A 111,519-nucleotide genomic window follows, 5' to 3' on the forward strand; every position below is an offset into this window, starting at 1 on the left:
AGTTTTGGCGGGAGTGCCAAGGGACTTGGGCGGAGGGGCCTGTAGGCGGAAGCTGGAAGGCCGGTAAGCCATGAGCTTGAGGCTGCCCTCACCCTAACCCTCTCCCGGGGGGAGAGGGGACCAGGAGCGGTGCGGCTGGGCGCTTGAGGGCTACCTGACAGCCAAGGTGCTGCTTGGGGCCTGCAAGAGCACAGACAGCCCGGCTACGCCGGGCTGTCGGGTTTGAAGCGCGCAGGACTGGCGTAGGTTGGCGCTAAGCGCAGCGAAGCCCAACAGGCGAACGCTGGCGCACTGAGCTTTGGAAGGCAAGCCTAGGCAGAGTGGCGAGGTGAGACCTCGATGTTGGGCTTCGCTAGGCTCAGCCCAACCTACGACAGCGTTACGAGAGCAAGAAAAAGCCCGGCAGACGCCGGGCTTTTTGCGTTCTGGAAGGGCTCAAGCGGGGTCGGGCAGGGCCAGGTCGCGTTTGGCGATGTACTTCCAGTCGGCTTCATCGATGTAGATGCCGCCGGGGCCGCTGCCGCCTTCGAGGTCGATGGCTACTTGGGCGCTGACCTGGGGTTTGACGCTGGCCAGGATGGGCACGAAGCCCAACTGTTGGCTGGTCTCGATCAGGGCCTGCTGGTTGCGTTCGTCGATGTCGGCGGCTTCGTCCAGGTAGTAGGGCAAGCGGATCTTGGCGGCCTGCTCCCGGTCCATCAGGTGCAGCAGCAGATACATGTTGGTCAGCGCCTTGATGGTCATGGTGGTGCCATTGGACGCGGCGCCGTCGATGTCGGTATGCAGGACCGGCTGACCACCCTGCTTGGTGATCTCGAAGGCCAGTTCGAAGAGGTCCTTGAGGCCGAGCTGGTTGCCGTTGGCGGCTACCAGGCGGGCCAGGTATTCCTTGGCGTCCTCGTTCTTCTGGTCCTGGCTGCTGTCCTGGGTGAGATCGAACACCGAGAGGGTTTCGCCCTCCTCGTACTGACCGGCGCTGTGGATGATCTGGTCGATGTGCTTGAGCGCCTCTTTGTTGGGCGCCAGGACGATGCGGAAGCTCTCCAGGTTGGAGACCTGCTTGCGGTTGATCTCGCGATTGAACAGCTGCAGCTGGTGTTCCAGGTTGTCGTAGTCGCTGCGGATGTTTCTCAGCGTCCGGGCGATGTCGGTGACGGCGGCGCGACGGGCCTTGGCCAGGGTCAGGGCTTCGTCCTGGCGATGGGCATAGGCATTGACCAGCAGCTGCAGGCGACGCTCGGGGTCTTCCTCGTTGTCGAACTTGGCTACGCCCTTGAGCCGCACCTGGGCATAGAGCGCCTCGATCTGGGTATCGGCGCGCTGCAGGGCCTGCCAGGTGTCCTGATAGTCGTTGAGCAACGGCAACAGGTTCTCCAGGGAATCGTCCACCGCTTCCATGAAGGGCGTGCCCTGGGGCAGGTCGGTGGGCAGCAGCTGCCGGCGGCGCAGGGCGTCGGCGAGGGTGCGGTCCTTGGCTTCCAGATCGGCCAGTTGCCGGCCGATCAGCTGCAGCTTGGCAGAGAGTTGCTGGACGCGTTCGGTGAAGGCGTCACCAGCGCGTCTCAGTTCGTCCTGGGCGGCTTCCAGCTGAGCCAGCTGTTCGAGCTTTTCATTTTCCTCGGCACTGAGGGTCTGGCAGCGGCGAAAGTCTTCGAGGGCCTTCTGGGCATCCAGGACCTGCTGGTAGAGGGCTTCGGCCTGGGCCTTGCTGGCCTGGCGATCGACGCTGACGCCCTGCTGGGCCTTGAGTTGCTTGAGTTCGCGCTCCAGGCGATCCTTCTGGTCGCGCAGAGCGGCACGATCGGCCAGGGCCTGCAGGGTGGGCGGCTCTATCCCCGAAAGGTCGAGGGACAGGCCCGGCAGTTCGAGGCGATCGCCCTGGAAACGCGCCAGGATGCCTTCGAAGGTCTTTACCCAGCTGCCGTCTTCGGCCAATTCGACGCCCTTGGCCCCCAGCGGCAGACTGAACAGCTGGCCATTGAACAGCCGCATCAGGCGATCGACGTCGGCCTGGCTGAATTCCTCGCGCAGGCGGGCGTAGCTGTTGTTGTCGGCGTGGTCGAGTTGCTGGCGTATGCCCTTGAGGCGCTGTTCCAGTTCGCGGACGCGCTGGTCGAGGTCTTCGCTACTGAACTGACGCGCCTGGGAGAGGGCACCGGCCAGCTCATCATGGGCGTCCTTGGCCGCCAGCAGCTGAGCCTCCAGAGGCGCGGTGGAGTCCACCAGGGCGAAGCGGTGCTTGAGCTGGGCCAGGTCGGCGAGCCAGCGTTGCAGGCTGCTGATCTCGCGCTCGCGGCGCATCAGCTCACTGGTGCCGTCGCGCTGGCTCTGCTGCAGGCCGTCCTGTTCCTGGCGGTAGTGCTCGGTCTGGGCCAGCAGCTCGTCGCGACGGTCGATCGCGTAGTGCTGCCAGGTGCCGAGCAGGCTGTCGAGCAGCGGCGAGAGACGGTGCAGCTTGCCCCTCAGGCGATCACGCTGTTCGACGCCATTGGCCAGGGCTTCCACCAGCGGGCCGGCGGCCACCAGGGACTGGTAATCCTGCTCCATGCGGCGCACGTCGCGGAAGGCTTCCTCGCAGGCGGCGATGTAGTCGACGCTGCCGGATCTCAGGCTGTGCTCGAAGGCGTCGAGAAACAGCTGCTTGAGCTTGGCCGCGGTGATCTCGCGCATGTGCAGCAGGTTGATGAACAGGGCGCGGAAGGTCTTGAGACTCTGTTCGCTGGTGGAGCGCAACGGGATCAGGGTCAGGTCCAGCGGAATGCTGGTGTGGCCGCCTACCAGCAGGCGGCGCAACTCCTCGGGTTTGACCTCGTAGGCCTTGAGGCCGGCACGCTCCAGGCTGGCGAAGAGCTCGCGCTGGCGCAGGCAGGCACCGTCACGTTGATAGTGGGCCAGGTCAAGCTCGCCGGCATAGGCGAAGAACTGGTGGCCGAAGCCTCCGCCCGGACCGCGACCGGCCACGCCGATGACGTGGGGACCATGGGCCAGGCGCAATTCGATGAGGATGTAGCTGGTGTCGGTGGCGAAGTAGAACTTGCGCGACTGCTCGTTGCTGTACTTGCCGAAGCTCATGTCGGAGAGCCGCGCCAGGATGGGGAATTGCAGGGCGTTGATCGAGGCGCTCTTGCCCAGGTTGTTGGCGCCATAGACCGACAGCGGCTGTTCCAGCGGGAAGAGGCCGAGGCTGTAGCCGGCGGTGTTGAGCAGGGCGAAGCGGCTGATGCCGTAGCGGATCATAGGTCGAACTCCCGTTCTGCGACGATGGCGCGGGCCAGGGCGGCCTCTTCGTCATCCTCGTCGGCGCTCTCCTCGGTGCTGTCCTCGTCGCCCGCAAGGGTCGGAGCCGGCAGCGGCAGATCGCTGGCATGCAGGCCGGCGGCCAGGTCGCGGTCCTGCTGCACGGTCAGGCAGACATCCAGGAAACGGTGCATGGGCGGCAGGAAGCGATAGGTCCCGTTGCTGTCCAGGGCGAAGCCCAGCTGGGTCAGGCGGCGCAGAATCTTTTCTTCCAGCTCTTCCTGGGTGGTGACCTCGGCCTGCAGGAAGAGGTCGCGGTACTTGTCCAGCAGGGCCGGCAGTTCGTGCCGACCCAGGGTGCCGCCGTCGAGCACGGCCAAGGGGTCGCGACCCTGGTCGGCCAGGTGCTCGACCAGGATGAAGGTGAACAGTGCCAGGCGCTGGGCGGTCTTGTTGACCTGGGCGCCCATTTGCTCGGGGACGAAATAGTAGAAGCCGCGTGGATCGCAGACCAGTTCGAAGCCGAGTGCGCGGAACAGGGCGCGGTACTGGTCCTGCAGCTGGCTGAGCTGGGCGTAGCTCTCGGGCTCGCTGCGGGACAGGTGATAGCCCTTGAACAGCTCGCGGAAGATGGGCGCGAGCTGGGTCATTTCGTTGAGATCAAGTTGCATGGGCATCGCTCGCGAGAGATCGGGCGGTCAGGGCGTAGGAGCACAGGCTGACGCGGTGTTCGAGGGTGTCGTAGTGGCGCCGATCCAGCCGCTGGCGCTGGAAGCGCGTATCCCGAGACAGGCGCGAGAACCAGTAGAGCAGCTCGTCGGTGTCGCCGGCCGGCTCCTGTTCCAGCAGCCAGGCCATGAGGTCGGGCAGCGGCAGGGCGTCCTGGCAGAGATCGAGCATCTCGCGGGCGGTACGGGGCGCGGCCGGGCGTTCGCTGTCACGCGGGCGACTGGTCTGGCTGGGGAAGCGCGCCGGCTTGGGCTCGAAGCGGGCCAGGGCGTAGACATAGCTTTCCACCTGGGCGGTGGTGCCGAGGAAGACGCTCTGTGGCCGGCTGAACAGCGGCAAGGAGGCCTGGGGCACGGCGTCGAGACCCTTGCGGCGAATGGTGGCCAGGGCCAGGGCGGCGCCGCGGGTCACGGCGTTGTGCCGGCGTGCCTCTTCGCGCAGCGGTAAGAGCAGTTCGCGCGCGCGTCTCAGGGCCAGCTGGGCGGCATTGTGCATCTCCAGGATGCGCGCCTGGGTGCGCAGTAGCAGGTCGTCGTCGATCAGGTGGCCAAGGCGCTGCTGTTCACCCAGTAGGTGCAGGAGGACCTGCTCGACGCGATGCACGCCGCGTTCGAAGGCGCCATCGGCGGCCACCAGCTGGATCATCGGCTCGACGTATTCATCCCAGGTGGCCAGCACCTCGGCATAGCGCTGGCGCAGGGGGATCTGGCGATCGCTGGTCTTGGCGCGCTCGGCGACACCTTCCAGGGCATGACCATCGTTGGCCAGCTTCTTGAGGACATCGCGCACGCGCATGTCGAGCAGACGCAGCTGGCGGACGAGGTCGGGGCCGTCGCGATTGTCGAAGGCTTCGCGGATGTGGCCGGCGAGGCGTTCCAGGTGGCGCAGGTAGGCTTCGATCTCCAGGCACAGGCCCAGCCGGTGTTCGCGCCTGAGATAGCCGAGGAAGTCGTGGATCTGGCCATTGAGCTCGAAGCGATTGGGACTCTTGGCCACCGGCACCAGGATGTCCAGGCGGATCCAGGTGTCGAGCAGGGCGGTGAGGTCGGCCGGCGTGCGTTCGGGCAGCTGTTCGGCCAGCCGGGCACGCAACTCGGCGAGGCCCAGGGTGCCGCTGTCGAAGTGGGCGCACAGCGGGTCGATGAGGTGCCAGTGTTCGGCGAGGGTACGCAGGACGCGTTTGGGGTCGATCATGGCGGGGACCGCACCAGACAAAAGCGCCATTGTACTCCAGACGCCAGAGCCTTCGGTGTGACCGCGGTGGGACCGATGGGCAGGGTGGCCTTTCGATCCAGGGCGATCCGGGCGACAATGCCGCCCCGCATAATTCCCACGCGTGTCCGAAGGATCCGCCCATGTCCGACCCCACCACTTCCGCCAGCCCCTCGCTTGCCGCCGAGGTGCGTCGTCGCGCCTATCTGCAGGCGTTGCAGCTGGATGTCTGGGTGCCGCGTACGGTGTTGCCCTTCGCGGCGCCTTCGCGGCCGGAAGCCCTGTGGGTCGAGGAACCGGAGGAGGCGCCCGTCGCCGCCCGGGTGGTACGCCCGGAGCCGGTGGCCAAGGCTGCGCCAGCCGCTGCAGTAGCCGAGGCACCGGCGGCGAATCGTCCGCGCATCGAGATCCCGCGACCCAGCGCAGTAAAGCCGGCTGCGGCCACGGTGGTCGAGGCGGAGCCGGAGCGCGCGCCTCCACCACCGCGCGAGCCGGCGCCTCGCTTCGCCCTGCAGCTGTTGCAGGCGGGGCGCTGCCTGTTGCTGCTCGAATTGCCGACTGGCGATACCCTGGGTTCACGCGATCCCGCCGCGCTGCTGCTCAAGGATCTGCTGCGCGCTGCCGGTCTGCCGGACACACCGCGGATCGTCAGCGAGGAGCCCATTCGCTGGCCGCTGCTCAACAGCGGTCAACTCGACCAGGGGCCGGCGGCGGCCTGCGAATTCGTGCAGAGCTTCGTCTCGGGGCATCAGGAGCGGCTGGGTGAAGGCCTGGGTCTCTGGCTGATCGGCGGCGCGGCGCGGCGCTGTAGCGGTGTCGAGGATATGCAGCTGACCGGCGTGGAGCAGGACACGGCCCTGGGACCGGCCTGGCTGGTACCGGGGCTGGACATTTTGATGGAGGAGCCGGCCGCCAAGGCCGCGCTCTGGCAAGCCATGCGCCCACTGCGGCGTCGCTGGATGGGACAGTAATGAACGATGCGGTGAGCTTTCGGCGGATGACCGAAGCCGATCTGAACACGGTCTTGAAGATCGAATATCAGGCCTTCAGCCATCCCTGGACCCGTGGCATCTTCCTGGATGCGCTCAAGTCCTACGACTGCTGGGTGATGCTGACGGGCGACCAGCAGGTCGGGCACGGGGTGATCAACGTCATCCTCGACGAAGCCCATCTGCTCAACATCACCATCAAGCCGGAAAGCCAGGGGCGCGGCCTAGGCCTGCGTCTGCTGGAGCATCTGCTGCAGGAAGCGCGCAAGGCCAAGGCCAACGAGTGCTTTCTAGAGGTACGCGCCAGCAATCAGTCGGCCTACCGGCTTTATGAGCGCTATGGTTTCAACGAGATCGGCCGCCGGCGGGACTATTATCCCGCGGTCGGCGGCCGGGAAGATGCGCTGGTAATGGCCTGTACGCTGCTCGACTAGGCCGTCAGCGGTTTCAGTGATCGGCGCGTTTTTCGTCCAGATCCAGGCTAGTGTCACCCGCGAGGTCTTCGTCGTTGGCGTCCAGATCAGCGTAGCGGGCGTCTCTCTGGGTTTCGGCTTCGTTGGGCTCGTCGGCTTCGCCGTCCCAGGCCTCGCCGTCCAGGGGATGGCTGCGACCGAGTTCGGCTTCGTCCTGGCCTGAGCCACCGCCGATGTCGCTGTCCTCGACCACGCTCAGCTCCTTGTCATTGGGCCAGGCATCGCCATAGTCGCTTGGCGAGCGGGCGCCGGTTTCGTCCAGCAGGGTTTCCGGGCTGGCGTCATCCATGGTGGGCTGGTGATCCAGGGTCTCACCACCCGTCATCCCGGCCTGGCGCACGCGTTCCTCGGGGAATTGCCCTGCGTAATCGCGTTCATCCATTTCGTCGCCGATGCGACCACCGCGCTCGTCCTTGCGATCGCTGAAGTCGAGTTCGCGCATGTCGCCCATGCGGTCCTGGATGTCGTCGATCTCTTCGGGGGTCTTGGTGATGTCGGGCTTGTTCATGGTGGTCTCCAAAGGCTGGGCTGCTAGAGCATCTCCCTGAATCGGACTACGCTCCGGCAAGGGGAATTCCTCGGTGCCGCCAGAAGGTGTGAACGAACCATACGGTGACCCGGCAGTCGTACCTTCCATGATTGACCTCGACAGCCTTACCTCATCGGGCCAGCCGCTGGCCTTCTTCTTCGATCTGGATGGCACCCTGGCAGAATTGCAGCCACGTCCGGAACAGGTTTTCATTCCCGCCGAAACCCTCGCCGCGCTCGAACAGCTGGCGCGCCACCATGGCGTCGCCGTGGTTTCCGGGCGCCCGCTGTCCGAGATCGACGGCTTCACGGCGCCGCTGCGGCTGGCCGCGGCGGGGGTGCATGGCGCCGAGTGGCGCGATCCCCAGGGCGAGACCCATCGGGTGACCCTGGACGCTGAGGTGCTGGCGCAGGTCGGTGCCCGTCTGGAAGCGGCCCTGGCCGAACATCCGGACCTGCTGCTCGAACGCAAGAGCGTGGCCTTTGCCCTGCATTATCGTCAGGCGCCGGAAAAGGAAGCGCTGGTGCGCGAGCTCGCCGAAGGCATCGCGGCCGATCATCCCGAATTCAAGTTGCAACCCGGCAAATGCGTCTTCGAACTCAAGCCCGCCGCGGCGAGCAAGGGCGAGGCCATTGCCCGTTTTCTCGAACTGGAACCCTTTGCCGGCTGCCTGCCGGTGTTTCTCGGTGACGATCGCACCGATGAAGAGGGGTTCGACGTCGTCAATGCGCGAGGCGGTCTGACCATCAAGGTGGGGGAAGGGGAGACGGTCGCCAAGACCCGCCTGCCTTCGGTGGAAGCGGTAGCCCTGTGGCTGCAACAGCTGAGCCGCGACCTCGCGCCACATTATAAGCAAGGAGATTAGGATGAGCCGTTTAGTGGTGGTATCGAATCGGGTAGCCCCGATCGAGGAGGGCAAGGCGACCGCGGGTGGTCTGGCGGTGGGCGTACTGGATGCTCTGCGCAAGTCGGGTGGCATCTGGTTCGGCTGGAACGGCGAGACGGTCAAGGAAAACGGGCCGGCCAAGACCCAGACCAAGGACAACATCGACTATGTGACCTTCGGTCTGACCAAGCGCGACTACGACCACTACTACCGCGGCTTTTCCAACGCCACCCTCTGGCCGATCTTCCACTACCGGATCGACCTCGCCCGCTACAACCGCGAAGAGTACGACGGCTATCGGCGGGTGAACATGGCGATGGCCGAGCGCCTGAAACCCTTGCTCAAGCCCGATGACATCATCTGGGTGCACGACTACCACCTGATCCCCTTCGCCGAAGCCTGCCGCATGCTGGGCATTCGCAACCGTATCGGCTTCTTCCTGCACATTCCCTTTCCGGCGCCGGAGATCCTCACCGCCATCCCGCCGCACAACGAATTGCTCAAGACCCTGTGCTTCTATGACCTGATCGGCTTCCAGACCGACACCGATCAGCTGGCCTTCCAGGACTACATCACCCGTGAGGTGCGTGGCGTGCTGGAGAAGGACGGCAGCCTGACCGCCTACGGTCATAACTTCCGCGTCGGCGTCTATCCCATCGGGGTGATGCCGGACGTGATCCAGAAGCAGGCGGAGTCCTATCGCACGCGCCGGCAGTTCATCTCGCGCAGCATCGAAGGCGTGCCCTACAAGACCATCGTTAGCGTCGACCGCCTCGACTATTCCAAGGGCCTGGTGGAGCGCTTTCAGGCCTTCGAAAAACTGCTGGAGCACTTCCCCGAGCACCACAGGGCCGTGCAGTTCGTGCAGATCGCGCCTTCGTCCCGTGCGGACGTGGTGTCCTACCAGAACATTCGCCGTCAGTTGGAGAGCCATGCCGGCCATATCAATGGCCACTTCTCCGAGCTGGACTGGACGCCGATCCGCTACCTGAACAAGAGCTATGACCGGCGCACGGTGATGGGGCTGTTCCGCTCGTCCGACGTGGGTCTGGTGACCCCGTTGCGCGACGGCATGAACTTGGTCGCCAAGGAGTACGTAGCCGCCCAGGATCCGGAGAATCCCGGTGTGCTGGTGCTGTCGCGCTTTGCCGGTGCGGCGCGGGAGCTCAATTCGGCGCTGATCGTGAACCCCTATGATCACGTCGGCATGGCCGAGGCGTTGGACCGGGCGCTGCGCATGTCGCTGGAAGAGCGCAAGTCGCGCTACGAGGACATGATGCGGGTGATCCGCAAGGCGGACCTGGCCTCCTGGCGCGACAACTTCCTGCGCGACCTGCGAGCCTTCAGCTCCAAGGCGCTGGTGCAGTCCATCGATACCCAGGATGTCGCCGACGAAGAGGCGGAGAGCAAGCAGAAGGTCGCTCTGTAAGCTTTTTGCGGTTTGATTGAGCCCGGCTTAGGTCGGGCTTTTTCATGGGGGCGAAAAAGCCGTCTTGAGCTGAGTCTTGGAATGGAGGGCGGGAAGTGGTGATGCCCTCACCCTAGCCCTCTCCCAGAGGGAGAGGGGATGAAGGGGCGGCATCAGCCCTGTAACCGCGTGCCTTGATCTGCTCGCGGTCAGGCTTTTTCAGGGCAGCGGAAAAATCCGGGCAATAAAAAAGGGCCAGCTTACGCTGACCCTTGGAAATAGGTGGTGGCTACGCAGGGACTTGAACCCCGGACCCCAGCATTATGAATGCTATGCTCTAACCAGCTGAGCTACGTAGCCATCCGAGGCGCGCATTATTGGCAAGCCGCCGGTGACTGTCAAGCTTTCAGGGAGAGAATTTTTTGGTTGTCGATCAATTGCTTGGCACCGCTATGACTTCCACGACGCAATATGCGTTGGAGAGATTCTGACTCTCTTGATGGCTGACGCCGCTTACCCTGTCGGCTTATTGCACTTCACCAGGTACACAAGAACCAACGGCGCTGTCGTAGCGCTATGCTGGCAAGGAAAGGAATGCCAGGGGAGGCTCCTTGGATGCTTCATGGCCTGGTGGTGTGGTGAGCCTCAGAACAAAGTCTGATGCGCACAAGGTGAGGCCGTAGGTGTACGGGGGCGGATCCCAATGGCGCAAGTCAGGTCAGCGGATCGGCGCAGGAGGAGCGCTGGGTCAGGCGCTAGTCTGGGGTAGGATGCAAGGACCTTTCTTCGCGAGGATATCCCTGCCTCCATGACCAAACTCTCCGGCGACGGCCTCACCCCGGTCCGGCGCATGAAGCTCATCGCGCTGCTACTGCTGTTCCTGGCGGCAGCGCTCTATTGCCTGGCCACTGCCCTCGAGGCCAGTCATCCGGCCTGGGGCTACGCCGCCGCCTTCGCCGAGGCGGCCATGGTCGGGGCCATCGCCGACTGGTTCGCGGTGACCGCGCTGTTCCGCCATCCGCTGGGCCTGCCGATTCCCCATACCGCCATCATTCCGCGTAACAAAGCCGGGGTCGGGCGCAAGCTGTCGGATTTCATCTGCCTGCATTTCCTCGCCACGCCCCAGGTGCTGGCCAAGCTGGAAGAGCTGGACGCCGCCACGCGCCTGGCGGGTTGGTTGCGCCAGCCGGATAACGCTGCTGCCGTGGCCAGTCAGGCCACCGGTGTCGCCCGCTATTCTCTGGAAGCCCTGCGCGAAGTACGGGTGCAGGCCTTCATCCGGCGGATGGCGGTGGAGCGGCTGCAGCGCCTGGATGTGGCGGCGCTGTCCGGCGAGCTGCTCGATATGCTGACCGCCGACAACCGTCACCAGGCGGTGCTCGACGAGGTGCTGCAGGAAATCGACCGGCTCTTGCAGGACGAGGAGACCCAGGCGCTGATCGCCCGCACCATCGGCGGCGAGCTGCGCACCCTCAAGTACCTGGGGCTGGACGAGCGGGTCGGGCGCTGGTCGGCGATCAAGGTGGTGCAGGCGGTATCGCGCCTGATCGGCGAGATCAGCCATGACCGCGAACACGAGTTGCGCCGGCATTTCGATGGCTATCTGGTCGGCTTCATCGAACGTCTCAAGCAGGACCCGGCCTTCCGCTTGCGCGGCGAGCAGCTGCGCGATCGGTTGCTTGCGCATCCGGCGCTGGCTGGCTATCTGCAAGAACTGTGGGATGAACTGGTGAACTGGCTGCAGGCGGATCTTGCCGCCCCGGATTCGCGCATCCGCCGCCGCCTGGGCCGACTGCTGGCCGAGCTGGGTGAAACCCTGAGTCGCGACGAGGCCATGCGCCGCTGGATCAACGAGCAGCTGATGGCGGTGGCGCCGCCCTTCATCGACCGCAATCGGCGCCGCATCGGCGATTACATCGCCGACCGGGTAGCGGCCTGGGACACCGGCGAGCTGGTCCAGCAGTTGGAGCAGAGTGTGGGCAAGGACCTGCAGTTCATCCGCATCAATGGCACCCTGGTGGGCGGCCTGGTGGGCTTGGTGCTGCATGCCCTGACGGTTTGGCTGGGGCCGGGGTAGGGTTTTCCAGCCTGATCGCGGCCATGGGCCGCTCCTACAGAAAATCACGCTTGGTAGGAGTGGCCCATGGCCGCGATGCTTCGAGTGCCAATAGCTCAATTCCGTTGCCGTACCCGTCCTCTCCTCTTGGATGTGAGCCGGGGAAAGGGTGTGCCCAAACCCCGCCTTTCAACGTGGAAAAGGCTGCGCCGTTTTCCACGCTACGGTTATCTGATGAGGTCATCCCCGCCACCCATCACCCCACCCGCACCCAGACAGCGGCACGCGGACTAATCCTGATAGTCACTGTCCCGAGCGCCCCATGTATCGAATCGGCTTCGCCTGCATGTACCGTCATCCCGAGCGCAGTCTGTCGCTCAAGGAACTGGAGCAGATCGAGCGGACCTTCAACACCCGCACCACCACCCTGCGCTGGCTGGGTAGCGTCGAGCGTGCCGTGGCCGAGGCCAAGTTGCTGGACGTGGTCACCCACAACCTGGATGCCCAGCTGAGATTCGTCGAGCATGTCGCCGACCGGCCGGAAAACCTGCGCATGCTGCGCCTGAGCAGCGATCTGCTGCCCTTCTACAGCCACCCTGAGTTCGCCTACTTCTACCGCTCCCAAGAGCTGCAGGGCTTGCTGGCCGACCGCTTTGGCCGCCTGGGCGAGCTGGCGCGTCGTCGTGATGTGCGACTGTCGCTGCACCCGGGGCAATTCTGCGTGCTCGGCTCGGACCGCCCCGAGGTCGTGGAAAACAGCCTGAAGGAGTTCGAATACCACGCCGACATGATCCGCCTGATGGGCTACGGCCAGAAATTCCAGGACTTCAAGTGCAACGTGCACATCGCCGGCCGCCTGGGCGTGCCTGGCATCCGCGCGATCTGGCCGCGTCTCTCCACCGAGGCACGCAACTGCATCACCTTCGAGAACGATGAAAAGACCTACGGTGTCGACGACTGCCTGCAGCTGGCCGATCTCGCCCCGGTAGTGCTGGACATCCACCACTGCTGGATCCACGAGGAAGCCTACATCGACCCCTGGGAGCCGCGCGTGGAGCGTATCCTCGACAGCTGGCGCGGGGTGCGTCCGGCCATGCACTACTCCCAGCCGCCGGAGGCCCTGATGGAAATGGGCGTCTCGCCCACCGAGCGGATCGACATCAAGTTCCTGCTGCAGCAGATCAGCAAGCGGGTGCTCTATGCCCATAGCGACATGATGTGGAACGACTGGTGCAACCGCTATGCCTGCCAGTTCCTCGACCGCTTCGACATCATGTTCGAGGCCAAGCACAAGAACGTCACGGTGCGGGATTTCTACGATCGCTACCTGGGCGGCAACGGCAGCCTACCGCCAGCGGATCATGGAATTCTTGCGGGCCAGGATGCCGCCAACCCGTAGCGTGGAAAACCGAGCAGCGTTTTCCACGGGTAGGCACTGACGCCACCAATGGACAAGGCTGCGCCGTTGTCCACGCTACGGGAGCTAGTACGTAGGTTGGCGCTGAGACGGCTCCATCGTCGAAGCCCAACGCAGAGGTTTAACCTTGGGCGCTGTTGGGCTTCGCTGCACTCAGCGCCAACCTACGGGCAGGGCTTCATTCGCAACATGCCGCAATGAGCCCATCAGGCGATAGGCCGGAAGACCCGCTTAACTCAAGGGTCATCCTTCTGAACCGACCGTCGCGAGGCCCGCCATGCCGACCCGTCGCCATTTCCTGCAGACCACCACCGCCCTGGTTGCCGCCGTGACCGCTGCGCCCTGGCTGTGGCATAGCGCCCAGGCCGCCGAGCCGTTGCTGACCCGCAAGATCCCTCGCACCGGCGAGGCCCTGCCGGTGGTGGGCCTGGGTACCTCGGGCAATCTCGATGTCGATCTGAGCGACGCCGCCCTGGCGCCCTTGCAAGAGGTGCTCAAGGCGTTGCTCGACGGTGGTGGCAGCCTGATCGACACTGCGCCCAGCTATGGCAATTCCGAGCGGGTGGCCGGCGAGCTGGTGAAGCGCGCCCAGGCCAGGGAGCAGGTCTTTCTCGCCACCAAGGTGTCGGCCACCGGTCGCCAACGCGGTGCTGCCCAGTTGGCTGCCAGCTTCAAGGCACTGCAGACCGATCGCCTGGATCTGGTCCAGGTGCACAACCTGCAGGACACCGCCACCCAGTTGGCGCTGCTGCGCGAACAGCAGCAGGCCGGCAAGGTGCGTTATGTCGGCGTCACCCACTATCGCGAAGCGGCGCTGGACGATCTGTTGGCCACGCTAAAAAAGGAGAAGGTCGACTTCGTACAGTTCAACTATTCGGTGGGGGAGCGTGAAGCGGAAAAGCACCTGCTGCCCTATTGCCGGGACCAGGGTATCGCCGTGCTGATCAATCGACCCTTCCAGCGCGGCAATCTGCTCTCCGGCACCCGAGGCAAGCCGCTGCCGCCGCTGGCCACTGAGCTGGGTGCCAGCAGCTGGGCGCAGCTGCTGCTCAAGTTCATCCTCGCCGACCCCGCCGTGACGGCCGTGATCCCGGCCACCAGCAATCCGCGCTACATGATCGACAACCTGCAGGCCGGCCGTGGTCGCCTGCCGGATGCGCGCCAGCGTGAGGCCATCGCCGGGCTGTTCGCCTAGATGAAGGACTGGCTCGGTCGCGTCCTCGACGCCCGCGCCGGCGAGTCGTCCGCTGCCCTGGCGGGCTTCGCATTGTTCCTCTGCCTGTTCGCCGGCTACTTCATGCTGCGGCCGATCCGCGAGGCCATGGGCATCGCCGGTGGGGTGGAGAATCTGCAGTGGCTGTTCACCGCCACCTTCCTGGTGATGCTGCTCGCCGTGCCGCTGTTCGCCTGGCTGAACTCGCGGGTGGCGCGGATCCGCTTCGTCGACTGGGTCTACGGCTTCTTCGCCCTCAACCTGCTGGGCTTCGCCGCCTGCTTCGCCAGCCTGGGCGACAACCTCTGGCTGGCGCGCACCTTCTATGTCTGGATCTCGGTCTACAACCTCTTCGTGGTCTCGGTGGCCTGGAGTCTGATGGCTGATGTCTTCGACGGCGCCCAGGCACGACGACTGTTCGCGTTCATTGCCGCCGGGGCCAGCGTCGGCGGGCTGCTTGGACCCGTGCTGGCCGCGGCCCTGGTGCCCTGGGTCGGTCAGGCGGGGCTGGCACTGCTGGCCGCCGCGCTGCTGCTCCTGGCCCTGACGCTCAAGGCCTATCTGATGGGCTGGCGCGAGACCCGTGGCGCCGGACGGCCGGGTGCGTTGCCGACCGAGAGTCCGCGGCGACCGGTGGCCGGCAATCCCTTCAGTGGCCTGACCCGGGTCCTGGCATCGCCCTATCTGCTGGCGGTGAGCGCCTTCGTCATCCTGCTGGCCACGGTCAGCACCTTTCTCTACTTTGAGCAGGCACGGCTGGTGGCCGAGCTGTTTCCCGACCGCGCTCGACAGGTGCAGGTGTTCGGCCTGCTGGATTTCGTGGTCCAGGTTGGTGCCCTGGCCAGCCAGGTGCTGATCACCGGCCGCCTGGCCCAGCGCCTCGGGGTGCGGGTGCTACTGGCCGGGGTGCCGCTGCTGATGTGTATCGGATTCCTGGGGCTGGCGCTGCTACCTACCTTTGCCATGCTGGCAGGGCTGATGATCGTCAGGCGCATCGGCGAATACGCCTTCATCCGCCCGGGCCGCGAGATGCTCTTCGCGCCGCTGGACGCCGAGACCCAGTACAAGGCCAAGAACTTCATCGATACCGTGGTCTATCGCGCCGGTGATGCCGCCAGTGGCTGGGCCAAGAGTCTGCTGGATCTGCTCGGCCACGGTGCCTGGCTGCCGGCTCTGGTGGGTGCTGGCTGCGCGGCGCTCTGGGCCGGGCTCGGCTTCTACCTCGGCCACCGCGCAGATCAGGCGGCCCAGGCGAGTGAAGCGGAGCGGCGCTGAATGCTGGCTGAATCGTTGTGGCCGGATACAAACCGGAATTCCAGGGCGTGGTCGATGGGGTGCTAAGGTGAGACCTTCTCTTCGCTGCTGAGCCTTCCATGTTCCGCTCCCGCGCCATGATGTACCTGGTCCTTTTCGTCCTGCACCTGTTCATCGGCATCAGCCTGATCGGCGATCTCGGCCTCGGCCTTGCCGGTCAGCTGCCGTTGTGGGCCTTGCTGATCCTGTCCTTCGTCCTGGTGCCCCTGGGGTTTCGCTCGCGGGACATGAATTCGCGCCTGCTGGCCTGGGCGGCGCTGATCGCCATGGGCGTGTTCTCCAGCCTGGCGGTGTTCAGCCTGCTGCGCGGTGTGATGGTGGCTTTTGCCAGCCTGATCGGCCAGCCGCTGGATGCCGCCTGGCGCGCCGGCAGCGCCTGGGTGGTGCTGGGCCTCGTGCTGCTGGTGGCGTTGCGTAGCGTCTACAACGCCCGGCGCACCGCCAAGGTCAAGGAAGTGGAGCTGGCCCTGCCGACGCTCCCCGCTGGCCTGGAAGGACTGCGCATCGTCCAGCTCAGCGACCTGCACATCGGCCCGACCATCAAGGCCGGCTACCTGCAGCGCATCGTCGAGCGGGTCAACGGCCTGGACGCCGACCTGGTGGCCATCACCGGCGATCTGGTGGACGGCAGCGTGGCCGAGTTGCGGCAGGAATTCCTGCCGCTGCAGCAGCTCAAGGCACGCCTGGGCACCTACGCCATCACCGGCAACCACGAGTACTACTCCGGTGCCGAGGCCTGGGTTCGGGCCTGGCGCGAGCAGGGGCTGACCCTGCTGATCGACGAGCACCGCGTGCTGCAGCACCAAGGCACGCCCTTCGTGTTGGCCGGCATCACCGACTATTCGGCACCGCTTTATGTGCCTAGCCACCGCAGCGACGCAGCGACCGCCTTCGCCGGTGCCCCGGAAAGGCTGTTCCGTCTGCTGCTGGCCCACCAGCCGCGCTCGGCGCCCAAGGCCGAGGCGGCCGGCGCCGACCTGCAGCTCTCCGGCCACACCCACGGTGGCCAGTTCTGGCCCTGGATGCACTTCGTGCGTCTGCAGCAACCCTGGGTAGCCGGCATCCATCGCCTGGGTCGGCTGACCGTCTACATCAGCCGCGGCACCGGCTACTGGGGCCCGCCACTGAGATTCGGCGCGCCGAGCGAGATCACCCTGATCAGGTTGCGGCGGGGGTAGCGGTAGACCAGGCCGCAATCAGCGCCCGCCTTGGCAAGAACCTCCGGTTAGACGCCTTACTGCCGCCCGAGGTGCCTGGCGGTTCTCCGAAGGGCGAGGGATGGCTGTTTGCCACTGCTTGCCCCTTGGAGTCGAATCCTTATCCTGACTCCATATTCACCCGGACGCCCCAGCGTCCAAGGACAATCTGCAACACGGATAAGGATGTATCGCCATGACGAGGACAGTGGCTTTCTTGCTGGTCCCCGAGGTGCTCATGCTGGATTTCTCCGGGCCGGTGGAGGTGTTTTCCATCGCCAATCGCTATCTGCCAGCGGCTGACCACTATCGCATTGTGACCATCGCTGCCGGGCGCCGGCGGACCCTGCGCTGTTCCAATGGCATGACGATACGCACGGATCTCACTACCCAGCAGCCGCCCGCCGCCTATGACCTGCTGCTGGTGCCCGGTGGCCCGGGAGCCTACCTGGAACCACACCCGGACATCGCCACCTGGTTGCGCCAGGTGCCCGAGCGCTGCAGGCGCTACGGGGCTGTCTGCACCGGCACCTTTCTGCTCGGCAGCGCCGGCCTGCTCGATGGCCGGCGGGTGACCACGCACTGGAATTATCGTGAGCGCCTGGCGCGGCGCTTTCCTCGGGCCCAGGTGACCGCCGACGACATCTACCTGAGCGATGGTCCGCTGCTGAGCTCGGCTGGGGTCACCGCTGGCATCGACCTGGCGCTGGCGTTGGTGGCCGAGGATCACGGCAAGGCAATCGCCCGGGAGGTGGCCAAGGTGCTGGTGGTGGTGACCCAGCGGCAGGGCAAGCAGGCCCAGTTCAGTCCGCTGTTCGACGAGCCCGAGGCGGCCACCGCCATCACCCGGGTGCAGCACCACATCGTGGCGAACATCGACCAGGCCTATTCGATCAGCCGGCTCGCCGAGCTGGCGACCATGGGCACCCGCAACTTCGCCCGGGTGTTCAAGCGCGACACCGGCATGACGCCGCTGGAGTTCGTCCTGCGGGCGCGCATCGATCACGCCCGTGGATTGCTGGAGACCAGTGACCTGCCTTTGAAAACGGTGGCCTTTCGCAGTGGCTTCGCCAGCGACAGGTGCATGCGCGCCGCTTTCCAGGGCCATCTGGGGCTGACGCCGGCTCAGTACCGCTACCAGTTCAGCTGAAATCGGCCACCGATGGCGGTATCACGCCCATCGATGGCAGCTTATGGCCGTAGATCGTCATACAACTGGCCTGGGCAGCGGCCAGAATGGTCGTACCTATCGGCAAGGAGAGGCGCATACCGTCGAGGGGCTGCGGAGCCTGGTGCCCCGCAGTCCCCGAGGCAAGGTGGCGCGACACGGTCATGCAAGAGCTCAAGTCCCTGGAAGACGCCAGTGCCTTCCGCTTCTGCGGCCTGGTCCTGGATACACGACGGCGCCTGCTGCTGGATGGCGAGCGTGTGCTGCCCCTCGGCGGACGGGCCCTGGATATCCTGCGGGTGCTGCTGCAACAACCTGGCGAGCTGGTCGGCAAGCAGACCCTGATGGCCCGGGTCTGGCCTGGCGCGGTCGTCGAGGACATCAATCTGCGGGTGCACATCTCGACCCTGCGCCGGGTGCTGCGCCCCTATAGCACCCAGGATCCCATCCTCAGCGCCCGGCATCGTGGCTACGGTTTCGCCCTGGCGGTAGAGCGCCTGAGCGAAGAAGACCTCACGCCGCTGGCCGAGACGCCGCTGCCCCTGACGCCCCTGGAGGGGCGCGAGACCAGCCTGGTCGAACTACGCCGCTTGCTCGCTCAACGCCGCCTGGTGTCGGTGGTGGGCACCGGCGGTGTCGGCAAGTCGCTGCTGGTCCAGCATCTGCTGCCTACATTGGCGGAGGGCTTCCCCGATGGGGTACAGAGTCTCGATCTCGCGGCCCTGGGCCACATGATGGCGCTGGTTGAGCGGCTCGCCAGTGACCTGGGACTCGCCAGTGGCAGTGGTCTGCCGGCGCTGCAGGAAGCCCTGGCCACGCGGCGCCTGCTGCTGGTGCTGGACAACGCCGAGCGGCTGGTCGAACCCGCGGCCTGGCTGGTGGAGAACCTGCTGCAAGGCTGTCCACAGCTCAGGGTGCTGGTCACCAGTCGCGAGGCCTTGCGCGTGGAGGGGGAGGCCGTGTTGCGTCTGGCACCGTTGCCGGTCGCGAATTCACCTTCGCGGCATCTGCGCGACGCCATGCGCGAGCCGGCTTTTCGGTTGTTCGTCCGGCGCGCCCGGGCGCGGCTGCCAGGGTTGCAACTGCGACCGACCGACGTGCAACTGGTGGGCGAGATCTGTCGTCGCAGCGAAGGTGTGCCCCTGGCGTTGGAGATCCTGGCCGAGCAGGTGGCGGCCCTGGGCCTGCACGGAGTACTGGCACAACTCGACGGCGGCTATTACCTGAGCGTAGCGGGGCGGCGTACTGCGGCGCAGCGCCAGCGCAGCCTCGGCGCCATGCTCGACTGGAGTCTGCACAGCCTGAGCGAATCCGAGTTCGGCGTGCTGGCGACCCTGGCCGAGGCCGGGGAGCATTTCAGTCGTCAAGAGGCCCTGCGGCTGGCGGCGCAGCGCGGGCTGGAGGAGGCCTTGTTCATCCCTCTCCTGGGGCAACTGGTGGACAAGTCGCTGATCCTGGTAGCAGGCAGTGGGGCGACCCTAGGCTACCGCCTGCTGGCCATGCTGCGCCTGCACCTGCGCCAGTTCCGCCAGCAACCGCCGCTCCAGGGCCTGCTGCTGCCAGGCCAGCGGCGGGATCCCGACGGCACGGGTGAATACCCGGCTCAGATGCGCCTGGTCGAAGAAGCCGCATTCCAAGGCGATCGCCGCCAGGGGTAATTCGCGCTTGGCGAGCAATTGCTGGGCGCGGTGGAGGCGCTGCTGGCGCAACCACTCCAGCGGAGCGAGCCCGGCGCTGAGCTTGAACTGGCGGGTGAAGTGACTGCGCGACAGACCGCAGACAGACGCGACCTGGCTGACGCTGATGCCGCGCTCCAGATGCTGCAGCAAGACTTCCTTGGCCAGCCGTTCCTGCCAGGCGGCCAAACCGACCAGTCGGGTACTGGATAGAGCCAGGGTGCTATCGACGGTCATGGACATGGCGCTCTCCCTATCAAACCAGCCGCGTGGCGCGCTGGCCTGGATGAGAATGATTCCCTGCAGTTGTCTGACGTGCGAGTTGGCTATCGTTAATTAGCGTTAAAACGGCAACGGTCTAGGCGCAATACTGTCGCGACGGGCCTGGTCGACTGTGCCGGCGAGCCAGCAGGTGCCAGCCCAGCAGGGCGAGGCCGAGCAGTCCGGCGAGCAGCAGGGGCGCCGGGCCATAGGCCTTGAGTGCGGCGAGCAAGGCCAGGATGTGTTGTTCGAACAGTCGCCCCAGGGCCAGGCCGGAGCCGATCCACAGGGTGGCGCCGCCCAGGTCATAGGCCAGGAAACGCCGCAAGGGCATGGCACTGGCGCCCGCGCTCAGGGTGGCGAGGGCCGCGGCGCCGGGGACGAACTTGGCGACCAGCAGCAGGCCGGGCAGGCGGGTGGCGGCAGGGACATGGTGGCCAGGCAGGTGGCGCAGCAGCCAGGCGCCATGGTGCCGACCGGCCCAGTACCAGAGCAGATCGGCCACGCCGGTGACCGCCACGCTGGCCAGCAGCGCCAGGAGCAACTCGGCTTCATCGGCCGCGGCGCCCATCACCAGTAAAGACGGATAGGCCGGTACCGGCAGGCCCAGCTGTTCGCCAAAGACGTTCAGCGTCAGCCAGAGGGTGGCGTTACCGGCCACCAGGGAAGTCAGGGCTTGGGTGCTCATGGCGCGTTCTCGACAAGGGGAGGCCGTGGGAGCGGCCTCCGGGCTTGGCGCCTGCTACGCGGGCGCAGGCAGGCTCAGGGCATTTGCGGCAGTTCGTTGGGCCGCAGATCGAACACCAGCACCTCGGCATCGGTCCCGTGGGCCAGCTGCAGCTCGCGCTCGCCGCGCAGCCTTGCGCCGTCACCGGCCTGCAGCAGGACGCCATTCAGCTCCAGGCTGCCGCGGGCGACGTGCACATAGGCATGGCGCTCGGGGGCCAGTTGCAGCGTGGCGCTTTCGCTGCCGTCGAACAGGCCGGCGTAGACCCGGGCGTCCTGACGCACTTCCAGCGAGCCCTCGGCGCCGTCCGGCGAGATGATCAGGGCCAGACGACCACGCTTGGCCTCGGCGCTGAAGTGCTGCTGCTGGTAGCGCGGTTCGGCGCGGCGCACGTTGGGCACGATCCAGATCTGCAGGAAATGCACACTCTCGCGCTCGGAGTGGTTGAACTCGCTGTGGCTGACGCCACTGCCGGCGCTCATCAGCTGGACGTCGCCCGGGCGGATCACCGAACCAGTTCCCAGGCTGTCCTGATGCTCCAGGGCGCCTTCGAGCACATAGGAGAAGATCTCCATGTCACGGTGCGGGTGCTCGCCGAAGCCCTGGCCCGCGGCCACGGTGTCGTCGTTGATCACCAGCAGGTCGGAAAAGCCCTGCTCCGCCGGATTGCGGTAGCTGGCGAAGGAGAAGGTGTGGAAGGACTTGAGCCAGCCGTGGTTGGCGGCGCCGCGATCGGAAGCTTTACGAATGGCCAGCATGATGAGGCTCCTTGTCTGAGTGGGGCGCGGTCTGTTCCGACGCCATGGAAGTCATCCTACTGTGGCGCCCCGGTTTGATTAACGAGCTGGGAGGAGAATGGTCGTCCTGTTCTGGTTGACGATACCTTCAGCCAAAGGGCGCCGTGCTGTTTACCGTGATCGTTACTCAAGGCGCGGACGGGCAGGCCAGAGCCGTACCGCCAGGGCCAGCAGGGCAGTCGCCAGCGCCAGGCCGGCGACGCCATTCCAGCCCATGCGGGCCAGCAGCAGACTGCCCAGCGCCGCGCCGCTGGCCATGCCAATGAACATGCCGGTAAAGAGCACCGCGTTGAGGCGACTGCGCGCCTCGGGTTCCAGGCCGTAGACCTGCGCCTGGTGGGCGATCAGGGTGGCCTGGACGCCGAGGTCGAAGACCACCGTCGCCAGCGCCAGGAGCACCAGACCGGCCACGCCCGGCAGCCAGGGCAGCAGGAGCAGGCTGGCAAAGGCCGTGGCCGCCAGGCCGATGCCCAGGCGCGTCACCCATTCCGAGCCATGGCGATCCGCCAGGCGGCCGGCCCAGGGGGCGGCCAGGGCACCGGCGGCACCGGCCAGGCCGAAGGCGCCGGCGGCGGCGCTGCCCAGCTGGAAGGGCCCGGCGTGCAGATAGAGGGCGAGGGTCGACCAGAAGGCGCTGAAGCCCACGGACAGCAGCCCTTGGGCCAGGGTCGCCCGGCGCAGGGCGGCATGCCGGCGCCAGAGGGCGCCCAGGGAGCCGAGCAGGGCCGGATAGCTGAGTCGGGTGGTGGCGGCGAAGGCGGGCAGGCCGCGCCAGACCGCCACGGCGATGGCGGCGATGCTCAGGGCGGCGAGCAGATAGACCGCGCGCCAGCCTAGCCACTCGCCCACCAGGCCGCTCACCACCCGCGACAGCAGGATGCCCAGCAGCAGGCCGGTCATCACCGTGCCGACGATACGGCCTCGCTCGGCCGGCGGCGCCAGGGTCGCGGCGGCGGGCACTAGGTCCTGGGCCACGGTGGCGGCCAGGCCGGTGACCAGGCTGGCCAGCAGCAGCCCATGCAGCCCGGGCGCCAGGCTGGCACCGAGCAGCGCCAGCAACAGCACGGCCAGCTTGGCTAGGATGATGCGGCGGCGGTCGAAGCGATCACCCAAGGGCGCGAGTAGCAGCAGCCCCAGGGCATAGCCGAGCTGGGTGAGGGTGGGGATCAGCCCCACGTCGGCAGCGGGCGCGGGCAGGGCACTGGCCAGGGTGCCCAGCAGGGGCTGGCTGTAATAGAGGTTGGCCACGCTGAGGCCGGCGCCGGTGGCCAGCAGGCCGAGCAGGGCCGGGGACAGACTGCCGCGGTGAGGCGAGGTCTGGCTATGCGAGAGTGGAATGTCGGTCATGGCGATTCTCTGGGTGGGAAGACGATGAGCCCATTCTTCGCCAGAGTGGTCGCTGCTTGTAGCCGAACGCGGGGTACAGGGGGTATACGTAGGCCGTATGAACACCACCTTTACCCATGATCGGCTCGACTTGCTGGAAACCTTCGTGCGCATCGTCGAGGCCGGCAGCCTGTCGGCGGCTGCACGCCAGCTCGGCACCACCCAGCCCACCGTCAGCCGGCGCCTGCAGGCGCTGGAGTCCGCACTGCAGGTGCGCCTGGTGCAGCGCTCGACTCACGCCCTGCGCCTGACCGAGGATGGTCAGCGCTGCTACCGCCAGGCCCAGCAACTGCTCGGTGACTGGCAGGCCTTCGCCGCCGCCTTGCACGGTGCCCATGCCGAGCCCGAGGGGCGGCTGCGGGTGGTGATGCCCCATGCCTTCGGCCAGGAGCAGTTGCTCGATCCGCTGGAGACCTATCTACGGCGCTATCCGGGCATGCAAGTGGACTGGGTACTCAGCGACCGGGCGCCGAATTTCGTCGCGGATGGCGTCGACTGCGCCATCCGGGTGGGCGTGGTGGAGGACCCGGACACGGTGGCGGTGCGCCTGGGTGACGTCCAGCGCATCCTGGTGGCAGCGCCGGAACTGGCAGGAGCTCTTGCGGCACCCGAAGCGCTGACGGCGCTGCCCTGGATCGCCATGACGCAGTTCTACCAGACCGAACTGCGCCTGCAGCTTCGCGCCTCCGGCGAAAGCCGGCTCATCCCCTTGCGCCCGCGGCTGGCCACCGAGAGTCTCTTCGTCGCCCGTCATGCCGCGGTGCGTGGTCTGGGCTGCGCGGCGCTGTCGCACTGGATGGTGCGCGAGGACGTCGCCGCGGGACGCCTGGTGCACCTGCTGCCGGAATGGCAGGCCGCGCCCCTGCCAATCTATCTCATCTATCCCTACGCCCGGGTCTATCCAACGCGGCTGCGGCTGTTCCTCGACTTGGTGCGCGAAGCCTGTGCGCAGATGCTGGACGTGACAGCGCCCGCCTGACCGCAACGATCAGGCGGGCGCTTCGCAGCCAGCGGCGATCAGGCCAGATGGGCCAGACGTTTTGGTCGCCGGCCATCCAGGCTCAGAGCCCCGGCACCAAAGGCCGCTACCTGCAGCAGACCACCGGCGATGGCGATGTTCTTGAGGAAGTGGATCAGTTGGTTCTGATCGGCGAACTGGCTGTGGAACACCAGGGCGGTCACCAGGGTGAAGGCGGCCATGGCCAGGGCGACCGGGCGGGTGCGGTAGCCGATCAGCAGGAGGCTGGCGAGTCCCAGCTCCACCACCAGGGCGCCGAGGTAGGCGAGGTCCGGGAAGGGCAGGCCCATGGCGGCGATGTAGCCCTTGGTGGCTGCTGGGGCGAGCAGTTTGCCCACGCCGCTGAACAGGAAGAGGCTGGCGAGCAGCAGGCGGCCGGTGGTGGCGGTGAGGGCTTGGGTATTCATCGTTGACTGTCCTTTTCCAGGTCTGGCATCCGGCTTGGATGCGATGGGGCAAGCTTACTGTCCACTCGATTTCCGAATAAGTAGTAGTGGGGTGTTAAACAGTCACCCTCAGGTTGACTATCTTCCCGTTGCTGCAACCTGAATCCTTTCAGCTACACGCCACAGCACAGGCGTACAAAAACCAGCACAGACGTCCAAGGCCGTCCGCCGTCGTTCGGGCGAAAGTTCGCTCCATCGACGGCGCGAGGTCTCTCTCGCAGCCGACTCTTTCATCAGGGGGATGGGTCATGGGAAGCGTGAGGCTGGATCTGGGACTCCTGTTCCTGCGCCTGGGCGGCGCCGGGCTGCTCCTGGCGGTACACGGCCTGCCCAAGGCGCTGCACTTTCGCCAGCAGCTTGGCCTGATCGAAGACCCGCTGCACCTGGGCGCCTGGCCGACGCTGGGCTTCGCCGTCTTCGCCGAGGTGCTCTGTCCGTTGCTGATCGCCCTGGGTTGGGCGACGCGCCTGGCCTGCTTGCCGATCCTCGGGTTGCTGCTGATCGCCCTGCTGGTGGTGCACCCCGAGTGGTCTCTGGAGCAGGGGCAGTTCGGCTGGCTGCTGCTGGTGCTGTTCGGCACCCTGGCGCTCACCGGGCCCGGTCGCTATTCACTGGAAGCCCGGCTGGTCAGGCGTCACGCCGCTCAGGGTGGTTTCGCGAGGGCCCTGTCATGAGCGCCACACGCGGGCAGGACCTGCACCAGGCGCACAGTCGCATCGTCACCCTGGTGATCCGCCACCAGCCTCTGACCGACCAGCAGGACGCCTACCAGCGCTGGCTGCAGCGCGCGGTCACCGCTGCCCGTGAAGCCTGTGGCCATCTCGGTGTGGATGTCATCCCGCCGGCCGAGGAGGGCGCTGCCTTCACTACCCTGGTGCGCTTCGCCGACGTCGAGCGGCTGCAGGCCTGGCTGGCCTCACCAGAGCGCCAGGCCTTGATCGCCGAGGTGGCGCCGCTGTTGCACGGAGCCGATGCGCCCGAAGTGCATGCCGACGCCGAGTTCTGGTTCAACCCGCCGCGCCCCGGGGTGCGCCAGCCGCCGGCCTGGAAGCAGGCGGTGCTGACCTACCTGGTCATCGCCCCTCTGACCATGCTGATCCCGCCGCTGTGGCAGCCGCTGTTCGCGCGCTATCCCGTGCTGGCCGGCACTGTGCCGAGCAACCTGCTAATCACCCTGTGCATCGTGCCGCTGGTGGTGTTCCTGATCATGCCGAGGGTGAGCCGCCTGTGCGCGCCCTGGCTCAACGCCCGCTCGGGCGCCTTTTTCACTCCTTCCATCCACAGAGGCGAGCAGCCATGAGCACCTTCACCACCCGCGACGGCGTCGAGATCTATTTCAAGGACTGGGGCAGTGGCAAGCCCGTGCTGTTCAGCCACGGCTGGCCGCTGGACGCCGACATGTGGGAATACCAGATGCATCATCTGGCCAGCCACAGCTATCGCGCCATCGCCTTCGACCGGCGCGGTTTCGGGCGCTCCGGCCAGCCGTGGAATGGCTATGACTACGACACCTTCGCCGACGACATCAAGGAGCTGATCGAGCACCTGGATCTGCGCGACGTCACCCTGGTGGGCTTCTCCATGGGCGGTGGCGACGTCACCCGCTACCTGGCGCGCCACGGTTCGGCGCGGGTCGGCAAGCTGGCGCTGCTCGGCGCCGTCACCCCGCTGTTCGGGCAGAAGCCGGACTTCCCCCAGGGCGTCGACCAAGGCGTTTTCGACGGTATCCGTGGGGGTCTGCTGAAGGACCGCGCCCAGTTCCTGGCTGACTTCGCCCCGGTGTTCTATGGCACCAACCAGGGCCAGCAGGTCTCCGAAGGCGTTTTCACCCAGACCCTCAACATCGCCCTGCTGGCTTCGCTCAAGGGCACGGTCGACTGCGTCACCGCCTTCTCGGAAACCGACTTCCGTCCGGACATGGCCAAGATCGACGTACCGACCCTGGTGATCCACGGCGACGCCGACCAGGTGGTGCCCTTCGCGACCACCGGCAAGCTGGCCGCCGAGCTGATCCGCGGCGCCGAGCTCAAGGTGTACGCCGGCGCCCCCCACGGTTTCGCGGTGACTCACGCCGAGCAGCTGAACCGCGACCTGCTGGCCTTCGTCGCCGGCTGAGCCTTTCCGGGCGCCCTGCGCCCGGACTTCTGATCCTGGTCCCGGAGGCCACATGCAACACGCCGATCTGATCCTGCACAACGGCAAGCTCCACACCGTCGATCCCGAGCGCCCCGAGGCGACCGCGGTCGCCATCAAGGACGGCGTCTTTCTTGCCGTGGGTAGCGACAGCGATGTCATGGCGCATCGCGGCCCGGGCACCCAGGTGGTCGACCTGCGCGGTCGCCGCGCCATCCCGGGCCTCAACGACTCCCACCTGCACCTGATCCGCGGTGGCCTCAACTACAACCTGGAGCTGCGCTGGGAAGGCGTGCCCTCGCTGGCCGATGCCCTGCGCATGCTCAAGGACCAGGCCGAGCGTACCCCGGCGCCCCAATGGGTGCGGGTGGTGGGCGGCTGGAACGAATTCCAGTTCGCCGAGCGCCGTCTGCCGACTCTGGAGGAGCTCAACCAGGCTGCGCCGGACACCCCGGTGTTCATCCTGCACCTCTATGACCGGGCCCTGCTCAACCGCGCCGCCCTGCGTGTCGTGGGCTACACCAAGGACACGCCCAATCCGCCAGGCGGCGAGATCCAGCGCGACGCCCGGGGCGAGCCCACCGGCATGCTCATCGCCCGGCCCAACGCCATGATCCTCTACGCCACCCTGGCCAAGGGGCCCAAGCTGCCGTTGGAATACCAGGTCAACTCCACCCGCCAGTTCATGCGTGAGCTCAATCGTCTGGGCCTGACCAGCGCCATCGACGCCGGCGGCGGCTTCCAGAACTACCCGGACGACTACCAGGTCATCCAGGAGCTGGCCGATGCCGACCAGCTCACCGTACGCATCGCCTACAACCTCTTCACCCAGAGGCCCAAGGAAGAGCTGGCCGACTTCAGGAACTGGACCAGCAGCGTTACCCTGCACCAGGGCACCGACTTCCTGAGACACAACGGCGCCGGCGAGATGCTGGCCTTCTCAGCGGCCGATTTCGAGGACTTCCTCGAACCGCGCCCGGACCTGCCGTCCACCATGGAGGCCGATCTGGAGCCCGTGGTGCGCCACCTAGTGGAGCAACGCTGGCCGTTCCGCCTGCACGCCACCTACGACGAATCCATCTCGCGCATGCTCGACGTCTTCGAGCGGGTCAATCGCGACGTGCCCTTCAACGGGCTGCCCTGGTTCTTCGACCACGCCGAGACCATCAGTCCGCGCAACATCGAGCGGGTCAAGGCCCTCGGCGGCGGCATCGCCATCCAGGACCGCATGGCCTTCCAGGGCGAATACTTCGTCGACCGCTATGGTGCCAAGGCCGCCGAGCAGACCCCGCCGATCCAGCGGATGCTCGCCGAAGGCGTGCCGGTAGGGGCGGGGACCGATGCCACCCGCGTCTCCAGCTATAACCCCTGGACCTCACTGTACTGGATGGTCAGCGGCCGTACCGTCGGCGGCCTGGCGCTCTATCAGGAGGGCCTGCCGCGGGCCACCGCCCTGCAGCTGTTCACCCAGGGCAGTGCCTGGTTCTCCTCGGAACAGGGCAAGAAGGGCCAGTTGCGGGTGGGCCAGCTGGCCGACGTGGCAGTGCTCTCGGCGGACTTCTTCACCGTCGAGGAAGAGGCCATCAAGCACCTGGAGTCGGTGCTGACCGTGGTCGGCGGCCGCATCGTCCATGGTGCCGAGGAGTTCGATCGCCTCGGCCCGGCGCCCTTGCCGGTCACGCCGGACTGGTCGCCGGTGGTCAAGGTGCCCGGCCACTGGAAGCCCGGCGCACCCTTGCAGGCCGCCGTGCACCAGTGCGCCGGCGCCTGTTCCGTGCATGGCCACGGCCATGAGCGGGCGCGCCAGAGCCAGGTGCCGGTGAGCGACTTCAGTGGCTTCTGGGGCGCCTTCGGCTGCTCCTGCTTCAGCTTCTGAGGACCGCCACCATGACCGCCGCCGCCTTGAACCCCAACGCCGCCTCGCCCTGGCAGCCCCTGCGCCAGCGCACCTTCCGCTGGCTGTGGCTGGCCAGCATCGCGTCCAACATCGGTACCTGGATGCACGAAGTGGGTGCCGGCTGGCTGATGACCTCGCTGTCGGCCAGTCCCCTGGCGGTGGCCCTGGTCCAGGTGGCGGGAGCGTTGCCGATGTTCCTGCTGGCACTGCCGGCCGGTGCCCTGGCCGACATCGTCGACCGCCGCCGCTACCTGCTCGGCGTGCAGCTGTGGATGGCCACGGTGGCCCTGGCTCTGGCCGGGCTGACCCTGGCCGGCTGGATGACCGTACCGCTGCTCCTGGGGCTGACCCTGGCCATGGGCGTGGGCACGGCGCTGATGCTGCCGGCCTGGTCGGCGCTGACGCCCGAGCTGGTGGACAAGCGCGAGCTGCCGGCGGCCATCGCCCTGTCCAGCCTGGGCATGAACGTGGCCCGCGCCCTCGGCCCGGCCCTGGCGGGGGTGCTGGTCAGCCTGGCCGGTCCCTGGCTGACCTTCGCTCTTAACGCCGTTTCCTTCCTTGCCGTGATCGTCGCGCTCCTGACCTGGCGACGCCAACCTGCAGCCGCCGTGCTGCCCGCGGAGCGCCTCCTGGGCGCTGTCCGGGTCGGCCTCCGCTATGCCCGCAGCTCGCTCCATCTGCAGGTGGTGCTGGCCCGGACCGCCGCGTTTTTCCTCGGTGCCAGCGCCGGCATGGCCCTGCTGCCGCTGCTGGTGCGCCAGGCCTTGCAGGGCACCGCCCTGGATTTCGGCATCCTGCTCGGGTGCGTCGGCCTGGGCGCCATCGGCGGCGCCATGCTCCTGCCGCGGCTGCGCGAACGGCTGTCCAGTGACCTCCTGGTGGCGGGTGCCAGCGCGCTCTATGCCGGGGTGCTGCTGGGCCTGGCCTGGATTCGCGACTTCGCCTGGCTGCTGCCGGTCATGCTGGTCAGCGGCCTGGCCTGGATCGCCGTGCTCTCCAGCCTGCAGGTGGCGGCCCAGACCGCCGTGCCCGGCTGGGTGCGCGCCCGTGCCTTGGCCGTCTACATCCTGGTGTTCTTTGGCACCAGCGCCCTGGGCGGCTTGCTCTGGGGCGCCCTGGCCAGTCACTTCTCCCTGAGTCTGGCGCTGAGCGCGGCGGCCGGGGTGCTGCTGGCCGGGATCGGGCTGACCTGGCGCCTGCGTCTGCCGGTCACCCCGGCGGCCGATATCGCCCCCGCGCTGCACTGGCCGGCGCCGATCCTCGACGACTCCCTGGATCGCGAACGCGGCCCGGTGATGGTCACCCTGGAGTACGACATCGCCCCCGAACACGGCCCGGCCTTTCGCCAGGCGATGCAGGCGGTCGGCGCCATGCGCCGGCGCAACGGTGCCTTCTCCTGGGCCCTGCTGCAGGACAGCGCCGAACCACGCCGCTGGCAGGAATTCTTCTGCGATGAATCCTGGCTGGAGCACCTGCGCCACCACCACCGCGTCACCCAGGGCGAACAGCCCCTGGAAGCGGCGGCGCGGCAGTACCAGACCCCTGACGTACCCATCGCCATCCGTCATCTCCTGGGCGGCGCCTGACGCCGCCCTTCACCCCCAAGCACCACCACTCCCCCGAGGACTCCACCATGAGCAAGCCCTACAACCGTCTCGACAAGAACGATGCCGTCGTCCTGCTGATCGACCACCAGGCCGGTCTGATCTCGCTGGTTCAGGATTTCACCCCCAGCGACTTCAAGAACAACGTCCTGGCCCTGGCCAACAGCGCCAAGTTCTTCGGCCTGCCCACCATCCTCACCACCAGCTTCGAGCAGGGCCCCAACGGCCCGCTGGTGCCCGAGCTGGTCGAGCTGTTTCCCGAGGCCCCGTACATCGCCCGCCCCGGCCAGATCAATGCCTGGGACAACGATGACTTCGTTGCCGCCATCAAGGCCACCGGCCGCAAGCAGCTGATCATCGCCGGCGTGGTGACCGATGTCTGCGTGACCTTCCCGGCACTGGCGGCCATTGCCGAAGGCTTCGACGTCTTCGTGGTGACCGATGCCTCCGGCACCTTTGACAAGACCGTGCAGCAGGCTGCCTGGGCGCGCATGAGCGCCGCCGGCGTGCAACTGATGAACTGGTTCAGCGTGGCCTGCGAGCTGCACCGCGACTGGCGCAACGACATCGAAGGCCTGGGCGCGCTGCTGTCCAACCACATCCCCAACTACCGCAACCTGATGACCAGCTACGCCAAGCTGTCCGCCAAGTAAGGGGAACGATGGTCCGGCGCCTCCCTCGGCGCCGAACCATCCCTGCCAGACCTTCGCGGAGGGACGCCGTGAACCGTAACGACCTGCGCCGCATCGACCTGCACCTCTTGGTGGTGTTCGAAAGCCTGATGCACGAGCGCAATCTCACCCGCACCGCGGAAAAACTCTTTCTCGGCCAGCCGGCCATCAGCGCCGCCCTGGTGCGCCTGCGGCAATTCTTCGACGATCCGCTGCTGGTGCGCAGTGGCCGCGCCATGGAGCCTACGCCGCGCGCCCTGGCCATCCTCGCACGCCTGCAACCGGCCCTCGACGGCCTGTCCAATGCCCTCAGCGAGGTCGACGACTTCGATCCCGGCGCCAGCCGTGCGGTCTTTCGCCTGGGCATGTCCGACGATGTCGAGTGCGGCCTGCTGCCGCCGCTGCTGGCCCACCTGCGCGAGGTGGCGCCACACTGCGTGCTGGTGGTCCGCAACGCCAACTTCCTGCTGCTGCCCGGCCTGCTGGCCAGTGGCGAGGTGTCCCTGGGCATCAGCTACACCACCCAGCTGCCGGCCAACGCCAAGTGCCGCACCCTGAGGCACATCCGCGCCCTGGTGGTTCGCGCCGACGCCGATCCCGCGCCTCTGACCCTGGACGACTACTGCGCCCGGCCCCATGTGCTGGTGTCCATGTCCGGCGATCTTTGCGGCAACATCGACGACGATTTGGCGCGCCTCGGGCGCAGCCGCAAGGTAGCCCTAGGCGTGCCCCATTTCAACGGTCTCGGCGCCTTGCTGGCGGGCAGCGACCTGCTCGCCACAGTGCCCGACTATGCCGCCCAGGCGCTGGCCGCCAGTGGCAGTCTGCGCATCGAGGAACCGCCGTTTCCCATCGTTCCGGCGAAGCTGTCGCTGGTCTGGCGCGCCGCTCAAGACCTGGACCCAGGAGAGCGCTGGCTGCGCGGCGAGATCGTCAGATTCATGGGCGAGACGTCCTAGCGATTCGGGCTATCAGCGGCATCGATAAGCGCTATCCGCCGGTACGATTTATTGGCGAAGGGGTTGGCTTTCTAGGATGGCTGCATGTCTTCCGGAGCCCCTCCCATGAACCTCGTCACCTTCCGCAATGCCCTTCGCCTGCTGGCCTGCGCCGGCTTCCTTGCCCTGCTGGCCGGTTGCGCCAGTTCCCACAACGCCTATCTCAAGGACGGCCACACGGCCTACCTGGTGCAGTGCAACGGGGTGTTCGGCAGCTGGTCCGGCTGCGCCGGTGAAGCGGCCGCGCGCTGTCCCACCGGCAGCTACCAGGTCCTTGCCCGCAACCACCTCGATGGCGCCAGCGAAGCCCAGGCCGAGGCCAGTGTCGCCGGTCAGTCCTATCCAGTGCGCAATCTGCTGGTGCAGTGCCAGGGCGAACAACTGGCCTGGCGGGTGGGTACTTTCGTCCGCCGCATACCGGTGAGCGAAGGCTAGTCCACCAAGGCTTCTTCCAATACCCGCAAGAATTCCCGCGCCGCCGGTGTCGGCAGCGGCGACCAGATCGCATGGACGTTACGCTGCGGGGCATCGCTGATCGGCACCTGGGCCAGGCCCGCGAAGGTGATGGCGATACTGTGAGGCACCAGCCCGATCGCCAGCCCACGACGGACAAAGCGTTCCAGCAGCTGCATATTGCTCGTCTCGAAGCGCACGCGATGAGGCAGGCCCAGGGCGGCGAAGGCCTCATCGGTCTGCCGCCGCGCCCCGCTGCCGGCGGGCAGGTCCACCAACGGCAGATCCATCAGCTCATGCAGGGAGAGTCGCTCGCGTCTGGCCAGGACGTGCCCTGCCGGCAGCACCGCCACCAGCTCCTCGCTGAGCAGCAGACGGCTGGCCACCGCCTCCAGGGTCACCTGGCGGGACAGGCCGATCAGGGCGAAATCCAGTTGTCGCTCGCGCACCGCCGCCAGCAGCGTCTCGCTCTTGTCCTGGCGCAGCCGGATGTCCACCTGAGGATGACGGGCATGGAAGGTGGCCAGCAACTCGACGATATCCAGGCGGGGCACCGAGGAGATAAGGCCGACCGTCAGGGTGCCGCGAATGGTGCCGACCGCGGCGGCCACGTCCTGCTGCGCCCTTTCCACCGCCGCTAGCGCCTGACGGGCATGGACCAGCAGGGCCTCGCCCGCCGGGGTGACGAGTACCTGGCGCGGCAGGCGTTCGAACAGGGTGGCGCCCAACTCGGCCTCCAGCCGGGCGATCTGGTGGCTGAGCGCCGACTGCACCACGTGGCAGCGTTCGGCGGCCCGGGTGAAGTGGCGCTCCTCGGCCAGGGCGACGGCGAACTCCAACTGCTTGAGATTCATGAATTCTATCTTGAAATGAGATCAGGATTATCTTAACGATTCATTTAACCGATAGCTGTTGTTGTCCGATACTGACCGGCCTTTCCCTCCCCGGACCCTGCGGATGTCGACTCCCACGCCACCCCTCAGCCGCTGGCTGACCCTGCTCATGGCGGTCGCCACCGGCATCGCCGTGGCCAGCAACTACTACAACCAGCCGCTGCTGCACACCATCGCCCAGCGCTTCGACCTGAGCTACACCCAGGCCGGCAGCATCGTCACCACCGCCCAGCTCAGCTATGCCGCCGGTCTCCTGCTGCTGGTACCCCTGGGCGATCTGCTGGAGCGCCGCCAGCTGATCGTCACCATGAGCGTGATCGCCGCCGCTGGCCTGGCCCTGAGCGCCACCGCCACCAGCCTGACCTGGCTACTAGTGGGCACCGCCATGACCGGGCTCTTCTCGGTGGTGGCCCAGGTGCTGGTGCCCTTCGCCGCCACCCTGGCCGCGCCGGAGCAGCGGGGCAGGGCAGTGGGCACGGTGATGAGTGGCCTCATCCTCGGCATCCTGCTGGCCCGCACCGTGGCCGGCGCGCTCTCGTCCCTGGGCGACTGGCGTACCGTCTATGCCGTGGCGGCTGGCCTGATGCTGGCCACCGCCCTGGCCCTGCGTCTGGCACTGCCGCGTTATCAACAGTCGGCGGGCCTGAGCTATCCGCGCCTGCTGGGCTCGGTGTTCGTGCTCTTGCGCGACGAACCCCTGCACCGCCTGCGCACCCTGCTGGGCTGCCTGGGTTTCGCCGTCTTCGCGGTGTTCTGGACGCCCCTGGCCTTTCTGCTGGCCGCCGAGCCCTATGGCTTCAGCGATGGCGCCATCGGCCTGTTCGGTCTCGCCGGCGCGGTGGGCGCCCTGGCCGCCAGCCTGGCCGGGCGCATGGCCGACCAGGGCAAGGGTGGTCTCGCCACCAGTATCGGCCTGGCGGCCATGGTATTGGCCTGGCTGCCCCTGGCCCTCGCCCAGACGTCCTTGGCGGCGCTGCTGGTCGGCATCCTGGTGCTGGATCTCGCCGTGCAGCTCAGCCACGTCAGCAACCAGAACGTGGTCTACCGCCTCCGTCCGGAAGCCCGCAGCCGCCTCAACGCCGGCTACATGACCGGCTACTTCCTTGGCGGCTCCCTGGGCTCGCTGCTGTCGGCGCGGCTGTACGAGCACTTCGGCTGGACCGGCGTGAGCCTGGCCGGCTGCCTGCTGGCGGCCACGGCGCTGGCGGTCTGGTGCCTGTTCCTGCTGCGCCAGCGTCAGGCGCGGGCCTGAACGCTATCATCAGCACCGTCGATGATCGCTATCCCGCGGGACGATTTCTAGGCGTGGGGTGGGCTGGGGACAATAGGTCCACACCCACCCGACCCAGGTATTCGCCATGAAAGCCCTCACCGCTCTTTTCGCCGCCACCCTGCTCACCACCGCCGTCGCCCAATCCGCCCAGGCCGAGGAAAGCGCCCTGCGCCCCCTGGGTTCGCTGATCGAAAAGCATCAGCAGCAGGATCGCACCCTGGCTGAAAACGGCGCTGATCGCAGCCTGCAACCCTTGATCCAGCGTCAGCAGCAGCGCCTGGATGACCAACGCCTGGCGGCCGACGGCGCCGAACGGACCCTTCAGCAGTGGCCCCAGCGTCAGCCGATCCGCGGCACCGTGGCGTGAGTCGGCTGGACCGTCAGCCGGTCGCGCAGATAGTCCGAGAACAGCTGGACGATGCGCGCCGACTGGCGGTGCTGGGGATAGACCGCATAGACGGCTGCACTGGGCAGGGCGAAGTCTTCCAGCACCTGCACCAGTGCCCCTGAGGCCAGCGCCGCGCCGATGATGAAGGTCGGCAGCACCGCAATCCCCTGACCGGCGATGGCCGCATCCCTTACCACCTCTCCGTTGTTGGCCCTGAGCTGACCCTGCATGGACAGCGCCAGCGGCTTGCCCCCACGCTGGAAACGCCATTCCACCTGCCGGCCATGACCATAGAGCAGGCAGCTGTGTCCGGCCAGATCCTCCGGCTCCATCAGCGGCGGCGCCTGGCGCAGATAGTCCGGGCTGGCACAGGTCACCAGCTGCATCTCGGTCAGCCGCTTGGCGATCAGGCTGGAATCGGCCAGGGTGCCGATGCGGATCGACATGTCGTAGCCCTCGGCGAGCAGATCCACCGCCCGGTCATTGAGATCCAGTTCGAGGCGGATCTGCGGATAGGCCGAGAGGAAGTCCGGCAGCAGGGGGCTCAGGTGCAGGGTGCCAAAGGTCATGGGCGCGCTGACCCTCAGCACGCCCTGGGGCACGGTCCGCCGGCTGGACAACAGCTCCTCGGTGTCGTTGACGTCCTCGAGGATCTTTACCGCCCGCTCATAGAGCAGCATGCCCAGTTCGGTCGCCTGCAGGCGTCGTGTGGTGCGATTGAGCAGCCGCACCCCCAGACTTTCCTCCAGTGCCATGGTCCGCCGACTGACGAACTGCTTGGACAGCCCCAGCTTGTCGGCGGCGGCGGTGAAGCTGCCCTCGTTCAGGGTAGTGACGAACAGGCGCAGGTCTTCGAAGTTCATGGCGGCATCCAGGCAGCGGGCGGGCTTTCGCGGGCGATCGAGTGGCCGTCATTGTGCCAAATCCGTAAGCCCATGACCGTGGCGTCGCCCCCCTGCCATCAAAGCGATCGCCCAAAAGAAAACCCCCTCGCCACCTTGCGGTGAGGAGGGGGCCTTGGCGGTAGCCGTGACTCAGACGTTGAAGCGGAAGTGCATGACGTCACCGTCCTTGACGATGTACTCCTTGCCTTCCAGGCGCCACTTGCCGGCTTCCTTGGCGCCGTTCTCGCCCTTGAAGGCGATGAAGTCGTCATAGGCCACCACTTCGGCGCGGATGAAGCCCTTCTCGAAGTCGGTGTGAATGGCGGCGGCCGACTGGGGCGCGGTGGCGCCGACGCGGACGGTCCAGGCGCGCACTTCCTTCACCCCGGCGGTAAAGTAGGTCTGCAGGTTGAGCAGCTCGTAGCCGGCGCGGATCACCCGGTTCAGGCCCGGCTCTTCCATGCCCATGGACTCGAGGAACATCTGCTTTTCCTCGTCGTCGTCCAGTTCGGCGATCTCCGCCTCGATCTTGTTGCAGACCGGTACCACCACGGCGCCTTCTTCCTCGGCGATGGCGCGGACCACGTCCAGGTGCGGGTTGTTCTCGAAGCCGTCTTCAGCGACGTTGGCGATGTACATCACCGGCTTGCTGGTCAGCAGGTGGAAGCTGCGCACCAGGCGCTTCTGCTCGTCGTCCAGGCCCTTCAGCAGGCTACGGGCGGGCTTGCCGGCCTCGAAGTGGGGGATCAGCTTTTCCAGCAGGGCCTTTTGCGCCAGGGCTTCCTTGTCGCCGCCCTTGGCGTTGCGGGTGACGCGCTGCAGCTGCTTCTCGCAGCTGTCGAGGTCGGCGAAGATCAATTCCAGGTCGATCACCTCGATGTCCCGCTTGGGGTCGACCGAGTTCGACACGTGGATGACGTTCTCGTCTTCGAAGCAGCGCACCACGTGGGCGATGGCATCGGTCTCGCGGATGTTGGCGAGAAACTTGTTGCCCAGGCCTTCACCCTTGGAGGCGCCCGCCACCAGACCGGCGATGTCGACGAATTCCATGGTGGTGGGGATCACCCGCTCGGGCTTGACGATTTCCGCCAGGGCGTTCAGCCGCGCATCGGGCATGGGCACGATGCCGCTGTTGGGCTCGATGGTGCAGAAAGGGAAGTTTTCCGCCGCGATACCAGATTGGGTCAGGGCATTGAACAGGGTGGACTTGCCGACGTTGGGCAGGCCGACGATGCCGCAATTGAATCCCATGGTGTGTGTCCTCGCGGAAGAAAAGGAAGAGGGTAGGGTAGGTCAGGCCTTGCGGCTGTGCAGGCGTTGCATGGCGCGGGTCAGGTCACCGGCCAGCAGCTCCGGAACGACATCCAGGGCAGCGTCGATGCTGTTGTCGAGCAGCTCCTGCTCGCTGCGCGGCGCGCGGCCCAGCACGAAATTGGAGACCAGGCTGGCGTGGCCCGGATGGCCGATGCCCAGGCGCAGGCGCTGGAAACCGTTCTGATTGCCAAGCTGGGCGATGATGTCGCGCAGCCCGTTGTGGCCGCCATGGCCGCCGCCGGTCTTGAAGCGCGCGGTGCCGGGTGGCAGGTCGAGTTCGTCATGGGCCACCAGGATGGCCGCCAGCGGAATGCGGAAAAAGCCGGCGAGTGCCGCCACGGCCTGGCCGCTGCGGTTCATGTAGGTAGTGGGGATGAGCAGACGAACGTCGTTGCCCGCGTGGTGAAAGCGCCCCACGAGGCCGTGATACTTGCGCTCGACAGCCAGGCTCGCGCCTTGGGCGGCTGCCAGTCGCTCAACGAAAAGGGCCCCTGCATTGTGCCGGGTCTGGTCGTATTCAGGGCCTGGATTACCCAGGCCGACGATCAGTTGGACGGCAGTCATGTCAGGAGCCCTTCTCTTTCAGGCGTGCGAGAACTTACTCGGCAGCGCCTTCTTCGGCACCGTCAGCAGCTTCTTCACGGATGCGCGGCAGGTGGATGCTGGCAACCGGCAGATCGCTGCCGTGGGCCAGGGACACCAGCTCGACGCCAGCCGGGACATTCAGATCGCTCAGGTGAATGATCTGGTCCAGCTCGACCTTGGCCATGTCGACTTCGATGAATTCCGGCAGGTCTTTCGGCAGGCAGGAAACTTCGACTTCGTTGATGGTGTGCAGGATCTCGCCACCCTGTTGCTTCACGCCCACGGAGGATTCCTGGTTCATGAAGTGCAGCGGGACGTGAGCGGTCAGCTTCTGGTCAGCGATGACGCGCAGGAAGTCGGCGTGCATGACGTAGCCCTTGGAGGGGTGACGCTGCAGAGCCTTGACCAGTACGCTTTCGTTGCTGCCACCAACCTTCAGGGTGATGACGCTGGCGAAGGCAGCTTCGCTTTCCAGCATCTTGGCCAGGTCTTTGCCGACCAGGGTGATGGAAGTCGGGGCCTTGTCGCCACCGTAGATCACGGCAGGAACGTTACCGGCGTTACGACGCAGGCGGCGGCTCGCACCTTTCCCCAGGTCGGAACGCACTTCGGCATTCAGAGTGAAATCAACCATTGTGAATCTCCAGGATAAGGAATCGGCAGACCGAGACTTGCGACCAGTTCTACGGTCCTACCGACTAAAAAGCCCCGGTAGGCCATCACGACCTTCCGGGGCGCTTCCAGAGCGGCTGTTCCTTAACGGAACATCGCGCTGATGGATTCTTCGTTACTGATCCGGCGTACCGCCTCGGCCACCACCGGCGCGATGTCCAGCTGGCGGATACGGCTGCAGGCCTGAGCCGCGGCGGACAACGGGATGGTGTTGGTCACCACCAGTTCGTCCAGCACGGAGTTGTCGATGTTCTCGATGGCGCGACCCGACAGCACCGGGTGGGTGCAGTAGGCCAGCACCTTGGCGGCGCCGTGTTCCTTCAGGGCCTTGGCCGCGTGGCACAGGGTACCGGCGGTATCGACCATGTCGTCGACCAGCACGCAGGTGCGGTCCTGGATGTCACCGATGATGTGCATCACTTCCGACTGGTTGGCCTTGGGGCGACGCTTGTCGATGATCGCCAGGTCCACACCCAGGCTCTTGGCCACGGCACGCGCACGCACCACGCCGCCGATGTCCGGGGAGACGATCATCAGGTTTTCGAAACGCTGGTCTTCGATGTCATCCACAAGGGCGGGGGAGCCGTAGATGTTGTCCACGGGAATATCGAAGAAGCCCTGGATCTGGTCGGCGTGCAGGTCGACGGTGAGCACTCGATTGATGCCCACCACGGTCAGCATGTCGGCCACGACCTTGGCGCTGATGGCGACCCGCGCGGAACGCGGACGGCGATCCTGGCGCGCATAGCCGAAATAGGGGATGACTGCGGTGATACGAGTCGCCGAGGAGCGGCGGAAGGCATCGGCCATCACCACCAGTTCCATCAGGTTGTCGTTGGTCGGCTCGCAGGTGGGTTGGATGATGAAGACATCCTTGCCCCGTACGTTCTCGTTGATTTCGACGCTTATCTCGCCATCGGAGAATTTTCCGACGGAGACGTCACCGAGAGGGATGTGCAGCTGGCGCACGATGCGCCGTGCCAGATCGGGGTTGGCGTTCCCCGTGAAGACCATCATCTTGGACACGCTGCAGTTCCTGCGGCTTGAGGTGGGTCTTGGAAGGAAAATGGCAGGGGCGGCTGGATTCGAACCAACGCATGGCAGGATCAAAACCTGCTGCCTTACCGCTTGGCGACGCCCCTGTATCTTGCAGAGTACTAGCTGTACTCATTCTCTGGTCAGGCTTGCCAGCGCCCGGTGCAACATTGATGTGTTGCTGCCTTTGGCTACGAAGCCTGGAAGTGATGCTGGTAGCTGGCTAGCTACTGTATCAGCTTCGGTCTTATTTGGAAAGCTTCCAAATATGCAACCTCCAGTGCCGGTTAATCTAGCTGAAACAAATTTGTTTAGCAAGATCAAAGCGTTACGAATTTCTGGGTAACGCCTTTCGACCGTACTCTGGCAGTCGTTTCGACCTGACCACTTGAGAACGGCGCAAACTTTAATGGCGGGAGTGTCCCGTGTCAACAGCGGATCTGAAAAAATTTCTGCTGTACTTACAGAGACTTGCGGTACCGCCACGAGATACCAGGGTTCCGGCGGCGCGACGGGGGTGAGCTTTTCACCCACGCCCTCGGCGAAGGCGGCCTGGCCACGGACGAATACCGGCACGTCGGCGCCCAGGCGCAGCCCCAGAGCGGCCAGGTCATCGAGACTGGCGTCCAGGCCCCAGAGGTGATTCAGGCCGAGCAGGGTAGTGGCGGCATCCGAGCTGCCGCCACCGATGCCGCCGCCCATGGGCAGGCGCTTGGTCAGCCAGAGGTCGGCGCCCTGGCGGGTACCGCTTTCTTCCTGCAGCAGGCGAGCCGCGCGCAGGATGAGATTCTGTTCCGGGGCGACACCCGGCAGGCCGTCATGCAACTGCAATTCGCCGTCATCGCGTCCGGCAAAGCCCAGGTCGTCGCCCCAGTCGAGAAACTGAAACAGCGTCTGCAGTTCGTGATAACCATCCGGACGGCGGCCGAGGATATGCAGGAACAGATTGAGCTTGGCGGGCGCCGGCAGGGTGAAGGCGGGCGCCACGGTCATTTGCCCAGCTCGCGCGGCTGCCAGTTCTTCACCACCAGGATGACTTCCAGGTCCTTGCCGGTGAGCTTGAGGCGCTCGGGCAGGGTGTAGCCGTTCTGCTCGGTGTAACGGGTGTATTCGACGGTCCAGCCGTCCTGCACCAGGCGCGCCAGGTGGCTGTCGGCGTCCAGGGTCAGCTGGCTGCGGCTGTCCGGGGCCGGCAGGCCACGCACCCACCAGAGCAGGTGCGAGACCGGCAGGCGCCAGCCGAGCTGCTGTTCCAGCAGGGCCTCGGGGGAGTCGGCCTGATAGCTGCCCTGACCCGATACGTCGAGCGTGACGGCGCCCGGACGACCGGTGAGGCGGGTGGCGCCGCGACCCAGGGGGCCGGCCAGGCGAATGTCGTAGTAGTCCTGGCGCTGCAGCCAGAAAAGGGTGCCGCTGCCGGAGTCGCGCGGGGCGCGGATGCCGACCTTGCCGTCGATCTGCCAGCCATCGAGGGCGGAGATACGTTTTTTATGAGCTTGCCATTGGGCGGCGTTGCCCTGGCCTTCCACGGCCTCCTGGTGGGAGGTGCTGGCGCAACCGGCCAGCAGGGCGAGCAGGAGCAGGGTGAAGAGGGTACGCGCGCGGATCATCGGAGGGTTTCGCTTCCAGTCAGGCGTTTGAGGGTGTTGCGCAGGATGGCGTCATCGGCGTCGGCGTCGAGGCCCACGCGCCAGACCTTGCGCGCTTCGCTGTGCTTGCCCTGGGCCCAGAGCACCTCGCCCAGGTGGGCGGCCACTTCCGCGTCGGGAAAGCGTTCGTAGGCCTGGCGCAGATAGCGTTCGGCATCGGCCAGCTGGCCCTGGCGATAGCGGATCCAGCCCATGCTGTCGAGGATGGCCGGGTCGTCCGGGCTCAACTGATGCGCCTTGTCGATCAGCTGGCGCGCTTCGGCCAACCGGGGCGTGCGATCGGCCAGGGTGTAGCCGAGGGCATTGAGGGCCATGGCATTGTCGGGGTCGTGGGCGATGATGTAGCGCAGGTCGCTTTCCAACTGCCCGAGATCACCCCGCTTTTCCGCCAGCATGGAACGGACATAGAGCAGGTTGAGATCGTTGGGATACTGCTGCAGGGCCTGCTGCACGGCCTGGTCGGCGAGGGCTGTCTGGTCGGCACTGGCCAGGCCTTCGACTTCCAGCAGATAGAGCGGCACGGCGTATTCGCTCTGGCGCTTGCGGGCTTCGGCCAGGCGCTGGCGGGCCTCGGCGATGCGGCCGCTACCGAGCAGGATCTCCGTCTGGCGCTGCTGGGCAGCCAGGTAATCGGTACCTGGACCGACCTGGGTGTATTCGGCCAGCGCCTGCTCGGGCTGGTCCAGCTCCTCGTAGCTGCGCCCCAGATTGAGGTGCGCGGCGTCCACATGGCTGCCGCGGTCGATCAGTTCCTTGAGGTAGATCTGGGCTTCGCGCCAGGCCTGGGCTTCCAGGCAGACCAGCGCCAGGGAGAATCTCAGGTCGTCATCGTCCGGAAACTGGGCGACCAGTTCGGCGAATTCGCGCTTGGCCTGGTCCAGGCGATCCAATTCCACCAGCAGCCGGGCATGGGCCAGGCGCAGGCGGCGATCTTCCGGGTGCTGGCGGATGCCGGCTTCGAGCAGCGGCAGGGCCTCGGCGCTGCGGTCCTGGCTTTGCAGCAGGCGCGCGCGCAGGAGCAAAGGGGCCACTTCCCGCTTTGCCGCCGGATTGCGCTCCAGCAATTTCAGCGCGTCGTCAGCGCGGCCGTCCTGCTGCAGCAGCAGGGCCTTGCCGAACAGCAGCTGGCCGTTATGCGGATATTTGGCCAGCAGCCGATCGAAACTCTTAAGCAGGCCGGCGCGGGTGGTCTCGTCGGTTTCCGCCGCGGACAGGGCAAGGAAATCGAAGTGGGTGTCACCCTGGCCCTGGAGCACGCGCTCCATGTAGGCCATGGACTCGTCATAGCGACCGGCGCGGGCCAGCATGATGGCGGCGGCACGCTGGGCGTCCAGGTTGTCCGGGGCATTGCGGGCCCAGATCTGCGCGGTTTCCAGTGCCGGGGTATCGGCACCCAGGTACTCGGCGATGCGGAAGGCACGCTCGGCGACGCCCGGATCCTGGGTCGACTTGGCCTGCTCGACATAGTTGGTCAGGGCGATGTCGAACCGGTTGCGCTGCCCCGCCAGCTCGCCGACCAGCAGGTCATAGAGGGTGTCTTCGCGAAAGGAGCCGGCCGGTTGCGGCGTGCTCGTCTTGGCGGTGGGCGGCGGGATGGCGGCGGCGGGCGTCGGCTGACGGCCGAGGTTCTGGCAGCCGGCGAGCAGCAGGGCGGTCGTCAGCAGCGCAAGGTATCTGGTCATAGGGTCGGGGCGGCCTTTTTACAGTCGGTCCATCATGCCACAAGAGTCGCCGTGGCCGCGTCGCGCATGCGCAGCGGCCGGCCGAGAAGTGCGGTGGTCGAGGCTGTTGACGCCTTTTGTCCGGCAAGATTCATTTGCCCAGGCTATGACACCCATTGTCCGACGTCTCGTCGCTGCTGGTTGTCGCCACCGCGCGCCCATAGGACAATGTCCGGCTTTCCTATCCGTTCGACTGCTTGCGTCCATGGCCTTTCTCGCGCTCGGCATCAATCACAAGACCGCCTCGGTTGAGGTGCGCGAACGTGTGGCTTTCACTCCGGAGCAGACGGTCGAAGCCCTGCGCCAGCTGGAGCAGGCCACCCACAGTCGCGAAGCGGCGATTCTCTCCACCTGCAATCGCAGCGAACTCTATCTGGAGCTGGAGCCCAGTCTGGCGGAGGCCGTGCTGGCCTGGCTCGCCCAGTACCACCGGGTCCCCCTGGAAGATTTGCGCGCCAGCATCTATCTGCACCAGGACGAGGCCGCGGTACGGCACATGATGCGCGTGGCCGCGGGGCTGGACTCCATGGTACTGGGCGAACCGCAGATACTTGGTCAGCTCAAGTCGGCCTATGCCGTGGCGCGCGAGGCCGGTACCGTCGGTCCGCTGCTGGGGCGCCTGTTCCAGGCCACCTTCAACACCGCCAAGGCGGTACGCACCGACACCGCGATCGGTGAGAACCCGGTGTCGGTGGCCTTTGCCGCGGTCAGCCTGGCCAAGCAGATCTTCAGCGACCTCAGCCGCAGCCAGGCCCTGCTGATCGGCGCCGGCGAGACCATCACCCTGGTCGCCCGTCACCTCCATGAACAGGGCGTGCGGCGTATCGTCGTTGCCAACCGAACCCTGGAGCGCGCCAGCCATCTGGCGGAAGAATTCGGCGCCCATACCGTGCTCTTGGCCGACATTCCCGACGAACTGGTCAACAGCGACATCGTCATCAGCTCCACTGCCAGCCAGTTGCCGATCCTCGGCAAGGGCGCGGTGGAGCGGGCGCTCAAGCAGCGTCGCCACAAGCCCATCTTCATGGTCGATATCGCCGTGCCGCGCGACATCGAGCCGGAGGTGAGCGAGCTGGAAGACGTCTACCTCTATACGGTGGACGACCTCCACGAGGTGGTGGCGGAAAATCTCAAGAGTCGCCAGGGCGCCGCCCAGGCGGCCGAGAAGCTGGTGCTGGCCGGGGTCGAGGACTTCATGCAGCGGCTGCGCGAGCGCGCCGCGGTGGACGTGGTCCGCGCCTATCGCCAGCAGGGCGAGCAGATCCGTGATGACGAGCTGGCCCGCGCCCAGCGCCAGCTGGCCAATGGCGCCGATCCCCAGGAAGCCCTGGCGGCCCTGGCCCGCAGTCTCACCAACAAGCTGATGCACGCACCGAGCGTGCAGCTCAAGAAATTATCCGCCGAGGGGCGCGTCGACGCGCTGACCCTGGCTCAGGAACTCTTCGCCCTCGACGAGGGTTTGGACAAGACATGAAGACCTCTCTGTTGCACAAGCTCGACGGTCTGCAGGACCGCTTCGAGGAGCTGACCGCGCTGTTGGGCGACGCCGAAGTCATCAGCGACCAGACCCAGTTCCGTGCCTATTCCAAGGAATACGCCGAACTCGAGCCGGTCAGCCAGGCGTTCATCGAATACCGCAAGGTGCAGGGCGACCTGGAGGGCGCCCAGGCGCTGCTCAAGGACAATGATCCGGATCTGCGCGAGATGGCCGAGGAAGAGGTGACCAGCGCCAAGGCGCGGTTGCAGGAACTGGAAGACGAGCTGCAGCGCATGATGCTGCCGCGGGATCCCAACGACGGCCGCAACGTCTTCCTGGAAATCCGTGCCGGTACCGGTGGCGACGAGGCGGCGATCTTTGCCGGTGATCTGTTCCGCATGTATTCGCGCTATGCCGAGCGCCAGGGCTGGCGCCTCGAAGTGCTCTCGGAGAACGAGGGCGAGCACGGCGGCTTCAAGGAAGTCATCGCCCGGGTCGAAGGCGACAGCGTCTACGCCAAGCTCAAGTTCGAATCCGGTGCGCACCGGGTGCAGCGGGTACCGGAGACCGAGTCCCAAGGCCGCATCCACACCTCGGCCTGCACCGTGGCGGTGCTGCCCGAGCCCGACGAGCAGCAGGCCATCGAGATCAATCCGGCCGACCTGCGGGTCGACACCTATCGCTCCTCCGGCGCGGGCGGTCAGCACGTCAACAAGACCGACTCGGCCGTGCGCATCACCCACCTGCCCACCGGCATCGTGGTGGAATGCCAGGAAGAGCGCTCGCAGCACAAGAACCGCGCCAAGGCCATGGCCTGGCTGTCGGCCAAGCTCAACGACCAGCAGGATGCGGCGGCGCACAAGGAAATGTCCGACACCCGCCGGCTGCTGGTGGGGTCGGGTGACAGATCCGAGCGCATTCGCACCTACAACTTTCCCCAGGGCCGGGTGACCGATCACCGCATCAACCTGACCCTCTATTCCCTGGGCGAGGTGGTCAACGGTGATGTCCAGCAGGTCATAGATCCGCTGTTGCAGGAATACCAGGCCGACCAGCTGGCCGCACTGGGGGACTGACCCATGGCTACCATCGGCGCCCTGTTGCGCGAAAGCCAGCTACCGGACTCCCCCAGCGCCCGCCTCGACGTGGAGCTGCTGCTGGCCGCCGCCCTGGACAAGCCGCGCAGCTACCTGCGCACCTGGCCGGAAAAGCTGGTGCCGCGCGAGGCCCTGGCGCGCTTTCGGACCGACCTCGAGCGGCGCCAGCAAGGTGAGCCGGTGGCTTACATCCTTGGCCAGCAGGGCTTCTGGTCGCTGGATCTGGAAGTGAGCGCCGACACCCTGATTCCCCGGCCCGACACCGAGGTGCTGGTGGAGACCGCCCTGGCACTGCCACTGGCCGACGAGGTGCGGGTGCTGGATCTGGGCACCGGTACCGGCGCCATCGCCCTGGCCCTGGCTCATGAGCGGCCGCGCTGGCAGGTCAGCGGCGTGGATCGCATCCCGGCGGCGGTGGCCCTGGCCCAGCGCAATGCCGAGCGCCTGCGCCTGGGCAATGTCACCTTTCAGCAAAGTCACTGGTTCGTCGCCCTGAACGGGCAGCGCTTCGAGCTGATCGTCAGCAACCCCCCCTATATCGCCGGCAGCGATCGCCATCTGGAGGAGGGCGATGTGCGCTTCGAGCCGCGCAGCGCCCTGGTCGCCGGCGCCGATGGCCTGGACGATATCCGCGAGCTGATTGCGGCAGCGCCCGACCACCTGCATGCCGGTGGCTGGCTGTGGCTGGAACACGGTTTCGAGCAGGCCGGCGCGGTGCGGGAATTGCTGGCCCGCCAGGGCTTCACCGAGGTCGAGAGCCGCCATGATCTGGGCGGCCACGAGCGTATCAGCGGAGGCCGCTGGCCATGCTGAGCGATGGCGAACTGCTGCGTTACAGCCGGCAGATTCTGCTGGCCCAGGTCGATATCGCCGGACAATTGCGGCTGAAAGAAGCCAAGGTGCTCATCGTCGGCCTTGGCGGCCTGGGATCGCCGGTGGCGCTCTATCTGGCGGCAGCCGGCGTTGGTGAATTGCATCTGGCCGACTTTGATCGGGTCGACCTGAGCAATCTGCAACGCCAGGTACTGCACGATGAAACCCTGATCGGCCAGACCAAGGTGGATTCCGCGCTGCAGCGGCTGACGGCGCTCAATCCCGAGGTGCGCCTGGTGCCGCTGCGCGAGGCGCTGGACGCCGACAGCCTGGCGGCTCGAATCGCGGCGGTGGATCTGGTGCTGGACTGCTCGGACAACTTCACCACCCGAGCGGCGGTGAATGCTGCCTGCGTGGCCACGGGGCGTCCGCTGGTCAGCGGCGCGGCCATTCGCCTGGAAGGCCAACTCAGTGTCTTCGATCCACGCCGCGCTGACAGTCCCTGCTACCACTGCCTCTATGGCGAGGGCAGCGAAGCCGAACTCAGTTGCAGCGAGGCCGGGGTGCTCGGGCCCGTGGTAGGGCTGGTCGGCAGTCTGCAGGCGCTCGAAGCGCTCAAGCTGCTGGCCGGCTTCGGCGAACCCCTGATCGGTCGCCTGCTGCTGGTGGACGCGGCGGGCAGTCGCTTCCGTGAATTGCGGGTCAAGCGCGATCCGGGTTGCCCGGTGTGCGGCGCCCGTCATGGCTGACGAGGCACCGGTCGGGGTCTTCGACTCGGGCGTCGGTGGCCTGTCGGTGCTGGCGGAGATCAGGCGGCTATTGCCGGCGGAAACCCTGCATTACGTCGCCGATTGCGGCCATATCCCCTATGGCGAAAAGACTCCGGCCTTTATCCGTGAGCGCTGCCAGCTGATTGCGGCGCGACTGTATGAACAAGGGGCCAAGGCGCTGGTGGTGGCCTGCAATACCGCTACCGTGGCGGCGGTCGCCGATCTGCGCGAGCGCTATCCCCGGTGGCCCATCGTCGGCATGGAGCCGGCGGTAAAGCCCGCCGCGGCGGCCACCCGCAATGGTCGGGTCGGCGTCCTGGCGACCACGGGAACGTTGCAGAGCGCCAAGTTCGCCGCCTTGCTGGACAGATTCGCCCTGGGCATTCAGGTCCTGACCCAGCCCTGTCCGGGGCTGGTGGAGCAAGTCGAGCGTGGCGATCTGCTGGGCCCCGAGACCCGAAGGTTGCTGCAGGGTTTTCTCGAACCGCTGCTGGCGGCGGAGTGCGACACCCTGATCCTGGGCTGCACCCACTATCCCTTCCTGCGGCCCCTGCTGGCCGAGCTGGTGCCGCCAGAGGTCATCCTGGTGGACACCGGTGCCGCCGTGGCGCGCCGTCTGCAAAGTCTCCTTCTGCTGGAGGGGCGTCTGGCAAGCGGGCCGGCCGGGCCGACGCGCCTCTGGACTTCGGGCAGCCCCGCCGAGCTGAGGGCGGTGCTACCGCCGCTGTGGCCGGAAGGGGCCGTGGTACAGGCGTTCGTCTGACGTTTCCACATCCTTTTCACTCGCCAAAGCCCTGTTCAGCGACTAGCATTCAGCCCTGTAGGTAAAAAGTCGAAGCCTGTGAACCCCTTCACGACTTCGGGGTCAATGCTGGCGGTTAGAAAAAACTAGAAACATTCACAAGGGCACTCTTATGAACAAATTGCTTTCCTTCGCAGTAGCCACCGCGCTTTCGCTGGGTGGAGTGGCGTCGGTGCAGGCCGTGGAGCTCACTGGTGCGGTCGGGGCAACCAGCCAGAACGGCATGACCTATCGCATCGGGGCCGGCTGGAACTGGGACAAGAGCTGGTGGGAAAGCTCCACTGGCCGCCTGACCGGTTATTGGGACGCCGGTTACACCTACTGGGAAGGCGACAATGGCCGTTCTTCAGATCAGCATTCGCTGTCCTTCGCCCCGGTATTCGTCTACGAGTTCGGCCAGGGTCATGTGAAGCCCTTCGTCGAGGCCGGTATCGGCGTCGCCGTATTCTCCAGCACCAAGGTCGGCGAGCAGGACCTGGGGTCGGCCTTCAACTTCGAAGACCGCATCGGCCTGGGTCTGAAGATCGGCGATACCCAGCGCGTCGGTATCCGTGCGACTCACTATTCCAACGCCGGCATCAAGCAGCCCAACGATGGCATCGAGTCCTACGCGCTGTTCTACAGCCACACGCTCTGATTCCGAGCTGGTATGAAAAAAGCCGGACCTAGTCCGGCTTTTTCGTTTCCGCCTTGCGCGCCATGCCGCGGTAGGTGGCTAGCGCCCGTTGGCGGCTTTCGCCCAGATCCACCAGCGGTGGCAGATAGTGCTCCCCCGGGGTGTGCACGGCCTTGCCCCTCAGCCCGGCCAGCTCTGGCACCCAGGTGCGCACATAATCACCGCGTGTATCGATCTTCATGGCCTGGGTATGGGGATTGAACACCCGGAAGTAGGGCACCGAATCGGTACCCGTCGAGGCGCTCCACTGCCAGCCGCCATTGTTGGAGGCCAGGTCGCCGTCGATGAGATGACGCATGAACCAGCGCTCGCCCTCGCGCCAGTCGATCAGCAGATTCTTGCAGAGGAACATGGCGGTCAGCATGCGCAGGCGATTGTGCATCCAGCCCGTCTGCAGCAACTGACGCATGGCCGCATCGATGAGGGGAATGCCGGTGCGCCCCTGTTGCCAGGCGGCGAGGCCTTCGGGGTCATCACGCCAGGGCAGGGCGGCGAGGTCCCGATTGAAGGGTTGGTTGCGCGAAACCCAAGGATAGCCCACCAGGACATGGCGATAGAATTCGCGCCACAACAATTCGGTGATCCAGGTAGCCGCGCCCTGGCGACCGCCACTGAGCAGGCCGTCGTTGGCGTTGACCGCGGCCTGCAGGCACTGCCGTGGCGTCAGCACTCCTGCATTCAGATAGGCCGACAGCTGACTGGTACCCGGTTCGAACGGGATGTCCCGGGCCTGGTGATAGTCCTCCAGATCGTCCCGGATGAAGGCCTCCAGCCGCTGGAGCGCCGCCTCTTCACCCGCCGGCCACAGCTGTCGCACCTCGGGCGATGTCTCGGCGAAGCCGTCGACCCCGGTGGGCAGCTCATCCGCCTGAATGGTGGCGGCCTGCTGCCGGTCCGGCGCCGGCAGGGGCATCGGCAAGCCCGTTTCCAGGCGCGCAAGGCACGTCTTCCTGAATTGCCCGAAGACCTTGAAATAGCCACCGCTCTTGGTCAATACCGTACCGGGGGCGAACAGGGTCTGGTCCAGATAGCGGTGGGCAGTAAGGCCCGCCTCCTCGAACGCCTCAGCCACGGCGTCATCCCGGGCGGCTTCGTTCACCCCGTATTCGTCATTGAAATGCAGGTGTTCGAGACCCTGTTCCCTGGCCAGGTCGAGCAGCACCTGGGGCGCTTGCTCCCAGCGCTCCGCACGCCGGATCAGCAGAGGGATGCCCAGTGTCTTGAGCGTCTCGCGCAGCTTGGCGAGGTTGCGCAACCAGAAGTCGACCTTGACCGCGGCCTCGTCATGTTGCCGCCACTGGGCAGGACTCAGCAGAAAGACGGCGACGACCTGTCCCTGTTCAGCGGCAGCATGCAGGGCGGGATGATCATGGGTACGCAGGTCGGTACGAAACCAGACGAGCTGGCTCATGCATAGCGTTCCTGACGCAACAAGCCGGCACTCTGCAGGCGATCGAAGGCCTCACCCGGACCGCGTGCCGGTGCGGCATCGGCGGTAAGGGATTCACCCAGCGCGCCCAGGGTCAGGCAGGGACGGGCGTGGCGATTGGCAAAGGCCTGCAGCTGACGACGCAGCTCGCTGTCGGGGCGACTGTCGCGGCAAAGCACCAGTGCCCTGGGATCGAGCCGTTCGACCAGGCGATCCAGGTTGCTGACGGGAAGCGACCACTCGATGAGTTCGACGGGGCAGTCCGCTGCGCTGATCAGCCAGGCACAGAGCCAGAGCGAGACGTTCATCGGCGTATCGTCGAGATTGAGCAACACCAGCGGCGCCCCTCGCAGGTTGTGCTGGCTGTGATAGATCCGCGCACCCAGCTTGCTGCGCAGCCAGGATTGGAAGAACACCTGCTGCAGACGGCCATCATCGGTGGCCTGGCTGAGTCGCTCCAGCTCGCGCACCAGGGGCGATAGCAACTGGTCCAGCAGTACCCGAGGTGGATAGAGGGAAGCCGCGCGATTGTAGGCTTCGTCCAGGGCGCGCGAGGCGAGCCGGCCAGTGGCGTCCATCATCTCCTGGTGGATGCCCTGCCAGGGCGTGTCGCTGGGCACCACCGCCGGCCGCTGCTCATCGAGCAGGCCCTTGACCTGGCTGACCGCTACACCTCGGGCGATCCAGGCCAGGATCTGCTGCACCCGGACCACGTGGGCCTCGCTGTACAGCCGATGCCCCTTGGGTGTGCGCTTGGGGACCAGCAGGCCGTAACGCCGCTCCCAGGCTCTCAGGGTCACGGCGTTGACCCCGGTCCGTCGGGCAATTTCCCGGATGGGCAGCCAGCCCTCGTGCAAGGCCGATTGATAGTCCTGCTCTTCATCGCGTGGCGGTGAAGGCAAGGGGGTGGCGCTAGATGGCATTTCGCAGACTCAGACGTTCAGGGTGGGGTTGTAGATAGGCCTGCTCGTTCACATAACGATCCGGATGCTGGCGGAAGTGGTGCTTGAGCAAGGTCAGGGGCACCACCAGGGGGACGATGCCCTCATGGTATTGCTCGATCAGCTGCTGCATCTCCTGCTTCTCGCTGTCGCTCAGTGCGCGGCGCAGGTAACCGAAGAGATGGTAGAGCACATTGCAGTGGGTACCGCGGGTGGCACACTTCTTCAGTGCAGCCATCAGGCCGCTGAAATACTCCTGGCCCAATTCATCGAGATTACGCTGGCCGATGCTGCCCACCAGTTGCCCAAGGGCTCGTGCGCGATGAGCGTCATGGGCCATGAGCTGGTACTTGTAGCGCGAATGATAGGACAGCAGGGCCCGTGCCGTCAGACCCTGTTGCACCAGCTGCAGCCAGTGGGCATGGGCGAAGACCCGGGTGACGAAGTTTTCCCGCAGGACCGGATCGTTCAGGCGACCCGCCTCTTCGACTGGCAGGTCCGGTCGTAGACGCATGATGGCGGCGGCGAACAGGCCACGGCCGTCGGTTTCGCTGCCCTGGCCATTGGCGTGATAGACCTTGACCCGCTCCATGCCGCAAGAGGGTGACTTTTGCATGAAGATGAAGCCGGACAGGTCAGCGAGTTCGCCCGCCATCTTTTCGCCATAGGCAGTAAGGGCGGCGGTCACGTCCAGGCTCGGATCGAGCGTGCCCACGGCGCGTGGCGCCTGGGAGTCGCCGACCAGACGGATGGGTTCGCGCGGGGTGCCGAGGCCGATGGCCATCTCCGGGCAGACCCGGACGAAATCGAAGTGCTCGGCGAAGGTCTGGCTACAGAGCCGGGATTCCTTGTGTCCACCGTTGTAGCGGACTTCGTCACCCAGCAGGCAGGCACTGATACCCAGGCGCGGACGGGGCAGGCTGGAGGGAGAGGTATAAGGCATGGAGATCCCCTGTCGTGTATTTTCTTGTACAAGGTTTTTCTGTTTGTACAAGTTTCGTGCAACTTTCGACAGGGGCCTACACCAAAAGATTCGCCGCAGGTTACAAACGGCGTGCGCTTCGTCGCTTAATCCAAACTGCCCAGGAGTTGCTGCGCTGCCTCATGACCACTCAACCAGGCTCCTTCCACCCGACCGCTGGAGCACCAGTCGCCACAGACGAAGACGCCCATGTCGGGATCGGCCAAGGCGCCCCACTGGTGCGGCTGCGCCGGTCGGGCATAGAGCCAGCGATGCGCCAGGGTAAAGCTGGGGGCCGGCAGCGGGCAGCCGATCAGCTCGGCGAAGGCGCCATGCAGGCGTTCGATCACCTCCTCCTTGGAGGCATCGAGGTGCGCCTTGCTCCAGGCGCTGGTGGCGTGCAGCACCCAGGTGTCCAGGGTGGTGTCGCGCTCGGGCTTGCAGCGATTGCGTGCCAGCCAGTCCAGTTCGCTACCCTGCACGAAGCAGCCTTCCACCGGCGTCTGCAACGGCGTGGCGAAGGCCAGGGCCACCGACCAGGTCGGCTCCATGCTCACCCCCGCCACGGTCGCCGCCAGCTTGGGCACGCTGGACAGCAGGGCAGTGGCCTGGGGCGCCGGCATGGCGATGACGACCTGGGCGAAGGGACCGTGGGTCTCGCCGCTGGCATCCAGCAGGTGCCAGTGCTGGGCACCGCGAAAGACCTCGGTGATGCGGCAGTCGAAGCTGACTGGCAGATCGGCCAGCAGGTGACGGGTGATGGCGCTCATGCGCGGTACCCCGACCCAGCGGGGTTGTTCGTCCTGGGACGGACTCAGACGCCCTTCGCGGTACTGGTAGAGCACCGGATTCCATTCGGCCGCGCAGCCGGCCCGCCGCCACTCGTTGAGGGCGTCGATGAAGCGGCGGTCGCGTGCGGTGAAATACTGGGCACCCAGGTCGAGGGCGCCGGCCTCGCTTCTCTTGCTGGCCATGCGGCCGCCGCTGCCGCGGCTCTTGTCGAAGATCTGGACCTGCTGCCCGGCGCGAATCAGCGTTTGAGCAGCGGCAAGTCCGGCTATTCCTGCGCCAACGATGGCGATAGGGGCAGTCATGATGGACCTCGCTTGTCTGACGATGCGCCCTTGTCGAACGTTTGCGCGTGCAAGGGCTCTACGGCTACGACTGGCAACCGTTCTGGATCTTTCGACCCACGACCATACCAAACAATCCTCTTCCCTTCGTTCAGATGCATACGGGCGGCAGGGCAATACGAGAAGGAAGTGACGACATGCATATCCTGCTGACAGGTGGCACCGGACTGATCGGCCGCGCGCTGTGCCGCCAATGGGCCGCCGCCGGCCACCAGCTGACCGTCCTTAGCCGCGACCCCACCCGCGTGGCGCGCGAATGCGGGCCAGAGGTACGCGGCATCGCTCAACTGGAGGTGCTGGACGGCGAACACCTGGATGCGGTGGTCAACCTGGCCGGAGCGCCCATCGCCGACAAGCCCTGGACCCGTAGTCGCAAGGCCGAACTCTGGCGGAGTCGGATCGACACCACCGAGCGCCTGATCGAATGGCTGCGCGGGCGCAGCCAGAAGCCCAGGGTACTGCTGTCGGGCTCGGCCATCGGCTTCTATGGTGACAGTGGCGAGAAGCCGGTGAGTGAAGCCGACAGCGTGGCCGGCCCCGATTTCGCCGGTGAACTGTGCCTGGCCTGGGAGCAGGTGGCCAACGAGGCCGAGAAGCTGGGTATCCGCGTAGTCAATCTGCGCACCGGGCTGGTACTGGCGGCCGACGACGGCTTCCTGCTGCGGCTGTTGCCGCCGTTCCGCTTCGGGCTCGGCGCGCGCCTGGGCAGCGGACGTCAATGGATGCCCTGGATTCATTTACAGGATCAAATCGGGGCCATCGATTTTCTTCTCAACCGAAGCGATGCCCAAGGTCCTTATAATCTCTGTGCCCCCGAGCCAGTGCGCAACCGGGACTTCACCGAGGCGCTGGGACGGGCCTTGCGGCGCCCGGCGCGATTGCTGATTCCCGCCTTCGCCCTGCGCCTGATGGGAGAGCTGTCCATCCTGCTGCTGGGTGGTCAGCGCGCCCGTCCCGAGCGTCTGCTCGCGGACGGATACGTCTTTCGCTATCCCGAGCTGGACACGGCCCTGGCCGACCTGCTCGCTGCCAAGGATTCACGATGACTGCCAACGCTCTGCTGCTCGCCAACCTGGGTTCGCCCGACTCGCCCCACGTCCCCGACGTGAAGCGCTATCTGAACCAGTTCCTGATGGATCCCTACGTGGTCGATCTGCCCTGGCCACTGCGCCGGCTGCTGGTGTCGCTGGTGCTGATCAAGCGGCCAGCAGCGTCGGCCGAGGCCTATGAGTCGATCTGGTGGGACGACGGCTCGCCATTGATCGTGCTCAGCCGCCGCCTGCAGGAAGCCGTACGACCCCTCTGGCGCCATGGCCCGGTCGAGCTGTGCATGAGATACGGCGAGCCTTCGGTGGAGTCGGTGCTCAAGCGCCTGGCCAGCCAGGGCATCCGCGAGGTGACCTATGCGCCGCTCTATCCGCAATTCGCCGACAGCACCACTACCACCGCCATCGTCGAGGCACGGCGGGTGATCGAAGCCCACCAGCTGCCATTGACGCTGAAGATCCTGCCGCCTTTCTACGATCGCCCGGAATACCAGGCAGCGTTGGCGGCCAGTGTCGAGCCCTATCTCGAGGAGCCCTACGACCACCTGCTGCTGTCCTTCCATGGCCTGCCCGAGCGGCACATCCGCAAGCTGGTCAAGGATCGCACCCATGACCTGCGCGCACCCGACAGCAGCAAGGTCAGCACCAAGGCCCTGGCCGTCTGCTACCGCAGCCAGTGCCAGCGCACCGCCGAATTGGTGGCCAAGCGCCTGGGCATTCCCGACGGCAAGTGGTCGGTGTCCTTCCAGTCGCGGCTGGGCAAGGACAAGTGGATCGAGCCCTATACCGAAGCGCGGCTGGACGAGCTGGCCAAGGCGGGGGTCAAGCGGCTATTGGTGATGTGTCCGGCCTTCGTCGCCGACTGCATCGAAACGCTGGAGGAGATCGGCGATCGCGGCCGCGAACAGTTCATCGAAGCCGGCGGCCGAGAGCTGGTGCTGATTCCCTGCGTCAACGACGACCCGGCCTGGGCGCAGGCGCTGGTGGAACTGTGCGAGGAGGTGGCGGAGCTGCCACCGCAGCGCCTGGAGCAACCGCGGATGCCGGCCTAGACCGGCATCCGCCGCAGGGCCGTCAGAGCAGCGGGCGCTCCGGCGGTTCGGCGTCCTTCTTCCAGGCGTTGTGCCCTGGCAGGACCAGGTTGAGGCCGATGGCGATCAGGCCGCACAGGGAGATGCCCTTGAGGCCGATCTCGCCGTTGCCGAAGACGATGCCGCCGATGCCGAACACCAGGGTCACGGACACGATCACCAGGTTGCGCGCCTCGGACAGATCCACCTGGTGGCGGATCAGGATGTTCAGGCCCACTACCGCGATGGAGCCGAACAGCAGGCAGAGAATGCCGCCCATGACCGGCACCGGAATGGTCTGCAGCGCCGCGCCGAACTTGCCGACGAACGCCAGCACCATGGCGAAGCCCGCCGCCCACAGCATGACCCGCGGATTATGGTTCTTGGTCAGCATCACCGCGCCGGTCACCTCGGCATAGGTGGTGTTGGGCGGACCGCCGAATAGGCCGGCGGAGGAGGTGGCCAGGCCGTCACCCAGCAGGGTGCGGTGCAGGCCGGGTTGCTTGAGGTAGTTCTGGCCGGTTACCCCGCCCACCGCGATCACCCCGCCGACGTGCTCGATGGCCGGCGCCAGGGCGACCGGGACCATGAACAGGATGGCACCCCAGTGGAATTCCGGCGCGACGAAGGCCGGGATCGCCAGCCAGGGCGCGGCGCCTATCCCCTCGGTATGGACGATGCCGAAGACGAAGGCCAGCGCATAGCCGACAAAGACGCCGGCGAGGATGGGCACCAGGCGGAACATGCCCTTGCCGTAGATGGCCACCAGCAGCGTGGTGACCAGCGCCGGCATGGAGATCATCATCGCCGTGGCATAGGGCACCAGCTGGGCACTGCCGTCACCGGCCTTGCCCATGGCCATGTTGGCTGCCACCGGCGACAGGCCCAGGCCGATGGAGATGATCACCGGGGCTATCACCACCGGCGGCAGCAGGCGATCGATGAAGCCCACGCCACGCACCTTCACCGCCAGGCCCAGGAAGGTGTAGACGAAGCCCGCCGCCACTACCCCACCCAGTACCGCCGGCAAGCCGAATTCAGCCTTGGCGGCGATGATCGGGGCGATGAAGGCGAAGCTCGACGCCAGGAACACCGGCACCTGGCGACCGGTGACCAGATGGAACAGCAGGGTGCCGAAGCCTGCGGTGAAGAGGGCGACGTTGGGGTCCATGCCGGTGATCAGCGGCATCAGCACCAGGGCGCCAAAGGCCACGAAGAGCATCTGGGCGCCAACCACGATCTCCCGCCAGAGCGGTTCCCGCGTAGTCACGCTCAGGCGTCCTTCTGCTTGGTGCCGAAGATCTTGTCACCGGCATCGCCCAGGCCCGGAAGGATGTAGCCATGCTCGTTGAGGCGCTCATCGATGGAGGCGGTGTAGAGGCGTACGTCCGGGTGAGCTTCCTCGACCGCGGTGATGCCTTCGGGCGCGGCCACCAGGACCAGGGCGCGAATTTCCTTGGCCCCCGCTTTCTTCAGCAGGTCGATGGTGGCGATCATGGAGCCGCCAGTGGCCAGCATGGGGTCGATGATCATGGCCATCCGCTGGTCCAGTTCACCCACCAGCTTTTCCAGGTAGGTATGGGCCTGCAGGGTGGATTCGTTGCGGGCAAGGCCCACCACGCTGACACGGGCGCTGGGGATCAGGCTGAGCACGCCGTCGAGCATGCCGATGCCGGCGCGCAGGATGGGCACCACGGTGACCTTCTTGCCAGAGATCTTTTCCACCTGCACGGTGCCGCACCAGCCTTCGATGTCCACCGTTTCCACCGGCAGATCCTTGGTCGCTTCATAGGTGAGCAGGGCGCCGACTTCCTGGGCCAACTCGCGGAAGTTCTTGGTGCTGATGTCGGCACGCCGCATCAGGCCGAGCTTGTGACGGATGAGCGGGTGGCGGATTTCGTGGACGGACATGGGATTCTCCAGAGACGGTAGGGCAGCGGATCGCCGTGAAAAGGGATGGCTTCGGTACGATCGGCAGCCCAAAGGCCTGCCGCAGGATAGGGCAGGCGATCGAAAAACCGCGGTACATTAAAGCATCCGGCCCGAGGTGGGCAGTACCCTGCGACAATAGTAGCCGCCTGGCGGCGCTTGAGATCGGTCCGCGGTGTCTGTACCTTTGCCGCCTTTTATCCGCGCCGTTGGTAAAGCAGGCGCCCCGTCCCCCGGAGAAGCCCCATGCCCGCCGATCTCGCCCACATCCGTCAGGTCATGCAGGAAGCCGATTGCCTCTATGACGAAGCCCAGGTCGAGGCAGCCATTGATCGGATCGCCGCGGCGATCACCACCGATCTCGCCGAGCGCAATCCGGTGGTCTTCTGCGTGATGAATGGCGGCCTGATCCTGACCGGCAAGCTGGCCACCCGGCTGAATTTCCCGCTGGAGATGTCCTACCTGCACGCCACCCGCTATCGCAACGAGACCACCGGCGGCGAGCTGTTCTGGAAGGCCAAGCCCGAGGTCTCCTTCATCGATCGCGATGTGCTGATCGTTGACGACATCTTCGACGAGGGCCATACCCTCAAGGCCATCATCGACTTCTGCCGCCACGCCGGTGCTCGCGAGGTCCATACCGCCGTGCTGATCGACAAGACCCACGACCGCAAGGTCAAGGGCCTGGAAGCGACCTATGTCGGCCTGCCTTGCATCGATCGCTACATCTTCGGCTACGGCATGGATTACAAGGGCTACTGGCGCAACGCCCCCGGCATCTATGCCGTGAAGGGGCTGTGACCGCCCGGCTGTTCGGCCAGGACCTGTTCGCCGACCTGCTCCGGCAGGCGGCGAACAGTCCGCGCAGGCGCGCCCATCACAGCCTGCATAGCATGGACGAGCCTTGCCACCGGCTGGTCGTCGGCATGTGCGAGGACAGCTACATCCCGCCCCATCGCCACCTGGACCCGCGCAAGGCCGAGAGTCTGCTGGTGCTGCAGGGTCGGTTGGGACTGCTGACCTTCAGTGAGGACGGGCAGGTACTGCTGCGCCGTGAACTGTCCCAGGCCGCCGGTTGCCCGGGCGTCGATCTCGCCCCTGGGCACTACCATGCGCTGGTCGCCTTGGGCGGCGACTGCCTGTTTTTCGAATGCAAGGCCGGGCCCTTCCTGCCCCTGGGTGAAGGCGAGCGCCCTGCCTGGGCGCCACTGGAAGGCGCGGCGGAAGCCGAGCGCTATCGCGCCTGGATGCGCGCACAATTCGATTGAACCTTCGACCGGTTTCGCGGTATTGCCTTGGTTTTGTCACTGGCGGGCGGGCGAAGGGCAGGGTTAGAATCGGCCCTCCTTTTCTCCAAAGAATCCCCCAGCACAGGTAGCCAAAGGATGCGTAAGGATAAAAAGCAGGTCATCGGTGAAGAGATCAGCGACGAGCAGATCAAGCTGTTCCTTGAGGTCGAGCCGGCGGACGATACCCCCGCGTCTCTGCACAAGCTGGTCAAGGCCTACCGCGGTCTGCGTCCGGACGACTTCGAGCGCTTCGTCGGCTTCTTCGTCGATGCCGGCTACGATCTCGATGCCCGCACGGCCCAGGGCGAAGACTTCATCGAACTGATTCGTAGCCATCGCCAGGCCGAACCCTATATCGACGCCTTGCGCGCCGCTCATGCCTGAGTAGCATCCTAAAAAACAAACCCCGCCAAGGCGGGGTTTGTTTTATCTGGTAGCAGGGCCGCCTGAGCGACCTTGAGCCGATCAGGCTTCGCGGTTGCGTGTCAGCAATGCGGGCTTCTCGCTACGCGGGCGGCTTGGCAGGTCTTCCAGCTGCTCCAGGGTCGGCAGGCGGTCGGCACGCGACGGCTTGTGCACGATCTTCGGCTGCGGCTTGTTCGACGTCCGCTCTTCCGAGGCATAGGCACGCGGCTCGCTCGGCGCGGCGTCATAAGGCCGGGCAGCTCGGGGCTGACCATTCTGACCACGACGCTTGCCGGGCTGCTGTTGTTGCTGGCTGCGAGGACCGCGTGCGGCGCCTTGACCCTGGCCTTGGCGGGGCTGACCTTGGGTACCGGTCGCGGTGGCGGGGCGCGGAGCACCGCCGCCGTTGCCACTGCGCGGGCCCTTGCGGCCCTTACCCTGGTAGGGGCTCACGTAGTCGACGCTATTGCCGAAGTTATCGTAGGCATCGTCCAGGAATTCTTCCGGATCACGATTGCGTGGCTGCTGGGCGACGGCCTGGCCGGGCTGAGCAGCAGCCTTGTCCTGGCCCGCGTCATCGCGATCACGGCGGTTGCGACGATTACGCGTGCGATTCTTGCGTTCGCCCTGGGGTTGGGCACCGGCCTGCTCACCAGTGGCGGGCTTGCCTTGCCCTTGATTCTGGCCCTGGCCTTCGCTGCGCGCCGGCTTGTCGGCCTTCTTCTGGCGATTTTGCTGCGGCTTGCCGCGAGGTTCGCGCGGGGCGCGCACTTCCGGCTGCTCCGGCGGAACGGACTGGGGATCGAAGCCCTGCATGTCACCGTCCGGGATGCTCTGCTTGGTCAGGCGCTCGATGGCCTTGAGCAGCTTCTCCTCGTCCGGCGCCACCAGCGAGATGGCCTCGCCATTGCGTCCGGCCCGGCCGGTACGGCCGATGCGGTGTACATAGTCTTCCTCGACATTGGGCAGCTCGAAGTTGACCACGTGGGGCAACTGATCGATGTCCAGGCCGCGGGCGGCGATGTCGGTGGCGACCAGCACGCGAATGTCGTTGCTCTTGAAGTCGGCCAGGGCCTTGGTGCGGGCGTTCTGGCTCTTGTTGCCATGGATCGGCGCGGCCGGCAGGCCATGCTTGTTCAGGTACTCGGCCAGGCGATTGGCGCCGTGCTTGGTACGGGTGAACACCAGCACCTGTTCCCAGGCGCCGAGGGTGATCAGGTGGGCGAGCAGGGCGCGCTTCTGATTGGCCGGAATGCGGAACAGCCGTTGCTCGATGCGCTCGACGGTGGTGTTCGGCGGGGTGACCTCGATCCGCTCGGGATCCTGCAGCAGCTTGCCGGCGAGGTCGGTGATGTCCTTGGAGAAGGTGGCCGAGAACAGCAGGTTCTGGCGCTTCGCTGGCAGGCGGGCCAGGACCTTCTTCACGTCATGGATAAAGCCCATGTCGAGCATGCGGTCAGCTTCGTCCAGCACCAGGACTTCGACGGCGGACAGGTCGACGCTCTGCTGACCGGCGAGGTCCAGCAGGCGACCCGGGCAGGCCACGAGAACGTCCACACCCTTGGCCAGGGCGGTAACCTGCGGCTTGAGGCCGACGCCACCGAAGACGCAAGCACTGCGCATGGGCAGGTCGCGGGCATAGACCCTGAAGCTTTCGTGGACCTGAGCCGCCAGTTCGCGAGTGGGGGTCAGGACCAGCACCCGCGGCTGCTTGGCGACATAGCCACGGCCATCGGGATGACCATTGGGAAACAGGCGCTCGAGCACCGGCAGCGCGAAGCCGCCGGTCTTGCCGGTACCAGTCTGGGCAGCCACCATCAGATCGCGACCCTGCAGGACGGCCGGGATGGCGCGTTGCTGAACAGGCGTGGGATTCGTATAGCCAGCGTCTTCCACGGCGCGGGCAAGGGCCTCGGAGAGACCGAGGGAAATGAAGGACATGCGGGGTTCCTGTCTCTGTCGGCGTCCCGCCGACGTGGGGGCGCGGTTGCGCTTCCGGTTGACGTCCGAAAGGTTTCAGACGTCTCGCCCACCCTCGTCATCCTGCGCTGGATGAAGAGTCGGGCGATGACCGGTAGCGGTAATCACGATTGGGTGAAGTCGCCGCCAGTTCGCGTGGCCGACTTCAAAAGCCGAGATTTCGCCAGATGGCGATGCAAGGCTCCGCTTGGTTCAGGGTATAGAAGTGCACACCGGGTGCCCCGCCTTCGAGCAGTCGCTCGCAGAGGGCGGTCATGACTTCTTCGCCAAAGGCCTGGATGCTCTGGGTGTCGTCACCGTAGGCTTCCAGTTGCTTCCGCAGCCAGCGAGGCAGTTCAGCGCCACAGGCATCGGAGAAGCGTGCCAACTTGCTGTAGTTGGTGATCGGCATGATGCCAGGGATCACCGGGGATTCGACTCCCAGTTTGCGGACACGTTCCACAAAATGGAAGTAGCAGTCGGCGTTGAAGAAGTACTGGGTGACCGCACGGTCGGCACCAGCCTCCATCTTGTACACGAAATTGCGCACGTCGTCCGTAAAGCTGCGTGCCTGCGGATGGGTTTCCGGATAGGCGGCGACTTCGATATGGAAATGATCGCCGGTTTCCTCACGGATGAAGGCGACCAGGTCACTGGCATAGCGCAGCTCGCCACCCCCGGACAGGCCCATGCCGGAGGGTAGGTCACCGCGCAGGGCGACGATGCGGTTGATGCCGGCTTCACGGTATTGCTGCAGCAGTTCGCGCAGCTTGGCCTTGCTGTCGCCGACGCAGGACAGGTGCGGCGCGGTCGGCACGCCGACCTCGTCGTTGAGCTGGCGCACGGTGCGATAGGTGCCGTCGCGGGTGGACCCGCCGGCGCCATAGGTGCAGGAGAAGAACTCCGGCCCGTAGCCTGCCAGCTGTCGCGCCGTGGCGATCAGCTTCTCATGGCCCGCTTCGGTCTTGCAGGGAAAGAATTCGAAACTCAGACTGGGTTTCACGGCGTCTCTCTCGTGAGCGGCCCCGCCCTTGCGGGCGGGGCTGGCCATCAGTAGCGGTAGCTGTCGGGCTTGAAGGGGCCTTCCTGGGTCACGCCGATGTACTTGGCCTGGGACTCGGTCAGACGGGTGACGACGCCACCGAAGCCCTTCACCATTTCCAGCGCAACCTCTTCGTCCAGCTTCTTGGGCAGGACCATGACGGTGACGTTGGCGGTCTTCTCGGCGACCGGCAGGTCGGCGAACTTCTCCTGGTACAGGTGAATCTGTGCCAGCACCTGGTTGGCGAAGGAGCCGTCCATGATGCGGCTGGGGTGACCGGTGGCGTTACCCAGGTTCACCAGACGGCCTTCGGCCAGCAGGATCAGGTAGTCGTCGTTGGCGGGATCGACGGTCAGGCCGGTGCGGTGGATCTTGTGCACCTGCGGCTTCACCTCTTCCCAGCCCCAGTGCTGGCGCATGAAGGCGGTGTCGATCTCGTTGTCGAAGTGACCGATGTTGCACACCAGGGCGCGCTTCTTCAGGGCCTTGAGCATGTTGGCGTCACAGACGTTGACGTTGCCGGTGGTGGTGACGATCAGGTCGATCTTGCCCAGCAGGGCGCGATCCACGGAGGCTTCGGTGCCGTCGTTCAGGCCGTCGACATAGGGCGAGACCAGCTCGTAGCCGTCCATGCAGGCCTGCATGGCGCAGATTGGGTCGACTTCCGAGACCTTGACGATCATGCCTTCCTGACGCAGCGAGGCCGCCGAGCCCTTGCCCACGTCACCGTAACCGATCACCAGTGCCTGCTTGCCGGACAGCAGGTGGTCGGTGGCGCGCTTGATGGCGTCGTTGAGGCTGTGGCGGCAGCCGTACTTGTTGTCGTTCTTGCTCTTGGTGACCGAGTCGTTGACGTTGATCGCCGGGACCTTGAGGGTACCGTCCTTGAGCATGTCCAGCAGGCGGTGCACGCCGGTGGTGGTCTCTTCGGTGATGCCGTGCACGCGCTCCAGCACCTGCGGGTACTTGTCGTGCAGGATCTGGGTCAGGTCACCGCCGTCGTCCAGCACCATGTTGGCGTCCCAGGGCTGGCCGTCCTTGAGGATGGTCTGCTCGATGCACCACTCGTATTCGGCTTCGGTCTCGCCCTTCCAGGCGAATACCGGGATGCCGGCCGCGGCGATGGCGGCAGCGGCCTGATCCTGGGTGGAGAAGATGTTGCAGCTGGACCAGCGCACTTCGGCGCCCAGGGCCACCAGGGTCTCGATGAGCACGGCGGTCTGGATGGTCATGTGGATGCAGCCGAGAATCTTGGCACCAGCCAGGGGTTGTTCACCGGCGTACTTGCGGCGCAGGCCCATCAGGGCAGGCATCTCGGATTCGGCGATGATGACTTCGCGACGACCCCAGTCGGCCAGGGAGATGTCGGCGACCTTGAAATCGTTAAAAGCGGCAGGCGTGAGGACAGCGCTCATTGAAGAGTCTCCATTCGTTAGGTGCGAATGGGCGCCGTTGATGCGTTCTGACAACGCTCCATTCGAGCCTGACAACGTCTGGCGTCATGCCCGCCGAGGGTCCCGCGCCAGGGGCGGGTCGGCTAGGATGGGATAACGCAGCGTGCTGCAGCGCCCCTCGAACGGAAGGCGGAGCGGCCTGTTGGCCGCGATGCGCGGGCAGTATAACGAGGATCGCGATAAACCCAAAGGGTGGCGCTCTGCCTCATGTCCACCGGAATCTCCCGCCCGCCCCCTGATCTGATGTCCCAACCCCCCTAGACCTTCAAGGAGCCCCGATGAACTTCCATACCCGCAAATGGGTGAAACCCGAGGACCTCAACGCCAATGGCACCCTGTTCGGCGGCAGCCTGCTGAAGTGGATCGACGAAGAGGCGGCGATCTACGCCATCGTGCAGCTGGAAAATCCCAAGGTGGTGACCAAGTACATCTCGGAGATCAACTTCATCAGCGCCTCGCGCCAGGGCGACATCATCGAGCTGGGCATCACCGCCACCGAGTTCGGCCGTACTTCCATCACCCTGAGATGCGAGGTGCGCAACAAGATCACCCGCAAGAGCATCCTCACCATCGACAAGATCGTCTTCGTCAACCTGGACGAGGACGGCAATCCGGCCCCGCACGGCAAGACCGAGATCACCTACGTCAAGGACAGGTTCAAGGATTCGCCTTGAGGCCCGTGCGAGTCACGTCCAGGCGGCGGCGCTCGGCCCAGTAGAGCAGCAGCTCGCGCAGCTGGGAGAGTTCGATGGGCTTGCCCATGTGCCCGTCCATGCCGGCCTCCTGGGCGCGATCCTTGTGCTCGGCGAGGATGTGGGCGGTCAGGGCCACCACCGGGGTACGGGAGCGGTGATTCTGCTGTTCCCAGGCTCGTAGCCGCCGCGTGGCACCGAAGCCGTCCAGCAGCGGCATCTCGCAATCCATCAGGATCAGGTCGTAGGTGTTCTGCTGGAGCTTTTCGAAGGCCTCCAGGCCGTTGCCCACGGTGTCGGGTTCCACCCCGAGCTTCTTGAGCATGCCGCGGATCACCTTGACCGAAATGCTGTTGTCCTCAGCCACCAGGACCCGGAAGTCGCCTGGTATGCCGCTCGGCTGCTCCTGAGGCTCGGGCTCGCTGACCCGCTGGCCGCGGCGCGACAGTTCGTCGGCCAGGGTGGCCCTGAGGGTATAGCCGGCCACGGGCTTGGCCAGCACCCGCTTGATGCCGGCGTTGCGGGCGATGACCTTGCTCGGTGCATTGCTCAGGCCGGTCAGCATGATCAGCAGCAGATCATGGTTGAGGTTCTCGTCTTCGTTGATACGTGCCGCCAGCTGCATGCCGGTCATGCCCGGCATCTGCTGGTCGAGCAGCACCACGTCGAAGTATTCCCGCAGGTGCGACTGGGTACGCAGCAGGGCCAGGGCCTCGCGCCCGGAGGCGGCGGTGACCGCCTGCATGCCCCAGGCGCTGCACTGCTGCTGCAGCACCTTGCGGCAGAGTTCGTTGTCGTCGACCACCAGTACCCGCACGTCCTGCAGCGGGTAGTCGCTGTCGCCGCGCGAGAGCACCAGGGCCTGAGCCGGGACGGGCAGGCTGATCCAGAAGCTGGAGCCGCCCTCGGCGTTGTTCTGGATGCCGAAGTCGCCCTGCATCAGCAGCACCAGCTGGCGGGCGATGATCAAGCCGAAATCCAGGCTCTCGGTGTCGCTGGTGAGGAAGTCGCGGCTGTCGAGGTGGGTGGAGAGCAGCTGCCGGCTCAGGGCGGCATCCAGCGGGGTGCCGCTGTCCTGTACCGAGATGCGCAGCCGCGGCGGCTGGCCGGTGGCCTCCTCCAGCGAGATCACCAGGAGGATCTCCCCCTCTTCGGTGCGCTGGAAGGCGTTTTCCAGGAGGTTGAGCAGGATCTGCCGCAGGCGCGTGGGATCGCCGATGAAGCGTCGCGGCACCTGGGGCTGGATGAAGCTGAGCAGTTCGACCCGGTGCTCTTCGGCGCGCGGCCGGAAGATGTCCAGGCAGTCATCGAGCAGGGCATTGAGGTCGAAGGTGACCTCTTCCAGCTCGATCTGGCCGCTTTCCAGGCGAGTGATGTCGATGATCTCGTTGATCAGGTTGAGCAGTTCGGCACCGGCGCTGTGGATGGTCTGCACATAGTCGCGCTGCTTGGCCGACAGCGCCGTGCCCTGCAACAGCTCGGTCATGCCCAGCACCCCGTTCATGGGCGTGCGAATTTCATGGCTGATGCGCGAGAGGAATTCGGCCTTGCCCTTGAGCTCCGCGTGGTTGGCAGCGCGATCGCGGGTCCGGGTGAAATGCTCCTCGCGCAGGTAGCGGCGGCGTTCTTCCAGGGCCAGGGTGAGCAGGATGCCACTGAACATGCAGCTGCTGATCAAGGCGCGGCCCAGCCAGATGGGCGCGTTGGCATAGCCGGCCAGGACCGGTAGCGCGAGCATGCCGGCGACCGCCAACAGGGCGCAGCTCACCACCAGCAGGCGCGCATAGCGGGCGCCCTGGTGCCTGCGTTCCAGGGCGATGCCCAGGCAAACGAGCAGAGCCAGCCCATTGATCGCCATCAGCCAGTCGCCAATGTAGACATCGCCGGCCACGAAGCGGACCGCGGCGCCTAGGCCCACCAGCACCAGCAGGGTACCAATCAGGCGGCGGCTCCAGAGCGGCAGGCGGCGCCAGCCAAAGAAGGCACCGATCAGGTTCAGGCCGGCGGCGCTGCAGCCCAGGACCGACAGATCGGTCAGCAGCGGCGCCTGGCTCTTGAAGGCGCCGAGCAGGAATTTGCTTAAGCCGAACAGGTTCAGCGCCACGCAGACCAGCATCACCAGCAGCAGAGTCAAAGCACTGGTGGCACGACTGCGGTGGTAGAGCAGTTGCACACCGTTGTACAGCGCCAGCATGGCCAAGCAGCCGAGCAGCACGCCGAACAGCACCAGGCGGTGCGTCACCTCGGCTTCGGCGCTGCTGCTGAGGGTCAGGGAGATGCGCATCGGCTGGGGCGATTCGAATCTCAGGAACAGATCCAGCGGCTGATCGCTCGCCGGAATCGGAAAGACGAAGTCGCGACTGATCTGCTGTGGATTGAGCAGAGGGCGCGACAAACCATCGCGAATCTCGCTGAGCAGCTGGTCGTCGCGGTAAGCGAAGAAATCCAGGTAGCCCACATTGGGCGAGACGATGCGCAGCAGGCGTTGCTGGGTGTCGGGCTGGATGCGGGTGTGCAACCAGAGTGCGCCTGGGCCAGCCGGGCGATGGGTCTTGGCCGCGGTCAGCGGCTTGAAGGCGGAGAGCCGGTCGCGGACCTCGTCGAGGGTGTATTCACCCGTGACGTCTTCGTATTGAGCCCAGCCGGCGTCCGGCGAATTCTCGGCCTGCACGGAGTTGGCCACCAGCAGCAACAGCAGCCAGCCGATCACAAAGCCTATGGCGATCCAGAGCCGGTGCACGAGAGTTCCCTTCGCGGATGCGGACGTCGAGTATAGATCAGCCCGTCACGTCTGTTGACGTAACAGTGTAACAGGCTGATCCCAGGGTGAGCTTCACTGTCGCTCGCGGGCGATGGCGCGGTAGCCGATGTCGCTGCGGTAGAAACAGCCATTCCAGGAGACTTCCTGGGCCAGGGCATAGGCATTCTGCTGGGCGGCGGATACCGTTTCGCCCAGCGCCGTGGCGCAAAGTACCCGACCGCCGGCCGTTACCACCTGACCATCGCGCAGCGCGGTACCGGCCTGGAACACCTTGCCCGGCAGGGTCGCGGCAGCATCGAGACCGGCGATGACATCACCCTTGGCGTAATCACCCGGGTACCCGCCCGCGGCGAGGACAATGCCCAGGCTCGGACGCGGATCCCAGCAGGCCTCGATCTTGTCGAGGGCCTCGGCCAGGGCGGCCTCCACCAGCAGCACCAGGCTGGACTGCAGGCGCAGCATCACCGGCTGGGTCTCGGGATCACCGAAACGGCAGTTGAATTCGATGACCTTGGGTGCACCGCTCTGATCGATCATCAGGCCGGCATAGAGGAAGCCGGTATAGACGTTGCCTTCACTGGCCATGCCGGCCACGGTGGGCTCGATGATCTCGCGCATGACCCGGGCGTGGACCTCGGGGGTGACGACCGGCGCGGGGGAGTAGGCGCCCATGCCGCCGGTATTGGGGCCGCTGTCGCCGTCGCCGACGCGCTTGTGGTCCTGGCTGGTGGCCATGGGCAGCACATTCTTGCCGTCGACCATGACGATGAAGCTGGCTTCCTCGCCGTCGAGGAACTCTTCGATCACCACCCGCGCACCGGCATCGCCGAAGGCATTGCCGGAAAGCATGTCCCGCACGGCTTCCTCGGCTTCGGCCAGGGTCATGGCGACGATCACGCCCTTGCCGGCAGCCAGGCCGTCGGCCTTGATCACGATGGGCGCACCCTGCTCGCGCAGATAGGCCAGGGCCGGCTCCACCTCGGTGAAGTTGGCATAGGCGGCGGTGGGGATCTGGTGCCGGGCCAGGAAGTCCTTGGTGAAGGCCTTGGAGCCTTCCAGCTGGGCAGCGCCGGCGGTGGGGCCGAAGCAGGGCAGGCCGCGGCTGCGGAACAGGTCGACCACCCCGGCCACCAGCGGCGCCTCGGGGCCGACGATGGTCAGCTCGACATGGGCGGCGGCGAAGTCGGCCAGTTGCTCCAGGGCCAGGACGTCGAGGGCGACGTTCTCGCACTTGGCCTCGGTGGCGGTGCCGGCGTTGCCAGGGGCGACGTAGACCTTGGTGACCCGCGTGTCCTGGGCGACTTTCCAGGCCAGGGCGTGTTCGCGGCCACCGCTACCGATGATGAGTACGTTCATGAAGCTTTCCTCTGGGCGGACCGCACGCAGCCGTCCACCCTTGACAGTGGGATCGACGGCCAGGGCGCAGGGCCCGGCCGTGGCGGACCTTAGTGGCGGAAGTGGCGCATGCCGGTGAAGACCATGGCGATGCCCGCTTCGTCCGCGGCGGCGATGACTTCGGCGTCGCGCATGGAGCCGCCCGGCTGGATCACCGCGGTGATGCCATTGGCCGCAGCGTTATCGATGCCGTCACGGAAGGGGAAGAAGGCGTCCGAGGCCATGACCGCACCCGCCACCGCCAAGCCGGCGTGCTCGGCCTTGATGGCGGCGATGCGCGCCGAGTTGACGCGGCTCATCTGGCCGGCGCCGATACCGACGGTCTGCTGGTCCTTGGCGTAGACGATGGCATTGGATTTGACGAACTTGGCCACCTTCCAGGCGAAGATCAGGTCCTGCAGTTCCTGCTCGCTGGGCGCGCGCTGGGTCACCACCTTGAGGTCGTCGGCGGTGATCATGGCGATGTCGCGGCTCTGCACCAGCAGACCACCATTGACGCGCTTGAGGTCCAGGCCGGGCTTGCGCTCGGCGGGCCACTCGCCGCACTCCAGCAGGCGGACGTTGGCCTTGGCCGCCACCACGTCGCGGGCTTCGGCGCTGACGCGCGGTGCGATGATCACCTCGACGAACTGGCGCTCGACGATGGCACGGGCGGTGTCGGCGTCCAGCTCGCGGTTGAAGGCGATGATGCCGCCAAAGGCCGACTCGCTGTCGGTGGCATAGGCCAGTTCATAGGCCTGGCGCAGGTCACCGGCCACGGCCACGCCGCAGGGGTTGGCGTGCTTGACGATGACGCAGGCCGGCTGGTCGTAGCTCTTCACGGTTTCCAGGGCAGCATCGGTGTCGGCGACATTGTTGAAGGACAGTTCCTTGCCCTGCAGCTGGGTGGCGGTCGCCACGCAGGCTTCGCTGGCGTGCTCGACATAGAAGGCCGCCTGCTGGTGCGGGTTCTCGCCGTATCTCATGTCCTGCGCCTTGATGAACTGGGCGCTGAAGGTGCGCGGGAAGGCGGCACGGCCTTCGGTGGACAGGGTCTCGGCCTGCTGGTCGATGCTGCCCAGGTAGTTGGCGATCATGCCGTCGTAGGCGGCGGTGTGTTCGAAGGCCTTGAGCGCGAGGTCGAAGCGCTGGGCGTAGGTCAGGCCGCCGGCCTTGAGGTCGTCGAGGATCGCCGCGTAGTCGCTGGCGTTGACCACGATGGCGACGTCCTTGTGGTTCTTGGCCGCGCTGCGGACCATGGTCGGACCGCCGATGTCGATGTTCTCGATGGCATCGGCCAGGCTGCAGCCGGGTTTGGCCACGGTGGCGGCGAAGGGATAGAGGTTGACCGCGACCAGGTCGATCGGGCGAATACCGTGTTCGCTCATGACCTCGTGGTCGACGCCGCGACGACCGAGGATGCCGCCGTGGATCTTCGGGTGCAGGGTCTTGACGCGGCCGTCCATCATTTCCGGGAAGCCGGTGTAGTCGGCGACTTCCAGCGCCGGGATGCCCTCGTCGCGCAAGAGCTTGTAGGTACCGCCGGTGGACAGGATTTCCACACCGATGGCCGCGAGTTCACGGGCGAAGTCGACGACGCCCGTCTTGTCGGACACGCTGATCAGCGCACGGCGGACGGGGAGGCGAGAGGTCTGGTCGGTCATGGTCATGTCCATCAGGAGGAGAAAGACCGCCGGTCAAGCCCTCTGGGCCGCCGGCGAGGAGGCGGATCAGAGCAGGTCGTACTGCTTGAGCTTCTTGCGCAGGGTGCCGCGATTGAGCCCGAGCATCTCCGACGCCTTGGTCTGGTTGCCCTTGACGTAATTCATCACGCTTTCGAGCAGGGGTGCTTCCACTTCGCAGAGCACCATGTTGTAGACGTCGGTCACCGGCTGCCCATCGAGATGGGCGAAGTAGCTGCGCAGCGCCTTTTCCACGCTGTCGCGCAGCGTCTGGCCCTCTTGCAGGGGGGCGGTCAGGTGCTGCTTGAGGTCGCCGTTGTCACTCACGGGCGCTGTTCCAGTCAAAGTCTCGGTCATCGAATTCATGCCACCTGCTTCCCTATCGGGGGCTGCGCGAAAAACGCGCGAATGCTGGCGTGCTGGGCTTGAGTGTCTTGTAGTCGGTTGAACTGGGCGCGCGATTCCGCTGCGCCCGGACGGTCGGCCAGGTACCAGCCGACGTGCTTGCGGGCGATGCGCACGCCCATTTCCGGGCCATAGAAGGCATGCAGGGCGTCCAGATGCTCCAGCAGGATGGCTTCCACCTCGGCATCGCTGGGCGCTGCCAGGTGTTCACCTGTCGCCAGGTAATGGGCGATCTCGCGAAAGATCCAGGGCCGGCCCTGGGCCGCGCGGCCGATCAGCAGGCCGTCGCAGCGGGTATGCTCGAGCACCGCCCGAGCCTTTTCCGGGCTGTCGATGTCGCCGTTGGCGAACACCGGGATGCCTACCGCCTGCTTGATGGCCGCGATGGTGTCGTACTCGGCGGCGCCGAGGAACCTATCGTCCCGGGTGCGGCCATGTACGGCCAGTGCCTGGATGCCGGCCGCCTCGGCCAGCTGCGCGATGCGCAGGCCGTTGCGATTCTCGGGATCCCAGCCGGTGCGGATCTTCAGGGTCACGGGTACATCCACCGCGGCCACCACGGCGGCGAGGATTTCGGCCACCAGGGCCTCGTCCTTCATCAGCGCGGAGCCGGCGGCCTTGTTGCAGACCTTTTTCGCCGGGCAGCCCATGTTGATGTCGATGATCTGGGCGCCCAGCTCGACATTGCGCTGCGCCGCCTCGGCCAGCATCGCCGGGTCGCCGCCGGCGATCTGCACCGAACGTGGCTCCTGCTCGCTGGCATGGATCAGGCGCAGCCGCGACTTGCGGCTGTCATAGAGACGCACGTCACTGGTCACCATTTCCGACACGGCCATGCCGGCGCCGAGCGCGAGGCACAGGCGGCGGAAGGGCAGGTCGGTGACCCCGGCCATGGGCGCGAGAATCAGCGAGTTGGGCAAGGTATAAGGGCCGATGCGTACCATCGACATATCTTTTTCCCTGGCGAATAGGCGCCTGTTCCGCCTGCGCCGGAAACCGGCCGCGGACAGGGGCTGCTGTGCTTGAAAAGGGTTGGGAATGATACCCGCTCGACGCCTCCGGATAAAGCGCGAGTTGGCTAGTTTATGAGCAATTCACCCCGGGCCTACTCTGGCGAGAAGAAGCTCAGACTATAGTTCACCGCCCGCGGACCAGGGTCGAGAATGTCCAGGGCGATGTGGATCGGCGTCTGCGGCGGCATCTCGTCCTGGCCCTTGAGTTCGCCGTTCAGGTACTCGCCCGGCTTGAAACGACGGCTCGCGAGCAGCTGGCCGTTGAGGTCGGCGAAGCGCAATTCGAGCAGCGGGAACGGCTGGGAGAAGGGCGCGCGGTTGTAGAGGATGGCATCAACGCGCAGGGCGCCGGAAAACTGCGGATGGCTGCGTACCACCAGGTTGCTGCTGCGGATCTGCTGGACATCGACCTTGGACGGCACCTTGCAGCCCAGGCCGGCGCAGGCCTGGACGAACAGCGGTCGATAGCTGTCCTGCCGCGCCAGTTCGTCGAAGTGGTAGTAGACATACTGACCAGCCAGCCCGAGCAGTGCCAGCAGGCAGAGCAGCGCCCACAGCAGGCGCCGGCCCCAGTGGGGGCGTTCCTGGCGACTGTCCAGCTGAAGCGGCTCGTCGTGCAGGTCGACCAGGGGGTCGTCCTGCCACTCCGGCTCGCTGCGAAGAGCGGTCGCCGACTTGGCCGGCAACGTCTCGTCTTCGGTATCGCGGTCGGCGCTGAGCGGCTCGGGCGTGGGCTCCTGCCAATCGTCCAGGCGGCCCAGGCCGGGCTCGGCCCGCTCGTCCTCGTCAGCCTCGACGGCGCCGAGTGCCGGCTCCTGGCGTTCGCGAGCGGGTGCGGTCAGGGGAGCGGGCGGCGGTGCCGGCGCGGGTTTCAGCGGCGCCGCCAGGGCCGCGGCAGGCCGTGGGCTGATGACGGGCTCAACGGGTTCGGGCTCCGGGGCCAGCTCTGGTTCTGGTTCTGGCTCGAAGGTCGATGCGGGCACCGACTCGGGTTCCGCGTCGAGCGAGAGATCGGATTCGGCCTGCAGCCTCAAGGGTTCCGGCTCCGGGTCGCGTGCAGTGGACAGCGCGCCGATCGACGGCAGTTCGAAGGCGTCCTCGTCTTCCTGGGAGCGACGAGCGGCCAGCCCTTGTGCCGGTGCGGGCTCTTCCCGCGGGGCTATCACGGCCGGTGGTGCTGCCGGCGCGACGGGCGTGCGGCGCTGCTCTTCCAGGGCGCTCAGGCGAGCGACCTCGGCATCCAGCTCCAGGTGGCTCAGGTCCAGTTCGTCGTGCGGCCAGGCAGCTTCGCTCGACGTCGGCGTGGGCTCGGCCATCGGGGCGGGTGCCACCGGAGCGGCTTCCGGCGCCGTCAGCGGCGCGGCCTGGTTGCTGGCATTGAACACTTCCAGGCAGACGCCACAGCGTACGTCGCCGTCCGCGGCGGCCAGGTGTTCCTGGGTGACGCGGAAGCGGGTATGGCAATGCGGGCACTGGGCGACGAGGGATTCGGTCATGGCGAGGCGACAGCCAGGGAATTTAAGCGCGCTAGTGTACCCGAAGGCCCTGGCGAAAGAAGGGCCTCTACCGGGCTGCCGGTTGAGCGGACCGCTAGAGGCGCAGGCGGTCAGCGGCGACGGGTGCCGCTGATGCGGACCCAGCCATCCAGGGTGGCGGTAGGTTCCAGGTCGAAGCAGCCGGCGTAGGCGGCACGCACGTCCTCGGCTTGCTCGGCGAGGATGCCGGAGAGGGCCAGGCGGCCACCGATGCGGGTCAGGCGGGTGATCTGCTCGGCCAGGCCGACCAATGGGCCGGCGAGGATGTTGGCCACCACCACGTCGGCCTGCTCGCCTGGCAGGTCGGCGGGGAGATAAAGAGGAAAACGCGCCGGGTCGATGCCATTGCGGTTGGCATTCTCCCGCGAGGCTTCCAGGGCCTGGACATCAATGTCGGTGCCCACCGCGCGCTCGGCGCCCAGCAGCAGGGCGGCAATGGCGAGGATGCCCGAGCCGCAGCCGAAATCCAGCACCTGGCGCCCCTCGACCGGCTCGCCGTCCAGCCATTGCAGGCACAGCGAGGTGGTGGGGTGGGTGCCGGTGCCGAAGGCCAGGCCCGGGTCGAGCAGCAGGTTGACCGCCGCCGGCTCCGGCGCCTCGTGCCAGCTGGGCACGATCCACAGCCGCTGGCCGAAGCGCATGGGCTGGAAGTTGTCCATCCAGCTGCGCTCCCATTCCTGGTCTTCCAGGCGCTCCACCTCGTAGACGAGGCCGTTGGCCAGGAGCTGCACGCGCTGTTCCAGCGCCTCGGCGTCGGTATCGCCTTCGAACAGCGCCAGCAGATGGGTCTGGGACCACAGCGGGGTGGTGCCGAGGTCCGGCTCGAAGATCGGCTGGTCCTCGGCGTCCATGAAGGTCACCGAGACGGCACCCAGTTCGAGCATGAGGTCTTCGTAGGTCTCCGCCTGGGCGGGGGTGAGGGCGAGGCGGACTTGCAGCCAGGACATGGTGGGCTACCTGAATCGGGTCAAAGCGGGGAGGGTAAATGAAAACGGGCTGCCCGAGGGCAGCCCGTTCGCTGAATCAAAGGTCGTCATGCGCTCAGTGGCGCATGCCGAGCTTCTTCTCCAGATAGTGGATGTTCACCGCGCCCTGGCCGAAGGCCTGGTCGCGGGTCAGCATCCGGTGCAGATCGGCGTTGGTCTTGATGCCGTCGACGATCAGCTCGTCCAAGGCGTTGCGCATCCGGGCCATGGCCTCTTCGCGCGTCTTGCCCCAGGTGATCAGCTTGGCGATCAGCGAATCGTAGTTCGGCGGAACCTTGTAGCCGCTGTACAGGTGCGAATCCACCCGTACGCCGTTGCCGCCCGGCGCATGGAAATGCTTGACCAGGCCCGGGGAGGGCATGAAGGTCTTGGGGTCTTCGGCGTTGATCCGGCACTCGATGGCGTGGCCGGTGATCTTGATGTCTTCCTGCTTGATCGACAGCGGGTTGCCAGCGGCGATGCTGAGCATCTCCTTGACGATGTCGACACCAGTGATCATCTCGGTCACCGGATGCTCCACCTGTACGCGGGTGTTCATCTCGATGAAGTAGAAGCGACCGTCTTCGTAGAGGAACTCGAAGGTACCCGCGCCACGGTAGCCGATGTCGATGCAGGCCTTGACGCAGCGCGCCAAGACTTCCTCACGGGCCTTTTCGTCGATCTGGGGCGCAGGCGCCTCTTCGATCACCTTCTGGTGACGACGCTGCAGCGAGCAGTCGCGATCGTAGAGGTGCACGGCGTTGCCCTGGCCGTCGGAGAGGACCTGGACTTCCACGTGACGCGGATTGCCGAGGAACTTCTCCATGTAGACCATGGAGTTGCCAAAGGCGGCGCCGGCTTCGGTCTGGGTCAGCTTGATCGACTTGATCAGCTCGGCCTCGTCCTCGACCACGCGCATGCCGCGACCACCACCGCCACCGGCGGCCTTGATGATCACCGGATAGCCGACTTCGCGGCCGATGCGCAGGCACTCGGCCTCGTCATCCGGCAGGGCGCCGTCGGAGCCCGGTACGGTGGGCACGCCGGCCTGCTTCATGGCGTTCTTGGCGGATACCTTGTCGCCCATCAGGCGAATCACGTCGGCGGTGGGGCCGACGAAGGCGAAACCGGACTGCTCCACCTGCTCGGCGAAGTCGGCGTTTTCGGCGAGAAAGCCGTAGCCGGGGTGGATGGCGGTGGCGCCGGTGACTTCCGCAGCACTGATGATGGCCGGGATGTTCAGGTAGGACAGGGGCGAGGGGGCCGGGCCGATGCACACCGATTCGTCGGCGAGGGACAGATGCATCAGTTCGCGGTCGGCGGTGGAGTGAACCGCCACCGTCTTGATGCCCAGCTCCTTGCAGGCACGCACCACGCGCAGGGCGATTTCCCCGCGGTTGGCGATCAGGACTTTTTCCAGCATCGTGGGCTCCACGGGCTTAGACAATGGTGAACAACGGCTGGTCGAATTCGACGGGCTGACCGTTCTCGACCAGCACCTGGCCGATGGTACCGCTGGCTTCGGCTTCGATGTGGTTCATCATCTTCATGGCTTCGACGATGCACAGGATGTCGCCTTTCTTCACCTGCTGGCCGACTTCGACGAAGGCCGGGGTGGTGGGCGAGGACGCGCGGTAGAAGGTGCCGACCATGGGCGAGCGAGCCACGTTACCGGTCAGTTGCGGAGCGGCGGCTTCGGTAGCCGGCGCAGCAGCGGCCGGAGCGGCAGCCGGAGCCGGCGCGGCGACCGGCGCGGGGGCGGCGGCGTAGACGGTCTGCATGCCCTGGTTGCGGCCGGTGTTGCGGCTGATGCGGACGGACTCTTCGCCTTCGCGGATTTCCAGCTCGTCGATACCGGACTCTTCCAGCAACTCGATCAGTTTCTTGACTTTACGGATGTCCATTGGCGTTGGCTCTCCCCTCGGGTTCAGGTGATGTTCTGGATATTGGGTCGCGCTCAGCCGCGGGCGGCGAGCTGTTCGCAGGCGGCTTCCAGCGCCAGGCGATAGCCACTGGCGCCGAGTCCGCAGATGACACCGACCGCCACATCGGAAAAATAGGAGTGGTGGCGGAAGGCTTCGCGCTTGTGCACGTTCGACAGGTGCACTTCGATGAATGGGATGCTCACCGCGAGCAAGGCGTCACGTAGGGCGACGCTGGTATGGGTGAAGGCGGCTGGATTGATCAGGATGAAATCCACCCCTTCGTCGCGCGCGGCGTGGATACGCTCGATCAGCAGGTGCTCGGCGTTGCTTTGCAGGTGGTCCAGGCGATGCCCTGCCGCGCTGGCGCGGGCTTCGAGATCGGCGTTGATCTGCGCCAGGGTGGTAGCCCCGTAGACGCCCGGCTCGCGGGTTCCCAGCAGATTCAGGTTGGGCCCGTGCAGTACCAGCAGATGCGCCATAGCCACTTGCCTCGCGATTTCGCAACCAGATTGGCCGCGGACTATGCCGCAACCTGAGGTGACTGTCCAGTCGCTAGACGTTTGCCGGAAATGCCAGCACGTTGGGCGAAATTCTTTTAATCGCTGGCGACAAGCCTTTTCACCTCGCCCAGTCGGGCAAGAAAGCCCGTGGCGTCGATTTCGCCGACGATGCGACCCTTTGCCTGTTCCTGGCCGTTGGCAGCATAGAACAGGATCGCGGGTGGGCCGAACAGGCCTCGCTGTTGCAGCCACTGCCGCTGTTCCCGGGTGCTTTGCGTCATATCGAAGCGGATCAGCTCGAAGTCCCTGAGTTGCGCCTGGACCTCGGGGTTGCCGAATACCTCGCGCTCGATGACCTTGCAGCTGATGCACCAGTCGGCGTAGACGTCCACCAGCACTGGGCGGCCTTGGCCGACGCTGGCAGCCAGGGCCGCCGGATCGCTCAGGCTACGCAGGCCATCCTCGCGTGCGACCACCGCCGGCCGGGCGGACTCGCCCAGGGGGCGCAGCGGATCGCTGGCACCACGCAGGGCCCCGATACCCGCCGCCACGCCGTATACCACCAGTGCCAGGCCGGCCAGTTGCAGCAGGCGTTGGCGAGGGGGCTTGGGTACGAATTCCAGCGCACCAAGAAACAGCCCGCCCCCGGCGGCCAGCAGGCCCCAGGCCGCCAGCGCCAGCGGCCCGGGCAGCAGCCGTTCGAGCAGCCATAGCGCCACGGCCAGCAGGAGCACTCCGAAGGCATTGCGCATGCCTACCAGCCAGCCCCCGCTACGCGGCAACAGGGCCCCACCGCCGGCAGCGATCAGAATCAGCGGGGTGCCCATGCCCAGGCCCAGGGCGAAGAGGGCCAGTCCGCCGCCGAGCCAGTCGGCGGTGCTGCTGATATAGAGCAGCAGTCCCGCCAGGGGCGCCGAGACGCAGGGCGAGACGATCAGGCTGGACAGCACGCCGAGGGTAGCCGCGCCGCCGAGGGAGCCGCCCCGGGTACCACTGGCCAGGTGCTCCAGGCGATCGCGCAGGACCGCCGGCAGGCGCAGCTCGAAAAGGCCGAACATGGCTAGGGCGAACAGCAGGAACAACAGGGCGAAGGGGACCAGCACCCAGGCCGACTGCAGTTGCGCCTGCAGGTTGAGGCTGGCGCCGAAGACTCCCATGAGCGCGCCCAGGGCGGCGAAACTCAGCGCCATGGGTATCACATAGGCCAGCGCCAGCAACAGGCCACGACCCGGGCGCGCCTTGCCGGCCAGGACCACGGCCGAGACGATGGGCAGCATTGGCAGTACGCAGGGGGTGAAGGTCAGGCCGAGGCCAGCCAGGAAGGCCAGCAGGATTCTTTTCCACCACCCCTGGTCGAGAACGGAGGCCTCACCCGCTGGGCTCGCGGCGGGCGAGGCCACGGGGCCGGTAATCTCGAGAGTGCGGGTTTCCGGTGGATAGCAAAGACCGCGATCGGCGCAGCCCTGGTAGGTGACCCTTATCCGACCGCCTCGGTTGGGCGCCAGGGGCAGGGGGATGTCGACGCCCGCGTGATAGACCTGGACGTCGCCGAACCATTCGTCGTGCTTGGGCTCACCGGGCGGTAGGACCACCGGCGCGGTCAGCAGGCCGGGGTCGGCGTCGAAGGCGAAGCGCTGGCGATAGAGGTAGTAGCCCTCGGCGATGGTGAAGCGCACCACGCTACGACCGTTGGCGTCGCGCCGCTGCTCCAGGCGAAAGGCCTGATCCACCGGCAGGAATTGCTGGCTGGGGCGCTGGCCGCCGAGGCCCAGGTCCGCCGCCGGTCGTGGCGCGTCGAACAGGCCGGCGGTGGCGGGCAGGGTCAGCAGCAGGGTGAGCAGGAACAGCAGGGCACGCATGGTCATCTCGATGATCGGCAGCGGCCGATCATAGCAGAGGCATCCGGCCCGCCAGACTAGCTCTGGCCGTACTGGCGCACGCAGTTGCGTCCGGCATGCTTGGCGGCGTAGAGGGCTTCGTCCGCCTGCTTGGCCAGCAGCGACATCTCCTGATCGGGCTGCAGCTGCGCCACGCCAGCGCTGAAGGTGCAGCTGAGTTCCTTGGGCGGCGCCGGGTAGTGGATCTCGGCGAAGCGCTGGCGGATCTCGTCGATCAGGCGGGTGGCGGTGGCCAGGTCGGTGTCGGGCAGGACGATGGCGAATTCCTCGCCGCCATAACGGCCGATGTGGTCGGACTTGCGCAGCCGCTGCTTGAGAAACAGCGCCAGACTCTTGATCACTCTATCGCCCATGGGGTGACCATAGTGGTCGTTGACCTGCTTGAAATGGTCGATGTCCAGCATGGCGAAGGTGATCGGCCGCTGGCTGCGCCGGGCGCGGAAGCAGGCGTCCTCCAGCAGCTGCAGGGTGTGGGTGTGGTTGTACAGGCCGGTAAGGCTGTCCTGGACGATGCGTGCCTGCAGGCTGCGCGCCCTGGCGGCGCGGGTGCGCACCGTGGCGATCAGGTGGCGCGGCTTGATCGGCTTGGTGAGGAAGTCGTCGCCCCCTTCGCTCATGGCGTCCAGCTGCTTGTCGAGGTCGTCCTCGGCCGACAGGTAGATGATGGGCACGCTGACGTAGCGCTCGTGCTGGCGGATGACCTTGGCCAGTTCGGTGCCGGTGCACTCGGGCATGTACATGTCGAGGATGATCAGGTCGGGTACGAATTCGGCCAGGTGCGCCATCACCGCGCCGGGCTGCATCAGGGTGCGGGTGACGATGCCGGCGCTGTTGAGCGCCATCTCCGTGGCCATGGCCTGGGCGCGGGAGTCGTCCACCACCAGGGCGCGGATCGGATCGTAGTAGACGGTGCGGGTGAGGGTCTCGATCTTTTCCAGCAGGCGCGCCGAGTCCAAGGTGCCGGTGTAGAACTCCTGGCCGCCGGCGCGCACCGCCGCCAGGCGAAAGGGGGTGTCGGCCTCCTGGTGGCTGTAGAACAGCACCGGCAGCTTGCGCTCGAGACCGTTCTGGGCCTCCAGGGCCAACCGGATGCCGACGCCCGGGCCACCGAAGTCCACGTCCATGACGATGACTGCCGGGTGGCGGCTGTCCATCATCGACCGGAAGTCGTCGGCGTTGTGGATGATCTGGATGGTGACGCCGAAGTATTCCATCTGCGGCGCCAGGCGCTCGGCGCGTTCGGTATCGAGCAGGGCGATGTAGATCGGCTTGCGCAGCGGTGGCAGGTTGGTGGTTTCGAGCTGATCGCCCTGGCGCAGGCCTGTGCGCGACAGGCTCTGCATGGCCTGGCTGAGTTCGGTGATGGCCTGGCTGTTGAGACGCCCGCGATTGGCGGCGACCTGGGCCAGGGTCCCGCCAATGGTCTCGGCGAGATCGGCATGCCCCTGCTGTTCGAAGCGCTTCGCGTATTGCAGGAGGCGGGCATTGGCGTCGCTCAGCTCGGCGAGGCTGCCACTCGTCCATTCGTCCCGTTGCAACCGCTGCCAGATCTCCAGCACCTGGCGCGACTGATGGATGACCCGCTGGGCGAAGTGCAGCTTGAGGCGGTCCCGGTTCGGATCATCTGGTTCGCTCACGAATTGTTCCGTCATTCTTGAGGTGGTGGCCCTATGCTACCAATTGAAACTTGGCAGGGTAGAGGCGATACCCTGGTTAGCGGCGGCTATGCCGCTTGCACGGACACTGTCTGTCGCTTCTGGAGTAGCGTCTGTCGCCTGTTACCCTAGTCTCGGAAGCGGCTGCGCACGCGCATCGTGTCCGCCTTGCCAGCGAGAGCCGCGCAACCGGCGCCGGCGGCAGGGGTCCAAGCGCCAACACCTTTGAAATCATTGCAAGGAATTGCCCATGCGGGAGTGGAACTTGAGATCGGGATGGCTCCGGCTGGTGGCAGTGCTGGTAGCGCTCTACCTGCTGGTCACCCTGGCGATAGGCTGGTACTGGAGTCGCGAGCCGGACTTCTTCCCGGTTCAGCAGCATGCCCAAGAGGCGGCTGCGGCCAGCGGTCGCAAACTGGTGCTCGGCTACACCACGGTCGAGACGCTCAAGCAGGTCGCCGGAACCCTGTTGGACAAGCCGGGCGGCTATCTCTCCAACGACATCTTCCCGCCCGGCCTGTGGCTGGATGACATGCCGTCCTGGGAATACGGCGTACTGGTGCAGACCCGCGACCTGGCCCGCGCCCTGCGCAAGGACTTCGCCCGCTCCCAGTCGCAGTCCACCGAAGACGTCGACCTGGCTCAGGCCGAGCCGCGCTTCAATTTCGACAACCACAGCTGGGCCATGCCCTCGTCGGAATCGGAATACCGCGCCGGCATCGCCTCCCTGGACCGCTACCTGGCGCGCCTGGGCGGCCAGAACACCCAGGGCCAGCAGGCTGCCTACTTCTATTCGCGCTCGGACAACCTGCGCAACTGGCTGGGTGACGTCGAGACCCGTCTGGGCTCGCTGTCCCAGCGGCTTTCCGCCAGCGTCGGTCGCGTACGCCTCGACGCCGAAGTGCGGCCGAACCAGGACATCCCCGCCGGCCAGGTGCCGGAGGTGCACGAACAGCGCGTCGAGACGCCTTGGCTGCAGATCGACAACGTCTTCTACGAGGCCCGCGGTCAGGCCTGGGCGCTGTCGCACATCCTGCGCGCCATCGAAGTGGACTTCGCCGATACCCTGGCCAAGAAGAACGCCACGGTGAACGTGCGCGAGATCATTCGTGAGCTGGAAGCGGCGCAGCAACCGGTCTGGAGTCCGATGATCCTCAACGGCAGCGGCTTCGGCATCCTGGCCAACCACTCGCTGGTGATCGCCAACTACATCTCCCGTGCCAACGCCGCCATCATCGACCTGCGCCAGCTGCTGGAACAGGGCTGATGACGATAGGGGCGCGCGAGGCGGCGCATCGTGCCGCCTCCGACCAGGAGATGGTGCTCTGGGTCGATCGCGACGATCGGATCCAGGGCCAGTTGCCGCGCGCCGAGTTGCGCGCACGCGGCTTGATCGGGCGCTGCACCTTCATCCTGCTGTTCAACGTCGCTGGTGAGCTGTGCGTGCACCGGCGGACCCTGAGCAAGGCGCTCTATCCGGGCTACTGGGACGTCGCCGCTGGCGGCATGGTGGCGCCGGGCGAGAGCTATGCGGAGTCGGCGGCGCGGGAGCTGGCCGAGGAGCTGGGCGTCAGCGGTATAGCGCTGCGCGAGCACGGCACCTTCTACTTTGAAGAGCCGGGCAATCGACTCTGGGGTGGAGTGTTCAGCACCTGCTGGAAGGGTCTGCTGCGCTTGCAGCCGGAAGAGGTGCTGGAAGCGCGCTTTCTCCTGCCTGCGATGATTCTCGACGAGGCACGGCGCCTGCCGTACTGTCCTGATTCCCTCGAAGCCCTGCGGCTGGTCCTCAGCCAAACGGATGTCGCATCCCTGCCTTAATTTCTCGCATTCGCGCCTTAGCATCCGGGGGCGATACTGCTACATTGCGCGGCCCCGGAATAGCGCGGCCCGTACTGGCTGGCGCTGCATCCAAGGTTTCCTCCAGGCGCCTGGCGCCTGAACCCGAACTGGGAGGACCACCCCTTGAGCAAGAAAGCCTCGTCCCTGTCGGACCTCAGCCGCCTGGTGTATTCCACCGACGTCGGCCGCATCCGTCCGGAAGAACCCCAGGCGCCGGTACCGGCCGGTGACGGCATCGCCCGGGTCCGGCGTGAAACCAAGGGGCGTGGCGGCAAGACGGTCACCACGGTCAGTGGCGTACCCCTGGGCGAGGAAGAGCTCAAGGACCTGGCCAGTGCGCTCAAGCGCCGCTGTGGGACGGGTGGGGCGCTCAAGGATGGCGTCATCGAGATCCAGGGTGACCATGTCGACCTGCTGCTCGGCGAACTCGAAAAGCGCGGCTTCAAGACCAAGCGCTCCGGCGGCTAGGCCAGGCCTTCCAGCCTCCGCGTACAACTTACCGCCCCTGGCGGCGGTCCATCCAAAGCAAGATTCCCTACAGGAGATTCCCGCGAATGTCCCCACGACGCACGCGCAAAGATGACGGCAGCCAGTGGACCGTGGCGGACAGCCGCAGCGTCTATGGTATTCGCCACTGGGGTGCCGGCTACTTCGCCATCAGCGATGCCGGCAACGTCGAGGTCCGGCCCCACGGCCCGGATGGCCAACCGATCGACCTGCACGTATTGGTCGGCCAGCTACGCGAAGCGGGGCTGTCGCTGCCGCTGCTGGTGCGTTTCCCCGACATTCTCCAGGGCCAGGTGCGTCACCTGACGGGCGCCTTCGATCGCAACATCGAGCGCCTCGACTACCAGGGCCGCTACACCGCCCTCTATCCGATCAAGGTCAACCAGCAGGAAGCGGTGGTGGAAAACATCATCGCCACCCGCGACGTCTCCATCGGCCTGGAAGCCGGCTCCAAGCCGGAGCTGATGGCGGTGCTGGCGCTGGCGCCCAAGGGCGGCACCATCGTCTGCAACGGCTACAAGGACCGCGAATTCATCCGTCTGGCGCTGATGGGGCAGAAGCTCGGTCATAGCGTCTTCATCGTCATCGAGAAGGAATCCGAGGTCCCGCTGGTGATCGAGGAGGCGGCCGAGCTCAAGGTCACGCCCCAGGTCGGCCTGCGGGTGCGACTGTCGTCCCTGGCGTCGAGCAAATGGGCCGATACCGGTGGCGAGAAGTCCAAGTTCGGCCTCTCCGCCGCCCAGCTGCTGTCGGTGATCGAGCGCTTCCGCGCCGCTGGCCTGGAGCAGGGTGTGCGCCTGCTGCACTTCCACATGGGATCGCAGATCGCCAACCTGGCCGACTATCGCCAGGGCTTCCGCGAGGCCATCCGCTATTACGCCGAGCTGCGCGCCCTGGGCCTGCCGCTGGATCACATCGACGTCGGCGGCGGCCTGGGCGTGGACTACGACGGCACCCATTCGCGCAACGCCAGCTCCATCAACTACGACATGGATGACTACGCCGGTACCGTGGTCGGCATGCTCAAGGAATTCTGCGACCAGCAGGAATTGCCGCATCCGAACATCTTCTCGGAAAGCGGCCGTGCCATGACCGCCCACCACGCCATGCTGGTGATGCAGGTCACCGACGTCGAGCGCCACAACGACAGCGTGCCGGCCAGCGAGCGCTTCGAAGGCAAGGCCGAGGTCGTGCAGTGGCTGGCCGAGCTGCTGGGCGATACCGATCCGGAAATGGTGACCGAGACCTACTGGCGCGCCACCCAGTACGTCAGCGAAGCCGCTGCCCAGTACGCCGCGGGCAGCCTCAGCCTGGGCGACAAGGCCCTGGCCGAACAGTGCTACTTCGCCATCTGCCGTCGCCTGTACAACCAGCTCAAGGCGCGTCAGCGTTCTCATCGCCAGGTGCTCGACGAGCTCAACGACAAGCTGGCCGACAAGTACATCTGCAACTTCTCGGTGTTCCAGAGCCTGCCGGACACCTGGGCCATCGACCAGATCCTGCCCATCGTGCCCCTGACCCGGCTCGACGAGGAGCCGGTGCGGCGCGCCGTGCTGCAGGACCTGACCTGTGACTCCGACGGCAAGATCAAGCAGTACGTGGACGAGCAGAGCATCGAGACCAGCCTGCCGGTGCACGAGGTGCGCGAGGGCGAGGACTACCTGCTGGCAGTGTTCCTGGTAGGTGCCTACCAGGAGATCCTCGGCGACATGCACAACCTGTTCGGCGACACCGACTCGGTGAACGTCTACCAGGACGCCGACGGCAGCGTGCGCCACGGTGGTATCGAGACCCACGACACCATCGAGGACATGCTCAGGTACGTGCACCTCTCGCCGGAAGAGCTGATGACCTACTACCGCGACAAGGTCGCCAGCGCCCGCCTCACCGCGCGCGAGCGCACCCAGTTCCTCGACGCCATGCGCCTGGGGTTGACCCGTTCCTCCTATCTCGCCAGCTGAGAAAGCGAACCCTGACGGTCGGGCGGGCTCTATAGCCTTGCCGTCAGGATGAAGGAGGCAGGTATGAAGTGGCGCATGGCGCTGTTGCTGGTGGGCAGCCTGATACTGGCCGGGTGCGGCAAGGTGACCCAGGAAAACTATTCTCGGCTCAAGGCCGGACAGACCAAGGCCGAGGTGGAGCAGATCCTGGGTGCGCCCACGGAATGCGCGGGCGCCCTGGGCGTCACCACCTGTACCTGGGGTGATCGCGGCTCCTTCATCAGTGTGCAGTATCTCAACGATAAGGTGGCGATGTTCGCCGGGCAGGGTCTGCGATGAAAACCTCTACCAAATTGTTGCTGTTGGCGGGTGCCGCCGGACTGCTCGCGGCCTGTGCCAGCGGTCCGCGTGAAGTCCCACCGCTCACCGCCGGCAATGTCGATCTGCAGCGTTATCAGGGACACTGGTACGAACTGGCGCGGCTGCCGATGTTCTTCCAGCGCAAGTGTGCCCAGTCCGAAGCCAATTACCACGTCATGTCCGATGGCTCGGTGGCGGTGTTCAATCGCTGCCGCACCCTGAACGGCAAGGTCCAGGAGGCTACCGGTACCGCCACCCCGATCAAACCGGGTATGACCGACCGCCTGGAGGTGCGCTTCGACACTTGGTTCAGTGGCGTCCTGCCCAATGTGGCCAAGGGGCCCTACTGGATCCTCTACGTCGACGACGACTACAAGACTGCCCTGGTCGGCAGTCCGGATCGCAAGTACCTCTGGTTGCTGGCCCGCAAGCCCGAGATCTCCGCGGCGCAGAGCGAGAAGCTGCTGCGCATCGCCCGCGAGAAGGGCTACAACCTCAATCGTCTGGTCTGGCGCGAGACCGACGCCCACATGCCCTAACCAGGAGGATCCGCTCGTGAAACTCTGGACCGACGCCTTTGCCGACAATGGTTTCATGCCTAAGCGCCACGAGTTCGACGTGGCCGACTTCGGCGCCCACGGCGAGAATATCTCGCCCGCCTTGCAGTGGTCCGATCTACCAGCCGATACCAAGAGCCTCGCGCTGACCGTCTATGATCCCGATGCCCCTACCGGTAGCGGTTTCTGGCACTGGGTCGTGGTCAACATCCCGGTCGGCACCCAGGGGCTGGCGGAAGACGCCGGTCGCGCCGATGGTTCGGGCCTGCCCGCAGGTGCGCTGCAACTGATCAACGACTATGGCACCCGCGGCTTTGGTGGCGCCGCGCCGCCCAAGGGCGACAAGCCGCACCGCTACATCTTCCAGCTGCATGCGCTCAAGGTCGAGCAGCTACCGGTGCCGGCCGAGGCGACCAATGCCGTCGGGCGCTTCATGCTCCACCTCAACCAGTTGGCCTCGGCGACCTATACCGGTCTCTACGAGATCAAATAGGCCAGGCGACGGGTGAGCTACAGCTCGTCCGTCGACGCTGCCAGCCGAACACCGGCAGCGCGCATCTCAGCCAGGAAGGTCTCGCCCTGGGTCTCGAAACCGGGCACCGAATGGCTGCAGTCGGTCAGCAGCACGAGGTCCTGGCGCCGGTTCGTCGGCCAGAATTCCAGCAGATCGCGCAGGGTGCTGGCCACGCAATGCGACAGGGCTTCGCCCGCCACCAGCAGCATGCCAGCCGCCTGTAGCCGGGCGATCAGCCTGGCGTCCACGGCGGTACCCGGGTCGGTTGGATCCACCACCTCCGCGCGTAGCGCTGAATAGTGCTCGGTGTGCGGGTTGCCACCCTTGGCGATGAAGTCCACCTGGCGACCCTGCGCTCGGCCCCAGGCATTGAGCGCCTGGTGGACATCCTCCTGCACCCCATGGCCCCAGCCGCCTACCAGGCAGTGTTCCGGCCAGATCACCAGTCGATAGCGGCCCCCCGCTTCCAGCGCCCGCACATAGGCCAGCCCGCGGGCGCGCTCGGCCGGATCCCGGGTCTGCCAGCGACCGCTGGCCACCTCGTCCGCGTCGATCTGGGTAAAGGGTGCCGGTGGTTGCCCGTTGGCATCCTGCCACCCATGCGGATGAGCGATGTGCAGCGGCTGGTGGGAATCCAGGGTCACATGCACCCCGGTGAGCCGGGGTCCAAGACGCCCGATCAGGGCGGCGACGCGTTGCAGTCCGGCCACGGCGCCAGGCACCGGCAGGGCGGCGCCCGGCAGGTCGCAGAAGTCGTTCTGCGGATCGATCAGCAACAACTGCAGCGTGGACTCGGACATGCGGGGGCTCCTTGGGCGACAGGCCGATGATGGTGCGGCCAGGCGCGGATGCGAGGCAAGCCCGAGCAGCGTGGAAACCAGGTAAGGTGCAGGTCTATGATGAAGAAGCCGACCCTGCCCTGCGGAGCGCGACATGCTGAATCTGTACCCGGAAATCAAGCCCTATGCCCGTCACGAGCTGGCCGTCGAAGCGCCCCATGTACTCTACGCCGATGAGAGCGGCTCGCCCGACGGCCTGCCGGTGCTGTTCCTCCATGGCGGGCCTGGTTCCGGCTGCGATCGCCTGAGTCGGCGCTTCTTCGATCCCAACCTCTATCGCATCGTCACCTTCGACCAGCGCGGCTGCGGTCGCTCCACGCCCTATGCCAGCCTGGAAAACAACACCACCTGGCACCTGGTCGAGGACATCGAGCGACTGCGTGAGCACCTGGGCATCGAGCAATGGGTGCTGTTCGGTGGCTCCTGGGGGTCGACCCTGGCCCTGGCCTATGCGCAGCGGCATCCCGAGCGCGTGCGGGCGCTGATCCTGCGCGGCATCTTTCTCGCGCGGCCGGTGGATCTGCAGTGGTTCTACCAGGAAGGTGCGAGCCGGCTGTTCCCCGACTTCTGGCAGGACTATCTGCACCCCATCGCCGAGGAGGAGCGTGGCAACCTCATCCAGGCCTACTATCGACGCCTGACCGGGCCGGACGAACTGGCGCAGATGTCCGCGGCGCGCGCCTGGTCCTGCTGGGAGGGGCGCACCGTGACCCTGAGGCCCAATCCCGACGTGCTGGAAAAATTCAGCGAGCATGCCCTGGCCATCGCCCGCATCGAATGCCACTACTTCGTCAACGACGCCTTCCTCGAGCCCGACCAGTTGCTGCGCGACATGCCGCGTATCGCCCATCTCCCGGCGGTGATCGTTCATGGCCGCTACGACATGGTTTGTCCCCTGGACAATGCCTGGGCCCTGCACCATGCCTGGCCCGGCAGCGAATTGCAGATCATCCGTGATGCCGGCCATGCGGCGAGCGAGCCTGGCATCTGTGACGCCCTAGTACGGGCGACCGATCAGATCGCCCGCCAGTTGCTCGATCTGCCCCAGGAGGCCGAGTGAAGGCGCTGCTGCAACGGGTCACTCGCGCCAGCGTGGAAGTGGAGGGGGAGACGATAGGCGCCATAGGTCCGGGCCTGCTGGTATTCGTCGGTATCGAGCCCGAGGATGACGAGGCGGCCTGTGGCCGGATGCTCAAGCGGTTGCTGGAGTATCGAGTGTTCGCCGACAGTGAGCAGCGCATGAATCTGTCCCTGCAGGATGTGGCGGGCGGTCTGCTGCTGGTCTCCCAGTTCACCCTGGCCGCCGACACCCGCAGCGGGCGACGGCCGAGCTTTTCCACTGCCGCCCCACCCGCCCAGGGCGAGCAGCTGTTCAACCACTTAGTGGCTCTCGCTCGCGATCTGCATCCCGCGGTGCAGACCGGTCGGTTCGGCGCCGACATGCAGGTTTCCCTGGTCAACGATGGACCAGTGACATTTTTATTGTCGATTTAGTGAGGGCGCCCCTTACAGCGCCCTGCCAAGTGTCTATGATTGCGCAGTTCGAGTTTGAACGGTCGTCCAACTGGGGAATCATTGGCCCCTGAGGGAGTCGGACCACTGCTTATCCGTTTCGCGACCACCTGTTGCCAAACGTATTCGTACGCTGATTTAGGAGGCTGCGTGTTATCTCATTCCAAAGTTAAACCGGGCAAACAGGGCTTCGCCCTTGTCGGGCTCTCCATCGCACTGGGCCTGTTCAGTGCCCAGGCCCTGGCCTTCAGCCTGGACGACGTGGCTGCCAAGGCTAAAGAGCTCTCCGGCCAGAAATTCGTCGCGCCCAAGAGCAACCTGCCCGCATCCTTCAGCGGCATGAAGTATGCCGATTATCAGCAGATCACCTTCAATCAGGACAAGGCCTACTGGAAGGACGCCAAGACGCCCTTCCGCCTCAACTTCTATCACGAGGGCATGCACTATAGCGTGCCGGTGAAGATCAACGAGGTCACCGCCAACAACGTCGAAGAGATCAAATACGATCCCTCGATGTTCAACTTTGGCAACCTGCAGATCGACCAGGCCCAACTCAAGGATCTCGGCTTCGCCGGTTTCAAGGTGCTCTATCCGCTGAACAAGGCGGACAAGCATGACGAGCTGATGACCATGCTCGGTGCCAGCTATTTCCGCGTGATCGGCAAGAACCAGGTCTATGGCCTGTCTGCCCGCGGTCTGGCCATCGACACGGCGTTGCCGTCCGGCGAGGAATTTCCCCGCTTCACCGAATTCTGGGTCGAACAACCCCAGTCGGATCGCCGCAACCTGGTGATCTATGCCCTGCTCGATTCGCCCCGGGCCACCGGTGCCTATCGCTTCGTGCTGACTCCTGGCAAGGACAGCACCGTCGATGTCGAAGCCAAGGTGTTCCTGCGCGACAACGTCAACAAGCTCGGCATCGCTCCGCTGACCAGCATGTACCTGTTCGGCCCCAATCAGCCGAGCGCCCAGGTCAACTACCGGCCCGCTCTGCACGACTCCAATGGCCTGGCCATCCATGCCGGCAATGGCGAGTGGCTGTGGCGCCCGCTGAACAACCCGCGTCGCCTGTCGGTCAGCACCTACACTATCGAGAATCCGCGCGGTTTCGGCTTGCTGCAACGCGGCCACGAGTTCTACAAGTACCAGGATCTGGACGAGCGCTACGACAAGCGCCCGAGCGGCTGGGTCGAGCCCAAGGGCGACTGGGGCAAGGGTCACGTCGAACTGGTGGAAATCCCCACGCCGGACGAGACCAACGACAACATCGTGGCCTTCTGGACACCGGATACGCTGCCTGAGAAGGGTCAGCCGATCGACGTCAGCTATCGCCTGCACTTCACCACCGACGAACCCAACCTGCATACCAAGGACCTGGCCTGGGTTTCCCAGACCCGCCTGTCCACCGGCGACGTGCGCCAGTCCAACCTGGTTCGTCAAACCGATGGCAGCCTGGCCTACGTCATCGACTTCGAAGGTCCGAACCTCGATGATCTGCCCGAGGATTCGCAGGTCGGCTCCCAGGTCAGCCTGGATGCCAACGGTGAACTGGTCGAGAACTCTGTGCGCTACAACCCGGTTACCAAAGGCTATCGCCTGACCTTGAGACTCAAGGTCAAGGATCAGACCAAGCCGGTGGAAATGCGCGCCAACCTCGCCCAGGGTGACAAACCGCTCAGCGAAACCTGGACTTACCAGCTACCTGCCAATGAATAACACCACCCGCGATACCTCGGTCGCCGCTGCTGGCGACTACCTCGAACACCTGCCGTTGCCCTCCGGGCAGCGGCAGGCGCTGGACCAGACGGCCGACGTCGAGTCGCTGCACCGGCAACTGGCCGGTGCCCGCGGCGAGGGCGCCCAGGGCGCCGACGCGGTGATCGCTTCCACCGAAGCGCGCCTCGCCGCCGGTTGGGACGACACCCTGGAAGACGGCGAACTGCTGGGCAGCGATGCTCAGGGCCGGGTTTTCATCAAGGCCACCCCGCCCATGACCCGGTCCATGATGGTGCCCGATCCCTGGCGCACCAACCCCGTGACCCGGAGCTGGAAGCGTCTGCTCGGCCGCAAGGACCACAGCCGCTGGCAGCCCGATCCCGAGGCCGATGCCCACGCGCATTGGCGCAAGGTGGGTTCCTTCCGCCGCTTCATCCTGTTGATCCTGATGCTGGCGCAGACCGGCATCGCGACCTGGTACATGAAGGCGGTACTGCCCTATCAGGGCTGGGCGCTGGTCGATCTTGGCGAGGTCTATCAACAGGGTTGGGGCGAATCCGTCCGCCAGGTCCTGCCCTATGTGGTGCAGACCAGCATCCTGCTGCTCTTCGCCCTGCTGTTCTGCTGGGTCTCCGCTGGTTTCTGGACCGCCCTGATGGGCTTCTGGCAGCTGCTCAGCGGTCGTGACAAGTACAGCATCTCCGCCAGCTCCACCGGGACCGAGCCGATCGATCCGCAGTCGCGTACCGCCCTGGTGATGCCCATCGCCAACGAGGACGTGCCGCGGGTCTTCGCCGGTCTGCGAGCGACCTACGAGTCGGTCCGTGCCAGTGGGGAGCTGGAGCACTTCGACTTCTTCATCCTCAGCGACAGCAACGATCCGGACAAATGCGTGGCCGAAGAGAAGGCCTGGCTGGAGCTGTGCCGTGAAGTCGGTGGCTTCGGGCATATCTTCTATCGCCGCCGTCGGCGTCGGGTGAAGCGCAAGAGCGGCAACATCGACGACTTTTGCCGTCGCTGGGGCAGCCAGTACAAGTACATGGTCGTGCTCGACGCCGATAGCGTGATGAGCGGCGAATGCCTGTCCAGTCTGGTCCGGCTGATGGAAGCCAATCCCCGTGCCGGCATCATCCAGACCGCGCCCAAGGCGTCCGGCATGGATACCCTGTACGCGCGCCTGCAGCAGTTCGCCACCCGGGTGTATGGTCCGCTGTTCACCGCCGGCCTGCACTTCTGGCAGCTGGGTGAATCCCACTACTGGGGCCACAACGCCATTATCCGGGTCAAGCCGTTCATCGATCACTGCGCCCTGGCTCCCTTGCCAGGCACGGGCTCGTTCGCCGGCGCCATCCTGTCCCACGACTTCGTCGAAGCGGCGCTGATGCGGCGTTCCGGCTGGGGCGTGTGGATCGCCTACGACCTGCCAGGCAGCTACGAAGAACTGCCGCCCAACCTGCTGGACGAACTCAAGCGCGACCGCCGCTGGTGCCATGGCAACCTGATGAACTTCCGGCTGTTCTTGGTCAAGGGCATGCACCCGGTGCACCGTGCGGTGTTCCTGACCGGGGTGATGTCCTACCTGTCGGCGCCGCTGTGGTTCCTCTTCCTGGTGCTGTCCACGGCCCTGCTGGCGATCCACAAGCTGCTGGAGCCCCAGTACTTCTTCCAGCCACGGCAGCTGTTCCCGGTCTGGCCCCAGTGGCACCCGGAGCAGGCCATCGCGCTGTTCTCCACCACCCTGATCCTGCTGTTCCTGCCCAAGCTGCTCAGCGTGGTGCTGATCATCGCCAAGGGCGCCAAGGAATTCGGCGGAGGTCTGCGGCTGTTCCTCTCCATGATGCTGGAGATGCTCTTCTCGGTGCTGCTGGCACCGGTGCGGATGCTGTTCCACACGGTGTTCGTGACCGCCGCCTTCCTCGGCTGGTCGGTGCAGTGGAATTCGCCCCAGCGTGACGACAACGACACGCCCTGGAGCGAAGCCTTCCGCCGTCATGGTTCGCAGATGCTGCTCGGCCTGATCTGGACCGCCGGCGTGGCCTGGCTCGACCCGCGCTTCCTCTGGTGGCTGTCGCCCATCGTGGTGTCGCTGATCCTCTCGGCTCCGGTATCGGTGATTTCCAGCCGTACCAACCTGGGTCTGGGCAGTCGCCGGCATCATCTGTTCCTGATCCCGGAAGAATACGCACCGCCGCGCGAGCTGGTGGCAACCGACGAGTACCTGCACCTGAACAACCGCAACGCCCTGACCAAGGGCTTCCTGCGCGCCACTGTCGATCCGGTGCTCAATGCCCTGGCCATCGGCATGGCCCGCGGTCGCCACGGCAAGGTGGTGGAGCCGGCCCGTCGGCTGCGCGAAGAGCGGGTGGCGCGAGTGTTGGCCGCCGGTCCCGAGAAGACCAAGGGCGACGACCAGTGGCGTCTGCTCAGCGATCCGGACGGCATGGCGCAACTGCACCTGCAGGTCTGGAAAGCCGAAGAGCACCGCAATTGGCGGGACGCCTACGCCACCCTGCGGCCGCGCTCCCACAGCGATTCGGCGGCGGATGCCGCGGCCAGTCCTGCCAGCCTGACCCCGCGGCCTGCCTCCTGAGGAGGCGCTCCGCGCATGAAAAAGCCCCGGTGTCGCAAGACGCCGGGGCTTTTTCATGTCCGTGATCGAGCTAGAACAGGCGGGCGAGCAGGGCGGGTACGGCGTTCTCGACGCGCAGGATGCGCTCACCGAGCTGTACGGGCGCCAGGCCGGCCTCCTGCAACTTCTCCACCTCGTAGGGTATCCAGCCACCCTCGGGACCGATCGCCAGCGTCACGGGCTCGTCGAGGGCACGAGGGCAGGCGGGATAGCTGCCCGGATGGCCGACCAGGCCGCGGGTGCCGGATGCCAGTGCGGGCAGGCGATCCTCGACGAAGGGCTTGAATCTCTTTTCGATCAGTACCTCCGGCAGCACCGTGTCCCGCGCCTGCTCCAGCCCGAGGCGCAATTGCTCCTCGATGGCCCGGGGTTCCAGGAACGGGGTCTGCCAGAAGCTCTTTTCCACCCGATAGCTGTTGAGCAGCACCAGGCGCGCGACACCCATGGCGGACACGGTCTGCAACACCCGGCGCAGCATCTTGGGGCGGGGCAGGGCGAGCAGCAGGGTGAGCGGCAGCTTGGCCGGTGGTGATTGGTCGAGGGTGACGTTGAGACAGGCCTGGCCGGCATCGAGGGACTCGATCTGGCCGGACCCCATCAGGCCATTCAGCAGGCCGACACGCATCCGATCGCCCGCGGCCGCCTGGTGGACCTCGCGCAGATGGGCGAGACGGCGCGGATCGCGCAGCACGACCCGGTCAGCGGCCGTGAAGTCGGCCGCTTCGAGCAGGATCAGATTCACGGGCGTTCGGCGGGCGGCTGGGCTTCGGGACTGGCGTCGTCATCGTTGACCGGGCGCTCGCGCTTCTGCACGAAGCGGCCGAACAGCAGGCCGATCTCGAACAGCAGCCACATGGGCACGGCCAGCATGGTCTGGGAGAAGACATCCGGTGGCGTGAGGATCATGCCGACCACGAAGCAGCCGATGATGACGTAGGGGCGGATCTTCTTCAGGTAGGTCACGTCGACCACGCCGATCCAGATCAGCAGCACGGTGGCCACGGGAATCTCGAAGGCGACGCCAAATGCGAAGAACAGCGTCAGGATGAAATCCAGATAGGCGTTCAGGTCCGGCATCATCATGGCGCCTTCCGGCGTGATGCTGCTGAAGAAGTGGAAGATGATTGGGAACACCAGGAAGTAGGCGAAGGCCATGCCGGCGTAGAACAGCACGATGCTGGAGATCAGCAGCGGGATGGCGACTTTCTTTTCATGGCGATACAACCCGGGTGCCACGAACCCCCAGACCTGATGCAGGATCACCGGCATGGCGATGAACAGCGACACCACCAGGGTCAGCTTGAAGGGCGCAAGAAAGGGCGAGGTGACGTCCGTGGAGATCATGGTCGCGCCTTCGGGCAGCACGCGGCGGATCGGCTCGGAAGCGAAGGCGTAGATCTTCTGGGCGAAGTAGAACAGCCCGAGAAAGATCAGAAAGGTCGCCAGTACGCATCTCAGGATGCGCGTACGCAATTCGGTCAGGTGCGAGACCAGGGGCATTTCCTGGTCATCATGTTCGGAAGGCTTGTCGCTCATGGTGCTCTTGGCGGCGTCTGGGGCGGATCCTGCGGGCGTTCGGCAACCACGTCCTGAGGCATGGGCGGGGCAGCGGCGGTAGGCGGCATCTGGGCTTCCGGGGCGGAAGCGGCAGGTTTGGGCCGGTTGTCGCGCTGTTCCATGGAAAGGATATGCTCGTTGCGCAGCTGCTGGCGAATTTCGTCAGCGCCGATCTCGCGCTCCACTTCCTGGCGGATGCTGTTGAAGCTGCGCCGCAGCCGACCGATCCACAAGCCTGCGGTGCGCGCCGCGCCTGGCAGGCGCTCCGGACCCAATACCAGCAGGGCGACGAACCCTACCAGCATCATTTCGGGAAAGCTGATTCCGAACATGAGAGGGCCTTAGTCCTTGCGCACCACCGGTTCTTCGACCTTGCGGTGCTCGGCGTCGAAGGTCTGGGGACGGCTCAGGGGGGCGTTCGGATTGGCCGTGCCGGTGGTCGACGGCTGCTCGGCCTTGTCGTCCTCGTCGGTATGCATGGCCTTGCGGAAGCCCTTGATGGCCTCGCCCACATCGGAGCCGAGGTGCTTCAGGCGTTTGGTGCCAAAGACGATCACCACGACGAGCAGGATGACGATCCAGTGTTTCCAGTCGAAGATACCCATGGTTTTTCCTCGTTGCGAAGCTTGGGGTCAGGATTGAGTGCGGGCGGCCTTTTCGGCATGCCCGGAGAGGCCGAAGCGGCGGTCCAGTTCGTCCAGCACGGCCTGGGGATGCTGGCCGAGGGCCGAAAGCATGATCAGGCTGTGGAACCAGAGGTCGGCGGTCTCGTAGATGACGTCGTCGTACTGCTGGCTGATGGCGGCGTCCTTGGCGGCGAGAATGGTCTCGACGCTTTCTTCGCCCACCTTTTCCAGGATCTTGTTCAGGCCCTTATGGTAGAGACTGGCCACATAGGAGGAGTCCGGGGCGGCCTGCTTGCGTTCTTCCAGCACCTGCGCCAGGCGCGCGAGGGTGTCAGTCATGGCCGTGGCCTCCGGCATAGATGGCACTGGGATCCTTGCGGACGGGGTCGACAGTCTCCCACTGGTCATCGCGCAGTACCCGATAGAAGCAGCTTTCCCGGCCGGTGTGGCAGGCGATGCCGCCCAGTTGCTCCACCTGCAGTACTACCACGTCGGCGTCGCAATCCAGACGCAGTTCCAGGACCCGCTGCACGTGGCCGGATTCCTCGCCCTTGCGCCATAGGCGGTTGCGCGAGCGCGACCAGTAGACCGCGCGGCCTTCGGCGGCGGTCAGGGCCAGGGATTCGCGGTTCATCCAGGCCATCATCAGGATACGCCCCGTGGCGGGGTCCTGGGCAATGGCCGGTACCAGGCCGTCGCTGTTCCAGTGGATCTCGTCTAACCAGTCGCTCATCGGTCTGTTCAGTACTTCGAATTTAGGATACCAGCCTCGCACAAGACGCAACGTGAATACAGCGGCAGGGCACCAGTGGCTGAGGGCGTGTATTTCGCCCGATAAAAGTGACAGGACGGTTACAGCTTAAGGAGTTCAGCGCCTGATCACCAGAACCAGGCCGCCGACCAGCATGGCCCAGGCCGGCCAGGCATGGGGCTGGGGTTCGAGCCCCAGCTGGGCTGCGCCGACCAGCATGACCGCGCCGATCACTCGGACGATCCAGTCGTCGCGGCGGCCTCCCCAGGGATTGGGCGGATCCTTGCGATGCGGCTGGGTGATGCGTTCCAGGGTATCGCGAGCCATCTGCGCCAGATGAGGAATCTGTTCCAGTTGCTGCTGAATGTTGCGGGCGACCTGCGGCGGGCTGAGCCGCTTGCGCATCCACTTTTCCAGATAGGGCTTGGCGGTGGACCAGAGATCCAGGTCCGGATAGAGCTGGCGACCCAGGCCTTCGATATTCAGCAGGGTCTTCTGCAAGAGCACCAGTTGCGGCTGGATCTCCATGTTGAAGCGTCGCGCCACCTGGAACAGCCGCAGCAGCAGCTGGCCGAAGGAGATGTCCTTGAGCGGCTTCTCGAAGATGGGCTCGCAGACGGTGCGGATGGCCCCTTCCAGCTCGTTGACCTGGGTGTTGGCAGGCACCCAGCCAGAGTCGATGTGCAACTGGGCGACCTTGCGGTAGTCGCGCTGGAAGAAGGCCCAGAGGTTGCGCGCCAGGTAGTCCTGGTCTTCGGGGGTCAGGCTGCCGATGATGCCGCAGTCCACGGCGATGTAGAGCGGATCCCAGGGCTTGGCGGTGCTGACGAAGATGTTGCCCGGGTGCATGTCGGCGTGAAAGAAGCTGTCACGAAACACCTGGGTGAAGAAGATCTCCACGCCGCGCTCGGCCAGCAGCTTGAAGTCGGTGCCCTGGTCGCGCAGGGCCGCCAGATCGGTCACCGGGATGCCGTAGATGCGCTCCATGACCAGTACCCGCTCGCGGCACCAGTCCCAGTACACCTGGGGCACATAGAGGCGCTCGGAACCTTCGAAGTTGCGTCTCAGCTGGCTGGAGTTGGCTGCTTCGCGCAAGAGGTCCAGCTCGTCGTAGATGGTCTTCTCGTAGTCGCTGACCACCTCCATCGGGTGCAGGCGACGCGCCTCCGCGGAGAGCTTTTCAGCGGTGCGGGCCAGCAGGAACAACCAGGCGATGTCCTGGCTGATGATGCCTTTGAGACCCGGCCGTACCACCTTGACCACCACTTCTTCGCCGGTGCGCAGCTGGGCGGCATGGACCTGGGCTACCGAGGCCGAGGCTAGCGGCTGGTGATCGAAGCGGGCGAAGGCTTGCTTGATGGGCATCCCGAGCTGGGCTTCGATGAGCGCCACGGCCTTTTCGGGCGGGAAGGGCGGTACCTTGTCCTGCAGGAACATCAGTTCGTCGGCGATATCCTCGGGCATGAGGTCGCGACGGGTGGAGAGGATCTGGCCGAACTTGATGAAGACCGGTCCCAGGCCTTCCAGCGCCAGGCGCAGCCGGGCACCGCGCGGTAGCGTCTTGCTCGGCCGCGGCAGCCAGCGCCAGGGCAGCACGTAGCGGGTAGCACGCAGGTACCAGGGCAGCGGCAGGGCGTAGACGATGTCGTCCAGCCGATAGCGGATGATGACGAAGAGGATCCGCAACAGGCGGTTGAGGGCAGCGAACAGCTTCATTCGTCGGGGTTATCCCTGGCGTTGCGGGCGGCGCCCAGGCGGGCAAGACGGGCGTCGAGACGGTCCACGTCCAGGCGCAGGGCATCGATCTCGGCGAAGCGGGCCTCGCCTTCGAGGCGCCCGACCAGTTGGCGGCTCTCCTCGTTCAGCCAGTTGGACAGCGTCATTTGCAAGCTGTCCCGGCTCTGTTCGCCAAGGACCTGCCCGCGACGGGCGAGATCGCCCAGCAGTGCGGCCGGAAGGGGGCCAAGCCAGCGACTGACCTCGTGCTGCCAGTCCAGCTCCAGCTTCTGCAGGATGTCGGCCAGTTCGATCAGCAGGGTGCTGTCACCTTCCAGGCGGACGTCCGGCTGGTGCAGGACCCGCTGCTTGTCGCGGGCCAGGGCCAGCTCGGCCAGACGCGTAGCCGGGGCCTTGAGGGTGCAGTCGATGTCCCCCTCGTGATGGGCGGCAAAGTGCAGGCCGTCACCCGCTGGCAGGATGTAGAGGCGCAGCGCGGGTTGCCGGGTCTGCACGGCGATCACCCGGCCGGTCAGGGCCGCCAGGCGTGGCAGCGCCACCAGATCGAGCGCCAGCAGTGGATTCAGACCGCGTTCCAGCGCGGCCAGCAACGCCTGGGTGACGAGGGCCATCAGGGCTTGATGCCGCGATGCAGGGCAACCACGCCGCCGGTCATGTTGTGGTAGGAGACCCGGGCGAAACCGGTCTCTTCCATCATGGCCTTGAGGGTCTGCTGGTCGGGATGCATGCGGATGGATTCGGCCAGGTAGCGGTAGCTCTCGGCATCGCCGGCCACCAGCTTGCCCATCAGTGGCAGGAAGCCGAAGGAGTAGGCGTCATAGGCCTTGGACACCAGCGGATTGGTGGGTTTGGAGAATTCCAGCACCAGCAGTCTGCCACCGGGCTTGAGCACACGCAGCATGGACGCCAGGGCCTGATCCTTGTGGGTGACGTTGCGCAGGCCGAAGGCGATGGTGATGCAATCGAAATGGTTGTCGGGGAAGGGCAGCTTCTCGGCATCCGCCTGGACGAAACGCACATTGCTGGCGACGCCCTGGTCGAGCAGGCGATCGCGACCGACCCGGAGCATGGAGTCATTGATGTCGGCGAGAACCACCTCGCCGGTGGGGCCGACCAGGCGGGCGAACTGCTTGGTCAGGTCGCCGGTACCCCCGGCGATGTCCAGCACCCGATTGCCGCGCCGCACGCCGGAGAGCTCGATGGTGAATCTCTTCCACAGCCGGTGGATGCCCGCCGACATCACGTCGTTCATCACATCGTACTTGGCGGCGACCGAGTGGAAGACTTCCGCGACCTTGTAAGCCTTCTGGCTCTCCGGAACGCTCTGGTAGCCGAAGTGGGTCTGGGATTCGGCCTCGGGGCCTTTGCGCGGATCGCTCATGGGGCTACACCTGGGACAGGGACAAGAGGGCATTCTAGCAGGCCGATCACCCGACTTGCCTGGCTAAAACCGGGGCTGACCGCTCGGTTCTCACGATTGGCGACGTGGCGGGCCCTCGCTATAGTCATGGCCCTTTATCCGGAGTTCCCCGATGTCCCAGATCACCATCGAACGCAGCCATTCGCTTGGCTTGGAAGGCGTTCGCCAGAAGGCCGATCAACTGGCCGAAAAACTCACGCGCGACTATGGGGTGGCCTGCGCCTGGGAGGGCGATACCCTGAGATTCACGCGCAGTGGCGTGGATGGGCGGATCGAAGTAGCGGAAGATAAGGTGCGGGTGCTGGCGACCCTGGGGATGATGTTCTCGATGCTCAGCGGCCAGATCGAGAAGGAGATAGAGCGCAAGTTGGACAAGGCCCTGGCAGCCTAGTCCGGGCTAGAGCATCAGCTTGACCGCGCTGACATGCGGGTCCCGCGTCTTGCCGGCGCGGGCCAGCTGCTCCAGGTAGTCAGCCCAGAGTTCGTCACGGCGACTGCCCAGTTCGTAGAGATAGTCCCAGCTGAACAGGCCGCTGTCGTGGCCATCGTCGAAGGTCAGCTTGATGGCGTAGCGCCCCGCTGCTTCCACGGCGGTGATGCCGACCTGCTGCTTGCCGAACTGCAGCACCGGATTACCATGTCCCTGCACCTCGGCCGAGGGCGAATGCACCCGCAGGAATTCGGCGGGCAGCTCGAAGGTTTCCGCGCCGTAGCTGACGCTGAGGGTCTTGGAGGCCTTGTGGAGCTGTATGGCGGTGGGGATACGCATGCTGAGGTTCTCTGGACGGCGATTCAGTCTTTGCTTGAGGCCAACGCGGCCCTGGCGGTCCGTCGATGTGGCCGCTTCTACCGGTCGCCGTAGGTTGGGCTGAGCACAGCGAAGCCCAACATGGGCGCAGGCAATGTTGGGCTTCGACTATAGAGCTGTCTCAACCCAACCTACGGTCTATTGCGGCCATGGCCGCGATCAACCAGGCATCAGGCCTACCGTCACAGTATATAGCGCGACAGGTCTTCGTCCTGGGCCAGTTCGCCCAAATGGCCGTTCACATAGGCCGCGTCGATGACGATGGGCTCGCCATTCTGCTGGCCAGCCAGGTCGGCGGCGCTGAAGGACACCTCTTCCAGCAGACGCTCCAGCAGGGTGTGCAGGCGACGAGCCCCGATGTTCTCGGTCTTCTCGTTGACCTGCCAGGCGATCTCGGCGATGCGGGTAATGCCATCGGCGGCGAATTCCACGTGCAGCCCCTCGGTCTTGAGCAATTCGCGATACTGCTCGGTGAGGGAGGCGTGCGGCTCGGTGAGGATCCGCTCGAAGTCCTGCGGGGTCAGCGCCTTGAGCTCGACGCGAATCGGCAGGCGACCCTGCAGCTCCGGTACCAGGTCGCTGGGCTTGGACAGGTGGAAGGCGCCCGAGGCGATGAACAGGATGTGGTCGGTCTTGACCATGCCCAGCTTGGTGTTGACGGTGCAGCCCTCGATCAGCGGCAGCAGGTCACGCTGCACCCCCTCGCGGGAAACATCGGCACCGCTGGTGTTGCCACGCTTGGCGACCTTGTCGATCTCGTCGATGAAGACGATGCCGTGCTGCTCGACGGCTTCCAGGGCGCGGCCCTTGAGTTCTTCCTCGTTGACCAGGCGGGCGGCTTCTTCATCACGCACCAGCTTGAGCGCTTCCTTGACCTTGAGCTTGCGCTGCTTGGTCTTGCCCTTGTGCATGCCGGCGAAGAGATTCTGCAGCTGGCTGGTCATCTCTTCCATGCCGGGCGGGGTCATGATTTCGACGCCGGCCGGCGTGTCAGCCACCTCGATGTCGATTTCCTTGTCGTCCAGCTGGCCTTCGCGCAGACGCTTGCGGAACAGCTGACGAGTGTTGCTATCGGTGGCGGTCGGCTGGGGTTCGTTGCTGAAGCCCACCGAAGGACGCGCCGGCGGCAGCAGGGCATCGAGGATGCGCTCTTCGGCAGCGTCTTCGGCGCGATGGCGGTTAAGCACCATCTCCTGTTCGCGCAGCATCTTCACGGCGGCGTCGGCGAGATCACGGATGATGGACTCGACGTCGCGGCCGACATAGCCGACCTCGGTGAACTTAGTCGCTTCCACCTTGAGGAAGGGCGCATTGGCCAGCTTGGCCAGGCGCCGGGCGATCTCGGTCTTGCCCACGCCGGTCGGGCCTATCATCAGGATGTTCTTGGGCGTGACCTCGGGGCGCAGCTCGGCGGGCAGCTGCATGCGCCGCCAGCGGTTGCGCAGGGCGATGGCCACGGCGCGCTTGGCGTCGTCCTGGCCGATGATATGGCGGTTGAGTTCGTGGACGATTTCGCGGGGGGTCATGGACATGGGCAGTCTCTAAACCGGATCACGCCTGAGGCGCGTCCAGCTCCTCGATGGTCAGGTTGCGGTTGGTGAACACGCAGATGTCACCGGCGATATTCAGGGAGGTCTCGGCGATCTCGCGGGCACTGAGGTCGGTGTGCAGGAGCAGAGCGCGGGCGGCGGCCTGGGCATAGGCACCCCCGGAACCCATGGCGATCAGGCCCTCCTCGGGTTCCACCACGTCGCCGTTGCCGGTGATGATCAGGGAAGCGTCCTTGTTGGCGACCGCCAGCATGGCTTCCAGGCGGCGCAGGGCACGGTCGGTGCGCCAGTCCTTGGCCAGCTCGACGGCGGCACGGACCAGATGGCCCTGATGCTTTTCGAGTTGCGCCTCGAAGCGCTCGAAGAGGGTGAAGGCGTCGGCGGTACCGCCGGCGAAACCGGCCAGCACCTCGCCCCGGTACAGCCGCCGGACTTTCTTGGCATTGCCTTTCATGACGGTGTTGCCCAGGGAAACCTGGCCGTCGCCGCCGATCACGACCTTGCCGTTGCGGCGTACAGAAACGATGGTGGTCAAGGGAATCTCTCCGCGTTGCTTGGGCCGTCGGCCCCGGTTACGCGGAGATATGGGGATGGCCGCGGCGCCCTTCAAGCGTCGCGGCGAGGGGATTCGGCAGGTGAGCGTCTGTTCACGGCCTCGCGAGCTAGAACCAAACAAGGCGAAAACGCTCGAGGAAGCGCGGTTTACGCGTGGTAAATGAGCATTCCGGCTGGACCGCCTAGGTGGGGCTGGCGATCCAGAGGGTTTTCAACGCCGTTTGGCCGGCACGTAGCAGGCCGTGGGCAGACTCCTAGTGACCGCGGCGTTGCTGCAGCAACAGATTCTTGAAGCCGCTGCCGGCGAGCTGCTTCTGTGCCTGGGTCAGCTGGTCACGATCGCTATAGGGACCGACCAGCACCCGATACCAGGTGTCGTCCTTGACCTTGCCCGATTCCACGCGCACGTCCTGGCCGAGCATGATGATCTGGGCGCGGACGCGGTCGGCATCGGCCTGGGTGCGGAAGGAGCCGGCCTGGAGGAAGAACAGGGTCACTGGCGGCTGGGCCTTGGTGGTCGCTTCCTTGGGCGGCGTCGCAGCGGGCTGGCCCGGAGCGGTACCTGGCGTGGTCGGGGTCGCGGTAGTCGGCTGGCCGGGCTGCGCCGGCGTCGCCGCGGCATCCGGCTTGGCCGGCTTGGCGGCTGGCGTGCGTGGCACGGCGTCCGGCGGCACGATCACCTCGGATTCGGGCAGCAGGGTATAGAAATCGTACTTGGGCTTGATCGGCGTAGGCGGCGTGCCTTCGGTCTTGCCGGCAGCGGCCGACTTGCCATTGCCCGCCGTGGCGGCCGGGCGACCTTCCTCCGGCTTGGCGCGCTGCACCGACTTGTTACCCGGTTCGAGCTTCATCAGGAATACGACGAAGGCGCCGATGGCCAGACCCGACGCGAGCCAGACCCAGCCGGGCAGGGGCTGTTTCTTGGGAGCCGAGGTGTTGCGACTGGCGCCGCGCTTGGGTGGGGCTTTCTTGGCCATCAGGCGGTGATCCGTCTCTTACATGCGTTCCAGGGTGTGCAGGCCGAGCAGTTCCAGACCCTGCTTGAGGGTGCGCCCGGTGAGGGCGGCCAGCCGCAGGCGGCTCTGGCGCAACTCGGGATCCTCGGCGGTCAGGATCGGGCAATTCTCGTAGAAGCTGGAGAACAGCCCGGCCAGGTCGTAGAGGTAGCTGCACAGCAGGTGGGGGGTGCCCTTGTCGGCGACGCTGGCAAGGATCTCGCCGAATTGCGCCAGACGGCCTCCGAGATCCTGCTCCTGGGGGGCATCCAGCTGGATGCTGCCGGCGGGTGCGGCCTGCTCGGCCTTGCGCAGTACGCTGGCGACCCGGGTGTAGGCGTACAGCAGATAGGGCGCGGTGTTGCCCTCGAAGCTGAGCATCTGCTCGAAGTTGAAGCTGTAGTCGCTGGTACGGTGCTTGGACAGGTCGGCGTACTTGACCGAGGCGATACCCACCACGCGGCCGATGTGGCGCAGTTCGTCTTCGCTGAAGGGGGCCTCGCCGCGCTCGGCGCGACCGGCATTGCGGTCCTTGACCAGCTGATAGGCGCGCTCCTCGGCTTCGTCGAGCAGGTCCACCAGCTTGACGGTGCCGCCGTCGCGGGTCTTGAAGGGGCGGCCATCGGCACCGTTCATGGTGCCGAAGCCCATGTGTTCGAGTTGCATGGCCGGATCGACGAAGCCGGCGCGGCGCGCCACCTCGAAGGCCATCTGGAAGTGCAGGGCCTGGCGCTGGTCGACGAAGTAGAGCGCGCGGTTGGCGTGCAGCTGGCGGCTGCGGTAGCGCATGGCGGCGAGGTCGGTGGTGGAATAGAGATAGCCGCCACCGGCCTTCTGCACGATCACCGGCAGGGGATTGCCCTCGGCGTTCTTGAATTCATCGAGGAAGACGCAACGGGCGCCATCGCTCTCGGTCAGCAGGCCGGCGGCGTCCAGATCGGCGACCACCTGGGCCAGGTCGTCGTTGTAGGCACTCTCCCCCTTGACGTCGGCCGGAGTCAGCTTGACGTTGAGGCGGTCATAGACCTCCTGGCAGTGGGACAGGGAGACGGCGTTGAATCGCTCCCAGAGGCGCAGGCAGTGGGCATCGCCCGCCTGCAGCGCCACCACCAGTTCGCGAGCACGGGCGGCGAACTCCGGCGAGGCGTCGAAGCGGCCCTTGGCCGCGCGGTAGAACACCTCAAGATCCGCCAGCTCGCCCTCGGCGGCCTGGGGTTGTTCTTCCATGTAGGCCAGCAGCATGCCGAACTGGGTACCCCAGTCACCCACGTGGTTCTGGCGGATCACCTCGTCGCCGAGGAACTCCAGCACCCGCGCCACCGCATCGCCGATGATGGTGGAGCGCAGGTGACCGACGTGCATCTCCTTGGCCAGGTTCGGCGAAGACAGGTCCACCACCACCCGCTGGCGCGGGCCACCCTTGTGCACGCCCAGCTGCGGATCGGCAAAGGCCGCATCCAGCCGCGCGGCCAGTTGCGCGTGATTCTGGAAGAAGTTGAGGAAGCCGGGGCCGGCGATCTCCACCTTGCTTACCGCCGGGTCGGCGGGGAGGGCGGCCAGCAGCTTCTCGGCCAGTTCGCGTGGCTTGGCGCGGGCCGGCTTGGCCAGCAGCAGGGCGACGTTGCTGGCGAAGTCGCCGTGGCTCTTGTCCTTGGTGTTCTCAACCTGGATGGCCGGCGCCACGTCGGCCGGCAGGGTGCCGTCGGCAATCAGGCGGTCGAGGGCGTGCTGGATGAGCTGGCGGATGCTGTCTTTCATGGTCATTGGCCTTCGGCGTGCGCCGAGCGCGCACTGCGATGAAAACCCGGCATTATCCGTGGCAAGCCCGGCCTTGCCAATGGTAAGCCAGTGCCACTAGAACAGATCGATGGGATCGACGTCCAGGGACCAGCGCACCTGGCGCGCTTCCGGCAGGCTTTCCAGTTGGGCCACCCAGATGCCCAGCAACCGGTGCAGGGGCGCGCGACTGCTGCTCTGCAGCAGCAACTGGGCCCTATGGCGACCGGCACGGCGTTCCATCGGCGCCGGTACCGGGCCGAGCAGCTCTACCTGGGGCAGGGCGAGATTGACCGCCAGGCCTTCCGCGACGTGATAGGCCGCCTCCAGGAAATTTTCCACCTGATCCTGGCGATGGGCATCGGCGCGCAGCAGTGCCAGATAGGCGAAGGGCGGCAGACCCGCGGCGCGGCGCTCCTGCAAGGCCTGGCGGGCGAAGGCTGGATAGCCTTCCTCGGCCAGCTGCACCATCAGCGGGTGATCGGCCAGGTGGGTCTGGATCAGTACCTGCCCGGGCTCCTCGGCGCGGCCCGCACGTCCGGCCACCTGGACGATCTGCTGCGCCATGCGCTCACTGGCGCGGAAGTCGGCGGAAAACAGCCCGCTGTCGGCATCGAGCACGGCCACCAGGGTCACCTTGGGGAAGTGGTGGCCCTTGGCGAGCATCTGGGTGCCGACCAGGATGCAGGGCACCCCGCTATGAATGGTGCGCAAGAGCTTGCCCAGGGCGTCCTTGCGCGCGGTGGTGTCGCGGTCGATGCGCAGCACCGGGATGTCCGGAAACAGCAGCTGCAGGCGTTCCTCGGCGCGCTCGGTGCCGGCGCCCACCGGACGCAGGTCGAGCTTGCCGCAGGAAGGGCAATGACGCGGCGGCGCCTGGCGGTGATCACAGTGATGGCAGCGCAGTTCACCGGAGCCGCGGTGGTAGGTCATGCGCGCATCGCAGCGCGGGCACTGGGCCAGCCAACCGCAGTCGTGGCAGAGCAGGGTAGGGGCGAAACCACGTCGATTGAGGAACACCAGCACCTGCTGCCCGCGCTCCAGGGTCGCGCCCATGGCCTTGAGCAATGGCTGGGACAGACCGCTATCCAGCGGGCGACTGCGCACGTCAAGGCGCTCGAAGCGTGGCGGCTGGGCGCCGCCGGCGCGCAGCGACAGGCGCAGATGGGCGTAGCGTCCCTGGTCGGCGTTGTGCAGGCTCTCCAGCGAAGGGGTGGCCGAGCCCAGCACCACCGGCAGATTCTCGAAGCGTGCGCGGACGACCGCCAGGTCACGGGCGTGGTATCTCAGGCCTTCCTGCTGTTTATAGGAGGCATCGTGTTCTTCGTCGACGATGATCAGCCCGGGGTGCTTGAGCGGGGTGAACAGCGCCGAGCGGGTGCCCACCACGATATCCAGTTCGCCGTCGCGGGCGGCCAGCCAGATGTCCATGCGCTCGCGATCGGTCAGCGCCGAGTGCAGCAGAGCGATGCGGGCATTGAAGCGTTGCTCGAAGCGGCCCAGGGTCTGGGGGCCCAGGTTGATCTCGGGGATCAGCAGCAGCGCCTGGCGTCCCGCTTCCAGGGTGGCCCGGATCAGCTGCAGATAGACCTCGGTCTTGCCGCTGCCGGTCACCCCCTCCAACAGATAGCAATGGAAGCCGCTGCCGCTGCGGATCGCTTCGTAGGCCAGCCGCTGCTCGCTGTTGAGCGGCAATTCGGCCTGGGCGAGCCAGGAGCCCTGGTGCCGGGTCGGCTGGTGGTAGCGGGTCTCCACCTGGACCAGGCCCTTGGCCTGCAGGAGATCGAGACTGTCCTTGACCAGGCCGAGCTGGCCGAGCAACTCGTGCAGCACGCCATGGGGGTGCTGGCGCAAGGTCTTGAGCGCCTCGCGCTGGCGCGGTGCCCGGGCCAGGCGCGGGTCTTCCGGGCGGGCGTCGGGCTGGGCGATCCAAAAGCGCTGTAGCCGGCGCTCCGCCGGCTCCCCCTGACGCAAAAGGGCAGGAAGTGCCCAGCTCAGAGTGTCGCCGAGGCTGTGCTGATAGTACTGGGCGGACCACTGGCAGAGTTCGAACAGCGCGCTCGGCAGCGGCGGGCGCTCGTCGAGCAGTTGCAGGGCCTTGCGCAGTTTGTCCGGCGGTACCTCGGTTTCCTGGGCGACCTCGATCAGTACCCCGACCACTTCGCGCCGGCCGAACGGCAACCGCAGTCGTACGCCCGGCCGCAACTGTTCCTCGGCCGCCCCCTTGGGCGGCAGGTAGTCGAACAGGCGGCGCAGTGGGGAAGGCAGCGCCAGGCGCAGGATCAGGGGCACGGCAAGGCTCGCAGGCGTAAAGCCCGATGGTAGCAGACAGGCGGTGTGGGGGTTGCTTGCACGTCCGATCTGCTCTGGTATGATTCGCAGCCCAAATCTGTGCGGTATCCGGCAATGGCGCCGGGTGGCGGCACAGCTAGACCCCGAGGATAGTTCCATGAAAGCTGATATCCATCCGCAGTACGATGCTATCGAAGCCACCTGCAGCTGCGGTAACGTCATCAAGACCCGCTCGACCCTGAGCAAGAACATTCACCTGGACGTCTGCTCCGAATGCCACCCGTTCTATACCGGCAAGCAGAAGGTCCTGGACGCTGGCGGTCGTATCGATCGCTTCAAGCAGCGCTTCGGCGTGTTTGGCAGCAGCAAGTAATGCGCTGCCGTCGACCATCTCCGTATGGCTCGACACTGAAAAAGGCGTCCCTCTGGGGCGCCTTTTTTATTGGTGCTCTTGTTGGCGCACCACTGGTTCTAGGGGCGGAGTGCCCGCTGCTGCCTGGTGGGCAGGAGGTCACGGTGCGCCAGGTAGTGGACGGCGATACCCTGCGCCTAGCCGATGGCCGCGCGGTGCGCCTGATCGGCGTCAATGCTCCGGAGTTGGGCAAGTCCGGCGGTACTCCTCAGCCCCATGCCGAAACCGCGCGCCGTCGCCTGCAGGAACTGGTCGCGGCCAATGACGAGCGCCTGCGCCTGGTGCCGGGCAGCGAAGAAACCGACCACTATGGCCGTACCCTGGCGCACCTCTATGATCGCCAGGACAGCAACCTGGAAGCCCGACTGATTGCCGAGGGGCTCGGTTACGCGGTGGCCATCGCCCCCAATACCCGGCTGGCCGCCTGTCAGGCCGCCGCGGAACGCCAGGCGCGCCGGGCGCGATTGGGCATCTGGAAACAGGATCCGACCATCGCCGCCACCCGCGTCGAAGAAGGGGGCTTCGCCGTAGTGCAGGGGCGCCTGCGGGAGGTCAAGCGCAACCGCGGCGGACTCTGGCTGCAGTTGGAAGGAGACCTGGTGGTCAATGTCCCCGATCGCTTCGTAGACGCCTTCGACGAGGTGCCGCTGCAGCAATGGATAGGTCGTGACCTCGAGGTGAGGGGCTGGATTTCCGACCGCAATCGCCGCAGGGAACCTGGCCGGGCGCGTTGGCAGATGACCCTGAACGACCCGCACATGCTGGGTTTGCGGGTTGAATCGTTTTAGCCGAAAGTCGTATTGCGATTGATTTCAGGCATATGGCCGATTGCTTGTGGCACCTTGAGTCTTTGCGTATTCTCGCCCGACCCAAGACCCACACCACGCGGATATACCAATAATGTCTGATCTCAAAACCGCCGCCCTCGAATACCACGCCCAGCCGCGCCCCGGCAAACTCAGCGTCGAGCTGACCAAGCCCACCGCCACCGCCCGCGACCTGTCCCTGGCCTACAGCCCGGGCGTCGCCGAGCCGGTCCGCGAGATCGGTCGCGATCCCGAACTGGCCTACCGTTACACCGGCAAGGGCAACCTGGTTGCCGTGATCTCCGACGGTACCGCCATCCTCGGCCTGGGCAACCTCGGCCCGCTGGCCTCCAAGCCGGTGATGGAAGGCAAGGGCGTGCTGTTCAAGCGCTTCGCCGGTGTGGACGTCTTCGACATCGAGGTGGATGCGGAGAGCCCCCAGGCCTTCATCGACACCGTCAAGCGCATCTCCATCACTTTTGGTGGCATCAACCTGGAAGACATCAAGGCGCCCGAGTGCTTCGAGATCGAGCGCGCCCTGATCGAGCAGTGCGACATCCCGGTCTTCCACGATGACCAGCACGGTACCGCTATCGTGACCGCTGCGGGCATGCTCAACGCCCTGGAAATCGCCGGCAAGCGCTTGGAAGATGCCAAGATCGTCTGCCTGGGCGCCGGTGCTGCAGCCATCTCCTGCATGCGTCTGCTGGTGAGCATGGGCGCCAAGGTCGAGAACATCTACATGATCGACCGTCAGGGCGTGGTCCACAGTGGCCGCAACGACCTGAACCAGTACAAGTCGGCCTTCGCCACCGAAACCAGCAAGCGCACCCTGGACGACGCCCTCGAAGGGGCCGACGTCTTCGTGGGTCTGTCCGGTCCGAATCTGCTGTCGGCCGAAGGCCTCAAGCGCATGGCGGCCAACCCCATCGTCTTTGCCTGCTCCAACCCGGATCCGGAAATCACCCCCGAGCTGGCCCACGCCACGCGCGATGACGTGATCATGGCGACCGGTCGTTCCGACTACCCGAACCAGGTGAACAACGTCCTGGGCTTCCCCTTCATCTTCCGTGGTGCCCTGGACGTCCGCGCCCGCGTCATCAACGAAGAGATGAAGATCGCCGCCGCCCTGGCCCTGCGCGACCTGGCCAAGCTGCCGGTGCCCAAGGAAGTGTGCGAGGCCTACAACGTCGAGAGCCTGAGCTTTGGTCGCGAGTACATCATTCCCAAGCCCATGGATGCGCGCCTGATCACCCTGGTATCCGATGCCGTGGCCAAGGCCGCCATCGAGACCGGCGTGGCCACGCTGCCCTATCCGGCGAACTACCCGCTGAAGTCGGTGGACGACGTCTTCGCCAAGTAAGTCTTGGCGCAATAAAAAACCCCGCCAAGGCGGGGTTTTTTATTCGGCTGGAGATCAGAAGATATCCATGGGCACGTTTTCGCTGGAGGGCAGCGGCGTACCCGGCGCCACGCCCGGCGGCAGCTCGTCCAGGCTCGGCGGGGTGTCCTCGCTCTTGAACAGCTCGAAATAGGCGTTGGGCGTACCGGGTGGCGCGGCGCGACCAGTAGTGGGGTCGACGCGGATGGAGACGATGCCGTCCGGCTCCTTGAGCTGATGCGGCGGCTTGTCCTTGAGCGCGGCACCCATGTATTTCATCCAGATCGGCAGGGCCACGGTGCCGCCGAATTCCTGGCGGCCCAGGGTCTCGGGCTGGTCGAAGCCGGACCATACCGTGGTCACGTAGTCGCCGTTGTAGCCAGAGAACCAGGTGTCCTTGGATTCGTTGGTGGTACCGGTCTTGCCGGCCAGGTCATTGCGACCCAGTTCCAGGGCCTTGCGTCCGGTACCGCGCTTGATCACGTCCTGCAGCATGCTGTTCATGATGAAGGCGTTGCGCGGGTCGATGACCTGGGGCGCGAACACGGGCGCCGGATTGGCCGGGTCGGCGGACGCGGTATCGGCGGCAGGTGTCACCTCGACGCCCGGCGCGGCCTTGGCCTGCTCCTGCTGGGGTACACGCGGCGGTGCGGCGCGATAGACCACCTTGCCATCGCGGTCGGTCACGTGGTCCACCACGTAGGGCGTCACCTTGTAGCCCTCGTTGGCGAACACCGACCAGCCAGTGGCCACCTCCAGCGGTGTCAGACCGGGTGTCCCAAGGGCCAGGGACAGGTTGCGCGGCAACTGGTCCCGCTCGAAGCCGAAGCGGCTGACATAGTCCAGTGCATAGTCGATGCCGATGGCCTGCAACACGCGAATGGACACCAGGTTGCGCGACCGGTAGAGCGCTTCACGCAGGCGGATGGGGCCGAGGAAAGTGTTGTTGTCGTTCTTCGGGCGCCAGGCTTCGTCGGGGTTCTCGTCCATGAAGACGATGGGGGCGTCGTTGACCAGGCTGGCCGCGGTGAAGCCTTTTTCCAGCGCCGCACTGTAGATGAACGGCTTGAAACTCGAGCCGGGCTGACGGCGGGCCTGGGTCGCGCGGTTGTAATTGCTCTGCTCGAAGGAGAAGCCGCCGATCAGGGCGCGAATGGCGCCATCCTGGGGGTCCAGCGATACCAGTGCGCTCTGCGCCTTGGGCACCTGCGAGAACTTCAGGCTGCCATCGTCCTGGCGCTCTACCCGGACCAGGTCGCCGACCTTGACCACGTCGGCCGGACCGTTCGGTCGCGGCCCCAGGCTGTTGGCGCTGAGGTAGGGACGGGCCCACTTCATCGACTCCCAGGCGACGGCCTCTTCCTTGCCGTCGCGGGTCAGCACGAGGATGCCACTCTTTTCCACCTGGGTGACGACGGCCGGATCCTGGCCGCCGACGATGCGCTGCTTCTGCAGCAGGGCACTCCATTCGGGCTGGCTGCGGTTGGGCCACTGGGCCTCGGGGCCACGGTAGCCATGGCGCTGATCGTAGTCGGTCAGGCCGTCACGCACCGCCTCGAAGGCGTCCGTCTGCAACCGGCTGTCGATGGTGGTGTAGACCTGATAGCCATCGGTATAGGCATCGCCGCCATAGCGACCGACCATTTCCGCCCGCGCCATCTCGGCGATGTAGGGGGCGTTGAGTTCGGGTACGGCGACGTGGTGATAGGCCTCGAGCGGCTCGGCGATCCCGGCCTGGTAGGCCGCCTGATCGATATAACCGAGCTTGAACATGCGTTCGAGAATCCAATTGCGTCTTTCCAGGCTACGCTCAGGATTAGCGACCGGGTTGTAACGCGACGGCGCCTTGGGCAGGCCGGCGATCATCGCCATCTGGGCGACGGTCAGGTCCTTGATGGATTTGCCGTAGTAGACCTGGGCGGCGGCCTCGATACCGTAGGCGCGGTTACCGAGGTAGATCTTGTTGACATAGAGCTCGAGGATCTCGTCCTTGGTCAGTTGGCGCTCGATTTGCAGTGCCAGGAGGATCTCGGTGAATTTGCGCGAGAAGCTGCGCTCGCTGGTCAGGAAGTAGTTCTTCGCGACCTGCATGGTAATGGTGCTACCGCCGGTCTGGATGTGTCCGGTCCTGACCAGCTGGCTCACCGCACGCGCCAGGCTCTTCACATCCACGCCATAGTGATTGGCGAAGTTGTCATCCTCGGCGGAGAGCAGGGCATGGATGAAGTTGGGCGGTATCTCGTTGAAACGCAGTGGCGAGCGGCGCATTTCCCCGAATTCGGCGATGAGCTTGCCGTCCGCGCTGTACACGCGCAGAGGGATCTGCAGTTGCACGTTACGCAGGGCATCGATGGACGGAAGGCTGGGGCTGAGGTAGAGGAAGGCACCGCTGAGACCCAGCAACAGGCTGCAGACCAGGGCGACCAACGACCACCAGAAAAACTTCAGAACACGCATCAAGAGACTTTTCGAATGGAAAGAAGGAAAGGGCGACAGGTGAAGGTCAGCCTACACGGCGTCGCCATTATAGGCGCGTTTGGCGGTTGGCCGCTATTTGCTCGGGTGTCAAGTCTGTTATCTAATGCCCGTCTACGGAATACCACCGTCGCTCATAGGGAACTGATGTGCTAGGGCTATTCAGAAAGAAGGCGAATACGCTGCTGGGTATCGACGTCAGTTCGACATCCGTGAAACTCATCGAGTTGAGCCGTGCAGGCGGTCGCTATCGGGTGGAAGCCTATGCGGTCGAACCCCTCCCGGCCAACGCCGTGGTCGAAAAGAACATCGCCGAACTCGAAGGCGTGGGCCTGGCCATCGGCCGGGTGCTGGTCAAGGCCCGCACTTCCGCGCGTAGCGCTGCCGTGGCTGTTTCCGGCTCGGCAGTGATCGCCAAGACCATCGAGATGGATGCCGGCCTGTCTGATGACGAGCTGGAAAACCAGATCAAGCTGGAAGCCGACCAGTACATTCCCTATCCGCTGGACGAGGTCGCCATCGACTTCGAGGTGCAGGGGCCGTCGCCGCGCAATGCCGAGCGCGTCGAGGTACTGCTGGCTGCCTGCCGGAAGGAAAACGTCGAGGTCCGCGAGGCGGCCCTGGCGCTGGCCGGCATTTCGGCCAAGGTGGTCGACGTCGAGGCCTATGCGCTGGAACGGGCCTACCAGCTACTGGCCAATCAGCTGGGCGGGCATGTCGACGACCTGACCGTGGCGGTGGTCGACATCGGCGCCACCATGACCACCCTGAGCGTGCTGCACAACGGCAAGACCATCTACACCCGCGAACAGCTGTTTGGCGGGCGCCAGCTTACCGAGGAGATTCAGCGTCGCTATGGTCTGTCGGTGGAAGAGGCCGGTCTGGCCAAGAAGCAGGGCGGGCTGCCGGACGACTATCAGAGCGAGGTGCTGACGCCTTTCCGCGAGGCCGTGGTACAG

At 65.8% G+C, this 111,519-nt stretch carries 105 protein-coding genes, 2 tRNA genes, 1 pseudogene and 1 riboswitch (1 of these 109 only partly in view); of the genes and pseudogenes, 50 read left to right on the forward strand and 58 right to left on the reverse strand.

What is annotated here, in order from left to right; genetic code table 11:
• Positions 1-435: 435 nt before the first annotated feature.
• The 3 genes from mksF to mksB are packed head-to-tail and all read right to left on the reverse strand — an operon-like array spanning position 436 to position 5,160.
• A complete protein-coding gene (gene mksF, locus ACUCV0_RS14315; protein WP_482212982.1) occupies positions 436-3,237 on the reverse strand; it encodes an Mks condensin complex protein MksF in 2,802 nt (933 codons plus the stop codon).
• Positions 3,234-3,908, reverse strand: coding sequence for an Mks condensin complex protein MksE (mksE, locus tag ACUCV0_RS14320; RefSeq protein ID WP_059313406.1), 675 nt, complete (start codon positions 3,906-3,908; stop codon positions 3,234-3,236). The genes mksF and mksE overlap by 4 nt, the downstream gene beginning before the upstream one ends.
• Positions 3,898-5,160 carry an Mks condensin complex protein MksB gene (mksB, locus tag ACUCV0_RS14325; protein ID WP_482212983.1) on the reverse strand — a complete coding sequence of 421 codons (1,263 nt, stop codon included), beginning with the start codon at positions 5,158-5,160 and terminating at the stop codon, positions 3,898-3,900. Before mksB ends, mksE begins: the two co-directional genes overlap by 11 nt.
• 161 nt (positions 5,161-5,321) lie before the next feature.
• Here mksB and ACUCV0_RS14330 point away from each other — a divergent pair, with 161 nt between their 5' ends.
• Entirely contained in the window at positions 5,322-6,149 is an 828-nt protein-coding gene (locus ACUCV0_RS14330) for an energy transducer TonB (protein ID WP_482212984.1), read from the forward strand.
• The gene (gene rimI / locus ACUCV0_RS14335) at positions 6,149-6,601 is read left to right on the forward strand and encodes a ribosomal protein S18-alanine N-acetyltransferase (protein WP_313649392.1); all 453 of its coding nucleotides are present in this window, start codon (positions 6,149-6,151) and stop codon (positions 6,599-6,601) included. The genes ACUCV0_RS14330 and rimI overlap by 1 nt, the downstream gene beginning before the upstream one ends.
• Positions 6,602-6,614: 13 nt before the next feature.
• Here rimI and ACUCV0_RS14340 read toward each other — a convergent pair whose 3' ends face one another.
• Positions 6,615-7,148, reverse strand: coding sequence for a hypothetical protein (locus ACUCV0_RS14340; RefSeq protein ID WP_271653771.1), 534 nt, complete (start codon positions 7,146-7,148; stop codon positions 6,615-6,617).
• A 127-nt stretch (positions 7,149-7,275) separates the two neighbouring features.
• Here ACUCV0_RS14340 and otsB point away from each other — a divergent pair, with 127 nt between their 5' ends.
• Entirely contained in the window at positions 7,276-8,034 is a 759-nt protein-coding gene (gene otsB / locus ACUCV0_RS14345; RefSeq protein WP_059313411.1) for a trehalose-phosphatase, read from the forward strand.
• Position 8,035: 1 nt separating this feature from the next.
• Positions 8,036-9,484 carry an alpha,alpha-trehalose-phosphate synthase (UDP-forming) gene (otsA, locus tag ACUCV0_RS14350; RefSeq protein WP_313649394.1) on the forward strand — a complete coding sequence of 483 codons (1,449 nt, stop codon included), beginning with the start codon at positions 8,036-8,038 and terminating at the stop codon, positions 9,482-9,484.
• A gap of 262 nt (positions 9,485-9,746) precedes the next feature.
• Here otsA and ACUCV0_RS14355 read toward each other — a convergent pair.
• Positions 9,747-9,823 (reverse strand) — tRNA-Met (locus ACUCV0_RS14355).
• Positions 9,824-10,271: 448 nt separating this feature from the next.
• On the opposite strand from ACUCV0_RS14355, the gene ACUCV0_RS14360 reads away from it, so the two are divergent.
• From ACUCV0_RS14360 to ACUCV0_RS14390, 7 genes and pseudogenes are all read left to right on the forward strand, one after another.
• Complete coding sequence (locus ACUCV0_RS14360) at positions 10,272-11,540, forward strand: DUF445 domain-containing protein (RefSeq protein ID WP_482212985.1); 1,269 nt, start codon at positions 10,272-10,274, stop codon at positions 11,538-11,540.
• Positions 11,541-11,841: 301 nt separating this feature from the next.
• Positions 11,842-12,918 (forward strand): UV DNA damage repair endonuclease UvsE, encoded by a 1,077-nt coding sequence (uvsE, locus tag ACUCV0_RS14365; RefSeq protein WP_059313414.1) that lies wholly within the window; start codon positions 11,842-11,844, stop codon positions 12,916-12,918.
• Positions 12,919-13,213: 295 nt separating this feature from the next.
• Positions 13,214-14,131, forward strand: a complete 918-nt coding sequence (locus ACUCV0_RS14370) for an aldo/keto reductase (RefSeq protein ID WP_482212986.1) — start codon at positions 13,214-13,216, stop codon at positions 14,129-14,131.
• Entirely contained in the window at positions 14,132-15,424 is a 1,293-nt protein-coding gene (locus ACUCV0_RS14375; protein WP_482212987.1) for an NTP/NDP exchange transporter, read from the forward strand. It begins immediately after the preceding gene.
• Between the two features lie 98 nt (positions 15,425-15,522).
• Positions 15,523-16,641, forward strand: coding sequence for a metallophosphoesterase (locus ACUCV0_RS14380; protein ID WP_434775692.1), 1,119 nt, complete (start codon positions 15,523-15,525; stop codon positions 16,639-16,641).
• Positions 16,642-16,855: 214 nt separating this feature from the next.
• On the forward strand, positions 16,856-17,809 hold the full coding sequence (locus ACUCV0_RS14385) for a GlxA family transcriptional regulator (RefSeq protein ID WP_271653787.1): 954 nt from the start codon (positions 16,856-16,858) through the stop codon (positions 17,807-17,809).
• Between the two features lie 182 nt (positions 17,810-17,991).
• Positions 17,992-18,684: pseudogene (locus tag ACUCV0_RS14390) on the forward strand (winged helix-turn-helix domain-containing protein); the annotation flags it as partial.
• Positions 18,685-19,305: 621 nt separating this feature from the next.
• Here ACUCV0_RS14390 and ACUCV0_RS14395 read toward each other — a convergent pair.
• The 4 genes from ACUCV0_RS14395 to ACUCV0_RS14410 form a co-directional block, all read right to left on the reverse strand.
• A complete protein-coding gene (locus ACUCV0_RS14395; RefSeq protein ID WP_082696270.1) occupies positions 19,306-19,746 on the reverse strand; it encodes a helix-turn-helix domain-containing protein in 441 nt (146 codons plus the stop codon).
• 115 nt (positions 19,747-19,861) lie between these two features.
• A complete protein-coding gene (locus tag ACUCV0_RS14400) occupies positions 19,862-20,452 on the reverse strand; it encodes a DedA family protein (protein ID WP_482212988.1) in 591 nt (196 codons plus the stop codon).
• 74 nt (positions 20,453-20,526) lie between these two features.
• Entirely contained in the window at positions 20,527-21,249 is a 723-nt protein-coding gene (locus ACUCV0_RS14405; RefSeq protein ID WP_313649399.1) for a pirin family protein, read from the reverse strand.
• 162 nt (positions 21,250-21,411) lie between these two features.
• A complete protein-coding gene (locus tag ACUCV0_RS14410; protein WP_482212989.1) occupies positions 21,412-22,635 on the reverse strand; it encodes an MFS transporter in 1,224 nt (407 codons plus the stop codon).
• Positions 22,636-22,732: 97 nt separating this feature from the next.
• Here ACUCV0_RS14410 and ACUCV0_RS14415 point away from each other — a divergent pair, with 97 nt between their 5' ends.
• The gene (locus tag ACUCV0_RS14415; RefSeq protein WP_323150113.1) at positions 22,733-23,653 is read left to right on the forward strand and encodes a LysR family transcriptional regulator; all 921 of its coding nucleotides are present in this window, start codon (positions 22,733-22,735) and stop codon (positions 23,651-23,653) included.
• Positions 23,654-23,691: 38 nt separating this feature from the next.
• Here ACUCV0_RS14415 and ACUCV0_RS14420 read toward each other — a convergent pair whose 3' ends face one another.
• Positions 23,692-24,099 carry a DoxX family protein gene (locus ACUCV0_RS14420; protein ID WP_482212990.1) on the reverse strand — a complete coding sequence of 136 codons (408 nt, stop codon included), beginning with the start codon at positions 24,097-24,099 and terminating at the stop codon, positions 23,692-23,694.
• 287 nt (positions 24,100-24,386) lie between these two features.
• Here ACUCV0_RS14420 and ACUCV0_RS14425 point away from each other — a divergent pair, with 287 nt between their 5' ends.
• From ACUCV0_RS14425 to ACUCV0_RS14460, 8 genes are all read left to right on the forward strand, one after another.
• The gene (locus tag ACUCV0_RS14425) at positions 24,387-24,812 is read left to right on the forward strand and encodes a DoxX family protein (protein ID WP_017641110.1); all 426 of its coding nucleotides are present in this window, start codon (positions 24,387-24,389) and stop codon (positions 24,810-24,812) included.
• Complete coding sequence (locus ACUCV0_RS14430; RefSeq protein ID WP_482212991.1) at positions 24,809-25,438, forward strand: antibiotic biosynthesis monooxygenase; 630 nt, start codon at positions 24,809-24,811, stop codon at positions 25,436-25,438. Before ACUCV0_RS14425 ends, ACUCV0_RS14430 begins: the two co-directional genes overlap by 4 nt.
• Positions 25,435-26,253 carry an alpha/beta fold hydrolase gene (locus ACUCV0_RS14435; protein ID WP_482212992.1) on the forward strand — a complete coding sequence of 273 codons (819 nt, stop codon included), beginning with the start codon at positions 25,435-25,437 and terminating at the stop codon, positions 26,251-26,253. The genes ACUCV0_RS14430 and ACUCV0_RS14435 overlap by 4 nt, the downstream gene beginning before the upstream one ends.
• Positions 26,254-26,305: 52 nt before the next feature.
• Positions 26,306-28,147, forward strand: coding sequence for an amidohydrolase (locus ACUCV0_RS14440; RefSeq protein WP_482212993.1), 1,842 nt, complete (start codon positions 26,306-26,308; stop codon positions 28,145-28,147).
• A gap of 11 nt (positions 28,148-28,158) precedes the next feature.
• Positions 28,159-29,754: an MFS transporter gene (locus tag ACUCV0_RS14445; protein ID WP_482212994.1), complete on the forward strand. Its 1,596-nt coding sequence runs from the start codon at positions 28,159-28,161 to the stop codon at positions 29,752-29,754.
• 47 nt (positions 29,755-29,801) lie between these two features.
• On the forward strand, positions 29,802-30,425 hold the full coding sequence (gene ycaC / locus ACUCV0_RS14450) for an isochorismate family cysteine hydrolase YcaC (protein WP_434775698.1): 624 nt from the start codon (positions 29,802-29,804) through the stop codon (positions 30,423-30,425).
• Positions 30,426-30,493: 68 nt separating this feature from the next.
• On the forward strand, positions 30,494-31,402 hold the full coding sequence (locus ACUCV0_RS14455; protein ID WP_482212995.1) for a LysR family transcriptional regulator: 909 nt from the start codon (positions 30,494-30,496) through the stop codon (positions 31,400-31,402).
• A gap of 105 nt (positions 31,403-31,507) precedes the next feature.
• Positions 31,508-31,876: a hypothetical protein gene (locus tag ACUCV0_RS14460; protein WP_271653798.1), complete on the forward strand. Its 369-nt coding sequence runs from the start codon at positions 31,508-31,510 to the stop codon at positions 31,874-31,876.
• On the opposite strand, the gene ACUCV0_RS14465 is transcribed toward ACUCV0_RS14460, so the two are convergent.
• Positions 31,873-32,748 (reverse strand): LysR substrate-binding domain-containing protein, encoded by an 876-nt coding sequence (locus ACUCV0_RS14465; RefSeq protein WP_482212996.1) that lies wholly within the window; start codon positions 32,746-32,748, stop codon positions 31,873-31,875. The two genes, ACUCV0_RS14460 and ACUCV0_RS14465, sit on opposite strands and share 4 nt — an antisense overlap.
• A gap of 103 nt (positions 32,749-32,851) precedes the next feature.
• On the opposite strand from ACUCV0_RS14465, the gene ACUCV0_RS14470 reads away from it, so the two are divergent.
• Both ACUCV0_RS14470 and ACUCV0_RS14475 read left to right on the forward strand, forming a co-directional pair.
• On the forward strand, positions 32,852-34,039 hold the full coding sequence (locus ACUCV0_RS14470; protein WP_482212997.1) for an MFS transporter: 1,188 nt from the start codon (positions 32,852-32,854) through the stop codon (positions 34,037-34,039).
• Between the two features lie 106 nt (positions 34,040-34,145).
• Positions 34,146-34,427, forward strand: a complete 282-nt coding sequence (locus ACUCV0_RS14475) for a hypothetical protein (protein ID WP_434775703.1) — start codon at positions 34,146-34,148, stop codon at positions 34,425-34,427.
• Here the strand turns inward: ACUCV0_RS14475 and ACUCV0_RS14480 are convergent.
• The 9 genes from ACUCV0_RS14480 to ACUCV0_RS14520 all read right to left on the reverse strand — a co-directional run bounded on the left by ACUCV0_RS14480 (position 34,400) and on the right by ACUCV0_RS14520 (position 42,269).
• Positions 34,400-35,311, reverse strand: coding sequence for a LysR family transcriptional regulator (locus ACUCV0_RS14480; RefSeq protein ID WP_482212998.1), 912 nt, complete (start codon positions 35,309-35,311; stop codon positions 34,400-34,402). The genes ACUCV0_RS14475 and ACUCV0_RS14480 overlap by 28 nt on opposite strands.
• A 171-nt stretch (positions 35,312-35,482) precedes the next feature.
• Positions 35,483-36,583: a redox-regulated ATPase YchF gene (gene ychF, locus ACUCV0_RS14485; protein ID WP_059313444.1), complete on the reverse strand. Its 1,101-nt coding sequence runs from the start codon at positions 36,581-36,583 to the stop codon at positions 35,483-35,485.
• Between the two features lie 42 nt (positions 36,584-36,625).
• Entirely contained in the window at positions 36,626-37,210 is a 585-nt protein-coding gene (pth, locus tag ACUCV0_RS14490; RefSeq protein WP_482212999.1) for an aminoacyl-tRNA hydrolase, read from the reverse strand.
• Positions 37,211-37,244: 34 nt separating this feature from the next.
• Positions 37,245-37,865, reverse strand: coding sequence for a 50S ribosomal protein L25/general stress protein Ctc (locus ACUCV0_RS14495; RefSeq protein ID WP_059313446.1), 621 nt, complete (start codon positions 37,863-37,865; stop codon positions 37,245-37,247).
• A 122-nt stretch (positions 37,866-37,987) separates the two neighbouring features.
• The gene (locus tag ACUCV0_RS14500) at positions 37,988-38,929 is read right to left on the reverse strand and encodes a ribose-phosphate pyrophosphokinase (protein WP_017641089.1); all 942 of its coding nucleotides are present in this window, start codon (positions 38,927-38,929) and stop codon (positions 37,988-37,990) included.
• A gap of 41 nt (positions 38,930-38,970) precedes the next feature.
• A tRNA-Gln gene (locus ACUCV0_RS14505) sits at positions 38,971-39,045 on the reverse strand.
• A 25-nt stretch (positions 39,046-39,070) separates the two neighbouring features.
• Positions 39,071-39,931, reverse strand: coding sequence for a 4-(cytidine 5'-diphospho)-2-C-methyl-D-erythritol kinase (ispE, locus tag ACUCV0_RS14510; protein ID WP_442964860.1), 861 nt, complete (start codon positions 39,929-39,931; stop codon positions 39,071-39,073).
• Entirely contained in the window at positions 39,928-40,548 is a 621-nt protein-coding gene (gene lolB / locus ACUCV0_RS14515; RefSeq protein ID WP_059313447.1) for a lipoprotein insertase outer membrane protein LolB, read from the reverse strand. The genes ispE and lolB overlap by 4 nt, the downstream gene beginning before the upstream one ends.
• The gene (locus ACUCV0_RS14520; RefSeq protein ID WP_482213000.1) at positions 40,545-42,269 is read right to left on the reverse strand and encodes a tetratricopeptide repeat protein; all 1,725 of its coding nucleotides are present in this window, start codon (positions 42,267-42,269) and stop codon (positions 40,545-40,547) included. The genes lolB and ACUCV0_RS14520 overlap by 4 nt, the downstream gene beginning before the upstream one ends.
• 244 nt (positions 42,270-42,513) lie before the next feature.
• Here ACUCV0_RS14520 and hemA point away from each other — a divergent pair, with 244 nt between their 5' ends.
• From hemA to ACUCV0_RS14550, 6 genes are all read left to right on the forward strand, one after another.
• On the forward strand, positions 42,514-43,782 hold the full coding sequence (hemA, locus tag ACUCV0_RS14525) for a glutamyl-tRNA reductase (protein ID WP_059313449.1): 1,269 nt from the start codon (positions 42,514-42,516) through the stop codon (positions 43,780-43,782).
• A complete protein-coding gene (gene prfA / locus ACUCV0_RS14530) occupies positions 43,779-44,861 on the forward strand; it encodes a peptide chain release factor 1 (protein WP_482213001.1) in 1,083 nt (360 codons plus the stop codon). Before hemA ends, prfA begins: the two co-directional genes overlap by 4 nt.
• Before the next feature lie 3 nt (positions 44,862-44,864).
• Positions 44,865-45,695 carry a peptide chain release factor N(5)-glutamine methyltransferase gene (gene prmC / locus ACUCV0_RS14535; RefSeq protein ID WP_482213002.1) on the forward strand — a complete coding sequence of 277 codons (831 nt, stop codon included), beginning with the start codon at positions 44,865-44,867 and terminating at the stop codon, positions 45,693-45,695.
• The gene (locus tag ACUCV0_RS14540; RefSeq protein ID WP_059313452.1) at positions 45,689-46,444 is read left to right on the forward strand and encodes a molybdopterin-synthase adenylyltransferase MoeB; all 756 of its coding nucleotides are present in this window, start codon (positions 45,689-45,691) and stop codon (positions 46,442-46,444) included. Before prmC ends, ACUCV0_RS14540 begins: the two co-directional genes overlap by 7 nt.
• Positions 46,437-47,228, forward strand: coding sequence for a glutamate racemase (gene murI / locus ACUCV0_RS14545; protein ID WP_059313453.1), 792 nt, complete (start codon positions 46,437-46,439; stop codon positions 47,226-47,228). The genes ACUCV0_RS14540 and murI overlap by 8 nt, the downstream gene beginning before the upstream one ends.
• 151 nt (positions 47,229-47,379) lie before the next feature.
• Positions 47,380-47,904 carry an acyloxyacyl hydrolase gene (locus tag ACUCV0_RS14550; RefSeq protein ID WP_059313454.1) on the forward strand — a complete coding sequence of 175 codons (525 nt, stop codon included), beginning with the start codon at positions 47,380-47,382 and terminating at the stop codon, positions 47,902-47,904.
• A gap of 28 nt (positions 47,905-47,932) precedes the next feature.
• On the opposite strand, the gene ACUCV0_RS14555 is transcribed toward ACUCV0_RS14550, so the two are convergent.
• The 4 genes from ACUCV0_RS14555 to ACUCV0_RS14570 all read right to left on the reverse strand — a co-directional run bounded on the left by ACUCV0_RS14555 (position 47,933) and on the right by ACUCV0_RS14570 (position 52,479).
• The gene (locus tag ACUCV0_RS14555) at positions 47,933-49,354 is read right to left on the reverse strand and encodes a cryptochrome/photolyase family protein (RefSeq protein ID WP_482213003.1); all 1,422 of its coding nucleotides are present in this window, start codon (positions 49,352-49,354) and stop codon (positions 47,933-47,935) included.
• Positions 49,351-50,274 (reverse strand): MerR family transcriptional regulator, encoded by a 924-nt coding sequence (locus ACUCV0_RS14560; RefSeq protein WP_482213004.1) that lies wholly within the window; start codon positions 50,272-50,274, stop codon positions 49,351-49,353. Before ACUCV0_RS14560 ends, ACUCV0_RS14555 begins: the two co-directional genes overlap by 4 nt.
• A 10-nt stretch (positions 50,275-50,284) precedes the next feature.
• On the reverse strand, positions 50,285-51,256 hold the full coding sequence (locus ACUCV0_RS14565) for a YbgA family protein (RefSeq protein ID WP_271653812.1): 972 nt from the start codon (positions 51,254-51,256) through the stop codon (positions 50,285-50,287).
• 125 nt (positions 51,257-51,381) lie between these two features.
• Positions 51,382-52,479, reverse strand: coding sequence for an NAD(P)/FAD-dependent oxidoreductase (locus ACUCV0_RS14570; protein ID WP_271653813.1), 1,098 nt, complete (start codon positions 52,477-52,479; stop codon positions 51,382-51,384).
• Between the two features lie 65 nt (positions 52,480-52,544).
• On the opposite strand from ACUCV0_RS14570, the gene ACUCV0_RS14575 reads away from it, so the two are divergent.
• Positions 52,545-53,453, forward strand: a complete 909-nt coding sequence (locus tag ACUCV0_RS14575; protein WP_454252368.1) for a TIGR01777 family oxidoreductase — start codon at positions 52,545-52,547, stop codon at positions 53,451-53,453.
• Positions 53,450-54,505 (forward strand): ferrochelatase, encoded by a 1,056-nt coding sequence (locus ACUCV0_RS14580; protein WP_059313460.1) that lies wholly within the window; start codon positions 53,450-53,452, stop codon positions 54,503-54,505. The genes ACUCV0_RS14575 and ACUCV0_RS14580 overlap by 4 nt, the downstream gene beginning before the upstream one ends.
• Positions 54,506-54,527: 22 nt before the next feature.
• On the opposite strand, the gene ACUCV0_RS14585 is transcribed toward ACUCV0_RS14580, so the two are convergent.
• Positions 54,528-55,793: a uracil-xanthine permease family protein gene (locus ACUCV0_RS14585; protein ID WP_482213005.1), complete on the reverse strand. Its 1,266-nt coding sequence runs from the start codon at positions 55,791-55,793 to the stop codon at positions 54,528-54,530.
• Between the two features lie 2 nt (positions 55,794-55,795).
• Complete coding sequence (gene upp / locus ACUCV0_RS14590; protein ID WP_059313461.1) at positions 55,796-56,434, reverse strand: uracil phosphoribosyltransferase; 639 nt, start codon at positions 56,432-56,434, stop codon at positions 55,796-55,798.
• Positions 56,435-56,698: 264 nt separating this feature from the next.
• On the opposite strand from upp, the gene ACUCV0_RS14595 reads away from it, so the two are divergent.
• From ACUCV0_RS14595 to ACUCV0_RS14605, 3 genes are all read left to right on the forward strand, one after another.
• Complete coding sequence (locus ACUCV0_RS14595) at positions 56,699-57,253, forward strand: hypoxanthine-guanine phosphoribosyltransferase (protein WP_059313462.1); 555 nt, start codon at positions 56,699-56,701, stop codon at positions 57,251-57,253.
• On the forward strand, positions 57,250-57,720 hold the full coding sequence (locus tag ACUCV0_RS14600; protein ID WP_482213006.1) for a WbuC family cupin fold metalloprotein: 471 nt from the start codon (positions 57,250-57,252) through the stop codon (positions 57,718-57,720). The genes ACUCV0_RS14595 and ACUCV0_RS14600 overlap by 4 nt, the downstream gene beginning before the upstream one ends.
• 117 nt (positions 57,721-57,837) lie before the next feature.
• Complete coding sequence (locus ACUCV0_RS14605) at positions 57,838-58,125, forward strand: PA4642 family protein (protein ID WP_059313464.1); 288 nt, start codon at positions 57,838-57,840, stop codon at positions 58,123-58,125.
• Between the two features lie 81 nt (positions 58,126-58,206).
• Here the strand turns inward: ACUCV0_RS14605 and rhlE2 are convergent, their stop codons facing one another.
• From rhlE2 to ahcY, 3 genes are all read right to left on the reverse strand, one after another.
• Positions 58,207-60,087, reverse strand: coding sequence for an RNA helicase RhlE2 (gene rhlE2 / locus ACUCV0_RS14610; RefSeq protein WP_059313465.1), 1,881 nt, complete (start codon positions 60,085-60,087; stop codon positions 58,207-58,209).
• A gap of 184 nt (positions 60,088-60,271) precedes the next feature.
• Positions 60,272-61,108: a methylenetetrahydrofolate reductase [NAD(P)H] gene (gene metF / locus ACUCV0_RS14615; protein WP_059316813.1), complete on the reverse strand. Its 837-nt coding sequence runs from the start codon at positions 61,106-61,108 to the stop codon at positions 60,272-60,274.
• 47 nt (positions 61,109-61,155) lie between these two features.
• A complete protein-coding gene (gene ahcY / locus ACUCV0_RS14620; RefSeq protein ID WP_059313466.1) occupies positions 61,156-62,562 on the reverse strand; it encodes an adenosylhomocysteinase in 1,407 nt (468 codons plus the stop codon).
• Positions 62,563-62,584: 22 nt separating this feature from the next.
• A riboswitch (S-adenosyl-L-homocysteine riboswitch) is annotated at positions 62,585-62,727 on the reverse strand.
• 152 nt (positions 62,728-62,879) lie between these two features.
• On the opposite strand from ahcY, the gene ACUCV0_RS14625 reads away from it, so the two are divergent.
• Entirely contained in the window at positions 62,880-63,275 is a 396-nt protein-coding gene (locus ACUCV0_RS14625) for an acyl-CoA thioesterase (protein WP_059313467.1), read from the forward strand.
• Here the strand turns inward: ACUCV0_RS14625 and ACUCV0_RS14630 are convergent.
• The 12 genes from ACUCV0_RS14630 to ACUCV0_RS14685 form a co-directional block, all read right to left on the reverse strand.
• Entirely contained in the window at positions 63,259-66,033 is a 2,775-nt protein-coding gene (locus ACUCV0_RS14630) for a hybrid sensor histidine kinase/response regulator (RefSeq protein WP_482213007.1), read from the reverse strand. The two genes, ACUCV0_RS14625 and ACUCV0_RS14630, sit on opposite strands and share 17 nt — an antisense overlap.
• 93 nt (positions 66,034-66,126) lie before the next feature.
• Positions 66,127-67,410: a phosphoribosylamine--glycine ligase gene (gene purD, locus ACUCV0_RS14635; RefSeq protein WP_271653819.1), complete on the reverse strand. Its 1,284-nt coding sequence runs from the start codon at positions 67,408-67,410 to the stop codon at positions 66,127-66,129.
• Positions 67,411-67,499: 89 nt separating this feature from the next.
• Positions 67,500-69,092, reverse strand: coding sequence for a bifunctional phosphoribosylaminoimidazolecarboxamide formyltransferase/IMP cyclohydrolase (gene purH / locus ACUCV0_RS14640; RefSeq protein ID WP_434775714.1), 1,593 nt, complete (start codon positions 69,090-69,092; stop codon positions 67,500-67,502).
• Between the two features lie 66 nt (positions 69,093-69,158).
• On the reverse strand, positions 69,159-69,476 hold the full coding sequence (gene fis / locus ACUCV0_RS14645) for a DNA-binding transcriptional regulator Fis (RefSeq protein ID WP_059313470.1): 318 nt from the start codon (positions 69,474-69,476) through the stop codon (positions 69,159-69,161).
• The gene (gene dusB / locus ACUCV0_RS14650) at positions 69,473-70,465 is read right to left on the reverse strand and encodes a tRNA dihydrouridine synthase DusB (RefSeq protein WP_271653822.1); all 993 of its coding nucleotides are present in this window, start codon (positions 70,463-70,465) and stop codon (positions 69,473-69,475) included. Before dusB ends, fis begins: the two co-directional genes overlap by 4 nt.
• 155 nt (positions 70,466-70,620) lie before the next feature.
• Positions 70,621-72,024, reverse strand: coding sequence for a DUF3426 domain-containing protein (locus tag ACUCV0_RS14655; protein ID WP_482213008.1), 1,404 nt, complete (start codon positions 72,022-72,024; stop codon positions 70,621-70,623).
• A 110-nt stretch (positions 72,025-72,134) separates the two neighbouring features.
• Positions 72,135-73,010 (reverse strand): 50S ribosomal protein L11 methyltransferase, encoded by an 876-nt coding sequence (gene prmA, locus ACUCV0_RS14660; RefSeq protein ID WP_313647485.1) that lies wholly within the window; start codon positions 73,008-73,010, stop codon positions 72,135-72,137.
• Between the two features lie 94 nt (positions 73,011-73,104).
• The gene (gene accC, locus ACUCV0_RS14665) at positions 73,105-74,451 is read right to left on the reverse strand and encodes an acetyl-CoA carboxylase biotin carboxylase subunit (protein WP_059313474.1); all 1,347 of its coding nucleotides are present in this window, start codon (positions 74,449-74,451) and stop codon (positions 73,105-73,107) included.
• 16 nt (positions 74,452-74,467) lie between these two features.
• On the reverse strand, positions 74,468-74,932 hold the full coding sequence (accB, locus tag ACUCV0_RS14670) for an acetyl-CoA carboxylase biotin carboxyl carrier protein (protein WP_187980397.1): 465 nt from the start codon (positions 74,930-74,932) through the stop codon (positions 74,468-74,470).
• A 53-nt stretch (positions 74,933-74,985) separates the two neighbouring features.
• On the reverse strand, positions 74,986-75,432 hold the full coding sequence (aroQ, locus tag ACUCV0_RS14675; RefSeq protein WP_059313476.1) for a type II 3-dehydroquinate dehydratase: 447 nt from the start codon (positions 75,430-75,432) through the stop codon (positions 74,986-74,988).
• Positions 75,433-75,548: 116 nt separating this feature from the next.
• A complete protein-coding gene (gene dsbD / locus ACUCV0_RS14680) occupies positions 75,549-77,312 on the reverse strand; it encodes a protein-disulfide reductase DsbD (RefSeq protein ID WP_482213009.1) in 1,764 nt (587 codons plus the stop codon).
• A 56-nt stretch (positions 77,313-77,368) separates the two neighbouring features.
• A complete protein-coding gene (locus ACUCV0_RS14685) occupies positions 77,369-78,988 on the reverse strand; it encodes a diguanylate cyclase (RefSeq protein ID WP_482213010.1) in 1,620 nt (539 codons plus the stop codon).
• A 268-nt stretch (positions 78,989-79,256) separates the two neighbouring features.
• Between ACUCV0_RS14685 and ACUCV0_RS14690 the strand changes: the two genes are divergently transcribed.
• The 7 genes from ACUCV0_RS14690 to ACUCV0_RS14720 all read left to right on the forward strand — a co-directional run bounded on the left by ACUCV0_RS14690 (position 79,257) and on the right by ACUCV0_RS14720 (position 84,702).
• On the forward strand, positions 79,257-80,273 hold the full coding sequence (locus tag ACUCV0_RS14690; protein ID WP_059313478.1) for a DUF2333 family protein: 1,017 nt from the start codon (positions 79,257-79,259) through the stop codon (positions 80,271-80,273).
• On the forward strand, positions 80,273-80,824 hold the full coding sequence (locus tag ACUCV0_RS14695; RefSeq protein ID WP_482213011.1) for an NUDIX hydrolase: 552 nt from the start codon (positions 80,273-80,275) through the stop codon (positions 80,822-80,824). The genes ACUCV0_RS14690 and ACUCV0_RS14695 overlap by 1 nt, the downstream gene beginning before the upstream one ends.
• A gap of 144 nt (positions 80,825-80,968) precedes the next feature.
• Complete coding sequence (locus ACUCV0_RS14700) at positions 80,969-81,313, forward strand: translation initiation factor Sui1 (RefSeq protein WP_059313480.1); 345 nt, start codon at positions 80,969-80,971, stop codon at positions 81,311-81,313.
• Between the two features lie 86 nt (positions 81,314-81,399).
• On the forward strand, positions 81,400-83,313 hold the full coding sequence (gene speA, locus ACUCV0_RS14705; RefSeq protein ID WP_059313481.1) for an arginine decarboxylase: 1,914 nt from the start codon (positions 81,400-81,402) through the stop codon (positions 83,311-83,313).
• Between the two features lie 63 nt (positions 83,314-83,376).
• A complete protein-coding gene (locus ACUCV0_RS14710) occupies positions 83,377-83,631 on the forward strand; it encodes a hypothetical protein (RefSeq protein WP_059313482.1) in 255 nt (84 codons plus the stop codon).
• The gene (locus ACUCV0_RS14715; RefSeq protein WP_482213012.1) at positions 83,628-84,191 is read left to right on the forward strand and encodes a lipocalin family protein; all 564 of its coding nucleotides are present in this window, start codon (positions 83,628-83,630) and stop codon (positions 84,189-84,191) included. The genes ACUCV0_RS14710 and ACUCV0_RS14715 overlap by 4 nt, the downstream gene beginning before the upstream one ends.
• 16 nt (positions 84,192-84,207) lie before the next feature.
• Positions 84,208-84,702 carry a YbhB/YbcL family Raf kinase inhibitor-like protein gene (locus tag ACUCV0_RS14720; RefSeq protein WP_271653829.1) on the forward strand — a complete coding sequence of 165 codons (495 nt, stop codon included), beginning with the start codon at positions 84,208-84,210 and terminating at the stop codon, positions 84,700-84,702.
• Between the two features lie 17 nt (positions 84,703-84,719).
• Here ACUCV0_RS14720 and ACUCV0_RS14725 read toward each other — a convergent pair whose 3' ends face one another.
• Positions 84,720-85,523 (reverse strand): cysteine hydrolase family protein, encoded by an 804-nt coding sequence (locus tag ACUCV0_RS14725; protein WP_482213013.1) that lies wholly within the window; start codon positions 85,521-85,523, stop codon positions 84,720-84,722.
• A 133-nt stretch (positions 85,524-85,656) separates the two neighbouring features.
• On the opposite strand from ACUCV0_RS14725, the gene pip reads away from it, so the two are divergent.
• The 4 genes from pip (at position 85,657) to mdoH (ending at position 91,380) form a co-directional block, all read left to right on the forward strand.
• The gene (pip, locus tag ACUCV0_RS14730; protein WP_271653831.1) at positions 85,657-86,622 is read left to right on the forward strand and encodes a prolyl aminopeptidase; all 966 of its coding nucleotides are present in this window, start codon (positions 85,657-85,659) and stop codon (positions 86,620-86,622) included.
• A complete protein-coding gene (gene dtd / locus ACUCV0_RS14735) occupies positions 86,619-87,056 on the forward strand; it encodes a D-aminoacyl-tRNA deacylase (RefSeq protein WP_482213014.1) in 438 nt (145 codons plus the stop codon). Before pip ends, dtd begins: the two co-directional genes overlap by 4 nt.
• Positions 87,057-87,284: 228 nt before the next feature.
• The gene (locus tag ACUCV0_RS14740; protein WP_313647509.1) at positions 87,285-88,790 is read left to right on the forward strand and encodes a glucan biosynthesis protein G; all 1,506 of its coding nucleotides are present in this window, start codon (positions 87,285-87,287) and stop codon (positions 88,788-88,790) included.
• On the forward strand, positions 88,783-91,380 hold the full coding sequence (mdoH, locus tag ACUCV0_RS14745) for a glucans biosynthesis glucosyltransferase MdoH (protein ID WP_059313488.1): 2,598 nt from the start codon (positions 88,783-88,785) through the stop codon (positions 91,378-91,380). Before ACUCV0_RS14740 ends, mdoH begins: the two co-directional genes overlap by 8 nt.
• Before the next feature lie 70 nt (positions 91,381-91,450).
• Here mdoH and ACUCV0_RS14750 read toward each other — a convergent pair whose 3' ends face one another.
• The 9 genes from ACUCV0_RS14750 to ubiE form a co-directional block, all read right to left on the reverse strand.
• The gene (locus ACUCV0_RS14750) at positions 91,451-92,161 is read right to left on the reverse strand and encodes a 16S rRNA (uracil(1498)-N(3))-methyltransferase (protein WP_482213015.1); all 711 of its coding nucleotides are present in this window, start codon (positions 92,159-92,161) and stop codon (positions 91,451-91,453) included.
• Positions 92,158-92,955 (reverse strand): twin-arginine translocase subunit TatC, encoded by a 798-nt coding sequence (gene tatC / locus ACUCV0_RS14755; protein ID WP_271653835.1) that lies wholly within the window; start codon positions 92,953-92,955, stop codon positions 92,158-92,160. Before tatC ends, ACUCV0_RS14750 begins: the two co-directional genes overlap by 4 nt.
• Positions 92,952-93,308 carry a Sec-independent protein translocase protein TatB gene (gene tatB, locus ACUCV0_RS14760; protein ID WP_059313491.1) on the reverse strand — a complete coding sequence of 119 codons (357 nt, stop codon included), beginning with the start codon at positions 93,306-93,308 and terminating at the stop codon, positions 92,952-92,954. Before tatB ends, tatC begins: the two co-directional genes overlap by 4 nt.
• A 9-nt stretch (positions 93,309-93,317) precedes the next feature.
• Entirely contained in the window at positions 93,318-93,581 is a 264-nt protein-coding gene (locus ACUCV0_RS14765) for a twin-arginine translocase TatA/TatE family subunit (RefSeq protein WP_059313492.1), read from the reverse strand.
• Positions 93,582-93,608: 27 nt separating this feature from the next.
• Complete coding sequence (locus ACUCV0_RS14770; RefSeq protein ID WP_007161606.1) at positions 93,609-93,941, reverse strand: phosphoribosyl-ATP diphosphatase; 333 nt, start codon at positions 93,939-93,941, stop codon at positions 93,609-93,611.
• A complete protein-coding gene (gene hisI / locus ACUCV0_RS14775; RefSeq protein WP_271653837.1) occupies positions 93,934-94,335 on the reverse strand; it encodes a phosphoribosyl-AMP cyclohydrolase in 402 nt (133 codons plus the stop codon). Before hisI ends, ACUCV0_RS14770 begins: the two co-directional genes overlap by 8 nt.
• A 135-nt stretch (positions 94,336-94,470) precedes the next feature.
• Positions 94,471-96,069, reverse strand: a complete 1,599-nt coding sequence (gene ubiB, locus ACUCV0_RS14780; RefSeq protein WP_059313494.1) for a ubiquinone biosynthesis regulatory protein kinase UbiB — start codon at positions 96,067-96,069, stop codon at positions 94,471-94,473.
• Positions 96,066-96,701, reverse strand: a complete 636-nt coding sequence (locus ACUCV0_RS14785) for a ubiquinone biosynthesis accessory factor UbiJ (RefSeq protein ID WP_482213016.1) — start codon at positions 96,699-96,701, stop codon at positions 96,066-96,068. The genes ubiB and ACUCV0_RS14785 overlap by 4 nt, the downstream gene beginning before the upstream one ends.
• Complete coding sequence (ubiE, locus tag ACUCV0_RS14790) at positions 96,701-97,471, reverse strand: bifunctional demethylmenaquinone methyltransferase/2-methoxy-6-polyprenyl-1,4-benzoquinol methylase UbiE (protein WP_059313496.1); 771 nt, start codon at positions 97,469-97,471, stop codon at positions 96,701-96,703. The genes ACUCV0_RS14785 and ubiE overlap by 1 nt, the downstream gene beginning before the upstream one ends.
• Before the next feature lie 151 nt (positions 97,472-97,622).
• On the opposite strand from ubiE, the gene ACUCV0_RS14795 reads away from it, so the two are divergent.
• Positions 97,623-97,901 carry a polyhydroxyalkanoic acid system family protein gene (locus ACUCV0_RS14795; RefSeq protein ID WP_059313497.1) on the forward strand — a complete coding sequence of 93 codons (279 nt, stop codon included), beginning with the start codon at positions 97,623-97,625 and terminating at the stop codon, positions 97,899-97,901.
• Between the two features lie 6 nt (positions 97,902-97,907).
• Here the strand turns inward: ACUCV0_RS14795 and ACUCV0_RS14800 are convergent, their stop codons facing one another.
• From ACUCV0_RS14800 to ACUCV0_RS14825, 6 genes are all read right to left on the reverse strand, one after another.
• Positions 97,908-98,279 carry a gamma-butyrobetaine hydroxylase family protein gene (locus ACUCV0_RS14800; protein WP_271653839.1) on the reverse strand — a complete coding sequence of 124 codons (372 nt, stop codon included), beginning with the start codon at positions 98,277-98,279 and terminating at the stop codon, positions 97,908-97,910.
• Between the two features lie 221 nt (positions 98,280-98,500).
• On the reverse strand, positions 98,501-99,850 hold the full coding sequence (gene hslU / locus ACUCV0_RS14805; RefSeq protein ID WP_059313499.1) for an ATP-dependent protease ATPase subunit HslU: 1,350 nt from the start codon (positions 99,848-99,850) through the stop codon (positions 98,501-98,503).
• Between the two features lie 19 nt (positions 99,851-99,869).
• Complete coding sequence (gene hslV / locus ACUCV0_RS14810) at positions 99,870-100,403, reverse strand: ATP-dependent protease subunit HslV (protein WP_059313500.1); 534 nt, start codon at positions 100,401-100,403, stop codon at positions 99,870-99,872.
• A 274-nt stretch (positions 100,404-100,677) separates the two neighbouring features.
• Positions 100,678-101,403 (reverse strand): SPOR domain-containing protein, encoded by a 726-nt coding sequence (locus tag ACUCV0_RS14815; RefSeq protein WP_482213127.1) that lies wholly within the window; start codon positions 101,401-101,403, stop codon positions 100,678-100,680.
• A 15-nt stretch (positions 101,404-101,418) separates the two neighbouring features.
• Positions 101,419-103,176: an arginine--tRNA ligase gene (gene argS, locus ACUCV0_RS14820; protein ID WP_482213017.1), complete on the reverse strand. Its 1,758-nt coding sequence runs from the start codon at positions 103,174-103,176 to the stop codon at positions 101,419-101,421.
• A gap of 96 nt (positions 103,177-103,272) precedes the next feature.
• Complete coding sequence (locus ACUCV0_RS14825) at positions 103,273-105,486, reverse strand: primosomal protein N' (protein WP_482213018.1); 2,214 nt, start codon at positions 105,484-105,486, stop codon at positions 103,273-103,275.
• Between the two features lie 157 nt (positions 105,487-105,643).
• On the opposite strand from ACUCV0_RS14825, the gene rpmE reads away from it, so the two are divergent.
• The 3 genes from rpmE to ACUCV0_RS14840 all read left to right on the forward strand — a co-directional run bounded on the left by rpmE (position 105,644) and on the right by ACUCV0_RS14840 (position 108,067).
• Positions 105,644-105,859, forward strand: coding sequence for a 50S ribosomal protein L31 (gene rpmE / locus ACUCV0_RS14830; RefSeq protein WP_007161618.1), 216 nt, complete (start codon positions 105,644-105,646; stop codon positions 105,857-105,859).
• Entirely contained in the window at positions 105,859-106,686 is an 828-nt protein-coding gene (locus tag ACUCV0_RS14835) for a thermonuclease family protein (protein ID WP_482213019.1), read from the forward strand. Before rpmE ends, ACUCV0_RS14835 begins: the two co-directional genes overlap by 1 nt.
• 112 nt (positions 106,687-106,798) lie before the next feature.
• Positions 106,799-108,067, forward strand: a complete 1,269-nt coding sequence (locus ACUCV0_RS14840; protein ID WP_059313504.1) for a malic enzyme-like NAD(P)-binding protein — start codon at positions 106,799-106,801, stop codon at positions 108,065-108,067.
• A 54-nt stretch (positions 108,068-108,121) separates the two neighbouring features.
• Here ACUCV0_RS14840 and ACUCV0_RS14845 read toward each other — a convergent pair whose 3' ends face one another.
• Positions 108,122-110,542 (reverse strand): penicillin-binding protein 1A, encoded by a 2,421-nt coding sequence (locus ACUCV0_RS14845; RefSeq protein ID WP_271653842.1) that lies wholly within the window; start codon positions 110,540-110,542, stop codon positions 108,122-108,124.
• A gap of 167 nt (positions 110,543-110,709) precedes the next feature.
• On the opposite strand from ACUCV0_RS14845, the gene ACUCV0_RS14850 reads away from it, so the two are divergent.
• Positions 110,710-111,519, forward strand: partial view of a pilus assembly protein PilM gene (locus ACUCV0_RS14850; RefSeq protein ID WP_059313506.1) — the 5' portion only. 255 nt of this gene lie beyond the right edge of the window; only the first 810 of its 1,065 coding nucleotides appear in the window; it begins with the start codon at positions 110,710-110,712; the stop codon falls past the right edge of the window.

Source organism: Pseudomonas sp. VMV1 (assembly GCF_056790235.1).

Bases quoted from the DNA above. Each gene is read 5' to 3' on its own strand.
- mksF (WP_482212982.1), bottom strand. From the start codon at position 3,237: ATGATCCGCTACGGCATCAGCCGCTTCGCCCTGCTCAACACCGCCGGC.
- mksE (WP_059313406.1), bottom strand. From the start codon at position 3,908: ATGCAACTTGATCTCAACGAAATGACCCAGCTCGCGCCCATCTTCCGC.
- mksB (WP_482212983.1), bottom strand. From the start codon at position 5,160: ATGATCGACCCCAAACGCGTCCTGCGTACCCTCGCCGAACACTGGCAC.
- ACUCV0_RS14330 (WP_482212984.1), top strand. From the start codon at position 5,322: ATGTCCGACCCCACCACTTCCGCCAGCCCCTCGCTTGCCGCCGAGGTG.
- rimI (WP_313649392.1), top strand. From the start codon at position 6,149: ATGAACGATGCGGTGAGCTTTCGGCGGATGACCGAAGCCGATCTGAAC.
- ACUCV0_RS14340 (WP_271653771.1), bottom strand. From the start codon at position 7,148: ATGAACAAGCCCGACATCACCAAGACCCCCGAAGAGATCGACGACATC.
- otsB (WP_059313411.1), top strand. From the start codon at position 7,276: ATGATTGACCTCGACAGCCTTACCTCATCGGGCCAGCCGCTGGCCTTC.
- otsA (WP_313649394.1), top strand. From the start codon at position 8,036: ATGAGCCGTTTAGTGGTGGTATCGAATCGGGTAGCCCCGATCGAGGAG.
- ACUCV0_RS14360 (WP_482212985.1), top strand. From the start codon at position 10,272: ATGACCAAACTCTCCGGCGACGGCCTCACCCCGGTCCGGCGCATGAAG.
- uvsE (WP_059313414.1), top strand. From the start codon at position 11,842: ATGTATCGAATCGGCTTCGCCTGCATGTACCGTCATCCCGAGCGCAGT.
- ACUCV0_RS14370 (WP_482212986.1), top strand. From the start codon at position 13,214: ATGCCGACCCGTCGCCATTTCCTGCAGACCACCACCGCCCTGGTTGCC.
- ACUCV0_RS14375 (WP_482212987.1), top strand. From the start codon at position 14,132: ATGAAGGACTGGCTCGGTCGCGTCCTCGACGCCCGCGCCGGCGAGTCG.
- ACUCV0_RS14380 (WP_434775692.1), top strand. From the start codon at position 15,523: ATGTTCCGCTCCCGCGCCATGATGTACCTGGTCCTTTTCGTCCTGCAC.
- ACUCV0_RS14385 (WP_271653787.1), top strand. From the start codon at position 16,856: ATGACGAGGACAGTGGCTTTCTTGCTGGTCCCCGAGGTGCTCATGCTG.
- ACUCV0_RS14395 (WP_082696270.1), bottom strand. From the start codon at position 19,746: ATGTCCATGACCGTCGATAGCACCCTGGCTCTATCCAGTACCCGACTG.
- ACUCV0_RS14400 (WP_482212988.1), bottom strand. From the start codon at position 20,452: ATGAGCACCCAAGCCCTGACTTCCCTGGTGGCCGGTAACGCCACCCTC.
- ACUCV0_RS14405 (WP_313649399.1), bottom strand. From the start codon at position 21,249: ATGCTGGCCATTCGTAAAGCTTCCGATCGCGGCGCCGCCAACCACGGC.
- ACUCV0_RS14410 (WP_482212989.1), bottom strand. From the start codon at position 22,635: ATGACCGACATTCCACTCTCGCATAGCCAGACCTCGCCTCACCGCGGC.
- ACUCV0_RS14415 (WP_323150113.1), top strand. From the start codon at position 22,733: ATGAACACCACCTTTACCCATGATCGGCTCGACTTGCTGGAAACCTTC.
- ACUCV0_RS14420 (WP_482212990.1), bottom strand. From the start codon at position 24,099: ATGAATACCCAAGCCCTCACCGCCACCACCGGCCGCCTGCTGCTCGCC.
- ACUCV0_RS14425 (WP_017641110.1), top strand. From the start codon at position 24,387: ATGGGAAGCGTGAGGCTGGATCTGGGACTCCTGTTCCTGCGCCTGGGC.
- ACUCV0_RS14430 (WP_482212991.1), top strand. From the start codon at position 24,809: ATGAGCGCCACACGCGGGCAGGACCTGCACCAGGCGCACAGTCGCATC.
- ACUCV0_RS14435 (WP_482212992.1), top strand. From the start codon at position 25,435: ATGAGCACCTTCACCACCCGCGACGGCGTCGAGATCTATTTCAAGGAC.
- ACUCV0_RS14440 (WP_482212993.1), top strand. From the start codon at position 26,306: ATGCAACACGCCGATCTGATCCTGCACAACGGCAAGCTCCACACCGTC.
- ACUCV0_RS14445 (WP_482212994.1), top strand. From the start codon at position 28,159: ATGACCGCCGCCGCCTTGAACCCCAACGCCGCCTCGCCCTGGCAGCCC.
- ycaC (WP_434775698.1), top strand. From the start codon at position 29,802: ATGAGCAAGCCCTACAACCGTCTCGACAAGAACGATGCCGTCGTCCTG.
- ACUCV0_RS14460 (WP_271653798.1), top strand. From the start codon at position 31,508: ATGAACCTCGTCACCTTCCGCAATGCCCTTCGCCTGCTGGCCTGCGCC.
- ACUCV0_RS14465 (WP_482212996.1), bottom strand. From the start codon at position 32,748: ATGAATCTCAAGCAGTTGGAGTTCGCCGTCGCCCTGGCCGAGGAGCGC.
- ACUCV0_RS14470 (WP_482212997.1), top strand. From the start codon at position 32,852: ATGTCGACTCCCACGCCACCCCTCAGCCGCTGGCTGACCCTGCTCATG.
- ACUCV0_RS14475 (WP_434775703.1), top strand. From the start codon at position 34,146: ATGAAAGCCCTCACCGCTCTTTTCGCCGCCACCCTGCTCACCACCGCC.
- ACUCV0_RS14480 (WP_482212998.1), bottom strand. From the start codon at position 35,311: ATGAACTTCGAAGACCTGCGCCTGTTCGTCACTACCCTGAACGAGGGC.
- ychF (WP_059313444.1), bottom strand. From the start codon at position 36,583: ATGGGATTCAATTGCGGCATCGTCGGCCTGCCCAACGTCGGCAAGTCC.
- pth (WP_482212999.1), bottom strand. From the start codon at position 37,210: ATGACTGCCGTCCAACTGATCGTCGGCCTGGGTAATCCAGGCCCTGAA.
- ACUCV0_RS14495 (WP_059313446.1), bottom strand. From the start codon at position 37,865: ATGGTTGATTTCACTCTGAATGCCGAAGTGCGTTCCGACCTGGGGAAA.
- ispE (WP_442964860.1), bottom strand. From the start codon at position 39,931: ATGACCGTGGCGCCCGCCTTCACCCTGCCGGCGCCCGCCAAGCTCAAT.
- lolB (WP_059313447.1), bottom strand. From the start codon at position 40,548: ATGATCCGCGCGCGTACCCTCTTCACCCTGCTCCTGCTCGCCCTGCTG.
- ACUCV0_RS14520 (WP_482213000.1), bottom strand. From the start codon at position 42,269: ATGACCAGATACCTTGCGCTGCTGACGACCGCCCTGCTGCTCGCCGGC.
- hemA (WP_059313449.1), top strand. From the start codon at position 42,514: ATGGCCTTTCTCGCGCTCGGCATCAATCACAAGACCGCCTCGGTTGAG.
- prfA (WP_482213001.1), top strand. From the start codon at position 43,779: ATGAAGACCTCTCTGTTGCACAAGCTCGACGGTCTGCAGGACCGCTTC.
- prmC (WP_482213002.1), top strand. From the start codon at position 44,865: ATGGCTACCATCGGCGCCCTGTTGCGCGAAAGCCAGCTACCGGACTCC.
- ACUCV0_RS14540 (WP_059313452.1), top strand. From the start codon at position 45,689: ATGCTGAGCGATGGCGAACTGCTGCGTTACAGCCGGCAGATTCTGCTG.
- murI (WP_059313453.1), top strand. From the start codon at position 46,437: ATGGCTGACGAGGCACCGGTCGGGGTCTTCGACTCGGGCGTCGGTGGC.
- ACUCV0_RS14550 (WP_059313454.1), top strand. From the start codon at position 47,380: ATGAACAAATTGCTTTCCTTCGCAGTAGCCACCGCGCTTTCGCTGGGT.
- ACUCV0_RS14555 (WP_482213003.1), bottom strand. From the start codon at position 49,354: ATGAGCCAGCTCGTCTGGTTTCGTACCGACCTGCGTACCCATGATCAT.
- ACUCV0_RS14565 (WP_271653812.1), bottom strand. From the start codon at position 51,256: ATGCCTTATACCTCTCCCTCCAGCCTGCCCCGTCCGCGCCTGGGTATC.
- ACUCV0_RS14575 (WP_454252368.1), top strand. From the start codon at position 52,545: ATGCATATCCTGCTGACAGGTGGCACCGGACTGATCGGCCGCGCGCTG.
- ACUCV0_RS14580 (WP_059313460.1), top strand. From the start codon at position 53,450: ATGACTGCCAACGCTCTGCTGCTCGCCAACCTGGGTTCGCCCGACTCG.
- upp (WP_059313461.1), bottom strand. From the start codon at position 56,434: ATGTCCGTCCACGAAATCCGCCACCCGCTCATCCGTCACAAGCTCGGC.
- ACUCV0_RS14595 (WP_059313462.1), top strand. From the start codon at position 56,699: ATGCCCGCCGATCTCGCCCACATCCGTCAGGTCATGCAGGAAGCCGAT.
- ACUCV0_RS14605 (WP_059313464.1), top strand. From the start codon at position 57,838: ATGCGTAAGGATAAAAAGCAGGTCATCGGTGAAGAGATCAGCGACGAG.
- rhlE2 (WP_059313465.1), bottom strand. From the start codon at position 60,087: ATGTCCTTCATTTCCCTCGGTCTCTCCGAGGCCCTTGCCCGCGCCGTG.
- ahcY (WP_059313466.1), bottom strand. From the start codon at position 62,562: ATGAGCGCTGTCCTCACGCCTGCCGCTTTTAACGATTTCAAGGTCGCC.
- ACUCV0_RS14625 (WP_059313467.1), top strand. From the start codon at position 62,880: ATGAACTTCCATACCCGCAAATGGGTGAAACCCGAGGACCTCAACGCC.
- purD (WP_271653819.1), bottom strand. From the start codon at position 67,410: ATGAACGTACTCATCATCGGTAGCGGTGGCCGCGAACACGCCCTGGCC.
- purH (WP_434775714.1), bottom strand. From the start codon at position 69,092: ATGACCGACCAGACCTCTCGCCTCCCCGTCCGCCGTGCGCTGATCAGC.
- fis (WP_059313470.1), bottom strand. From the start codon at position 69,476: ATGAATTCGATGACCGAGACTTTGACTGGAACAGCGCCCGTGAGTGAC.
- dusB (WP_271653822.1), bottom strand. From the start codon at position 70,465: ATGTCGATGGTACGCATCGGCCCTTATACCTTGCCCAACTCGCTGATT.
- ACUCV0_RS14655 (WP_482213008.1), bottom strand. From the start codon at position 72,024: ATGACCGAATCCCTCGTCGCCCAGTGCCCGCATTGCCATACCCGCTTC.
- prmA (WP_313647485.1), bottom strand. From the start codon at position 73,010: ATGTCCTGGCTGCAAGTCCGCCTCGCCCTCACCCCCGCCCAGGCGGAG.
- accC (WP_059313474.1), bottom strand. From the start codon at position 74,451: ATGCTGGAAAAAGTCCTGATCGCCAACCGCGGGGAAATCGCCCTGCGC.
- accB (WP_187980397.1), bottom strand. From the start codon at position 74,932: ATGGACATCCGTAAAGTCAAGAAACTGATCGAGTTGCTGGAAGAGTCC.
- aroQ (WP_059313476.1), bottom strand. From the start codon at position 75,432: ATGGCGCATCTGCTGGTACTGCACGGGCCCAACCTGAATCTGCTGGGA.
- dsbD (WP_482213009.1), bottom strand. From the start codon at position 77,312: ATGCGTGCCCTGCTGTTCCTGCTCACCCTGCTGCTGACCCTGCCCGCC.
- ACUCV0_RS14690 (WP_059313478.1), top strand. From the start codon at position 79,257: ATGCGGGAGTGGAACTTGAGATCGGGATGGCTCCGGCTGGTGGCAGTG.
- ACUCV0_RS14695 (WP_482213011.1), top strand. From the start codon at position 80,273: ATGACGATAGGGGCGCGCGAGGCGGCGCATCGTGCCGCCTCCGACCAG.
- speA (WP_059313481.1), top strand. From the start codon at position 81,400: ATGTCCCCACGACGCACGCGCAAAGATGACGGCAGCCAGTGGACCGTG.
- ACUCV0_RS14710 (WP_059313482.1), top strand. From the start codon at position 83,377: ATGAAGTGGCGCATGGCGCTGTTGCTGGTGGGCAGCCTGATACTGGCC.
- ACUCV0_RS14715 (WP_482213012.1), top strand. From the start codon at position 83,628: ATGAAAACCTCTACCAAATTGTTGCTGTTGGCGGGTGCCGCCGGACTG.
- ACUCV0_RS14725 (WP_482213013.1), bottom strand. From the start codon at position 85,523: ATGTCCGAGTCCACGCTGCAGTTGTTGCTGATCGATCCGCAGAACGAC.
- pip (WP_271653831.1), top strand. From the start codon at position 85,657: ATGCTGAATCTGTACCCGGAAATCAAGCCCTATGCCCGTCACGAGCTG.
- mdoH (WP_059313488.1), top strand. From the start codon at position 88,783: ATGAATAACACCACCCGCGATACCTCGGTCGCCGCTGCTGGCGACTAC.
- tatC (WP_271653835.1), bottom strand. From the start codon at position 92,955: ATGAGCGACAAGCCTTCCGAACATGATGACCAGGAAATGCCCCTGGTC.
- tatB (WP_059313491.1), bottom strand. From the start codon at position 93,308: ATGTTCGGAATCAGCTTTCCCGAAATGATGCTGGTAGGGTTCGTCGCC.
- ACUCV0_RS14765 (WP_059313492.1), bottom strand. From the start codon at position 93,581: ATGGGTATCTTCGACTGGAAACACTGGATCGTCATCCTGCTCGTCGTG.
- ACUCV0_RS14770 (WP_007161606.1), bottom strand. From the start codon at position 93,941: ATGACTGACACCCTCGCGCGCCTGGCGCAGGTGCTGGAAGAACGCAAG.
- hisI (WP_271653837.1), bottom strand. From the start codon at position 94,335: ATGAGCGACTGGTTAGACGAGATCCACTGGAACAGCGACGGCCTGGTA.
- ubiB (WP_059313494.1), bottom strand. From the start codon at position 96,069: ATGAAGCTGTTCGCTGCCCTCAACCGCCTGTTGCGGATCCTCTTCGTC.
- ACUCV0_RS14785 (WP_482213016.1), bottom strand. From the start codon at position 96,701: ATGGCCCTCGTCACCCAGGCGTTGCTGGCCGCGCTGGAACGCGGTCTG.
- ubiE (WP_059313496.1), bottom strand. From the start codon at position 97,471: ATGAGCGATCCGCGCAAAGGCCCCGAGGCCGAATCCCAGACCCACTTC.
- ACUCV0_RS14795 (WP_059313497.1), top strand. From the start codon at position 97,623: ATGTCCCAGATCACCATCGAACGCAGCCATTCGCTTGGCTTGGAAGGC.
- ACUCV0_RS14800 (WP_271653839.1), bottom strand. From the start codon at position 98,279: ATGCGTATCCCCACCGCCATACAGCTCCACAAGGCCTCCAAGACCCTC.
- hslU (WP_059313499.1), bottom strand. From the start codon at position 99,850: ATGTCCATGACCCCCCGCGAAATCGTCCACGAACTCAACCGCCATATC.
- argS (WP_482213017.1), bottom strand. From the start codon at position 103,176: ATGAAAGACAGCATCCGCCAGCTCATCCAGCACGCCCTCGACCGCCTG.
- rpmE (WP_007161618.1), top strand. From the start codon at position 105,644: ATGAAAGCTGATATCCATCCGCAGTACGATGCTATCGAAGCCACCTGC.
- ACUCV0_RS14835 (WP_482213019.1), top strand. From the start codon at position 105,859: ATGCGCTGCCGTCGACCATCTCCGTATGGCTCGACACTGAAAAAGGCG.
- ACUCV0_RS14840 (WP_059313504.1), top strand. From the start codon at position 106,799: ATGTCTGATCTCAAAACCGCCGCCCTCGAATACCACGCCCAGCCGCGC.
- ACUCV0_RS14845 (WP_271653842.1), bottom strand. From the start codon at position 110,542: ATGCGTGTTCTGAAGTTTTTCTGGTGGTCGTTGGTCGCCCTGGTCTGC.